The organism is Carnobacteriaceae bacterium zg-C25 (genome assembly GCA_017945845.1).
Classification (GTDB): Bacteria; Bacillota; Bacilli; order Lactobacillales; family Aerococcaceae; genus WM01.
This window is the reverse complement of the sequence record CP072828.1, coordinates 922,745-1,038,087: the sequence shown is the minus strand read 5'-3', so window position 1 is coordinate 1,038,087 and position 115,343 is coordinate 922,745. Positions and strand designations below refer to the sequence as shown.

The window sequence follows — 115,343 nt, the reverse complement described above, 5'->3', positions numbered from 1 at the left end:
AAATGAACACCGTTACCGATACTGAAATTGCTTATGATAATTTCGAAAAAGAGGTAGCAACCATTTACAATCAAATGAATGCGGTATCGTATCTTGGTACCATATCGTTGAAAAGTCGTGGTGTTACCGATACTGAGATTGCCGCAGTTACCGAAGGTTTAGATGCCAATTCAGGTATTTCTGTTGGTAGTGATTGGGAGCGTGTTTACCCGCAAGGCGATTTATTGCGTTCGCTTTTAGGAAATGTGTCCTCACAAAAAGCAGGTTTGCCTAGTGAACAGTTAAATCAATTGTTGGCGCAAGGGTACCAACAAAATTCACGTGTTGGGACAAGTTATTTAGAACAGCAATATGATAGTGTGTTAAGGGGAACACCAAAAGTAACCTCTACCGTGTTAAATGCTGATTCTCAAGTGGTTTCCACAAACGTTGATTACGAAGGTAAAGCGGGGGACAACATTTATTTAACCATTGATAGTGAATTGCAGAAAAAACTCGATAATATTTTAACCAATTATTTGGCAAAGACACCCGATGATGATGAACTTGTCAATGACGGTGTGTACGCCGTTGTACAAGAAGTTAAAACGGGTGCGATATTGGCAATTAGTGGGAAGCGATTTGCCTATAATGCAGATACCGATCGATATGATCGTTCGCACATTGAAGATAATACGTTAGGTACATTTTTATCTAACTACACGATGGGGTCTGTTGTTAAACCAGCAACCGTTATTTCAGGGTATCAAAATGGTGCTATTTCCGTTGATAATAATGTGTTAGTGGATGCACCAATTACGTTTGATAACGGTAAAACAACCATTTCATCACTGTTTAATCGAACAGGACGTGTATCATTAACCGATGAAATGGCATTAACCCAATCATCCAACGTTTATATGGTGAAGTTAGCTATGCGACTTGGGGGTCAAGAGTATCGTGAAGGCGATCGATTAAATATCGATATGGATGCACAAACTAAATTACGTAAAACATTTGCTTCCTTTGGATTAGGTGCGTATACTGGAATTGATTTGCCTTATGAAAATAAAGGATATGCTCCCGATACGTTTTCGCCATCTGAAATTTTAATGAACTCTTTTGGACAGTTTGATAACTTTACGACGTTACAACTTTCTCAATATATGAATACGTTAGGAAATGGTGGATTTAGATTTGCGCCACGATTGGTGGATTCCATTAGAACGGTTGCCGATATTCAAAATCCTAACGGGCAGTTAGTGACGGATATGACACCTAAATTGCTCAATCAAGTTGAAATTACTAAAGAGCAGTTGCAACGTGTTTATAACGGATTATACGGTGTAACGCACGTGTATTTCTTGCCATTTAACAATTATAGAATTAGTGTTCTTGGTAAAACCGGAACGGCTGAAACGTTTTATAATGGGCAGTTACAACGTGCTAAAGGTATGCCGGTCAATACAACGACATTTGCTTCATTCGCACCACAAGATAACCCAGAAATTTCCGTTACCGTTGTTGTGCCGAATTTATTAGACAAGCAAGTTATTCCAATGAATGCGCATCGTGTAGCGTATTCCATTTACCAAGCGTATTACGGTGAATAACAGTACATATGTGTTGATATATAAATAAACATCCAACATGTTTTTGACATTTGAAAAATATGTTGGATGTTGCATTTTATGAAGAATTATTTTGAGTCAATTGTATGCACGATGACGGGTGAGTTATTTTAAAAGTTACAATTATCTCTACTAAAAAATGAGATGACAGACGATTGACAATGCCATCTGTTGTAAATAGACGAACTGCTTGTATTAGTGGAGTTGCTTTTAGGTGTACCATGCGCCATCTTTATCGTATGCCATGACACCACATGACGAATAATAGGCGAAAAAACGCGTCACATTCAGTGCTTCATCTGTCTATAAACGGTTGACCGTCTAGATGAAAAACGATAAAATTAAGGTAGCTTAAAAGGAGGTAGTGATGACACCGAATAAAGAAGATTATTTAAAATGTATATATGAATTAAGTATACAAAAACAAAAAGTCAACAATAAACGTGTAGCACAGGTGATGGGTGTTTCTGCGCCAGCGGTTACAGAGATGTTCAAAAAATTGTTGCATACGGACTTAATTACAAAAACAACAGAAAACGGGTTTCAATTAACTACCGCCGGATTAAAAGTTGTCTCAAATTTAATTCGTAAACATCGCTTAATTGAAGTGTTGCTATTAAATCATTTGAAATATGAGCTAACACAAGTGCATACAGAAGCTGAAATTTTGGAGCATGTGGTATCGGATTATTTTGTGGAACGATTAGATGCTTTCTTAAATTATCCAACACATTGTCCGCATGGTAGTATTATCCCTAAAAAAGATGAGATTTTACAAGAAACGATTATTCCACTTAACGTAACTAGCGAAAAAGGGGTATATGAAATTACACGTTTTTACGGCGATGAGCGTTTATTTAATTACATGGCAGAAATCGGCTTGGCAATTGGAGACGTTGTGGTTGTAAAAAGTATTCATCATTATGCACAAACCATTGTATTACAAGCGAACGAAAAAGAAATCACACTAAGTGTATCCATTGCAGCAAACATACTCGTTGAACCGAGATTAATTGAGCTAAAATAAAGGAGATTATAAAAATATGACATGGCAAGAAAGTTATGAAATGTGGCTACATCATGAAAATTTAGAAAGTGCTTTAAAAGAACAGTTGAAAATGTATGACGAAGCACAAGCTAAAGACGCATTTTTTGAACCGTTAAGTTTTGGTACAGCGGGGATGCGTGGTGTGCTAGGAGCAGGAATCAATCGTATGAATATTTATACTGTGCGTCAAGCAACTGAAGGTTTAGCGCAGTTAATTGAAACCTATGGCACACAAGCAAAAAAACGTGGAGTGGCAATTGCCTATGATTCACGCCGTCAATCACAAGAATTTGCATTTGAAGCTGCAAAAGTATTGGCAACTCATGGTATTACGTCATATGTCTTTGAAGATTTAAGACCGACACCTGAATTATCGTTTGCTGTACGTCATTTAAATGCTTTTTCAGGTATTATGATTACGGCAAGTCACAATCCTGCTGAATATAACGGCTACAAAGTGTATGGCGAAGATGGCGGGCAAATGCCTCCTGAAGATGCAGATAAATTAACTCAATTTATTCGTGCAATTGATAATCCATTAACACTTGATGTCATGAGTGATGAAGCGCTTAAAGAAAGTGGTCTATGTCACGTAAAAGGTGAAGATGTCGATAGTGTCTATTTAGAAAATATTAAATCGGTTACCGTTGATACCGATTTAGTGCATGAGATGGCAGACAAAATGACTTTAGTGTATACCGCTTTACACGGCGCGGGTAAAATGTTAGGTGAACGTGCTTTAAAACAAGCAGGTTTTGAACGTGTTTATTTAGTCGAAGAACAAGCAATTGCCGATAGTGAGTTTTCAACTGTTAAATCACCTAACCCAGAAGATCCTAAAGCGTTTGATTTAGCTATCAAATTAGGTAAGAAAGTTGGTGCAGATGTGCTTGTGGCAAGTGATCCCGATGCCGATCGACTAGGTGCAGCCGTATTATTGCCAAACGGAGAATATCAAGTCATTACAGGAAATCAAATTGCGGCGTTAATGATCAATTATTTATTAGCGGCACATCAACAAGCGGGTACACTACCAACTAACGCTGTAGTGGCAAAATCAATTGTTTCAAGTGAATTACCAACAGCTATCGCGCAACATTACAACGTTGAAATGGTAAATGTCTTAACAGGCTTTAAATTTATTGCCGATAAAATTAAACAATATGAAAATGACCATTCAAAAACATTTTTATTCGGGTTTGAAGAAAGTTATGGCTATTTAATTAAATCATTTGCACGTGATAAAGATGCCATTCAAGCACTTGTCTTGTTAGCTGAAGTAGCAGCATTCTATAAAAAACAAGGTAAAACCATGTATGATGGCTTGCAAGAATTGTACGCACAATTTGGTTACTTTATTGAAGAAACCATTTCCGTAACGTTATCTGGTATTGAAGGTGTTGCTAAAATTAAAGCGTTAATGTCTCAATTTAGACAAGATGCATTAACACAATTTGGTGGTATCAACGTTACGCAAACGCAAGACTTTAAACAACAATTAGCATTCGATGCACAAGGTCAGTCAACAGAATTACAATTCCCAGCATCAGATGTTTTAAAATATATTTTAGCAGATGGCAGTTGGGTCGCAATTCGTCCAAGTGGAACAGAACCAAAAATTAAATTTTACATTGGTGTCAATGATACAACACAACAAAAAGCTAATGAAAAATTAAATGCTATCAAAACAAGCATTGATGCGTTGATGAAATAAGAAATCAAAACCAGAACAGGCTAATACGACGTATTGGCCTGTTGTGTTAGACTGTGGACACAAAAGTGGCCACAGTTCGTATGCGTATTGTCAACAATAGATAAAGGAGACTATCATGTCAGAAAATAAGCGTAAAAAAGTGATTATTGGAGTAATGATCACGACCGTATTGGCTTGTGGTGCTACTTTAGTGCTACTCAATCAACCGAGTAACACAATCGCTAAAAATGAATCGGTGGCGACAAATAAAGTCGAAAATAAAAGCGAGAGTGCGATTAAAGCGATAGAAAGTCAATTATTGATTGAGCCGGCAGCGGAAACAAATGTACAAGAGTTAGAGAGAAAATTAGCCGAGATAACAGATGAGGGTGTAAAGGCAAAACTAACGGAAAAAGTAAATGCCTATAAAGAGAAAGTTATCGCAAAGGTAGACGAAAAGAAAAAAGCAGAATCAGCCAATACACCAAAGGTAAATGAAGCGTCAGCGACTACACAAAATGTAAACGAATCGAACGGGAGTACACCACAGGTAAATACACCACAACCACGAGTGGAAAAACCAGCGGTAGTGAAAGACGAGCAACCAGCACCAAAGGTAAGTACACCGAAACCACAACCTGCACAAACAACACAAGCGACAACGCAAGCACCTGTTACAACGACACAAAAACCTGCACCAAAGCCAGCACCTAAAAAAGAGAAAAAGATTATTATGGGTGGTATTGGTAATAGTGGGCGATTGTTTGATACACATGATGAAGCGGATGAATGGGGTAACAAGAATTTGTTGGTAGGTAATATACGCCAATATTCCGTATTACCTGTTGTTTATGAAGATTACGAAACAAAATATACGGTTCATTTTGGATATAAAGAGTAAGGTTATCTTTAGAGATAGCCTTTTTATTATGGAAAGGGGAATAGAAAAAATGGAATTGACAACAATAAGACCGAGAGATAGGAATTTTTTCTTTTGGTTAGAGAAAAAAAATAAAAAGAAACTGAGGTATGAAATGAAAATATTCAAATGGTTAGCCACTCTTTTTACGGGGATGGCTATTTTATTAGGCGTAACAACACCAGTTCACGCCGTTAATGGAACATTGACACTAAACCCATCATCAGAAAGTGGGGAGATGCGTTTTAGCGGGCCGTCTGGAAATACGTGGGAACAGTATATGGTATTACGTGTAAATGGTGAAGCGGTGTTTTGTTTAGAGCCAGCCGTAGAAGCGATTGCGGGTGCGTATGTTGGTAGGGAATTTAATGCTAACGAGTATGTTAATGCAAATGTACAAATTAGCAGAGATACACTTAACCGCTTGAATCATATTACATATTTTGGGTATAAACAGAATCCGACCGATAAGAATTATAGCTATACACAAGCGTTGGTATGGGAAACAACAGGCGCACGTGCCACAAGTTTTTCAGGGACGTTATCAATGGGAGAATACCAATCGTGGAAAGCGAATGTGTTGAATAAAGTAAATAACTTTAAAAATAACGCATCTTTTGACGGACAATCACATACGCTAAAAGTAGGGGAGAGTATCACGTTAACAGATAATTATAATGTCATTCAAAATCTCTTTGTACCAGCCGAAAACGGTGGGTATAAATTTGTGCGTAACGGCAATCAACTAACCATTACGGCAACACCGAACGCGGCAGATGGGCGATTTACCTTTTCACAATTTAGAGATAACCGTATTCACGGGGCGTCTATTATTTTCCGTAAGGCAGGTAGTCAAACAGTTGGTTCATTTAAGTTAAGTGACCCACAAAGTACATTTGTAAACTTAACGGCAATTAAAAACGGCATTATCCGAATCCATAAAACATCGGAGTTAGACGGTAGTGCTATTGAAGGTGTAGAATTTGCGATTGTGAATAAAGCGACAGGGCGAGAATTATCACGACAAAAGACGGATAAGAGTGGTGTGATTATATTTAGAGATTTACCAGCAAATGTCGATTATATTGTAAAAGAAACAAAGGTAGCGAATGGTTATCTCAATAAACGAGTATCAAAAGAACATCGTTTACAACCGGGACAAGAATTTACCATGACGTTTACAAACGAGCCAACAACGGCAATAACGTCACAAGCAACCGCAGAACAAGGTGGTAAAGCAGTATATGCTCACGAGAACCAAATTGAAAAAGTCAACCTTGATAGATTAATCAAAGGAAGAGATTATAAAGTTGTATCGACACAATATGATAAAGCAACAGGTAAGGCATTCAGTCACCAAGAAAAAACGTTTAGAGCAGTGGATAGAAAACACACCTTATCCTTTACCTATAAAGCACCAAGTGACTTTGCAGGTACGTTGGTGTAGGATAACTTTGCGCAATATAAGAGTAGCCAGTGTACAGTGCATTTCATTAGTTTATATTGTGCAAAGTACGGAAAATGTTCATTTCTAGTGCATTTACGTTACATTACGGTACATTTTCCGACTATGATGATTTAAGTACATCAATTTGAATTGGTAAGTGTTATTATCGTATCAGACGTTGTTGTACGAATGGCGTCGTTCTCACATGTAGTAGAGAACGCGCGATGTATCGTGTACATCGCGTTAAGCCGTACAACTTAACGTCTGATACGAAAAAGACTGTTGACAGTTTATTTGTCAACAGTCTAAACCGGCTAATACATCGTATTAGCCGGTCGGTTTAAAATCATGTTATTTTGAAATATCACTTGAATTTGTTAATACGGCATCAATTAAACCGTATTCTTTTGCTTCGTCAGCAGTTAGCCAGTTATCGCGATCGGTATCTTTAGCGATTTTTGAGATGCGTTGACCAGTATTTTTTGCTAAAATTTTATTTAAACGTTCACGTGTAAATAAAATATGTTTTGCCGCAATTTCAATTTCTGTGGCTTGTCCTTGTGCGCCACCTAATGGTTGGTGAATCATGATTTCGGCATTTGGCAAAGCGAAACGTTTGCCTTTTGCACCTGATGAAGATAAGAAGCTTCCCATAGATGCCGCTAAACCGATGACGATTGTTTGGACATCAGCTTTAATGAAATTCATTGTATCGTAAATGGCTAAACCTGCACTAACGCTTCCACCAGGGGAATTGATATATAAGTAAATATCTTTTTCAGGGTCTTGTGCTTCTAAAAATAATAATTGTGCAATAACGGCGTTTGCGACATTATCATCAATCGGACCGCTTAACATGACAATTCTATCTTTTAATAATCTTGAATAAATATCGTATGCGCGTTCTCCACGTGACGATTGCTCAATAACTGTTGGAATTAAATTCATAAGTAAACCTCCTAATACTTAAATTAAGTATAAAATATTTTTTAAAATAGTAAAGTAAAAAGCTGTACTGTGTCGTACAGCTTTTTGGCTAATGATTAATTGTTGTCGTATAAAGCGTTGACACGTTCTTGAACGGCAGCGTCATTTAAATATTCTTCGTAAGTTGTAGACAAACGATCCACAACACCGTTAGGTGTCACCTCAATAATACGATTAGCAATAGTATTGATAAATTCGTAGTCATGAGATGTGAAAAGTAGTGACCCTTTAAATGCAATCATACCGTCGTTAAGTGCTGTAATAGACTCTAAGTCAAGGTGATTTGTTGGATCATCTAATAGTAAAACGTTTGATTTTGCCAACATCATTTTAGAAAGCATACAACGTACTTTTTCTCCCCCGGATAGCACATTAACAGATTTCATAACGTCTTCTCCAGAAAATAGCATACGACCAAGGAAACTACGTAAGAAAGTATTGTCGCTTTCCTCTTGTGGTGCGTATTGACGTAACCATTCTAAAATCGATAGTGATGAATTAAATTCGTCACTGGTATCTTTTGGTAAGTAAGAACGGCTCGTTGTAACACCCCATTTGAATGTTCCAGAGTCAGCTTCCATTTCACCACTTAAAATTTTAAAGAGTGTTGTCGTAGCAATATCTTTACGACTTAAAAAGGCAACTTTATCATCTTTGTTAATGGTAAATGAAATGTTGTCCAATACTTTTTCGCCATCAATCGTTTTAGATAAGTTTTCCACTAATAGTAAATCGTTTCCGATTTCGCGTTCGATTGTAAAGCCAACGAAAGGATATTTACGTGAAGACGGTTGAATATCTTCCAATGTAATTTTATCCAACATTTTTTTACGTGATGTTGCTTGTTTAGATTTTGAAGCGTTAGCGCTAAAACGTGCGATAAAATCTTGTAACTCTTTAATTTTTTCTTCTTTTTTAGCGTTTTGATCGGCAGCTAACTTAGCAGCTAATTGACTTGATTTCAACCAGAAATCGTAGTTACCAACATACAATTGAATGCGACCGAAATCCACATCAGCCATATGCGTACATACCGTATTTAAAAAGTGACGGTCATGAGAAACAACAATAACGGTATTTGGGAAGTCTAATAAGAAATCAGACAACCAATCAATAGACGCTTTGTCTAAACCGTTAGTTGGCTCGTCCAATAATAAAACATCGGGTTGGCCAAATAGCGCTTGAGCTAATAAAACTTTTACTTTTTCTGGTTCGATTAACTCTGCCATTTTTTTGTAGTGTAAATCTTCTGTAATGCCTAACCCTTGTAATAAAATCGAAGCGTCACTTTCAGCTTCCCAACCATTCAATTCAGCGAATTCACCTTCAAGATCACCGGCACGAATCCCGTCTTCTTCGCTAAAATCTTCTTTTGCATATAGGGCATCTTTTTCTTGCATAATATCATACAAGCGTTTATTTCCCATGATAACCGTTTCTAGAACGCCAAACTCTTCAAACCCGTAGTGGTTTTGTGATAGTACGGATAAACGCTCGTGAGGGTCTAAAATCACATCCCCCGTTGTCGGTTGAATCTCACCGGATAAAATTTTTAAAAATGTTGATTTTCCAGCACCGTTAGCACCAATAACACCGTAACAGTTTCCTGGTGTAAAAGTGATGTTGACGTTATCGAATAATTTGCGATCTGAAAATAATAAACCGACATTTGATACTTGTAACACGTTTCATTTCCTCTTTTCTTTTTAGAATCACTTCATTCTAACATAAAATGGCAATAGATTAAATAAATTCAGCGATAGCGCTTAGCAATTCTTCGCTTGATCCAACAACTTTACCATTCAATTTAACTAGTCCGACAGTGTATAAATTGACATATGAAAATTGAGATTCCGCGATTTCTTGTAAGGCATCTAATTTCTTTTGATTGGTTGCGCCTTTTTGACGTGAGTCGGTATATAATGCTAAAACAGGAATACCCGCTTGGTAGGCGACGCCGATTTCACTTGCCACGCCAACATCAATGATGGCACCATCCAACACCGCAATAACCAACTGTGATTCTAGCAACGCTTGCGTATCGTATTGAGCGATGGCTTTAGAGTCGGCATAAGCATTTTTGTCGTTGATGCTAGCTTGTTCTTGTGGTAGATAGACATCGGCAGTAGGGTAGTGCTCACGAATTTTTTTAACTAATTGTTCATTATAGAGTAATTCCATTTCTGAAAATAATGGGCTTGCAAAATAAATTTTTGTCATAATATACCTCGCTGTTTTTCTTTATATTATACGGAATTAAACGCCAAATATAAACGTTTTTCTTGCAAAAAATGAAAAAAACCTTTATTGTAGTAATGATTATTTTAAATGAAAGTGATAATCTATGAAAAAATTAATCCAAATTTTGTGTCTGATTGTTTTATGTCTACCGGTATCATTTGGAAAACAAGCGCATGCAGAATCCCAAGAAACCATTATACAATTAGAAAAACAAATTGATGAGATTGTTCATGAATTAAACGCTAATCGTTACGCACTTGTTGAAACGGGTCAAGCGATTGAACAAATTGAAAAGGCAATGCAGCGAAATGAATTGGAACATAAAAATTTATCAGCTGTCATTGATTCAAGAATAGAACAAGCCAAAAAACGTTTGTTAGATTTACAAATTAACAATGAGCAATATGGCGTATTGAATTTATTATTTTCTTCAGAAAATATAGTGAATTTTTTTGAGCGTTTATTTTTAGTTGTCCAATTACAAGAAGCGGCAAATGAAAAAATAACAGTAGCCAAAGCATCACAAGAGCGCCTAATTCAATTACAGAATGAACATCAGTCACAACTGAATGAATTAAAACAAAAACAACAAGTTTTACAAAATCAAACGGATGCGGTGCATCGTGAGCGAATTGCTTTGGAAAAATTATTGGCTGAAAATAAAGAGGCTGTTGAACAAATTATAGCTAAAAAAGAAAAAGAACTTGCACAAGCACAAGCAGCAGAACATGCAAACGCACAACATGACGCTTCGATTGAAAAAAAAGAAACAACGTTTACTCCACAAAATCGTGTTGAGTCGTCAAGCACGCAACCAAACACACAACAAGCATCACAGGCGATACAGCAAACAACCGCTGCTCAATCGCCGGGAGTTACTGTTCAAAATAGTGCTGTGGTACAGCCAACAACAAGTGATAGTGTGATGACGCCAGTCTTAGTGACATTAGCTGATTTTAAAGTGAAAGGCGTCGTTTTCCACGGAGCCATTAAATTTACGTATTATAGTGAATTAGTTTTACCGGGTGGTAATTTAAAAATTCCGGGACGCCATGTGAACGCTAACGGATACGTTGTTGACGGAGATGGGTACATTGTTTTAGCAAACGATGCACCGATTGGAACCGTTATTGATACCCCGTTTGGTGCCAAAGGAAAAGTGTACGATAGGGGAACTTTTGGTAATCAATATGATGTGTATATTAGATAGATAACATTTAAAAACATGCCTTTTTACCACGTGTGAAAAGGCATGTTTTGTTGTGTGAAAAATGTAAGTGTTTTATGAAAATAAACTGTTGACAATACGATAAAACAATAGTAATATACATGCATGAGCATGCATGTATATTGCGTGAAGAAAGAGGTGGTCGAATTTGTGTGATTGTGACTGTTTAGATAAATGTCTTATGGTAAGTGCCAGCCAAAAGAAAATTGAACATGACTTGGAAAAAGAGCTAAAGCGTGTAACAAATTTAACGTTAAGTGAATTTTACGTACTTTATTTTTTAAGTCAGGAACCACAAAAAAGTATGCGTACATTTGAATTGCAGGAAAAAGTTGGATTGACACAAAGTGCCATGTCTCGACTTATTGCACGCATGGAAAATAAACAATGTCAATACATTACGAAGGGAAATTGTTCACAAGATAAACGCGGTGTCTGTATTAAATTAACAGCAGAAGGCAATGCACTTGTAGAACAACACATCCACATTATTGAAGATGTATTAGACAAAAACGAACAATTTTTAAATCAAGTCCAATGGGGCTAAAGGAGAAAATATGAAAAAGAAATGGTATTTAGGATTATTGGCAGTTGCGGCGACTACTTTAGTAGCATGCTCAAGTCAAACGACACAAACTAAAGCAAATACAGAAAATAAATTCACTTATGCTATTGGTGGAGACCCTACATCAAGTAACCCAATTAACACGAGTGATCGTTGGGGATTAACAATGGCGAATATGATTTATTCTCCACTTATCCGAATCGAAGCAGATGGAAGTCATAAATTTGAATTAGCAGAAAGCTTAGACGTATCACCAGATGGTACAAAAATTACAGTAAAATTACGTAAAGATGTGAAATGGTCAGATGGCGAAGCTTTTAACGCAGATGACGTTGTATTTACGTATACAGAATTAGCTAAAAAAGAAAACGGCAATTCTTCTAAAATGTACATTAATGACGCTGTAATTGCGGTAGAAAAAGTAGATGACTACACAGTTGTCTTTACATTACCAGAAGCAAGTGCGGCAACCATTGAAAACTTAGCAACAGAAAAATACATTTTACCTGAACACGCTTATAAAGGTAAAGATTTAACAGGTAAAGAATTACCAGTATCTCATGTCGGAACAGGTGCTTACAAATTAGTAGAGTATAAACGTGGTGAATACATGCAATTTGAAGCAAATGAGCATTTCTATGGTGGTAAACCATCTATTGATAAAGTGATTTTACAAATCATTCCAAGTGCAGATACGCAAAAATTAGCGTTACAAAAAGGTGAAGTTGATGCAGCGGTTGTACTGCCAAGTGATGTTGCTGATTTAAATAAAGATAGCATTACAACTTACCCATATAGTGAAAACCGTGTAGGGTATATGGGATTAAACACTGCAACGAGTGAATTACAAGACAAAAAAGTACGTCAAGCCATTTTATTTGCCTTAAATAAAGACGATATGAATAAAGCGGCTTATTTAAACGATGAATACTACGTGTCACCAAATTCAATCTTGCCACCAAATAACCCTTATGCAACAACAAATGTTGAAAAATATACACAAAATCTTGAAAAAGCAAAAGCTTTATTACAAGAAGCAGGTGTAACAAACTTAACGTTAAAATTAGGTTATTCAGCAACTGATCCAGCTCAAACATTACAAGCAACATTAATTCAACAACAATTACAACAAGTTGGTGTTACAGTTGAATTAGCTGGTGGAGATTCAAGTGCAATCTTTACAGAATTACGTAAAAAAGGATCAACACAATATCATCTATTTTTAGGTGGATACATTATGGGTAACGATCCTGATTTATATGCTGCCTTATTTGCTCCGGGTGCGCGTGCAAATTATTTCCAATACAATTCAGAAAAAGTTGCAGAATTGTTTGATAAAGGTGCCAAAGAATTGGATGATGCAAAACGTAAAGCCATTTACGAAGAGTTACAACAAGTGATTGCAGATGACGCTGTGATTTATCCAATCGTTGACAATCGCCGTATTTTAGCAGTAAATTCACGTATTCAAGGTGTTAAAGAAGCTGGGTTAGTACCAATTTACTCATTAGAAGATATGTCTAAATTATCTGTTAAAAAATAATTGATGTATTGAAAGAGGCTAGGCATTTGCTTTTGCCTCTTTCAACATATATTAGGAGTTATTATGTTGAAATATAGTTTAAAGCGAATCATACAAGCTATTCCGCTAGTATTACTCATTTCGCTTATCGTGTTTTTTCTAATTGACTTAGCGCCATACAACGCAGTTGATGCTATGATTACGCCAGAAATGACACAAGAACAAATTGATTTTCTGCGCCTGCAAAGTGGCGTCGATCAACCATTTTGGGTGAGATACTGGTCGTGGTTAACGAGCTTATTACAAGGTAATTTCGGCAAATCGCTCGTTTCAAATCAAGCCATCGGTCCAGAGTTACTATCACGTATTCCAAATACTGTTGTGTTAGTGTTGCCTGCTTATTTAACAGCGCTAGGTATTGCCATTGCACTTGGATTAGTGGCTGCAGCGAATAAAGGCAAATGGTTAGATCAGTTTTTAGAGTGGGTCGCTTCAATGGGAATTGCACTGCCAACGTTTTGGGTGGCAATGTTACTGATTTATGTATTTGGTTATCAGTTGGGGTGGTTTGAAATTGTAGGCATGTATAGTGTTGGTTCGGATCGTTCGTTTGGTGATTTTTTATCGCATTACGTTTTACCGTTTACAACGCTTGTTATCAATTTCTTTCCACGTACATTACGTTACGTTAGATCATCTGCACTAGAACAATTGTCACAAGATTATGTGACGGTTCAGCGTGCATTTCAATCTAAACGCGGGACGATTTTTGCCAAACATATTTCACGACACATTTTAATTCCGGTTGTTACACAAATCGGATTAGCGTTACCAATGTTGGTAACGGGTGCGTTAATTACGGAAACCATATTTGCTTGGCCGGGTATTGGACCGTATATGATGACCGCTACACGTGGATTAGATTACCCCATTATTATGGCAGTGATGTTGCTTTCATCAACATTAGTCATTTTAGGTAATTTGTTGGCGGATATTTTATATTATGTGGTAGACCCACGTATTCGTAAGGAAGGGAGATAAGGATGAAACGATTTTTTCAAACGATAAAAGGATCAAAAGTGTATGTGTTTTCCTTTATCTTTGTTGCTTTATTAATTGTGATTTCGTTAATTGCACCTCTCATTCCAATTGACCCTACAAAAACGGATGTTACGCAAATGTCAAAAGGTCCAAGTTTACTCCATTTATTTGGTACAGATGAAGTTGGACGTGATTATTTTATTCGTGTTTTACATGGTGGGCGAGTTTCTTTATTAGTCGGTGTGTTATCGATGATAACGGCAACTACAATTGGTGCCATTATTGGTATGGTGTCGGGTTATTTTGGCGGTATTGTTGATACGTTATTAATGCGCTTTTTAGACGTTTTATCATCTATTCCATGGTTAATTTTAGTCATTGTATTGAGTGTGTTTTTAAAACCGGGATTAAATACCATTATTATTGTTATCGGCTGTTTTTCATGGATGAATACGGCACGATTAATTCGTGCGGAAACATTATCTGCAAAAGAACGGGAATATGTTAAATATGCACAGTTTATTAAACGTTCACCAGTTGCCATTATGAAAAATCATATTTTTCCCTTTGTTTTGCCAACAATGTTGGTTGCTGCCACAACGAGTCTGTCCAATGCTATTATGACGGAATCTGCGTTGAGTTTTTTAGGAATGGGGATTCAACAACCCATGTCTTCGTGGGGAAGTTTATTACAAACGGCACAATCGTCACTACAACGTGCGCCGTATATGGCAATTATTCCCGGGGTGTTTATTGCATTAACGATTTATGCAATGAACAACTTAGGTGAAGCGTTAAAAGAAACTTTACAGGAGGGATAATGATGCAAAAATTTATTGAAGTTAATCAGTTAAGTGTCTTTGCAAAAAACAATCCTGAACAAAAGCTTGTCAACAATGTTTCCTTTAGTCTTGCCAAAGGGAGTGTATTAGGTCTTGTTGGGGAGTCTGGAAGTGGTAAAAGTTTAAGTGTAAAAAGTTTAATGGGTATTTTGCCCGAAAATTTAGACATGACGTATGACCAGTTAAATTTTAATGGTGATTCCATACAAAAAAATGAAAAGATACCATTTGCCATGATTTTTCAAGATCCGATGACGTCTTTAAATCCGTTGCGTACCATTGGATTTCATTTATTGGAAATTATTGAGCGATTTGAAAAAATAACGGGTGAACAGGCCATTCAGCAGGCCGTTGCGATGTTGGATAAGGTGGGTATCACACAACCGGAATTACGCATGCGTCAATATCCTTTTGAATTATCTGGTGGTATGCGCCAGCGTGTCATGATTGCTATGGCACTTTTAGCAAAACCTGAAGTATTAATTGCTGATGAACCCACAACGGCATTAGATGTAACCATTCAGTTGCAAATTTTATCGCTTATTTTAAAGTTGCAAAAAGAAATGGGCTTGACGGTTATTATTGTATCTCATGATTTTGGTGTGATTGCCAGTCTATGTGATGATGTTGTCGTGATGAATAACGGACTAGTTGTCGAAAGTGGAACGGTTGATGATATCTTTACACAAGCACAACACCCTTACACGAAACGATTGATGGCACTTGCCCGATTTGAAACAGATGTTCCTAATTATATAGCGCCACAACAAACCGAATTGGTTAAGGTATCACAGACACATTTTGTAAGAAAAGAGGTATCGCATGACTAAACCGCTAATGACATTAGAAAATGTGACGAAAGTTTATAAAAGTAAAGATTTTCAAGGTAAAGTACACGAGCAATACGCCGTCAACGGTGTGTCTTTAACGATTTATCAAGGTGAAACGCTTGGCTTGGTTGGTGAATCGGGCAGTGGAAAAAGTACATTAGGTAAATTGTTGTTGAATTTTGAAACGTTGACAAGTGGAAAAATTGAGCGCCATTTAAAAGATGACAAATCAATGCAAATTATTTTTCAAGATCCGTATGCGTCTTTAAATCCTAAACAAAGTGCTTTAGAAAGTGTGAAAGAAGCGTTGTGGTTTGAAACGGACAAAGTAAGCGTCGAGAAAAAAGCAAGAGAAGTTCTTGAATTGGTTGGCATTACGGGAGAAGATGTCCATAAATTGCCAAAGCATTTTAGTGGTGGACAGCGCCAACGTATTGGTATTGCACGTGCCGTCATTTCAAATCCGGATTTCATTGTGTGTGATGAACCAACTTCAGCGCTAGATGTATCGATTCAAGCGCAAATTGTACAGTTGTTGGCCGATTTGAAAGACAAATTAGGTTTATCCTATTTATTTGTGACGCACGATCTATCTCTTGTATCACACATTAGTGATCGCATTGCGGTAATGTATCAAGGTCATTTAGTGGAGTTGGCAACAACAAAGCAATTGTTTGATAATCCGCAGCACGAATACACTAAAAAATTATTGTCGGCTCACTTATCCGTTGATCCAAATTTTGCTAAGCAGCAATTAATTGATTTTGCAACGACACCACAACCTGTCATTACGTTAAGCCAGCAATTTGAATGGGTTGAAGTGGAGCCAAATCATTTTGTACGTAGAGGTGTATAATGAGTGAAAAAATTGTTTTGCAACAAGGGATAAAAGGGTTTGAATTAAGTGTGCAAGATGCGCCAAATTGGGTCATGCTGCGTGAAGTTGGGTATTCTCCTGTACAAAGTATGGTCGCTTCGATTGGTGCTTGCGGGGGATACGTGTATCAAGAGTTGCTACGAAATTCAAACGTTCCGTTTACTTTTCATCGTGTAGAACTCGCTTATGAGCGTCATGATGACAACGTAGGGGCGTTATCAAAAGTGACGGTAACATTTGTTGTCAGTGTTGAAGAGAGCGTTCAAGCAAAAGCCAGCGCTATCGTCAAATTAGTATCACGCTATTGTCCTGTTATACAATCCTTAAATCCTGCCATTCAATTAGAAGAATATGTTGAATTTATTTAACGAAAAAACAAGAGTTTGATGAGTGATTCGTTAACTATTAACATAGTAAATTATTTACTATGCCGACGATGAAGGCATAAAACAATTGACAGCATATTAAATAATGTAATACAATTATTGTAGAAAAAGCGGTGATACTCCACCATTAAGTGAGTGATAAAAAAGCGGTGATACTCCACCATTAAGTGAGTGATAAAAAAGCGGTGATACTCTACCATTAAGTGAGTGCTGATAAGAGAAGGGAGAGAAATCTCCCTCAGACTGTTGACAAATAAACTGTCAACAGTCTTTTTTTGTAGCGGTCCTATCTGACAACAGAGCTGTTTTAACCATAAAAAAGAGACCAGTCTATCGACTCGTCTCATCATAGGTTATAAACAATGTGTTGTATCGCATGAGTGCCAAACAAATCCATCTTCGGCTAAAAGGTCGTGACTTTCACTCGGTCCCATCGTACCAACGACATAGGTTGGTATCGTACTAGTTGTATCATTGTCCCAAGCGTTTCTAATCGTATCAATAAATTGCCATGATAATTCCACTTCTTCGCGGTGTGCAAAGTTTGTTGTGTGTCCATTTAAACATTCTAAAATTAAACGTTCATACGCTTCTGGAATATCTTTTGTGTCCGCCTCGTTAATGATATTCACTAACGGAGAACGTACAATATCTTTGGATAGACCCGGTTCTTTAATGTTTAAGTTTAAAGACACACCATTTTCTGGTTGGATATGGAACGTCAGCACATTTGGTGCGATTTCTTGATTAGTGTTAGATTTGAATAAGTTCATGGTTAGCGGTTTAAATTGAATATGCACGACCGTATCTTTTGATTGCAGACGTTTACCCGTACGGATATAGAATGGTACACCTGACCATCTAAAATTATCAATCATAATTTTTCCCGCAACGAACGTTTCTGTACGTGAATTTTCTGCTACCCCTTGTTCATCTAAATAGCCTACTTCTGTGCCGTTTGAAATATATTGAGCGCGTACAAAATGTTTTTGTATGCTTTGTTCATCTTCAATACGTAAAGAGCGTAAAGCTTTAACTTTTTCACGACGAACTTCTGTACCGTTCATTCTTACTGGTGGTTCCATGACGAGCAGTGAGAGAATTTGGAAAATATGGTTTTGTACCATATCTCTTAACGCACCACTTGTATCGTAGTAGCCAGCCCGTTCTTCCACACCCACTGATTCGGCTAATGTAATTTGAACGTTGTCAATGTATTTATTGTTCCACATTGCTTCAAACAAGACGTTCGAATAACGTAGAGCGTTGATATTTTGTACCATTTCTTTACCCAAATAATGATCAATACGGTAAATTTGGTCTTCATGGAAAGTTTTTGCCAATTGATCGTTTAATTCAATGGCTGTTTCTAAGTTTGTTCCAAATGGTTTTTCAATAATTAGGCGATTAAAGCCGTTGTCGCTTAAAAGTTGTTGGCCTTTTAAATGTTTTGAAATCGTACCAAAAAATTCAGGAGCCATCGCTAAATAAAAAATGCGATTATTTTCTAGATGAAATTGTTCATCAAGTGATGTGGCTAAATTTTTTAATAGATTATATTCTTGAACGTTATTGACATTATGTGCTTGGTAAAAAAAGTGTTGTACAAACGCCTCTTTTTCTTGCGTCTCTCCAGAGATTTTACTGATGGATTCTAGGACGACATTTCTAAAAAAATCGTGCGTCCATTCACGACGTGCTGTACCAATTACGGCGAATCGATTTTGTAAAAAACCTTTTTTAAACAATCGAAAGAGTGCAGGGTATAACTTTCTTTTAGCAAGGTCACCAGTTGCACCAAAAAGTGTAATTAATACTGGAATGTCTTTTATTTTATTCATTGACATGCCTCCAAAATTTGATAAATCTATTATAAGGCTAATGCGGTTTTCAATCAAATTTTTTATGCGTGTATGCGTATTGGAAAGTCAAAAAATTTAGCAACGAGTCAATGAAAACGAAAATTTAATATATTGATTTTTAACAAGGAAAGCGGTATCATAAAATTGTAGATTAAAAAGGGGGTTTTTATATGGTAAATGAGTTAAAAAAAGATTTTCAAGCGTTATTTCATCGTGATGATGCCAGCGAATTTTTTGCGCCTGGGCGTATCAATTTAATTGGTGAACATACAGATTATAACGGGGGGTATGTTTTTCCATGTGCCATTACAATTGGAACGTACGCACTCGCAGCAAAACGTGATGATCGTATTGTCAGAGTAGCTTCTAAAAATTTTGAACAATCCGGCATTGTTGCTTTTTCTTTAGACGATTTGTCCAAAAAAGAAGGGGATGATTGGGTAGCCTATGTTAAAGGTGTTTTGTATCATTTAGAGCAAGCAGGGTATACATTACCAACAGGTTTAGACATTTTATTTTTTGGAAACATTCCTAATGGCTCGGGGTTATCGTCTTCTGCATCATTTGAATTATTAATTGGAAAAGTGTCTAAAGCACTATACAATTTAGCGATTTCACCGCTTGATTTAGTAAAATTAGGTAAAACCGTAGAAAATGAATATATCGGCGTCAACTCTGGGATTATGGATCAATTTGCCATTGGTATGGGGAAAAAAGATTGTGCCATTCGCCTAGATTGTAATACGCTAGACTATACGTATGTACCGGTTGTTTTAGGTGATTATCGTATTGTCATTATGAATACTAATAAACGTCGTGAATTGGCTGATAGTAAATATAACGAACGTTTTGCTGAAACACGCATTGCTTTAAAAGAAGCGCAAAGTGTTCGCGATATTCAAACACTCGCCGATTTAACCAATGAAGATTTTGAAGCAATTAAAGGCGTCTTTTCTACAGATTTGATTTTAAAACGCGCGCGTCATGCTGTTAGTGAAAATCAACGGACAATTGAAGCGTCTGAAAAATTACGTCAAGGCGATTTGCTTGGCTTTGGTGAACTGATGAAACAATCCCATTTGTCTACACAACACGATTATGAAGTGACAGGCATTGAGCTAGATACACTAGTGCATACTGCGTGGGCGCAAGAAGGCGTTATCGGTGCACGTATGACAGGAGCAGGTTTTGGAGGTTGTGCCATTGCGCTAGTCCATAAAGACTATATTGAAAAAGTAACGGCTGCCATTGAAGAGGCATATGTGTCTAAAATTGGATACAAACCATCATTTTACATTGCTCAAATTGGTGATGGTGCCTTTAGTGAGTATATTGATTAGGAGTTCGCATGAACATAAATGAAACCATAACACAATGGGTGAATATCGCGCGTCAAAAAGGGTACGTATCAAAATTAGATACGTACTATGTCACAAACCAACTACTACACCTTTTAGGTGTGACGCAGTATAAAGAAAGTATTTCTAAAAGTGACCAAACGTTACATGAACTAACGGAACAACTCGTTTCTTTTGCAGTGTTAAACGGCGTGATTGAGGACAGTTCGCTAGAGCGTGAAGCATTGTATATGAAAGTGATGGATATGATGACGCCGTTACCTTCAGTTGTTAACGATCAATTTCATCAAGCACAGCAAACAAATCCAGAACAAGCAACGCAACAGTTTTATCAGTTAGTGTGTGATAATGGGTACATTCAACAAAAAGCAATTGCTAAAAATGTTCACTTTATGCATGAAAGTGACTATGGAGCATTGCAAATTACCATTAATTTATCAAAACCGGAAAAAGATCCAAAAGATATTGTTAAAGCGTTAAGTCAGCCAAAAAGTACGTATCCCGAAACGTTATTGACGTTTTCAAACGAAGGGTATTACGGTAACGCCAATCATCCTGCGCGAAGCAATCATCGTCTCATTCGCTTAAATTTAAACGGTGAAACATTTGGGTTGCAATATTCGCCGTATGCGTATTTTAATGAGCATTGTATTGTCCTTAGTGAAAAGGTGCACCCAATGCACATTGATGAAACGACCATTCGTCAATTGCTAGATGTACAAGATATGTTGCCACATTACACGTTTGGATCGAATGCCGATTTAGCTATTGTGGGAGGATCTATTTTAACGCACCATCATTTTCAAGGTGGACGGCACGTGTTTCCAATGGAAAACGCTCGTGTACGTGAAGCGATAACGTTGCCCATTAAAAATGTAAAAGCAGGGTGGTTGCATTGGCCGTTATCGGTCATTCGGTTATTTAGTCAAGATAAAGAATCGTTAATTCAAGCGTTTTGTCATGTTTTTGAAGCGTGGAAAAACTATACTGACCAAGCGGTAAATATTGTGTCGCATACGGACAATGTACGGCACAACACCATTACACCCATTGTGCGTTATAAAAATGAGCAGTATGAGTTGGATTTAGTGCTACGCAATAACCGCACCACACCACAACACCCAGATGGGATTTTTCATCCTCGAGAAGCGTATCATCATATCAAAAAAGAAAATATTGGCTTAATTGAAGTGATGGGGTTGGCGATTTTACCCGGGCGATTAAAAGCGGAAATGCAAGAGGTTAAAAAGTTTTTACAAAATGAAAAACACGACATGCCAAGTTACCATGAAGCGTGGGCGAAATCACTAGTTATCGACGATGATATGGATGGAGGCATTCAAAAAGGGATTGGTGATGTGTTTACAAAAGTTCTTGAAGATGCGGGCGTATTTAAGCAAGATGAAGCAGGAATTGCAGCGTTTCATCGGTTTATCGACACGTTGCAATGAGGGGGATTATGAAAAAAACAAAATTTGGAACGTTAGGTAATGAGAGCGTCTATCGTTATGACTTAACGAACGAAAAAGGGTATAAAGTATCTGTAATGAACTATGGAGCAACGTTGTTAGCGTACGAAATACCGGATAAAAATGGAGACTTTAAAAATATTGTCGTTTCCACACCGCGATTCGAAGAGTATATTAACAACTCTCCACGTTGGAGTGCGACCATCGGTCCTGTTGCCGGACGGATTGCCAATGCGACATTTACGCTTGGTGATGTGGTGTATACGCTTGAAAAAAATAATGGCAATCATCATTTACATGGTGGTAGCAACGGTTATGAGCAAGTGTTATTTGACGTAGACAGTAGCGACGACACAACGGTTACGTTTATCACACACCAAAAAGACATGGCGCAAGGGTATCCGGGCAATATTATGTTTAAAGTAACGTATACATTGCTGGAAAATGGCGAATTGATTATTGCGTACACCGTCACAACAGATAAAGACACATTAATGAATCCAACCAATCACAGTTATTTTAACTTGAGTGGTGATGTGACAAAACCAATTGATGAACAGGTTGTGACATTAAAATCAACAGGGTATACTGTTTTAGATGATGACAACATACCAACTGGGGAAATCAATTGTACCGATGCGTTTTTTGAAAAATTAACTAAAGGTGTGCCATTAAAAGATGTTTTTGAAGATACCCATGAACAAATTGCCACTCGAAATGGGATTGATCATGCGTTTGTTTTGGAACAAACGACTGAGCAAATTACTATTTTTGATGCAATGAGTGGGCGTCAATTGCATGTGACAACACAATCTCCAGCAGTCGTTTTATATACTGCTAACGGATTTGATGATGTTACTTTTATCAATGGTCAAAAACCAGTTGTACATAACGGTATAGCCATTGAAACACAAGTGCTACCCGATGCCATTCATCATAGTGGATTTGGTAATATTGTTTTAAAAGCAAACGAAACGTTTACGACACAAACACATTACATACCAAGTGTCGTTATAGAAAAATAATTTAAGAAACCAACATCTCAATATTAGGGGATGTTGGTTTTTGATATGTTCAAGAAAGTTGAACCCTAATGGCATTAGTGATGCCATCAATCTTAAAAAATAGATCATCTAAATTTTGCGCAAGATTCTATTTTCATGTAAAATGTGATGAGTAAGGAGGTGACTACATGAAAGAAATATCATTTAAAGGAACGCTTGAAGCGGTCTATTTTCAAAATGATAGTAACTATTATAAAGTTTTATTAATCAATGTTGATGAAAGTGACGATGATAGAATTGATGATCAAATTGTAGTCACCGGAACATTTGGTCAAATGCACCATGACACACAATATACATTTGTTGGTCATATTGTTGAACATCAAAAATATGGGGTGCAGTTTAAAGTAACTGCGTATCAACAAGAAGAAATTACATCCGTTAAAGGTTTAATTTATTATTTTTCAAGTGATCGCTTTTCCGGTATTGGTACCGTATTAGCAACACGTATTGTGGATACGCTAGGTACAAAAGCAATCGAATTAATTAGTGAGCAATCCGAATTGTTAAAAACAATACCGGGGTTGACGCCAAAAAAACGGTTAATGTTAATTGAACAAGTGCAATTAGATCGAGGCGAAAATCAAACGTTACTCGACTTATTAAAATTTGGATTTAATGATAAAGAAGCGTTTAAAATTTATCAATTTTATAAAGATAAAGCAAAAGTTGTTATTGACAATAATCCGTATCAGTTGCTTGAAATTATCGAAGGATTAAGTTTTAGTAAAATCGATCAATTAGCTGAAAAATTAGATTTTGATGCCAATGCTATCGAACGGTTACAAGGTGCGTTGTATTTTGTTGTTAAAGAGTTGAGTTATCGACAAGGGCACACCTACTTTACACCGAAAACAGTATTAGTATATGCCATTCAATTGTTAGAAGAAGCACGTAAAGAAATGATTAATGAGCAATTGCTTGCTCAAGCTCTAGCAATATGTGGTCAATCGGGTGTACTCATTCAAGATGGTGAGCGAGTTGCCCTGCCTAGTTTATATTACGCTGAACAAAGTATTGCATCACGTATAAAAGCTATTGCCAAACAAGAAAAGTATAGCTATCCCGAAAAAGATGTCGATGACGCCATTCAAAGTGTTCAAAAACAATTAGGTGTTGTCTATGCCCCTGAACAAATTGCGGCGATTAAACAAGCCATTCAATCGCCAATTTCTGTTTTAACAGGTGGGCCGGGTACGGGGAAAACAACCGTTTTAAAAGGGGTTGTCGCCTGTTTTGCGTTGTTAAATGATATTCCGTTACACCAATCGTCTAAAGATAAACAAACCATTTTACTTGCAGCACCTACAGGAAGAGCGGCAAAACGAATGAGTGAATTAATCGGATTGCATGCAACAACATTACACCGGTTGCTCGGTATCGGATTAACGGGGCAAGACGTGTCTGGTGTTGAAAATGAGATTAGCGAATTAGAAGGCGCTTTTCTCGTAATTGATGAAATGTCAATGGTCGATACATGGCTCATGAATTGGGTCGTTAAAGCTATTCCAATGGGAATGAGTGTCTTACTCGTTGGAGATAAAGACCAATTACCATCGGTTGGACCAGGAAAAGTGCTCAAAGATATTTTGGAATCACATTCTGTTCCCGTTACACAACTGGTTCAAGTGTTTCGTCAAAATGAGACGTCTACAATTATCCCGCTAGCACACAGTATTAATCATGGTGAATTACCTGTTGATTTTATCCAGCAAAAAGCGGATCGCTCTTATTTTGAATGTCTGCCACAACAAGTGCAAACAGTCGTTCAAAAAGTCGTTGTGCGTGCACTTGAAAAAGGGTATTCCATTCATGATATTCAAGTGCTTGCACCAATGTATAAAGGGCCTGCAGGGATTGATGCGTTAAATGTATTGATTCAATCTATTGCGAATCCACCAACGCCAAAAAAACGAGAAATTAATTACTTTAATAAAATTTTTCGTGTTGGTGATAAAGTGTTGCAACAAGTCAACGTTCCTGAAAAAAGTATTTTTAATGGTGATATGGGAAAAATTGTGTCCATTTTAAAAACAGAAAATGGCGATGAAATTGTGGTTCAGTACGATGATAATGAAGTGAGTTATACGGCAAATGAATTTAATCAAATTACATTAGCGTATTGTTGCTCCATTCATAAAGCACAAGGTAGTGAGTTTCCGTTAGTGATTTTACCAATGGTAAAAGGGTATTCACGTATGTTACGTCGTAATTTGCTCTATACTGCGGTTACGCGTAGTAAACAGTCGATTATTTTTTGTGGTGAATTTTCGGCGTTTCAATTGGCGACAGAACAAACTGGAGAAGAGCGTTTGACGCTACTGTTAGAAAGATTGTCAAGTAATACGGTGCCTGTTTCAAACGATAACCAACCAAAAACAAACAAAGTAAGTGAAGCAAGTGAAACAGATTATCGCTTGTATGAAAATATGATGCTGACAATAGATGCTATGATTGGCATGGATGGCATAACGCCATATCAATTTATGCAGGAGGTGTAATCACATGTTGTGGAATATATTAATTGCGTTAAATGTTGTTATCGCATTAACCATTATTTTTCGAGAAAAACGTGATGTGTCATCTACTTGGGGCTGGCTAGTTGTCTTAATTGGGCTTCCCGGTGTGGGATTATTCTTTTATATGTTTATCGGGAAAAAAATATCCCAAGATAATATTTTTGATTTGAAGACAGAGAAAGAATTGGGTTTAAAATCTCTGGCTAACGAACAAATCGAGTTGTTGGAAAAAAATCAGTTGCTTCGTGACGACGATCCCGTATCTAAAGAATTAGTCAATTTATTTTTAACGATTGATGGTTCAGCGTATTCTAAAAATAATGCGGTATCTATTTTTTACGAAGGTGAGTCTTTGTATGAACAAATTCTTAAAGATATTGAAAACGCGAAACATCACATTCATATTCAATATTATATTTTTAACAATGACACTTTAGGCAAACGTGTGATGGATGCGTTGTATCAAAAAGCAAAACAAGGTGTGGAAGTGCTTGTTTTGTACGATGCATTAGGTAGTCGTACGTTACGTCCGTCATTTTTTAGTCGATTAAAAAAATACGGTGGTCAAGCCATTTCGTTTTTCGGGTCTAAAATCCCATTTGTCAATTTGCGTATGAATAACCGAAATCACCGAAAAAATCTCGTGATTGATGGACGAATTGGCTATACCGGAGGCTTTAATATTGGTGATGAATATTTGGGACAAGGGAAACTCGGTAACTGGCGGGATACGCATTTGCGTCTATCTGGGCATGTTGTTCACGATTTACAAGCTCGCTTTTTCATTGATTGGAATGCGGTTGTGTCGCTAAAAGAAAAGAAAAAATATTTACCTGAATATTATCCAAAATTGGAAAATATAGACGGTATTCCGATGCAATTAGTATCGAGTGGACCAGAATCAGATTTAGACCAAATTAAATTGGGATACTTAAAGATGATTTCATCGGCTAAAAAAAGTATTTATTTACAGACACCCTATTTTATCCCCGATCAAAGTTTATCAGACGCCATAGAAATCGCCATCGCTTCTGGTGTAGAGGTGAACATTATGATTCCTTGTAAACCGGATCATATGGTGGTGTATCGTGCCACGGAATATTATGCGAAATGGGCAGCCAATTTAGGTGCTAACATTTATATTTACACCGACGGTTTTTTACATTCAAAAGTGCTTGTCATTGATGATGCGATTGCAAGTGTTGGGACGGCGAATTTTGATATTCGTAGTTTTGTGTTAAATTTTGAAATGAATGTGTTTATATACGATAAACACGTTGCGTCACAATTGGTTGAGCAATTTAATGAGGATAAAAAGAAAAGTATAAAAGGGACGCCAGCCTACTTCAAAAAGCAGTCACTTTGGAAAAAATTAAAACAGGAGTTATCGCGATTAGCTTCGCCGATTTTATAACATGATACGTGTATATGTAGATGCAGCATTTTCAAACGGTAATGCAGGTGTAGGTGTCGTCATTTATGACGGTGAAAAGCAAAATGTGCAATCATTTTACATTCAAAATGTCAAAGACAACCACCACGCCGAATTTCAAGCGATGTTATTGGCGCTAGATTATATAATAGACAATGCTTTACACCGCAACACGATTCAACTATTTAGTGATAGTTTAGTGGTTGTTAAAGCAATCGAGCGGTTGAGTGCTAAAAATGAATGGCAACATGCCTATGTCGAACAATTAAAAGAGCGATTGTCGCAATTTTCGTTATATTTTGTCAATTGGTTTTCGCAAAAAGACAATCAATTTGTTGATAAAGTCGCTAAACGTGCGTTGCTATCTGGGCAAGATGTAGTATAATGAATGCATTGAAACGTGTGAGGAGATAAGATGACTAGAAAAGTATATTTAAACCATGATGGTGGAGTAGATGATTTAATTTCGTTGTATTTGCTATTAAAAATGGAAGATGTAGAAGTTGTTGGTGTGGGTGTTATTGAAGCGGATTGCTACTTGGCGCCAGCCGTAGAAGCAAGTAAAAAAATTATTCAAAAATTTGGTTCTGAAAAAGACCAACAATTACGTGTGGCTTCTTCAGATTCTAGACCGGTACATCCGTTCCCTAAAGAATGGCGTATGCATGCCTTTACAATGGATGCTCTACCTATTTTAAATGAAGTGAAACCGATTTTAGTCCAAGATTCACCGTATAAAGCACACGAAGATTTAGTTCATGTGTTAAATGCACAAAGTGAACCGATTGATTTAGTGTTTGTAGGGCCGTTGACGGACCTTGCACGTGCATTGGATATGGACGCATCTATTGAACATAAAATTAACAAATTATATTGGATGGGTGGAACGTTTTTAGAAACGGGGAATATTGAAGAACCAGAACATGACGGGACAGCTGAATGGAACGCTTTCTGGGATCCGTATGCAGTAAAACGTGTATGGGATTCATCCATTAAAATTGAATTAGTTGCTTTAGAAAGTACAAATATGGTGCCGCTAACATTAGACGTGCGCGATATGTGGGCAAAACAACGCCGTTTTGAAGGTGTTGATTTCTTAGGGCAAAGCTACGCACTTGTGCCACCTTTAGCGCACTTTGTTACCAATTCAACGTACTTCTTGTGGGATGTGTTAACAACGGCATCTTTTGGAAAAGAAGATTTAGTAAAACGTGAAGTGGTTTACAGTGATGTCATTACTGAAGGTGCAAGTAAAGGAAGAACCATCAAAAAAGCAGATGGTCGACCAGTAGATTTAGTGTATACAGTTGATCGCGATGCCTTTTTTGACTACATTACAGAATTGGCTAAAAAATAAAGAAGAGGCACTGCGTGCCTCTCTTTTTACTGAAAGGAAAAACAATGGGGTCGTTAAAACCAGATTATTTAATTTATTCGCCATTTATGATTACGCCTGAAATGTTTTTAAAACAAAATATATTCGCGCTTATTATTGATGTGGATAATACCGTTATTCCATGGTTTGAAAAGCAAGTGAGTCAAAATGTAAAAGAGTGGTTTGAACAATTGCATCAGCACCATATCGATGTCATATTATTATCAAATAATACAACGAAACGCATTGCGCCAATTGCTGCACAGTTGAATGTTCCGTTTGTGGCAAATGCTAAAAAGCCATCAGCGTATGGTGTTCAAAAAGCACTATCGCTTTTAACGGTAAAAAGTGAGCAGGTGATATTAATTGGCGATCAATTATTGACGGATATTTCAGCAGCGAAAAAATGCCAGTTAAAGACCATTTTAGTAAAGCCGCTTGCTAGAGATATGATACCAACAAAAATCACACGTTTAATTGAATTTGTGGCATTAAAAAAATATAAAAAACGTTATCAATTAGATTGGAGAGAAACGATTGAGTGAGTCATTATTTTGTATTGGCTGTGGGTTAGCCATTCAAACAACAGATAAAGATGCATTAGGTTATACAGTGCCAAGTGCATATGAAAAAGGGTTAGAGACTGGGAAACTATATTGTCAACGTTGCTTTAAGTTGCGACAATACAATCAATTAGAAAAAGTATCCATTTCTAATGATCAATTTTTACAAATGTTACACAATATTGGTAGCCAGACGGCACTTGTTGTCAATGTTATTGATATTTTTGATGTATATGGCACTTTAATTTCAGGGTTACATCGCTTTGCGGGTAAAAATCCGGTAATGGTCGTGGCTAATAAAATTGATTTATTGCCTAAATCGGTAAATAAACGTCGTGTTAAACATTGGTTACAAAAACAATTGAGTGATAATGGTATTAAGCCAGTAGATATTGTTTTAGCAAGCGGACAAAAGAAACATCAAATTGATGTTGTTTTAGAGCAGATTGAAAAACACCGTAATAAACGTGATGTTTATGTTGTTGGTGTAACGAATGTTGGAAAATCAACTTTAATTAATAGCATTATCGCAAGTTTAGGCGGTCAAAAAGATTTAATTACGGTTTCACGTTTTCCGGGAACAACATTAGACAACATTTATATTCCGTTTGAAGATGGCAAGCATTTAATTGATACGCCGGGTATTATTCATGAACACCAAATGGCGCACTATTTAAAATCAGAAGATTTAAAATTAGTTTCTCCACAAAAAGAAATTAAACCAATTACGTTCCAGTTGAACGAAGAACAAACGGTGTATTTAGGGGCGTTAGGACGATTTGACTATATTAAAGGCGAGCGGAATGCAGTGACGTGCTACTTTTCAAAAGGGTTGATGTTACATCGTACGAAGCTGTCTAATGCGGATGCTTTTTATGAAAAACATGCCGGACAATTACTCGTGCCAACAACACAACAGAAAGAAAAGCTTGTCCGATATGAATTTCAAGTAGAAGCCAATACGGATATTGTGTATTCGGGATTGGGCTGGATTACGGTACACAAATCAGGAAAAGTGGTGGCATATGCACCAAAAGGTGTACACATTACAATTAGAGAGGCGATTATTTAATGTTATCTAAAAAACAAGTACAATTTTTAAAAAAGGAAGCACATCATCTTAAACCAATTTTTCAAGTTGGTAAAAATGGAATGAGTGATGATTTGATTCGACAAATTTTTGAAGCGATTGATAAACGTGAATTAATCAAAGTGACATTGCTTCAAAATACTTTAGAAGATACGCAAACGGTAAAAGAGCAATTGTTGGAAAATTTACCAATTGAAGTGGTTCAAATTATTGGTCACACTTTAGTGTTGTATAAAAAAGCATCTAAAGAAAAATATCAAGTGATTACAGAGAAAATGAAAAATTTAAAATAAAAAAGAGACCGAACGACGTTATGACATCGTTCGGCCTTTTTAGTTGAGTGGGATAGTAATGTGCTGTGTTGAATGATTTAATCGCGCTTTAATCGATCGTTCGATATAGCGTATTAAAAATGAATTAGGGTTGTGGTTTACCAATTTTTGATAGGCTGGATTACCATACACGTGTGTATCAACATACTCTTGCGTAATGGCTTCACCAGAAAAGAAAAATTCATTGAGTGGTGAAACAATGTGCGTGAGTTGATCGCCTAATTCAATCGAATAAATGCTTTCGGGATATAGTGCGTCATGCACTAATTGATAATTGGAACTGTAAAACACTTTAGATAAGTATGCTTTGTGATGGATTAAATCTTCATTTGTCTGTGGATACGTTAATAAAAACGGCTCAAAATTTAACGGCATATAGTGATAGGTTAGCGTATTGTTTTCAATAGTGATTTTACCGATAGGTACAGGTGTGAGTGAAAAAGCTTCTGTCACAATTTCGGTATGCTCAACATTGCCAAGCATCTGTTGCTTTTTAATGCTTTGTGTATGAATATGCCCAGACAGGCTTAGTTTAACGCCGTATTTTTCGTATAGAGCCATTAAATCGGCAGCATTATCCAACTGATATCCTCTTGTGAGTCTATCGTGATGCGCTAAAACATTATGGTGCATAACAGGAATGATCAGCACGTTATCATTTTTGGCTTTTTGAAGTTGCGCATCAATAAAGTGCAATGTACTTTCTTTTAAACGCCCGTTTGTTGCTGGGGCAGTAGTGCTTTTTGATGATGAGTAAATGTTACTATCAATCATTAAAAATCTTAAATTGGAAAACGGCTGTGAAACGTAACTTAATGACGTGTCATCTCGTGCAATCGCAGTTTCTAAACCAAACGGCTTCATTAGATTTTTAAACGTATCCGGTAAAATTTGATCAACAACGTGCTGCTCATCACCCATAAACGATCTAGCCCATCCACTTGAAATATCATGATTTCCGGGTATGACCAAAACTTGCGTACCGTTTTTTTGTATCGTGTCAAAATAGTGACTTAAATCTTCTAAACTCTTTTTTTCACCGTTAAAAGTTAGGTCACCACTAACGATTAGCACTTTTGGTTTTTCAATTTTTGCTTGTTCAATTAATGCAAGCATGCGTTCATGCCCATACACCAAATCTTTTCCCGCAGCGGTTGCTTGAATTTGACGAAGCGCTGTACCGTTGTCGTGTAATGTATTGGATAAATGATGTAAGTCTGTAATAACCCAAATGGCATCGTTTTTTGTAATCGGTTCGGTGTTTCTGTGAGTCGCACATCCCCCTAATAAAATCATCAATAAGCAGTAAATTAATTTTTTCATGGCAATCTCCTTGCCCAAATTATAACACAAAAAAACTCGATAGACGAAAGTCATCGAGGGCTACTTTTAACGTTTAAATCACTATATTACATCGATTTGTCCAATAATTTTTCCGATGATGTTCACTTCTTGCTGTGGTGTAAACGATTGAACATAATAGTGGCTATCTACTTGATAAACGATCCAATCCGTTAAACCGTAATCTTTTTTACGTTGTAAAAGAAACGGCTTGTTCACATTAAAATGAGACGGCAATGTTGTGTCAGCTTTTAAAAAAAGTACGATATAATCATCTAAAGTAAATCGTTGTGATTCATTTAATGAATGGTGTTCTTTCCAAAATTGTTCTAATTGTTGGTTTTGCAATAAAGTATCTAGCGGTACATGAAATACACGTGCAATTTTTTCTAAGTTAGTCATAGAAAATGGACTATGCTGATTTAAGTTATCATTAAGTGTGGACGTGGGGATATTTGCTAATAGCGCTAATTGACGCTGAGATAAATTATGTTTTTGCAATAAGGTTAAAATGTTGAATGCTATATGAGTCATTTTTCCTCCTGTATACAGATTATATTAAAAGTATAAAAAATATGCAAATTAAATATTTGCATTATATTTTGTATGAAATGAATTGACTGTCCGTTTTTTATCGGATATGATGATAAAAAAGGAGGTTCATTATGGTTTTAACGATAAAAGCAGCCAGAGTTAATTGTAATTTAACGATTGTACAAGCAGCCCAAGAACTTGGTATTAACAAAGACACGTTGTCACGCTTGGAAAGAAATTCAACAGATATTTCAATATCATTAGCTCAGAAAATGACACAGTTATATCATGTGCCTTTAGAAAATTTATTTTTTGGTAAATTAGAAGATTTCAAAGTTGGGGAATAAAAAAGTGACGCAAGTCATTTTTTTTTGTATAATGAGCAATATTTTGGAGGTAATTCATGAAGTTTATTTGGAATGATAATGTTTCGTCTGTCACGTATCAAGACGCCTTGCACATTAGAAAACAAGTGTTTATTGCTGAACAAAACGTTGAGCCTCATTTAGAAATTGATGACTTAGAAGATAAATGTCACAATGTTGTGGGTTATATTGATGATGTACCCGTTGCAACTGCACGACTTTATTTCAATGGAAAGTACGCTAAAGTGCAACGCGTTGCCGTCATGGAAAAATTTAGAGGCATGCATTTTGGAAAACAGTTGATGCAAGAAGTAGAGCGCTTTGCTAAAAAACAACACTATGAACGATTAGTGCTTGGTGCACAAAATCACGCCATTCTATTCTATCAAAAATTAGGATTTTCAATTTGTAGTCAAGAATATAGTGAAGCCAATATTTTGCATCATGATATGGAAAAATGGATTAAAGAAGGAAATGATTTATGAAACAACAGACAACAAAAAATTTAGTTTTCACAGCTTTATTTGCTGCTCTAGTTTTTTTAGCAACGACATTTTTTAAAATTGAAGTGGCACCACGTACGATGGTACACATGGGCAATGCAATGGTCGTTGTTAGTTTTTTAGTGCTTGGTACAAAATACGGCATGATTGCTTCTGTGATTGGATTAGGTGTTTTTGACATCGCTAACGGGTATTTGAGTTCAATTCACTTTGTCATACTTGAGACGATTCTTGTAGTAGGTGTTATCGGACTTGTTTTTAACAAAATGAAACGTAATGATTCGTTTTTTAACGTGGTTACGTTAGGTGTTATTGCCGGTCTGGTCAAAATTATAGCCATTTTTATTCGTCGCTACATTACATTTTTACTCACAGTAGGAAATGATACGGTTTTAGCATTGACATTAGCGCGCATGTACAATACCTTCATCACCGCCATTGTTACCGTTATCGCCGTACCCATTTTATATTTCGCCATTAAACCAATGATTGAGCGAATTAAGAAATACTAAAAATTTAGGGTTGATGGTATAGACTGTCAACCCTATTGATATGCCAAAAAGCCATAGTAAATGATTCAATGATGTATGTCCTATGACTTGCCTGAAGTGGCTAACTTACTCTGTAATTTACGACCAAAAAAGCCATCCAATATGAACTCGCCTAAAGTTAGATGTATAGGTGTGTTTCAACGGAGGCTTTTTGTTTAGTCGTTAAATAGTGCATCATCTAACGGAACGTCTTCACTTTCAATTGGTAAATCAATGTAGTGTGTGTCAACTAGTGTTGCGGTAATCGTGTTGTGAAAAAGTTCTTGAATATCAAAGTTAAATGTCTCTTTTTGATGAGGGAGTACGCCGATACGATACGTTACGGTATCGGTATAGACCGTATCCAAATGACGATAAGCTGATTGACTTAGAAAATAGTCGAAACGTCCACTATCCGTATAAGGAATTGATACGTCATATAGATATTCTTGTGTATGCATAATAATGCCTAACGCATTTAAGGCATACGACACACTAGATGAGTAAGCACGAATTAAGCCACCAGCACCTAATTTCGTCCCTCCAAAATAACGTGTAACAACAGCAACAATGTAGTGCAATTCATTTTTTTTGAGAACTTCTAACATGGGCACACCCGCCGTTCCACTTGGTTCACCATCATCGTGTGCTCTTTGTACGGTATCGTTATCACCAATGAGAAATGCCGAACAATTATGCGTAGCCTTTTTATGCTCTTTTTTCTTTTCCGCAATAAAAAGTTTGGCCTCGTCTTCATTTTCAACGCGCTTTAAAGCACAAATAAAACGAGATCCTTTAATCACGATCTCAGCTTCACCATCTCGTGCAATCTGTTTATAACTTTTCATAAATCCCTCATTAATTTTGATGTTTTAGTTGTCTTCAAGTATAATAACTGTAATCATAAAACGCAACAGGAGATTGGTATGACAAATCATATTGTTCTTTTTGAACCCTTGATTCCGGCAAACACTGGAAATATTGCACGCACGTGTGCAGCGACAAATACCGTATTACATCTGATTGAACCACTTGGGTTTTCAACCGATGACAAACAACTCAAACGTGCCGGGTTAGACTATTGGCACGATGTCGAAATTGTCTATCACAAAAATTTAGACGCTTTTTTGGAGTTTGCAAAAGATAAGCCATTTTATTTAGTGACAAAATTTGCTGATCACATTTATAGTGACGTCAATTATACAACCGAAGAAGATGTGTATTTAATGTTTGGAAAAGAAACAACGGGCTTGCCTGAAGAGTTGATGCAAAGATATAAAGAAAGATGTATTCGTGTACCCATGAACGATGAACATGTCCGTTCATTGAATTTATCCAACACTGCAGCTTTAGTGATTTATGAAGTGTTGCGCCAACAAAGTTTTCCAAATTTAGAGTTAACACATCGTTATGAAACGACTAAAGCTAAAAATTTAGGGTGGTAATGAAGTATGTTTAAAATTGGTGTTATCGGGACAAGTCAAATCGCTCACAGTAGTGTACAAGCATTTCAAAATACAAAAAGAGGCATTTTGAAACGTGTGTATAGTCGTCAAAAAGAAACAGGCGACGTGTTTGCTAGTGAGTATGACGATGTACAAGTTGATGCAAATTTAGATGATTTTTTAAATGCTACAGATATTGATATTGTCTACATCGCTTCTCCAAATACATTCCATTTTGAACAAGCCAAAAAAGCACTGTGTGCTAAAAAGCATGTTGTCGTTGAAAAGCCAGCCGTTGTCACGATGAAGCAATGGAAAACGTTAAATCGATTAGCCAAAGAAAATCACGTCATGTTATTTGAAGCCATTCGACACGTATACGAGCCAAACTTTCAAAAAGTAGCTGAATTTATCTCTCATCAGCATATCGACGGAGCGGTGTTGCAGTTTGGTCAATACTCGCGACGCATGGACGATTTGCATAAAGGCATCGTTCAAAATATTTTTAAAGTTGAAATGAGTGCGGGCGTTCTTATGGACCTTGGTGTGTATGTGTTGCACAGTGCATTTCATTGGTTTGGCATACCAAATGACGTTAGTTATTTTCCAATTAAATGGACAAATGGTATTGATGTCCAAGGTGATTTGCTTTTAAAATATGACGGGTTTAATGTCAGTGGGCATATCAGTAAACGAACAATCTCATTGGCAAATAGTGAAATCTACGTCCAAAATAAAACGCTTTGCATTGATAGTGTCGATCATGTCAAAAAAATTGAATGGCATGAAAACGATGACTGTCAAATACTAAGTGAGGAAGCACCACGCTACCGCATGCAAAGTCAATGGAATCATTTTTTCGACTGTCTAGAAGAAAAAGCGGATGCGTTGACGTACTATCAAAAAGTACACCAAATAACAGGCGAAGTGATTCGTTGTATGGAACAATGTAGACAAAAAAATGAAATCATATTTTCAGCAGATAAAGATAAAGAATAAGGAGCATTATGAACCTTCAATTAAACGAAACATTAATGGCACGTTGGGAAAAAGCAGGTTTTGAAAAACCAACAGCTATTCAAAAAGATGTTTTTCAAAAAATTATAGATAAGCAACACGTTGTTGCCGTATCTCCAACTGGAACAGGGAAAACGTTAGCCTATGTATTGCCATTACTCACGCAAATAAAAGCCAATGGAGAACTCCAACTACTTGTGTTGGCGCCATCTCAAGAGCTAGCGCAGCAAATCGCAACGGTTATTCGTGAGTGGAGTGATGTAAAAGTACAAGCAATCGTCGGAGGAGCCAATCTTAAACGACAAATCGAAGGGTTAAAAAACAAACCCGAAGTTATTGTGGCGACTCCAGGTCGATTAAAAGAATTAGCCGACCAAAGTAAAAAAATAAAATTCCACCAATTACAAGCCATCGTCATAGATGAAGCGGATTATTTATTAAGTGATGAACAGTTAAAAGTTGTGCGTGAAATTGTAAAAAAAGCACCCGGTCAAGTACAAAAATTATTCTTTTCGGCAACAACCAATGAAAATTTGTTAAATGTTGAAAAATGGTTTGGTGTTTCTGCTACTTTTGTTAACGTAAAAGAAGAAAGTCGCACGACACATTTATACTTAATGGTAGATGAGCGTAAACGATTAAGCGTATTGAAAAAAATGGCTAATCACATTTCTAGTGCTCTTGTGTTTGTTCAAAATGTAGGTGAATTGGCGATGGTTTATGAAAAATTGATGTATGAAGGGATTAAAGTAGCTGTTTTACACAGTGACATGCACCACATTGAACGCAAAAAAGCAATTGAACAATTAAAGAAAAAAGAAATCACCTATTTACTCACAACCGATGTAGCATCTCGCGGGATTGATGTTGATTCTTTAGAAATGGTGATACAATATAATATTCCACGAGAACAAGACATTTACATGCACCGCAGTGGTCGAACAGGGCGTATGGGAAATCAAGGTGTCGTATTGAGTCTAGTAAATGAATACACATTGAAAGATTTGAAAAGAATCGTTCCAAAATCAATTCAGTTGAGTGAAACACAATTGCAAAAAGGTCAGTTGAAATAAAGTGCTATAAAAAGTTTTATATGGTAATACGGGGTGACGGTATAATTCGTCGCCCCTAAAAAAATAAATATTTCAAAAAAAATCAGCGTTTTAATTACTTAAAGTAAGGAAAACTGAAAATGAATCAAATAAAAACCGCTATAAATCAACGTTTTTCAAAAAAACGAAAAATAATGAAAAAAAGTTAAAAAAAAGGTTGACGGTTTCAGGTGAGTTTGATATTATAACTAAGTCGTCAAGACGACATAGCCCTTTGAAAACTAAACAAAGTAAAGACAAACCAAATGTGTAGGGATTATTAAGTCAATTAATAACCAAACAAAACAATAAATCGGATGAAAATTCGAACAAGTCAGTAATTTAAATGAGCTTTAAAAACTCAAATTTTTAATGAGAGTTTGATCCTGGCTCAGGACAAACGCTGGCGGCGTGCCTAATACATGCAAGTCGAGCGGGGTTGTGAAGAGTGCTTGCACTTTTCACGCTTAGCGGCGGACGGGTGAGTAACACGTGGGTAACCTACCTGCAAGATGGGGATAACAGTCGGAAACGACTGCTAATACCGAATAGTCAACACATTCGCATGAACGTGTTGGGAAAGGCGGCGTAAGCTGTCGCTTGTAGATGGACCCGCGGCGTATTAGCTAGTTGGTGAGGTAACGGCTCACCAAGGCAATGATACGTAGCCGACCTGAGAGGGTGATCGGCCACATTGGGACTGAGACACGGCCCAAACTCCTACGGGAGGCAGCAGTAGGGAATCTTCGGCAATGGACGAAAGTCTGACCGAGCAACGCCGCGTGAGTGAAGAAGGTTTTCGGATCGTAAAACTCTGTTGTTAGAAAAGAACACCTCTTAGAGTAACTGCTAAGAGATTGACGGTATCTAACCAGAAAGCCACGGCTAACTACGTGCCAGCAGCCGCGGTAATACGTAGGTGGCAAGCGTTGTCCGGATTTATTGGGCGTAAAGCGAGAGCAGGCGGTTCCTTAAGTCTGATGTGAAAGCCCACGGCTCAACCGTGGAGGGTCATTGGAAACTGGGGAACTTGAGTGCAGAAGAGGAGAGTGGAATTCCATGTGTAGCGGTGGAATGCGTAGATATATGGAGGAACACCAGTGGCGAAGGCGACTCTCTGGTCTGTAACTGACGCTGAGTCTCGAAAGCGTGGGGAGCAAACAGGATTAGATACCCTGGTAGTCCACGCCGTAAACGATGAGTGCTAGGTGTTAGAGGGTTTCCACCCTTTAGTGCCGCAGCTAACGCATTAAGCACTCCGCCTGGGGAGTACGACCGCAAGGTTGAAACTCAAAGGAATTGACGGGGACCCGCACAAGCGGTGGAGCATGTGGTTTAATTCGAAGCAACGCGAAGAACCTTACCAAGTCTTGACATCCTTTGACCACTCTAGAGATAGAGCTTTCCCTTCGGGGACAAAGTGACAGGTGGTGCATGGTTGTCGTCAGCTCGTGTCGTGAGATGTTGGGTTAAGTCCCGCAACGAGCGCAACCCTTATTACTAGTTGCCAGCATTCAGTTGGGCACTCTAGTGAGACTGCCGGTGACAAACCGGAGGAAGGTGGGGATGACGTCAAATCATCATGCCCCTTATGACTTGGGCTACACACGTGCTACAATGGACGGTACAACGAGCAGCGAACTCGCGAGGGTAAGCGAATCTCTTAAAGCCGTTCTCAGTTCGGATTGTAGGCTGCAACTCGCCTACATGAAGCCGGAATCGCTAGTAATCGCAAATCAGCACGTTGCGGTGAATACGTTCCCGGGTCTTGTACACACCGCCCGTCACACCACGAGAGTTTGTAACACCCGAAGCCGGTGGGGTAACCAGTAATGGAGCTAGCCGTCTAAGGTGGGATAGATGATTGGGGTGAAGTCGTAACAAGGTAGCCGTATCGGAAGGTGCGGCTGGATCACCTCCTTTCTAAGGAAAAGAAGGAATGCACAAAGGAGTTTTTACATTGTTTAGTTTTGAGAGGGTTATCTAAGTGAAAAGATAAACCACTCAAAGAGTTGGGGGGATTAGCTCAGCTGGGAGAGCGCCTGCTTTGCACGCAGGAGGTCAGCGGTTCGATCCCGCTATTCTCCATGTACCTGAAAGGGTACAAACAGACCTTTGACAACTGAATACAATTAAGTAAAACAAACCAAAAATTTTACCGAGAAACAGAAATGTTTGAAAAAAGAGTTTTTTAATGAAAAACGAATCGCGTTTAAACTCATATTGATCATAGATTAGTATGGTAGGTTAAGTAAATAAGGGCGCACGGTGAATGCCTTGGCACTAAGAGCCGAAGAAGGACGGGACGAACACCGATATGCTTTGGGGAGCAGTAAGTACGCAATGATCCAGAGATTTCCGAATGGGGGAACCCACTACATGTAATGGTGTAGTATCCATGTGTGAATCAATAGCACATGAGAAGGTAGACGCAGGGAACTGAAACATCTCATTACCTGCAGGAAGAGAAAGAAAAATCGATTTCCTGAGTAGCGGCGAGCGAAACGGAAAGAGCCCAAACCAACGAGCATGCTTGTTGGGGTTGTAGGACTGCAACATGGGAGTTGAAAGGATAGAAGAACAACTTGGGAAAGTTGGCCAAAGAGAGTGAAAGCCTCGTAATCAAAATCTTGACAACCTCTAGCAGGATCCTGAGTACGGCGGGACACGAGAAATCCCGTCGGAATCCGCCAGGACCATCTGGCAAGGCTAAATACTCCTTAGTGACCGATAGTGAACAAGTACCGTGAGGGAAAGGTGAAAAGCACCCCGGGAGGGGAGTGAAAGAGAACCTGAAACCGTGTGCTTACAAGTAGTTAGAGCACGTTAATGTGTGATAGCGTACCTTTTGTAGAATGGACCGGCGAGTTACGATTGCGTGCGAGGTTAAGTTGAAGAGACGGAGCCGAAGCGAAAGCGAGTCTGAATAGGGCGAAATAGAGTACGTAGTCGTAGACCCGAAACCAAGTGACCTACCCATGAGCAGGTTGAAGGTGTGGTAAGACACACTGGAGGACCGAACCAGGGCACGTTGAAAAGTGCTTGGATGACTTGTGGGTAGCGGAGAAATTCCAATCGAACTTGGAGATAGCTGGTTCTCTCCGAAATAGCTTTAGGGCTAGCCTCGTTGTAAGAATATTGGAGGTAGAGCACTGTTTGGACTAGGGGCCCCTCTCGGGTTACCGAATTCAGATAAACTCCGAATGCCAAATATTTATAAACGGGAGTCAGACTGCGAGTGATAAGATCCGTAGTCGAAAGGGAAACAGCCCAGACCACCAGCTAAGGTCCCAAAGTATCAGTTAAGTGGAAAAGGATGTGGGGTTGCTTAAACAACTAGGATGTTGGCTTAGAAGCAGCCATCATTTAAAGAGTGCGTAATAGCTCACTAGTCGAGTGACCCTGCGCCGAAAATGTACCGGGGCTAAACTGAACACCGAAGCTGTGGATTTGCGTGAAGAGCGCAAGTGGTAGGAGAGCGTTCTAAGGGCGACGAAGCTACACCGTAAGGAGTGGTGGAGCGCTTAGAAGTGAGAATGCCGGTATGAGTAGCGAAAGACGGGTGAGAATCCCGTCCACCGAATAACTAAGGTTTCCTGGGGAAGGCTCGTCCTCCCAGGGTTAGTCGGGACCTAAGGCGAGGCCGATAGGCGTAGTCGATGGATAACAGGTTGATATTCCTGTACTTGTTCGAATCGTTTGAGCGATGGAGGGACACAGGAGGTTGAAAGAGGCAACTGCTGGAATAGTTGTACTAAATCACGAGTCTGATGAAGAGTCAAATGCTTTTCATCGATAAGGATGAGTGATGATGGGGTCGTGAAATATGAAGTAACGGCTATCTTATCAATCACACTGTCAAGAAAAGCTTCTAGCAAGAGACGAACAACCCGTACCGCAAACCGACACAGGTAGTTGAGGAGAGAATCCTAAGGTGAGCGAGCGAACTCTCGTTAAGGAACTCGGCAAAATGACCCCGTAACTTCGGGAGAAGGGGTGCTGACTTCAGGTCAGCCGCAGTGAATAGGCCCAAGCGACTGTTTATCAAAAACACAGGTCTCTGCAAAATCGAAAGATGACGTATAGGGGCTGACGCCTGCCCGGTGCTGGAAGGTTAAGAGGAGAGGTTAGCGCAAGCGAAGCTTTGAATTGAAGCCCCAGTAAACGGCGGCCGTAACTATAACGGTCCTAAGGTAGCGAAATTCCTTGTCGGGTAAGTTCCGACCCGCACGAAAGGCGTAACGATTTGGGCACTGTCTCAACGAGAGGCTCGGTGAAATTATAGTACCTGTGAAGATGCAGGTTACCCGCGACAGGACGGAAAGACCCCATGGAGCTTTACTGCAGTTTGATATTGAGTGTTTGTGTAACATGTACAGGATAGGTAGGAGCCTAGGAGAGCGGGACGCCAGTTTCGCAGGAGGCGCTGGTGGGATACTACCCTTGTTACATGGCCACTCTAACCCGCACCGGTTAACCCGGTGGGAGACAGTGTCAGACGGGCAGTTTGACTGGGGCGGTCGCCTCCTAAAATGTAACGGAGGCGCCCAAAGGTTCCCTCAGAATGGTTGGAAATCATTCGAAGAGTGTAAAGGCAGAAGGGAGCTTGACTGCGAGACCAACAAGTCGAGCAGGGACGAAAGTCGGGCTTAGTGATCCGGTGGTACCGTATGGAAGGGCCATCGCTCAACGGATAAAAGCTACCCTGGGGATAACAGGCTTATCTCCCCCAAGAGTTCACATCGACGGGGAGGTTTGGCACCTCGATGTCGGCTCATCGCATCCTGGGGCTGAAGTCGGTCCCAAGGGTTGGGCTGTTCGCCCATTAAAGCGGTACGCGAGCTGGGTTCAGAACGTCGTGAGACAGTTCGGTCCCTATCCGTCGCGGGCGTAGGAAATTTGAGAGGAGCTGTCCTTAGTACGAGAGGACCGGGATGGACACACCGCTGGTGTACCAGTTGTTCTGCCAAGAGCATCGCTGGGTAGCTATGTGTGGACGGGATAAACGCTGAAAGCATCTAAGCGTGAAGCCCCCCTCAAGATGAGATTTCCCATCTGTAAGAAGAGTAAGACCCCTGAGAGACGATCAGGTAGATAGGCTAGGAGTGGAAGTGTAGTGATATATGGAGCGGACTAGTACTAATCGGTCGAGGACTTATCCAAGAAACGTGAGAAAGTGAGTAGGTTTGGTTAATAATTGTATTCAGTGGTGAGAGGTTTGAAAGAACTTTTCGAAAAAGAATAAGTGTGGTAATGATGGAAAGAAGGACACACCTGTACCCATGTCGAACACAGCAGTTAAGCTTCTTATCGCCGATGGTAGTTGGAGGGAAACTTCCCGCAAGAGTAGGACGTTGCCACGCTTATAATAATCCGCTTTAGCTCAGTCGGTAGAGCGCATGACTGTTAATCATGATGTCGTAGGTTCAAGTCCTACAAGCGGAGTTGGAGAAGGAAATAGTATCCGGGAGAGTTGTCCGAGAGGCCGAAGGAGCACGATTGGAAATCGTGTAGGCGGATAAAACTGTCTCAAGGGTTCGAATCCCTTACTCTCCGTAATAAAGGCCCGTTGGTCAAGCGGTTAAGACACCGCCCTTTCACGGCGGTAACACGGGTTCGAATCCCGTACGGGTCATAGATAGTTGGAGGTTTAGCTCAGCTGGGAGAGCATCTGCCTTACAAGCAGAGGGTCAGCGGTTCGATCCCGTTAACCTCCATTGGTTCCGTGGTGTAGGGGTTAACATGTCTGCCTGTCACGCAGAAGATCGCGGGTTCGATTCCCGTCGGGACCGTTTGGTTCAGTAGCTCAGTTGGTAGAGCACTTGATTGAAGCTCAAGGTGTCGGCAGTTCGATTCTGTCCTGAACCATTTATAATAATTTGGGGAGATAGCGAAGAGGCTAAACGCGGCGGACTGTAAATCCGTTCCTTACGGTTCGAAGGTTCGAATCCTTCTCTCCCCATTAACTATCAAGGGGTATAGTTTAAAGGTAGAACTAAGGTCTCCAAAACCTTCAGTGTGGGTTCGATTCCTACTACCCCTGTATAGTAATATGGCGGTTGTGGCGAAGTGGTTAACGCCCCGGATTGTGGCTCCGGTATTCGCGGGTTCGATTCCCGTCAATCGCCTTTTTATTGGGGTATAGCCAAGCGGTAAGGCAACGGACTTTGACTCCGTCATTCGTTGGTTCGAATCCAGCTACCCCAGTTTTTTTATATGTGGCGGTATAGCCAAGTGGTAAGGCATGGGTCTGCAAAACCTTGATCACCGGTTCAAATCCGGTTACCGCCTTAATTGATATTATGCCGGCGTGGCGGAATTGGCAGACGCGCTGGACTCAAAATCCAGTGCCCTCGCGGGCGTGCCGGTTCGACCCCGGCCGCCGGTATCAGTTGACAAGGTTCTAACGACCTTGTCTTTTTTTTCGGTCTATATAGGGTTCTATGTCAAATGGTGTTGGTGACCAAAAATGGCTCTATGTCAAATAGGGTTGATAGCTCATAAAGATAGTAATTTAACGGATGTTCAGTCACTATCTTTTCGTTAAACCACAAAGTGAAGTACGGCTCGCCGAAATGTACATGATACACTCACTCGTTTTATTGTGGTTAAAAGTATACTTTACAAGAGATTTTTGTATTGTTGGCTAACTTAGTTCTATAAGTTACTGTTTTTCTCCTTTAATTGTAATGATGTTTCTGTTATACTAAACATGGGGAATTTCTCCTTATTATTTGTTGGTACTTTTAATTTAAGAGAAACTTGCCTTTTTGTTTACATGAAATTAGGGTTGGTGGCTTATGCCATCAGCCCTAAAAATTATACAGCCCGAATAATAGTGAAATGGTGAGAAAATTGTAGACGGAGTGTTACTGAAAAACAAAATTATAATAGCTGTTTTAGTTGTTTCTATTTTTAATGTGCTTTTTTGTTGATGTTATTGTGTTTTTTTGAAAATTCACCCTGTTACAATCGCTAAAAATCATTGACAAATTGCCGTTATATTAGTATAATTCGTTATGTTGCTTTAGGAGTGAAGAATATGAAATGGTCAATTAAACAAATTGAAGATAATAGTGGTCAGCCACTACAGTTTTCAGAAGTGGTTGATATCAAATCATCGCTACTGAAGCGAGAAACTGAAATATTAGATGTGTCACCTGTGAAGTTGAATGGGACGCTTTTATCGGATAAACAAAGCATTTTAGCGATGTTTACACTAGAAGCGATTGTAACTCTACCTTCTTCACGCACGCTAAATCCAGTGCCGTATCATATGAATGTTGACGTTAGCGAACGTTTTGCTCAAGAAATGTATGTTTCTTCTGTAATGAAGATGTATCCAGATGAAGTAGTAAGCTTGATTGAAGGATACCACATTGATTTGGAAGAATCCGTTATCGACAATATTTTGTTAAACTTACCATTGCAAGTGCTGTCTGATGAAGAATTGGCACAACAAGAGTTACCGCATGGTCAAGGATGGGCACTTTTAACGGAAGATGCTTTTCTACAACAAAAGCAAAAAGAGGCAGAGGAAACGATTGACCCACGATTTGCAGGGTTGAAAGCTCTACTCAATACTACCGATCAAGGTGAGTAATCGTGTTTCATCAAAGAATGATTAGAAGATATTGGGAGGTGTAAGAAACATGGCAGTACCAAAACGTAGAACATCAAAAGCTAGAAAAAACAAACGTCGTACACACTTCAAATTAGAAGTACCAGGCATGAGCGCATGTTCAGAGTGTGGCGAATTAAGAAAAAGCCATCACGTTTGCCCATCATGTGGTAAATATGACGGAAAAGAAGTTGTAGCAGTAGGCTAATGACATAAAGTCCTAACACGTTGGTGTTAGGGCTTTTTCGTTTTTATAGTGGTTCTATGTCAAAACATAGACGTTACAAGTGCTGCTTTGATGTATATAAAAATCGTGTTGGGATATGTGATTATCCCAACACGATTTTGTTAAATTGCCCATTCACCGTTTCTAAAGATGGCAACTCGTTCGCCGTCTTTTGTAATACCGTCAATGTTCATATGTTCTGAACCAATCATAAAATCAACGTGAGTTGTTGAGCGGTTTAACCCATTTGCTTCTAACTCTTCTTGGCTCATGTCTACACCACCAACAATGCTGTGGGCGTATGCTGAACCGATAGCTAAGTGATTAGATGCGTTTTCGTCAAATAACGTGTTAAAGAAAGTTAAGCCTGACATAGAAATTGGTGAGCGATGTGGTACTAATGCAACTTCACCTAAACCGCGTGCTCCTTCGTTTTCTTCAACTAGGCGTTTAATCGTTTCTTCACCTTTTTCAGCCGTTACATCAATAATTTGTCCGTCTTTAAATGTGAATTTCATACCTTCAATGACGACACCAGCATAACTTAATGGTTTTGTACTAGAGACGTAACCATCTGCACGACGGAAGTCTGGGGCAGTAAACACTTCTTCTGTTGGCATGTTTGCGATGAATTTTTCGCCTTGTGCATTTAGGCTACCTGCTGATTCCCAAACGTGATTTTTTGGCATTCCTAAAACAAGGTCTGTTCCGGGTGCTGTATAGTGCAATGCATCAAATTGTGCGGCATTTAAAATTTCAGCTTTTTCATTTAAACGTGCTTCATGTTCGTTCCATGATTGAATAGGATCCGCATCATAAACGCGGTTCATTTTGAAAATAGCATCCCACAATGCATCAACTTGTTCTTCGCTTGTTGATAAGTTAGGAAATACCATTGCTGCCCATTCTGGACTTGAAGCAGCGCCTAATGTCCAAGAAACTTTGTTTGCTTGAGTGGCTAAACGTTGTTCGTGTAATGCCGTTGACATTGCTTTCATGCTTGCTTGTAGACGATCTGGATTAACACCTGCAAACGCATCTGGGTTAGCTGAGCGTACAACTAAACGGCTTGCTTTTTTACTTAAGTGATATAGTGATTTATCGACAACGTGTTGTGGAACGTTTGTTAAACGTTCTTGATCAGCGTGTAATAATTTTTCGCGTGAAATTTTATCGTCTGTATATTCAACGATGACTTCACTAGCACCTTGTGCATAAGCTTCTTGTGTTAATAAACGCGCAAATGGTGCGTGGTCAACATCAATTGTTAAAACAACTGTATGTCCTTTTGATACATTTAACCCTTTGCTTATTAATAATGCTGCATATTTTTTTAAATTTTCTTCAAAGTTTGGTAATACCATATTTTTTCTCCTTATGATTTTTAATGTGATGCGTGATACATTTGATCGATGTTAGATACGAAATTTTCTAAACGTTCAATATCTTCTTCGTCGGCACTTAATTCAATCATGACACATTCACTACCACGTGTTGCACCCACTGCTTCAAAAAGCTTATCAAATAATTTAACGGCGCAGCAGTAGTTATCTCCATAATAGCGATCTCCTGATCCAAAAACACCAAAAATTTTGCCTGTTAATGTTTCGTCTGCCAATTCTTCATAAAAGTCTAAAATGTCATCTGGAACGGTATTGTCTCCGCATGAGTAGCTTCCGACAATACAAACGTCATATGATGAAAAATGACTTGCAGATGCTTGAATGCTATCTACCACATCAACCTCGTAGCCTAAATCTTCTAAATTTTCAGCGACAATGTCGGCACATTCTTCTGTGCTTCCCGTTAAACTGGCGTACACAATTAAGGCTGAAGGCATAAAATCCCTCCTTCTTGTTAAAGTAGTAACAGTATACCATAAAAACTTAAAAATAGGACGGAAGACCGATGATTTTCTTTTATGCGTTGAGTATACTAAACCTATCATATGACAAAGAAAGGAGTTGTTCTATGGAGTTGATGTTATTAACGGTGGCATTTATCGGAATCGTCATTGTTTTATTGACGAAATACGTGTGGCAAGGTAGTGTGCTAACGGTAGCTTCATTTTTAATTTACTTTTTTATTGAAGCTAGTGGATCGTGGGAATATTTTTTAGTGTTGCTCGTTGGGCTGATGCTATTAATATTAGAACTGTTCTTACCAAGTTTTGGTGCGGTTGGTATTATTGGGATTGCAATGACACTTTTAGGTATTCATATGACGAGTGACAATCCTACATTGACGTTGCTGAATGCCAGTTATGCTTTATGTATTGCGCTAGGTGTAGCCGTATTTTTATGGAAAATGGGCTGTCGCTTTCAACTGGGGCGTGGTTTAGTTTTAAATCAAAGTTTAACGAGTGACAAAGGGTTTCAATCGTTTCAACAAGATTACGCACAATATTTGAATACGGTAGGTGTGACGATGACGAGTTTACGGCCTGTAGGTCGAGCGCGTTTTGGTGATGAAGAGTTAGAGGTGTTATCATCGGGCAAAATGATTGAGTCACATAAAGATGTTGTTGTATATAAAGTAGAAGGTAGTAAATTATTTGTTCGAGAAATACAAAAATAGGAGGATAAATGTATGGAACTTCAAAATGTTTTACCGGTAGTTGTTATTTTAGCACTGTTACTTGTCGTTGTTTCAATTTTCTTATCATTTGTACCATTAGGGTTATGGATAACGGCTCATTTTTCAGGTGTAAAAGTGAGTGTGATGACTTTATTTGGTATGCGTTTGCGTCGTGTTTCACCAGCACGTATTATCAATCCGTTAATTAAAGCAACTAAAGCTGGTTTATCTTTAAAAATTGATGAATTGGAAGCTCACTACTTAGCGGGTGGTGATGTGAATATGGTTATTGATGCATTGATTGCAGCACAACGTGCCAACATTGATTTGGAATTTAAACAAGCGACCGCAATTGATTTAGCAGGACGTAACGTATTTGAAGCGGTACAGGTCAGTGTTAACCCTAAAGTTATTGAAACACCTGTTATTGCCGGTGTGGCAATGAATGGTATTGAAGTGCGTGCAAAAGCTAAAGTAACGGTACGTGCCAATATTGAACGTTTAGTGGGTGGTGCTGGAGAAGAAACCATTATTGCCCGTGTCGGTGAAGGGATTGTTACAACGGTTGGTTCTGCAAATCATCACTCTGTTGTTTTGGAAAATCCGGATTCTATTTCTCAAACCATTTTAAGAAAAGGATTGGACTCTGGAACAGCTTTTGAAATTTTATCCATTGATATTGCGGACGTGGATGTTGGTCGAAATATTGGTGCAAAATTACAAGCGGAACAAGCAGAAGCTGATAAAAAAATTGCTCAAGCAAAAGCGGAAGAACGTCGTTCATTGGCTGTTGCTCAAGAACAAGAAATGTTGGCTGAAGTACAACGTATGAAAGCAAAAGTAGTTGAAGCAGAATCTCAAATTCCATTAGCGTTAGCACAAGCGTTGCGTGAAGGCAAATTAGGCGTTATGGATTATTACAAAATGAATAATGTGATTGCAGATACGAATATGCGTGAAGCAATTGCTGGAGATGAGCAAGTGACTTCTGAAATTATGCAATAGTTTAGACTCTAGGAGGTGGTAATATGTCTTTTAACGAGATTCTCGTTGTCTTTTTCATGATTTGTTTTATCATTGATCGCATAGATAAAAAAGAAAGAGCACAGAAAAATAAAACGAATCTTTTTGAAACAGAAAAAAGAGTCAGTAATCTTAATAAAACATTAGGGTTGAAAAATTTTATATTTCATGCAACCCCCATTGTGAATACGTCTATATTACCTACCACACCTGAAACAGACTTGGACGATGATTGGGACGATGATTGGGATGACGAAGAGTATGATGAAGAGTACGACGAAGAGTACGACGAAGAATACGATGAAGAGTACGACGAAGAGTACGATGCAGAATATGATGAAGAATACGATGAGGAATACATTGGAGATGTAGAAAGTGATGAAACGGCACTATCGGTAGAGATGAGTAACTCTGAAAGTTATGAAACGTCTTCAAATGTACCGATGAGTATGGTGGTGGACGAAGACGAGTTGTTTACGGATAGTCAGTGGGAAGAAATGACTAAAGAAGAATCACCGTCTAAAATCATCAAAACAAAACGTCTTTCTATTCGTAAAAAAAGAAGCGCTTTACAAAAAGCTTTTATTTACAGTGAAGTGTTTGGAAAACCAAAAGGGTTGTAACGTTATTACAAGACACGTTTAAATGTTGTCAAGTACATGTGCCTTTACAGGTGATGCGTATCTTTTTAAATCAATAAAGTTTTGGGCGCTGGAAAAATTCTAGCGTCCATGTTTTATGTTTAAATAACAAACGAATTGAATTATATTTTTTAGGTGATTTTGGTTTTCGAGTAGTCAATAAAAAATTTTTTGATTTGTCACTTTCGTGTCACTTTTGTCATCTATACTAAAAGTAACAAAAGGAATGGAGGGAATATTATGGCGATTTTAGAAGTGAGTCATTTATCAAAAGTATATGGACAAGGAGAAAATCAAGTGGTTGCGCTTGATGATGTCAGTTTAACCATTGAACAAGGAGAATTTGTAGCAATTGTTGGAGCGAGTGGTTCGGGTAAATCTACTTTGTTGCATTTGTTAGGTGGTGTAGACTATCCAACGAGCGGAAAAGTATTGGTTAATGGGACAGATATTTTCAATTTAAAATCGGATACGTTATCCATATTTCGCCGCCGTGAAATTGGTTTAGTGTACCAGTTTTATAATTTAATTCCCGTATTAAATGTTGTTGATAATATTACATTACCTGTAGATTTGGATAGTCAAAAAGTCGATAAATCCTATTTGAATGAATTATTACACACATTAGGCTTAACCAATAGACAGCACCATCTACCACATCAACTATCAGGAGGACAACAGCAGCGTGTGTCTATTGGACGTGCCTTAATGCCTCGTCCGACCATTTTATTAGCTGACGAGCCGACTGGTAACTTGGATACCACTAATTCAAATGAAACGTTGCAGTTGTTGAAATTGGCTAATGAAAAATATAAACAAACGTTAGTGGTGATTACTCACGATATGAATATTGCATTGCAAGCTAATCGTGTGATCACATTGCAAGATGGGCGAATTGTGAAAGATGAGGTGATTCGTGTATGAGCGTGTTAACAAAATTAACGGTTGCACAAATTAAAGAAAATAAAAAGCGGACTGCATTAACGACTATATCCATTGCTGGTATTGTGTCGTTATTAACTGCCATGGCGTTATTTTTATCTAGTGCATGGGTAGTGATGCATGATGCGATTATTGATAATTCGGGAGATTGGCATTTTCGAACAGGAATTGTAAAAAAGGCAGATATTGAGCAACTGAATTTGGCTAATTTCATTGATAAAAAATCAGAAACATTAGCGGTCGATACGTTATCAAGTGATATTTTGCCAAAAGGACGTGCAGTTTTCGGCAAAACGTATACACGTTCAATGTCGTCAATAGGATTGACTCGATATGATAGAAAAAATGCTGTGAAGCAAAAAGAAATATTAATTTCCGCAGCACTACAAAAAGAAAATTTAGTTGGACAAACGGTGACATTTACCAATTCTAAAGGACAATCATTGGCCTATTTTGTTAAAGGGCTTGTATATTTAGATGATAATGCAGGTGTTGATTATGTCGGTGTCGATGAAAATTACGATAGTGATGAAGCTATTGTTTTTGGTAAAGTCACAAATTTTGATCAATATTTTGAACGATTTAATACGTTTAGCAAATCATCGGGTATTTCCATTGCTAAACATAATCAACAATTATTAGCACTTTATTTAGTAACTAGTAATGAAGTTTTAAATAATTTACTCAGTGGGGTTGTTCCAGTTATTTTCATCTTAGTGCTCGTTATTTCAGTTGTCGTGATTAGTTCATCATTCATGTTATCGCTTAATGAACGACTTAAACAACTTGGGGCATTATCTAGTGTGGGTGTCACACGTGGACAATTGGTTAAAATGATGTTAGCTGAAAGTGCCATTATCGGAAGTATCGGGATTGTCATTGGGTTAATTGTCGGCTTTATCGGAACGTCTATTGCACTTGTTTATTTTGATCAGTACGCTCAAGTGGTGTTTAAATCTAGTGGTTTAGAATCCAAATTTTCACTCGTTATTTATTGGCCATTAATTGTTGCGGTTATTTTATTATCGATTATTGTCATTGCGGTGTCTGCAATTATACCGGCTTTAAAATCGGCAAAACGTTCGCCAATTGAAAATATTAAGCAAGTGCCATTTAAAAAATTGATGCAATTGAAAAAACGTCGTCAAAATAGTCGAAGAAATGTGTTGGCACGTATATTTAAACAACCTGCTTATTTAGCGTATCGCTATAAAAAGAATAATAGCAGTCGTGCCAGAACGGTATTTTTCGTATTAACCACGAGTTTGTTGACGTTCAACGTTATTTCTAATTTAGTCATTCAATTAACGGATACGGTTGAGCAAGTTGCTCAAGGTGGGTCAAAAAATAGCCGTCACACTAAAGGGGATATTTCGTTATATATGCCATTCGAACGGACTGCAACACAATCAAGTGAAGAGCATGCGCAACAATTATTTAATAAAGTCAAAACATTGAATGGAGTTGAAAGCGTACAATTTGTTAGAAGTGGGTCAATCGTGACAACACAACCCGATATTCTTGATTATGTACACAAAATCCGTAAAGTTCAATTTAGTGGAGAGATTGATCAGTCCTCAACTGAGCATATGTCAATAATTTCTTTAGATGAAACTTCAGAACGTGAATTTTTACAAGCGATTGATGTTACACCAGAACAATTTCAACAATCAGGTGTTATTGTAACAACGGATTTTGTGCGTAATAAAAAAATATCGGCTATTCCAACGGATACATTGAAAGGTAAATCGCTACCTTATATGACGTTTACAAATGATCATCAATTAGACAAGACATCAGAAAAATCAATTCATATTTTAAGAAATGTTGAAGCGGATAAATTATCTGTTGGGGTATCGAATCTTGCAGAATTAATTGTATCAAAAGAAATGTATTATCGTATTGATTCTAAAGCTGATTATACAATAATGTTAAAAGTTGATAAAAATAAAGCTGATGAGATTGCCAAAATATTGAAGGAATTGGCCAACGACGGCGATTACGGTAATTTTTATGTCAATAACATTCAAGAGAATTTGAAAGTGATGCGAGCCGTTTTAGGTATGATGGGTATCATTGTCTATGGATTTTTAAGTTTAATTTCGTTAGTTTGTTTAACGACTTTCTACAACACCATTTCATCCTCTGCACGGTTACGTCGTCGTGAATTTGCGATGTTGCAATCTATTGGAATGACAAGAGGGCAATTACGAATCATGTTATCGATTGAAAATATGACAGCAGGTATTTTATCCATTATATTTGCTTCCATCGGTGCGTATGCGCTGACCATTTTGGCTAATATTCAAGGTAGTAGTGGTGTTCAAGAAATTATTGCAAACATGAAATACCCGATATTACCAACCATCATTAGTTCATGTGTGTTATTGGTTATTCTATTGTTGTTTAATGTATCGACACAACGTAGTGTATTGAAACGCTCATTAGTAGAAGACATTAAAAACGAAACGTTGTAGTATTTCGTAATTTGCATTATCGATACATTGTGAATAGTGAAAAAGAGCAATCTGTGTGAACGGATTGCTCTTTTGTATGGTTATTGTTGTGGTATGGTGAGTTCAAATTGTACGCCATTTGATACGTTTTTGGCACTTAATTTACCACTATGTTGGTTTAAAATATCGTGCGATAAAGCCAATCCGATACCAATACTTGTTGTTTTGGCATTTTTTCCTTTGTAGAAGCGTTGGAAAATATAAGGTAAATCATCTTTATCAATTGGCTGACCTTCATTTTGAATAAAAATTGACGTATAGAAAATATTTGATGTAATTGTAATGGTTATTTGACTATTTTCACAGGCGTGATCAATACCGTTTTTGATAATATTTGCCATTGCTTCATATAGGTAAAAACGGTCCACTTTAATGACGGTATCTAAATCACCTATAATCTGTAATGTTAATCCTTTTTCTTTTAAAAGCACTTGAAATTCGGTTTGTAATTGTTTGATGAGTACCCCGATTTTGACGTTTTCTTTTTTAAACGTAATGGCATGCGCATCTAGTCGAGTCATTAATAAAATGGCTTGAATTAGCGTATTAATCCGTTCAAGTTGTGGTTCTAATGGTAAGAGTGTATCGTCGGTACGCTTTTCGATAGGAAGCGCTAATATAGAATCGACAACCACCCACAACGCCGTTAATGGCGTTTTTAATTGATGTGAGATATTGGCGATATTGGCATCTAAATAATCTTTGTGTTTTGTTGATAGGCGGTATTGTGTATGTAAAGACGTTGCAGTTTGGTATAGCGAATGTTGTAATTGAGAGAGTATCCCCTCGTTAGATTGACGAATATCAATCGGTTCAACATCACTATTTAAATTAAGCACATAGTTATTAAGTGTGTTGAGTTGATTAAAAAATCGTTTGAAATAGAGTGTCATAATGGCAAATGCAACAACTGTGACGATGAGCCATATACTCAAAATGAATAAAAGATGCACGTGGTATTGCGAAGTATCCATTTTTTGTGCAAATGACTGTTCAAGTAATGTTGCCACTTCACCACGTAACGCATCTGGGAAAATGCCTTCTGTTAAATAGGGCGTCAAATCGGCGTGATGTTTATTTAAGACGTACAAATGTACGCTGTGATGATTTAGTTGATGTTGAAGAAACGCTAAAATGGTGTGATAGCCAACTAAAAGCGTCATGAGTAAACCGGTTGACAATCCGATTAGCCATCTTAAGCCGACTTTTGCTTGTGGATTTTTATAAATATCACGCATGATTGTCTCCTTTCATACGATAACCAAGGCCACGAATGGTTTCAATGAGCGGTGAGTCTTTTTCGATTTTTTTACGCAAACGTTTCAGTGTCACCGTCAGCGTATTGTCGTTTACAAAATCACCACCATTATCCCACATGTACGTTAGTAGTTGCTCACGTGTGAGTGTTTGAGAGCGATTGGCAAATAAATAGAAAAACAAACGGTTTTCGGTAGCGCTTAATGAGATGTCTTGATTGTCCATTTTAATGATACGGTCTTGTTCATTGACGTGCAGATGATAATATTGTGTCCATTGCACCTCGTTGAGTGAATAGCGTGTAATAATCCCTTGAATGCGCGCCAATAAAATGGGTAAACGAAACGGTTTGGTAATGTAGTCTTCTACGCCATTATGTAACGTTTCAATAATGGCTTTTTCATCATCGACCGCTGTTAAAAATATAATTTTAATGGTGTGTGGTAACGTTTGATAAAAATCTAGAGCGTTACCGTCGGGTAACATCATATCGAGTAGCGCGATGTTAATTGGGTGTTTATGTAACATGTCATGTGCTTGTTTTAACGTTGATGCATGCCATACATTTAAATTGTGTTGTTTTAAAAATGTAACGGTTGCATTGGCAATGGTGAAATCGTCTTCAACTAATAGTATATTTATCATAAAATACCACCTTTTTTGGATAATGCCATTATAAAATGGCACCTTTAGTCTGTCAAAAGTTACCTATGTATTATATAATGAATTATGGAGGTAAGGCATGTTAGATTTCGAAAAAAAACAATTTGAAGAATGGCAAAATGCACATGAATTTGAAAAAATTGTGCATTATGTTGATTTATTGAAAGAACCGTCTTACGAGCATTTAGGGCAAAAAGCTGCCGCATTAAATAATTTGCGTCGATACTACGAAGCTAAAGAATTATTAGAATCAATTTTTGAACAAGGTCAAAATGATGCGATGTGGTATTACCGTTACGGCTATTTACAAATGCAGTTTGAGGAGTTTTCACGTGCAGAAACCATGCTGAAAAAATCGGTAGAACTTGATCGACAAAACGGAAATGCGTGGTATTTGCTGAGCGTGTTGTATGAATATTTTTTGCATGAACACGATTTAGCACAAATGGCGCATCAAAAAGCAATTGAACATCAAGTGAACATTGATTATTTAGACGATGATACGTTTAAAGTAAATCAACAATTTAATAAACAGTATCGATTTATCCATCAATTAATGATTGAAGATGAAGCGTTGAAAAAAAACGTGTTAGAAGCGTTTTTCCAAATGATTTATCTCTTTGAACAACACGTCAATGATTACGCACAATTACCAACTGTTTTACAAGCGTTTAGTCATACCATTAAGCAACTATTTGCCAATCACAATCGTCGATTAAATGAGCCGGTGCGCCAAGCGTTAGAGGACGATATTTTGTATATTTTAGATTGGTTTGGTGTAAATTATCAGTTAGCAGAAACCTTATGTGCATTATTTCGGTTTGAATCGTTTAAACAACAGCCGTTTCACATTAAAGCAGAGCATTTAATGTATTTGTTGGATACAACCGATCAACAATTTGAACGAAAAGTTGTGACGCTATTTGAACAATTAAGCGAAGAAGAAAAGACAATTGATTATTATTTGTTGGCCATTGAAATTTATTTAGATGAAGATAACGTTGAAATGGGGCGTCAATTGTTACAAGAATCGCATGATTTAGGTCAAGAAAACGATTTTTGGTGGCAAATGTATGGTTACTTGTTAATGTTAGAAGGCAATCACTTACAAGCGTTGGACGCCTTTGAAAAATCGGTGGCACTCAATGAAGAAAACGCTGAAAGTTGGATGGGTATTGAACAATTGTATATCGACTTTTTTGATGATTTATCGCGTGCAAATTTTGCTCGAGAAAAATGGGAAAGGTTAATAGACGAAGAAGACGGTTTTTAATGAAGGGGAACACATGAATCAAAATGAATTGAAAAAAAGAGTAGGTATTGCAGCAACTGACTATATTCAAAATGGGATGATTGTCGGCTTAGGAACAGGTTCAACAGTGTACTATTTTGTGGAAGAACTTGGTAAACGTGTCCAAAATGGGTTGTCCATTATTGGTGTTACAACTTCTCTGGCAACAAAACAACAAGCTGAACAATTAGGCATTCCGTTAAAAAGTTTGGATGACGTCAATAGTATTGATCTTGTTGTAGATGGAGCAGATGAAATTGATCCTCAATTAAACGGGATTAAAGGTGGTGGCGGGGCACTACTTTTTGAAAAATTAGTGGCTACACAATCAAAAGAAGTGATATGGATTGTCGATGAAAGTAAAATGGTCGACTGTCTTGGTGCGTTTCCATTACCCGTAGAAGTGGTTCAATATGGCCATACGCATTTATTACGCTATTTTGAAGAAAAAGGGTATCATCCGGTATTGCGTATGCGTGATGAAAAGGTATTTGTGACGGACGATGGGAACTTTATTATCGATTTGCACTTGAAACGTATTGACGACGCGGTGCAATTACAAAAAGAATTGAATGATTTGGTTGGTGTTGTAGAGCACGGACTATTTTTAAATCAAACGCGACGTGTTTTAGTCGGAAAACAAAATACAGTAGAGGTGATTGAACATGTTTAGAATGGTAGATCTTATTGAAAAGAAACGTGATGGGTTAGCGTTAAGTGAATCAGAAATTAAATGGATGATTTCTGGTGTAACAACGGGGAGTATTCCCGACTATCAAATGAGTGCCATGTTAATGGCGATTTTGTTTCAAGGGATGACGCATGAAGAGTTAGGTGTGATGACGTTAGCCATGGCAGCATCGGGTGATCAATTTGATTTAAGTGCTATTGACGGTATTAAAGTCGATAAACATTCAACTGGTGGTGTTGGCGATACGACAACATTAGTTTTGGCTCCACTCGTAGCGAGTTTAGGCATACCTGTTGCTAAAATGAGTGGTCGTGGGTTAGGGCATACTGGTGGAACGATTGATAAATTAGAAGCGATTCCTGGATTTCACATTGAAGTGGAACAAGACGAATTTATTGATTTAGTCAATCAAAATAAAGTGGCTGTCGTTGGTCAAAGTGGTAATTTAACACCAGCCGATAAAAAGTTATACGCGTTACGTGATGTAACGGGGACGGTACAATCCATTCCGTTAATTGCAAGTTCCATTATGAGTAAAAAAATTGCTTCGGGTGCTGATGCTATCGTATTAGATGTTAAAACAGGTGCAGGTGCCTTTATGAAAACGGTTGAAGAGGCTAAACAATTGGCACAAGAAATGGTTGCCATTGGGAATCAAGTTGGTCGTTCAACAATGGCGGTTATTTCGGATATGTCTCAACCGTTAGGCGTTGCCGTTGGGAATGCAAATGAAGTGATTGAAGCCATTGAAACGCTTAAAGGCAAAGGGCCAAAAGATTTAGAAGATTTATGTTTAGAATTAGGCGCACAAATGGTCTATTTAGCGAAAAAAGCAACATCGATTGATGAAGCGAAAGCATTGCTAAAAGAAAATATCGCTAATGGGAAAGCGTTGGATGTGTTGCGTACATTTATTGCCGCACAAGGCGGAGATGCACGTGTTGTGGATGATTATAGTTTATTGCCACAAGCTAAATACGATATTCCGGTTTTTGCTAGCCAAGCGGGTGTGGTTCAAAATATTGTGGCAGATGATATTGGTGTTGCGGCAATGTTATTAGGTGCTGGACGTGCGACTAAAGAAGATACGATTGATTTAGCTGTTGGATTATCCGTATTGAAAAAAGTGGGCGATACGGTATCTGTGGACGAACCGATTGTAATGATTCATAGTAATCGTCAAGACGTCAGTGATGCTATTGCTAAAATTCAACAAGCGTATACGATCGGTGAAACGGCAGATGTGCCTGTATTGATTTATGATGTGGTACATTAATTTATGATGCAAAAAACTCAACAAAAAATTGGTATTTTAGGTGGTAGTTTTAACCCTATTCATATGGCGCATTTAAGAAATGCACAAAGTGTGTTAGATCAGTTAGGGTTAGATAAAATTATTGTGTTACCGAGCGGGACACCACCGTATCAAACAACGAAAAAATTAGTGGATACGTCACACCGTTTAGAAATGGTACGTTTGGCAATAAGTGATAATCCAAAATTTGAAGTGAATACGATAGAAATGGATACACCAGGTGTGCATTATACGTTTGACACGATTCAATCGTTAAAACAGCACTATCAAAATGCAAAATTTTATTTTATTATTGGCGGCGATATGATTGATGCGTTGCATACATGGTACCGTATCGATGAATTAATTCAGGAAGTGACTTTTGTCGGTATTGATCGAATGCATTCTAAAAATGAATCGAGTGTACCGTTTATACCGCTACATTTGCCGTTACTGGATATTAGTTCATCAATGATTAGACAAATGGTGCAAAATCAACAAAGTATTCGGTATTTAGTGCCGAATGCGGTGATGCAATATATTGAAAAGGAGAGATTGTATGTTGACGAATACACTACGTCATAAAATTGTCAGCACATTACAAGGTGAGCTCTCTTCAAAGCGTTATGTGCATGTATTGCGTGTTGAAGAAAAAGCCATTACTTTAGCAAAGCAGTACGGTGTTGATGTTGCACAATGTCAATTGGCGGCGCTATTACACGACCTCACAAAAGAGTGGACGATGGAGCAGTACAAAGAGGCTGTCGAAAAATATCAGTTAGATGGGGCGATGTTGTCGTACGGTAGCGAAATTTTGCATGGTCCGGTTGCCGCGTGTGTATGTGGTGAGTGGTTTGGTGTAACGGACGATGTCGTGTGTGAAGCGATTGCGTACCATACGATTGGAAAAGAAGACATGAGCGATGTTGCCAAAGTGTTATTCGTTGCGGATTACATTGAAGATGGTCGTACGTTTGAAGGTGTAGATGAAGCACGACGTTTGGCCAATGAGAATTTAGATGAAGCGATTGCGTATAAATTGCAACAGACATTGGCGTATTTAGCAAATAAAGGTTTACGTATTTATCCCGACACTGTTTTAGCGTATAATGCGTGGGTAAATAAAATTAAGGAGAGATGATTTGAAAACAAGTGAAGAAATTTTAGAAGTTGTGGTTAAGGCGGCAGATGACAAAATTGCAGAAGAGATGGTGGCACTAGATGTTCGTGGGTTGACCGGAATTAGTGACTTTTTCGTGATTATGCAAGGACGTAACGAAAAGCATGTGCAAGCGATTGTTGATGCTGTGGATGAAGCGGCGCATAAAAATCAAATTGTTGTGAAAAGTATTGAAGGTAAGGATACAGGGACATGGACGTTGTTAGATTTAAATGACGTCATTGTACATGTGTTTTACCCGAGCGAACGTGTACATTACAACTTAGAAAAATTATGGAGTGATGCGCCGTTATACGATATTAGTGCGTGGGTTAATCAATAATGAGTTATGCAGCATTTGCGAAAACCTATGACGATTTAATGGATCAATCGCTCTATGACGAATGGGCGAATTATGTATACAAACGTGTTCCAAAAAACAGTTCGATTTTTGAATTGGCGTGTGGAACAGGAGAATTAGCCGTTCGTTTAGCAAAAAATTATATCTATCAAGGTTCGGATTTATCTGAAAATATGCTATCATTGGCACAACAAAAAGCACCGTCTCTTTCGTTTTTACAAATGGATATGCAAGCGTTTCATTTGGATACGACAGTAGATGCGATTGTTTGTTTTGCAGATTCTTTATGTTACTTGGACGATTTAGAGTCTGTAAAAGCAACGTTTCAAAATGTTTTTCAATCATTAAAGCCTAACGGAAAATTTCTGTTTGATATGCATTCGATTTATCAAATTGATGATGTGTATGTTGACTATCAATTTCATTACGTTGATGATGAGACGCTATTTATTTGGGACAGTTTTCCAGGGGATGAGCAGTATAGTGTAATTCATGAAATTAGTTGTGTGAATCGATTGAGTAATGGTTTGTATGAACGATATGATGAACAACATTTTGAAAGAACCTATCCATTAGACGACATTGTTTTAGCGTTACAAGAAATTGGTTTTTGTGATATTGAAGTGACGGCTGATTTTACAGATTCTTCAGTAAAAAGTGATAGTAGACGTTGGTTTTTTGCAGCAGTTAAACGTGAAAAAGGTTAATTTACAGTAAAGAATATAAAAATAATAAGTTTTGCGAATGTGTTTAGGTTCGCTTGGACTGTTGATAATGTAAAGTGTCAACGGTCTTTTTTGCTATAATATTTTAACGCGATATCAACAGGATTGATGCCGTAATGAAATTAGGATTGCGATATTCCTAAAAATGATAAAACGCTTTTTTAATCGACAAAAGCACCATCTAAACATTCTTTATGGTATAATAAAACGTATATTGTAAGGAGAGTGAATTTGTGGATTTTTTTAATGAAATACTAGGGTTATTTATTGTGCCAGTAGCGTTTATTGTTTTAACGTTAGTGAAACTATTGTTTAAAAAAATAAGTGTTTATTTATGTATGGCGCCTATTGCCACATATGCGATTCATTATATTTTTGAACAATTATTTGCCTATTCACCCTTATCTTATTTAGGTTTAATATTGAGCTTATTAGGTGTATTCATGTTGTTTTATAATTTTAAACGCAATATGGCCTATACCTTTATACAGTTTTGGAAAAGATTATTGATTTTATATGCTAAAGTTGCCTTGCTCATATGGTTTTTAATTAGCGTGTATCAAGTGATTCATTATATTATTGTGTAAAAAAATTAGGAGATTGGAATGGAAAATCAAGAAAAGACAACCCCCGTTTTTGTACAAAAGTATCGTAAAATTATTCAACTTGCTGCTACAGCAGGTATTGTTTTAACGTTTTTAATTGCTTATTGGGTAGCCACAGGCACTTATTTTAAACCGGTTGAAGAAGGTGGTATGTTTACCATTCATTTGAAACAACTTGGTGTGTTTGGTCCTATTGTATTTACTTTGATTCAAATTATACAAGTTGTTATTCCGGTTATCCCCGGAGGCATTGTTTCGTTATCTGGACAAGTCGTGTTCGGTTACTTATGGGGATTTATTTATAATTATGTAGGTATCACTATTGGTTCGATTATTGCTTTTTTCTTGGCAAGAGCGTATGGCGAATTTTTTGTAAAATGTTTTGTGAGTGATGAAACGTATGATAAATATTTAGGATGGACGAAAAATGAAAAACGTTTTTCATGGATTTTAGGTATTTTGTTTTTCTTACCCGCTGCACCAGATGATATTTTGTGTATGATTGCAGGATTGACGACGCTTTCATTTAAAAAATTTATGTTGATTTTTATACCGACAAAAGCAATCTCTACATTTGCGTTTACGGTATTGATGCAAAAAGCTTTAGAATACATTTTAGATGTTGTATGGCCGTATATTTATACAACGATATGGCCAGTAGTTGTGACAAATATGTTATGGGTGATTCTTGGGGTGTGTTTTATAGCCATCGTCACTTATTATGTAATTAAAAAAAGAAAGTAAAACAGTATGACAAAGAAAAATATTATTAATATGTTGTCTAGTGCAACAAGTGTAAAGGGACAAGGTGTCGGTTCTGCTTACTTGGAACAAGTAAAGTTAGTCAGTGAAGGGCTAAGTGACAATTATGAAGTGGTCATTAATAAACCAATCATTGCAGATATTACGCATTTTCATACCATTGATTTTAAATTTTTCTTAGGAAAAGACTTTGTTTCTAAACAAGGTAAATCAGTCGGGTATGTACACATGTTGCCAGAAACCGTTGAAAAAAGTTTGCAATTACCATTTCCTATTAAATCCATCTTTTTTAAATATTTAATTCAATTTTATAAACGTATGGATTATTTGGTAACGGTCAATCCATATTTTATTGGCGAACTGGAAAAGTATGGTATTGAACGCGATAAAGTGACGTATATTCCAAATTTTGTGTCAAGCGATCAATTTCATCCATTAGGACACGACATCGTTGAACAAACAAAAATCAAATACGGCATTCCAACGGATCGATTTATTGTATTATCAGCTGGTCAATTGCAACGACGTAAAGGTATTTTTGATGTCGTAGAAATGGCAAAATTATTACCCGATGTTCATTTTGTTTGGGCGGGTGGATTTTCGTTTGGTAAAATATCTGACGGCTATAAAGAAATTGAAAAAATTGTGGAGAATCCACCACAAAATATGACTTTTTTAGGCATTGTAGAACGTGAAGAAATGAACGCGATTTATAATATGGCAGATGTGATGATGTTAGCATCATTTGAAGAGTTATTCCCAATGACCATTTTAGAAGCCATGTGTGTGAATAAGCCAATTTTATTACGGGATCTAGATATTTATCCGGATATTTTATTTGATTTTTATGAAAAAGCCAATTCAATTGATGAGTTTGTTTCAGTGATTCAATCTTTACAAACGGATACGCAACGCTATGAAAAAGCGGTTGAAGCCTCTAAAAAAGGAAATGTCTTTTATTCAAAAGAAAATGTTTTAGAAATGTGGCAACAATTTTATGATATGGTGTTAAATAGTTAATGATAATGGTATACTAATCACTATAGAGTAGGTGTAGTATGAAGAAAAAACAACGAAGTTCTAAAACTGTTTTGATATTGATGATGATTCTTTTCACGATTTTAACGGTGAATGCATTTGTTGATCGTGTCACATATGTTGATTATCAAAAAACAGAAAAATCAAATAATGATCATAAAGATAAACCAAAAGTGGAAACCGGAGAAAATAAACCGGGACGATAGGAGGAAACATGTCTTTTCAAAAACAAGTGACCATTTTAGGTCGTCAAAAAACATACACAATTAGCCCAAAATGTAAACGATATACGTTACGTGACAATGGGTTTGAAGAAACAAAAACAGGGAATTTTCAATTTGTTCGTTCACTTGATGTAGTTGGTGGTGCTAAAAAACATTTGCAACTGAAAGTGACGATATCAAAAAATATGGATAGCTTGAAAATATCAACAACAAATCAGTCTGGATTAAGCACTGTTGACTTATACAAGATGAAAAATAATGAAATGATAATTGAAAAATTTGAGTTTATTTTAGATGGGCTTGTAGACCGTGATGTGTTAATCGAATTAAATTAATCGACAAAGCATTCATGTTTGATGAATGCTTTTTCTGTATTGGAGGGAGTTATGGCAACAAAGCATGAAACAATTATTCAATATATTGATAGCTTAATGCCCGGCGAAAAAGTGTCTGTACGTTCCATCGCAAAAAATATGAAAATGAGTGAAGGTACCGCCTATCGTGCCATAAAAGAAGCACAAAGTCTGGGATTAGTGTCAACGATTGAGCGCGTTGGGACGGTACGGATTGAAAAAAAAGCAAAACGTCATTTTGAATCGTTGACATTTCAAGCAGTTGAATCGATTATTGACGGGAAAGTATTGGGTGGCTTCCAAGGTTTAAATGGGACGTTGAAAAAATTTGTCATTGGGGCAATGCAAGAAGATGCTATGTTACGTTATATTACGCCACATTCTTTAATGATTGTAGGTAATCGAACTAGTGTGCAACGTTTAGCGCTGGAAAGTGGCGCTGCAGTATTGATTACGGGTGGATTCGGAACAACAAACGAAATTATCGACTTAGCAAATGAAGTGGGATTGCCATTGATGAGTACATCATATGATAGTTTTACAGTTGCAACGATGATTAACCGTGCAATGAGTGATCAACTCATTAAAAAAGAAATTGTATTAATTGACAATATTTATACCCCTATTGAAAAAACGGCTTATTTAAAAGCGGATGATACAGTAGGCACTTATCGTGAATTGTCGCAAAACACAGAGCATTCGCGATTTCCTGTTGTCAATGGACAAAATCGACTAATCGGTATTGTGACCGCTAAAGATGTTATGAAGCGTAACGACGATGTCGTTATCGAAAAAGTGATGACTAAAAATGCCGTCGTCGCAAAATTGCACATGAGTGTGGCAAGTGTTTCGCATATGATGATATGGGACGGATTAGATGTGCTACCCGTTGTAGAAGATAACATGCAATTAGTTGGGATTGTTTCACGACGTGATGTTATGAAAGCCATACAAGTGTTGCAACGTCAGCCACAAATGGGCAATACCATTAAAGACCAAGTCATTTCATCTTTAGAAAGTGTTTCAGTAGACGATCATAATGACACCATGCAATATCAAATCGTTGTTGAACCACAAATGTTAAATAGTGTGGGAACAATTTCTTATGGCGTATTATGTGAATTAGTTACCGAAACGGCGCAACAACTGATTTACCATCACGTTCAACAAGGTGCGATTTTGGAACAGTTACATTTAAATTATTTTAAAGTGATTCAAAACGAAAATCACTTAACGATTGATTGCTCGATTTTAGATGCAACACGTCGTTCGTTAAAAGTTGAGGTGTGCGTGAGTGTTGCCCAACGACTCGTTGCAAAAGCAACGCTAGCTTATCAAACCATTTTGAAAGGATAAATTCATGATTTCATTTAAAACCATTATCGAAAAAATTAAAGCGTATGACACCATTATCATTCATCGACACGTTCATCCCGATCCAGATGCGTACGGGAGTCAATTAGGGTTAGCTCAACTCATTAAAGACAATTTTTCAAAACGCGTGTATTGCGTTGGCGAACAATTAGACGGTTTGTCATGGATTGGACAAATGGATGTGATTGATGATGTGGTGTATAACGATGCCTTAGTTATTGTAGTTGATACCGCCAATACTGCACGCATTGATGATGCACGTTATGTAAACGGTAAAGAACTCATTAAAATTGATCATCATCCCAATGTTGAACCATACAGTGAATTGTTGTACGTTGATACTACAGCAAGTAGTGTGAGCGAAATCATGTGTGAGTTTGCTTTTGAAAGCGAATTAACTATCTCTTGTGAAAGTGCGCGATTATTATATGCTGGTATTATTGGTGATACAAATCGCTTCCTATACAATAACGCCACGCCAAAAACAATGTCACTTGTTTCTCGTTTGAGAGAGACGGTCTCATTTGATAATGTTGCGATTCATAATATGATGATGGAAAAAACGTTGGAACAAGCACGATTAAATGGGTATGTTTTACAACACCTCAACATCGAGGCAAACGGCGCATTGGCAACTGTTATTTTGACACAAGATATTTTGAAACAATTTGGTGTGACGAATGATCAAACGGAAAGTGTCGTATCATTGCCAGGAAGTATTGCCGGGGTAAAAGTGTGGGTGATCTTTGTCGAAAAAGAAGATGGGACTTATCGTGTGAACTTGCGTTCAAAAGGGCCGATTGTTAACGGTATTGCTGCGCAACATGACGGTGGTGGACACCCTCTAGCTAGTGGTGCAAACGCCAAAGATAGACAAGAAGTGGATGTTATTATTTCTGAATTAACGACATTAGCATTGGAAGGATAAGTATGAGTGTTGAACAAGTAACGCCGATGATGGCACAGTATTTAGCCATTAAGGAAAATTATAAAGACTGCTTATTATTTTATCGTTTAGGCGATTTTTATGAATTGTTCCATGAAGATGCGATAATAGCCTCACACGAATTAGAAATTGCACTAACTGCACGAAATAAAAATGCGGCTAATCCAGTAAAAATGTGTGGTGTACCTCATCATTCTGCAACTGAATATATTCAAACGTTAGTGGACAAAGGTTATAAAGTAGCTATTTGTGAACAAGTCGAAGATGCAAAAATGGCAAAAGGGATGGTCAAGCGTGAAGTCGTGCAAGTGATTACACCTGGAACGTTTATGGATCCTAAAGTGCGAGATGAAAAAAACAACTATTATTTAGTGGCGTTACGTTTTGAAAATGCCTTTCATCTGTCGTATAGCGATATTGGAACGGGGAGTTTGCACGTGACGTCGTTACCAAGTCTTAATGAAGTCATGATTGAATTGGACAGTTTGAATGTGGCGGAATTAGTGTATGACGACACACTTTCGCAAAACGATTTAGACAAATTAAGCAAACGACATACCTTTATTTTTTCACATGCAACGATTGATGAAGCACTTGATAATACGCATTTTGCCTTTTTAGATTCAACCATGCAACAACAGGTTGTCGCGTTGTTATTGAGTTATATTTCAAAAACACAAATGCGTAGTTTGGTGCATATTCAAGATGCTCAAAGCTATGTAAGTGATCATTTTTTGAAAATGGATACGAATGCAAAAAATAATTTAGAAATTACACAATCGCATCGACAAAACGGGAAAAAATGGAGTTTGCTATGGTTGCTTGATCAAACGAAAACGGCTATGGGTGGGCGTATGTTACGCTCATGGTTAGATAAGCCACTGATTGATCCGCTAGCCATTACACAACGTTATAACCAAGTCGATAATTTATTGAATCACTTTTTTGAACGTTTAGATTTAATTGATGTGTTGAAAAAAGTATACGATTTGGAACGGTTAGTGGCTAAGGTTTCATTTGGTAGCGTGACACCAAGAGAGTTAATTCAGTTAAAATTATCTTTAGAGCAAGTGCCTATTATTAAAAAACATTTGCGTTCGATGAATGCAAATGGTGAATGGGATAGTCTATTAAATCATTTACCCGATTTACAACCGTTAGTGACACTCATCGAACAAGCGATTGTTGATGAACCGTCTATTAGTTCTAAAGAGGGTGGCATCATTCGAGATGGGTATAACGCTTTGTTGGATGCGTATCGTGACGCTATGACGAATGGTAAACAGTGGATTGCTCAATTACAACAGAGTGAACGTGAAAAAACGGGTGTTAAAACGTTAAAAATTGGTTTTAACCGCGTATTTGGGTATTACATTGAAGTCACCAAGGGGCAGTTGCATGCGTTGGAAGAAGGACGATATGAACGAAAACAAACGTTAGCCAATGCGGAACGGTTTATTACGCCCGAATTGAAAGAAAAAGAACGGCTCATTTTAGAAGCGCAAGAAAAATCGTTATCGCTAGAGTATGAATTGTTTGTTGCTGTTCGTGATGTGGTGAAAACACATAGTCAATCTTTACAGCAATTGGCAAAAAGTATTGCTTCGTTAGATGTTTTGCAATCTTTTGCACAGGTGAGTGAAGAAAATCACTATGTACGTCCGACTTTAAATGAGAGCGAACAAAAAATGAAAGTTGTTAGTGGACGTCATCCAGTTGTTGAAAAAGTTATTGGAATTGATAAGTATGTCCCTAACGATATTGTATTGGATCAACAGCAACGATTATTGTTGATTACTGGTCCGAATATGTCTGGTAAAAGTACGTATATGCGTCAAGTGGCATTAATTGCGATTATGGCACAAATTGGGTGTTTTGTACCTGCTCAAGAAGCGGAATTGCCAATATTCGATCGTATTTTTACACGTATTGGTGCGGCAGATGATTTAGTATCGGGGCAAAGTACGTTTATGGTTGAAATGATGGAAACAAATGTTGCACTGCAACAAGCTAGTGCAAAAAGTTTGTTATTGTTTGATGAAATTGGTCGTGGAACAGCAACGTATGACGGGATGGCATTAGCGGAAGCGATTTTACGATACGTGCATCAAAAAGTTCAGGCGTTGTCCATTTTTTCAACACACTATCATGAATTGACGGTGTTAGAAAAAGAATTAGATGAATTGCACAACATTCATGTTGGTGCTGTAGAACAGCGTGGCGAGTTGATTTTCTTACATAAAATTCAAGATGGGCCAGCCGATAAAAGTTATGGGCTACATGTAGCGCAGTTAGCTGGTTTACCGAAAGCGTTAATTGCTGATGCTGCCGTTATTTTAAAACAGCTGGAAACGGGTACTCATTTACATGCACCGGCTAAGGAAATAGAAACGGTAAGTCGTGAGCACCATCCATTTGAGGAAATGATGATGTTTATTTCAGCTATAGATATTAATCAAACATCGCCTTTAGAGGCTTTAATGCTATTACAACACATTCAACAAAAAATGAAAGAGAAGGAAGAATAAACATGCTGGTTTCAGACGATAGTTTAGTGCTTCATACGGATTTATACCAAATTAATATGATTCAAACGTATTGGTTAGAGGGGATTTCAGAAAAAAACGCCGTATTTGAGGCGTATTTCAGAAAAACGCCTTTCCAAAATGGATACGCCATTTTTGCCGGGTTAGAAAAAGTCGTCAGTTACATTCAAAATTTAAAATTTTCAGAAAGTGATTTAGCGTACTTAAAATCATTAGGAACATATTCCGATGCATTTTTAGACTATTTGAAAAATATGTCATTTCAATGTACCGTCCGCGCGCCTAAAGAAGGGGAAGTGGTTTTCGCTAATGAGCCGTTAATTCAAGTGGAAGGGCCGTTAGCACAGTGCCAATTGATTGAGACGGCGGTATTAAATATTTTGAATTTTCAAACGTTAATTGCGACAAAAGCAGCACGTGTGCGTCAAGTTTGTGGCAACGATAATTTATCTGAATTTGGAACGCGTCGTGCGCAAGAAATGGATGCTTCACTTTGGGGTGCAAGAGCCGCGTATATTGGTGGATTTAACAATACGAGCAATGTGCGTGCTGGAAAAGTATTTGGTATTCCAATTTCTGGAACACATGCCCATGCGCTAGTACAAGCGTATCGTAACGATTATGATGCGTTTATGGCGTATGCAAAAACACATAAAGATGTGGTGTTTTTAGTGGATACTTATGACACGTTGAAATCGGGTGTACCGAATGCGATTCGTGTCGCTAAAGAAATGGGCGATAAAATTAATTTTGTCGGTGTCCGTATTGATAGCGGGGATATGGCATACATTTCTAAAAAAATACGTGAACAATTGGATACAGCAGGTTTCCCACATGCAAAAATTATTGCAAGCAATGATTTAGATGAACAAACAATTTTAAACTTAAAAATGCAAGGAGCAAAAATTGATGCGTGGGGTGTTGGGACGAAATTAATTACGGCATATGATCAACCAGCGCTAGGTATTGTTTATAAAATGGTGAGTATTGAAGATGAAAACGGAAATATGGTAGATACGATGAAAATTTCAAGTAATGCGGAAAAAGTATCTACACCTGGTCGTAAACAAGTGTGGCGTATTACCCGAAATAGTGATGGTAAATCGGAAGGGGATTATGTTGCTTTATGGGATGAACGTCCGGATTTACTAGACGAATTGTTTATGTTCCATCCAGTGCATACGTACATTAATAAAACCATCACAGGTTTTACAGCACGTCCCATTTTAGAAAATATTTTTGTCAAAGGTCAGTTAGTATATGCTTTACCAAATATTCATGATATTCGTGAGTATGCGTCACAATCTTTAGGCGCGTTATGGGAAGAATACAAACGTATTTTAAATCCTGAACCGTATCCAGTTGACTTGTCACAAAAATTATATGATCAAAAAATGGAAAGTATTGCTGCTATTCGTGCGCAAGTCGCTGAACATGTCGCGCAACTTCATGATTAGGAGATGTCTATGAGAACATTACAAAAAGAAATCATTGATGCGTTAAAAGTGTTGCCAACGATTGATGCATCGCTTGAAATTGAAAAATCGGTTAATTTTTTAGTGGAGTATTTAAAAAAGCATTCATTTTTAAAAAGTTTAGTGCTTGGTATTAGTGGCGGGCAAGATTCCACTTTAACGGGTAAATTATGCCAAATGGCGATTGATAAAATAAGACGTGAAACAGGGGATAAGGCGTATCAATTTTATGCCGTTCGATTACCGTATGGCATACAAGCAGATGAAACTGATGCGCAATTAGCGTTGTCGTTTATTGGTGCAGATAATGTTTTGACAGTCAACATTAAAGAAGCAGTAGATGCTAGTGTCAAAACGTTACAACAAGCAGGTGTTGTGATTAGTGATTTTAATAAAGGCAATATCAAAGCGCGTGAACGCATGATTGCGCAATATGCAATTGCTGGAGCACACCAAGGTGTTGTTGTTGGAACCGATCATGCAGCAGAAGCCGTTACAGGATTTTACACGAAATTTGGCGATGGTGCAGCAGATGTCATGCCAATTTGGCGTTTAAATAAACGACAAGGTAAGCAACTGTTACAGTATTTAAATGCGGATGAGCGTTTATATACAAAAATACCGATTGCCGATTTAGAAGAAGATAAACCACAACAACCCGATGAAGTAGCGCTTGGTGTAACGTACACACAGATTGATGATTATTTAGAAGGTAAAGTGATTGATGAAATTGCTGCTCAAACTATTGAAAATTGGTATTTAAAAACACAACACAAACGCCAATTACCAATGACGGTATTTGATGCGTAAAAGGTGATGAGTGATTTTCTGTTATTTTATGAAATACTGTTGAATATATATATATAATAAGTATGAAAAAATATAATTTATGGAGGGAATATCATGAAAAAAATAGTCAAGCCAATGCTGATGTTATTCGGATTTTTAGTGATGTTTGGTTTAGCTAACCAACCGCTTGCATCAGAATTATTGGGACAAACATCGACTGTAAATGCTGCAAACAATACGCAAGCAGAGTTAGTCTATGTGAATAATAGATGGGAGTACCATGTTGGTGGAAAAATAGATCCGCAATTTACCGCTGTTGTTAGTCATAAAGGTACAGACTTTTATGTTCAAAACGGTGTGATTAATTGGGGATATACAGGGTTAGCCCAACGAACTGACAAAACATGGGTGTATGTCGAAAAAGGTGTGACCAATTATTCACAAACACTGTTAGTGGATTATTACAACAGTAAGTTTTACGTTCAAAAAGGTAAAGTTGATTGGACGTTTACTAATTTGTTCAAACACGAAGGAGAATGGTACTTTGTTCAATACGGTCGTGTAAATACTGATTTTGTCGGATTGTTCAAATTTAATGGATTATTCTTTTTTGTTAGAAACGGAAAAGTTGACTGGAACTATAAAGGTCTACATCAACATACTGATGGCACATGGTATTTAATTGAAAAAGGTATCATTGCTACAGATCAAACAAAATTAGTGCCTTATCAAAATAATTTGTTCTATGTACAAAACGGTAAAATTGATTGGACATTTACTAATTTGTTCAAACACGAAGGAGAATGGTACTTTGTTCAATATGGTCGTGTAGATACTAATTTTGTTGGATTATTTAAATTTAATGGATTATTCTTTTTTGTTAGAAACGGAAAAGTTGACTGGAACTATAAAGGTTTACATCAACATACGGATGGCACATGGTATTTAATTGAAAAGGGTATTATTGCCGAAGATCAAAATCGATTGGTTCTTTATCAAAATAACTGGTTCTATGTTCAAAAAGGTAAAATTGATTGGTCATATACGGGGTTAGTCAATCATGAAGGTGTCTGGTACCACGTTGTTTCAGCACGCTTGGATAGAAATTTCACTGGTTTAACGAACTATTTAGGAAACCTCTTTTACGTTGAAAATGGTTTATTAAATTGGGGTTATACTGGTTTAGCACAAGAAGATGTCAACTGGAGATACGTTAAAAAGGGTGTTGTCGATAAAGCGTATAGTGGTGTCGTATTATATCAAGGTCGATTATTTTATGTCCATAAAGGAAATCTTGATTGGACATTTAATGGTGACGTCACATTTGAGGGGATTAAGTACACTGTAAAACATAATGCAGTCGAGTGGCCTGCTGAAGGATTCGTTATTGTATCTGATATCAATACAAAAAATTACGCCTTTACGATTACGTTAAAACCAAATCTAGTCAATAATATTAAATCGGTTAAATCATATGTTTGGAGCGAGAAAAATGGGCAAGATGATATTGTCGAAAATCGCTTGTTTAAACAAAAAGATGGCACATATAAGAGTGTTATTCGATTTGCCAATTATGGTTATGTTCCAGGTCGTTATTTGATTGATACATACATTACGTTAAATTCTGGACAAGAAATTTTAGTGAGCAAAAAAGATATCACATTGAATTTACCACCACAACGTGCAAAAGTTGCGCAAGATATTGCAAATTTAAAAGCGACGTATCATCGTTTATTTGATAGTGTCGGTGGTAGACGTTCAGCTTATGTAACGGTGCCAGATGGTATTGAAAACTTTGCAATTAATCAAAATAGCACTAATCCAGCTGCCTCAACAATTAAAATCTTTGTTATGGCGTCTGTATTTAATAAAGCAGCACGTGGAGAATTTGATTTTTCATGGCGATACACTGTTCAATCAAGTGATATTGTGACAGGTTCTTCAATTACGGAGCAAAATATCGGTGTATCCTTTAATATGGACCAATACATTCGTTTCATGATGGAGAAAAGTGATAATGCCGCAACGAATATTTTAATTCGTCATTTAGGTGGTATTCAAGCAACTAATGATGAAATTAGACGTTTAGGGTATACGAAAACGGTATTAACACGTTATATGTGGGACCGTGCAGCCATTAATCAAGGGTTAGATAATTACGTTTCTGCACAAGAAGCAAGTGATTTAATCAAAAATATTTATAACGGACAACTCGTGTTTGGCTGGTATGATGCAGCTATGCTAGATCGTTTAAGTCGAAATTACTATGCAGAATGGTTGACGGCAAATATTCGTGGCTATACAAAAACTTGGGATAAACCAGGTGGTGGTATTGGTACGGGAACCGACAATGATATTGCGGTAATTGAACGTAACGGTCGTGCCATTGTTGTGTCGGTATTTAATTATTTTGGTGCAGGTCATCAAAAAAATGCCGTTATTCAATATGGTGTTGAAATTGCAAAAGCGTTAGCAAATTAGTGAGAAAATCAATTGTTTTACTTTCTAATCGATAAAGTGTACTAAATGATAGGTAGTGACTTAACGACAGTTAGGTCACTACCTTTTTATATAGAGCATGGTATAATAACGAATAGAGGTGGAAAAATGATTAAATTATTTATTAGTGATTTGGATGGAACTTATTTAAATCACTTACATATATCAACAAAGTATGCAAAAGAAACCGTTTTTGAAGTGATTAATGACGGTAAAGAATTTGTGATTGCAACGGGTCGACATTTACATAAAAATCATCAAGTCGGCATTAATTTTTTTAACGCACCCATTTATAAAATTGCAATGAACGGAGCGATTATTTGGGATAAGCAGCATCAAGTGATTTACAAAAAAGCAATCGATTCGGTATTTGTTCAAACGTTAGTGAATACGTTTCCTGATGTGAGTTTTGAATTAATTACACATAAAGGTGTTTTTGTAAGCGTGTCACGTTTTTCCCATATTCGAGCAATGTTAAAAAATAAACTGTCGATTAAAGCGATTGTTAAATACGGATTAGCACTTTGGACAAAAGATTATTTTTTTGAAACGGATACAACACGATTAGATGATGTTTTAATGATTTCTTGCCGAATTGGTAAAGAAACGAAAGCGCAAGCAGTTAAAGCGTTTTTAAAAGAGCATAGTGAGTTTGTGATGGATTATGGACCCAATGTACATAACTTTGAAATTGTGGCAACGGGAGTGAATAAACAAGTGGCGTCGAGTTGGTTGGCAAAACATTTAAATGTTGATGAAAATGACGTTGCTGTGTACGGTAACGATTTAAATGATGTGCCAATGTTGCAACATTTTAAACATTCGTTTGCGCCTGACAATGCAGTAGAATTGGCTAAAATCGCTGCTAAACAAGTTGTTGGAAGCTGTGAACGGGATGGAGTTGCCAAACATATACGACAAACTTTACAACACAATACAGAAATGGAGTCAGAATGAATTATTTTACAGTTGAACAAGTGACACCGCGAATTTTTCGCATTCAAAGTCGATTTGGTGTGTGTTCTTACGTCGTGCAAGGGCGTCAAAAAGCGATTGTAATCGATACGACTTTAGGTATCGGTCATTTAAAAAATGTCGTGGAAAAGTTAGTGACGACACCGTATGAGATTGTACTCACACATGCGCATATTGATCACGCTAGTGGATTGAGCGAATTTAGTGTGCCGATGTATTTACATCAAGATGATTGGGCGTTGTACGACACACATTGTGGAGACGCTCATCGTGAAACCATCTTTTTTAAAACGGATATTTTTGATGGAGCTAATCAAGTACCGAAAGAAGATTTTATCCCGTACGGCGCTGTAAATTTTTTACCGATAGAAGATGGTCAAACGATGCCATTAGGCGATTTAGATTTGGTGTGTTATCATGTGCCGGGACATACAAAAGGCTCAATTGTCATTTATATCCCACAAGAAAAAATATTAATAACGGGCGATGCCATTGGTGAAAATACATTAATTATTTTTGAAGAGAGCGCTACAATAAAAACGCATTACCAATCATTAAAAAAGTTAGTGGCATTACAGTTGCCAATAGACATGGTGTTGCGACAACATGGTAGTAATGTATCATTTCCTTGTGTTCTTGAGAATAATTTAGCATTGGCTAAACAAATTTTAGAGCATTGTGATGATAGAGTGCCTACCACGACATATGGCGTATGTTGTTTTAAAGGTAAAGATTTACAATTGTATCAAGAAGATGATGCTAGACGAATTGGCAATATTTATTATATCGATGCTTTAGTTGATTAACGATGATAGGTTAAATGGTGTTTGATATAAGTACCTTGATGATGTTATGTGAAATTTTACCAATACTACTATAAAATCGGCTGAAATGGTTTGAAAATAACCTTTCAGCCGATTTGTCAATTTATCGTACAAAAAGAAACCACTCGATAGTCGAGTGGTTATCGCTTTATTATTGTGGTAATGCAACAAGGTTGTCACAAGTACCAGTTGTTAATACGTTGTGTAAGTTATCAAAACTGAATTCAATCATGTTTGATAAGGCTTCGTCTGTATTTGAACCAACGTGAGGTGTTACTAATACACGTGGGTATAAGTCAACTAATTCACGTACAGTTTGGTCTGGAATATCATTTCCATTTTCAAATGATTTGAAGAAGAAGCGTGTTTCGTCAGCAAATACGTCTGTTCCGTAACCTTCTAATTTTCCTGATTTTAACGCTTCTAAGATTGCTTCGTTATCTTGTAATTCACCACGCGCTGTGTTGATGAAGATTGCGCCATCTTTCATTTTTGATAAAAATTCAGCGTTAACCATTTTGTCGTTTTGACCTGGGAAGTATGGAACGTGCAATGAAACGATATCACATGTTGCCAATAATTCATCAAGTGATAAGAATGTTACTACAGATTTAGCAAAATCACTTTGGAAAACGTCGTAACCGTAAACAGTTGCGCCTAAACCTTTAAATAATTGAGCTTCTGTAATACCAATTTTACCAGTTCCGATGATACCGACTTTACAATTTCTAATTTCTTTAGAAAACATTGTTGGTGTTACGCGGAAATCGTATTTTGATGTACGATCAGCAGAGTATTGAACGTGACGTAATAATGACATGGCTAAAGTTAATGATAACTCTGCAATAGCATTTGGAGAGTATCCAGGTACGCGAGCAACTGTAATACCTAAGTCGGCAGCAGCTTGCAAGTCAATGTTGTTAAAACCTACTGCACGAGTGTGTACATTTTTAATACCGTATTGTGCAAATTTTTCTAAGTTTTGACGTGTTGCTTTACAGTTCCCACGAACGATAACAGCATCCATACCTTCTGCTTCTACAACATTTTCGTCGTTTAATAAAGCTTCTACTAATTTTAATTCAAAATTGTATTTGTTTAGTTTTTCAAAAAATGGTACTTCGTTTGGACGAACACCGTAACATACTACTTTTACCATAGTTCTTCTCCTTTAATTGTTTCGTTTTAGTGATTAAAAAATACCTAATGAACCAATGATTTGGATAACAACAATCCAAATTGGTGCAGCGATAACGGCCGCTACAGTACCAAGTAATGAGAAGTTTGACGCTAAAATAGCATCTTTATCAAAGTTGATGGCGTATGCTACTGCAACTGTTGCAGGTGGTGTAGCAACCATGATAATTGTTGTTGCTAATGCAACTAAGTTAACTGGTAAAATATGTGTTGTTGTTAAAAGAACTAATGCTAATAAGTTTAATGCAGGTAACACTAATAATTTAACAAAAGTAGCGTACCAAGTTACTTTATCAGACATCGCTTGTTTAAAGTCGATTGAACCTAATGTTGAACCGATTGCTAACCATGCTAATGGTGAAGCTAATGCTTGTAAGTAAGTTAAGATTTGGTATAACTGTGGTGCAGTTTTATCTAAACGTAAAAATGCATAGTTTGTAACCACGCTTTGACCAGAAGCATTTTTTGCTGTAATCGCAACTTGTGGTAAGTTTGCTTGGAAAATCCAGATGAATAAACCAAGGAAAGTAGCAATAACGATAGGGTTTAAAAACATTGTTTTTAAGTTTTGTTTTGTGACTTTTAAGCCAGACATTTTAATGTAGCAGTATGAGTATAAAAATACACGGTAACCAATGTTGAAAATTGATCCGTATAATGCACCTTCTGCACCGTAAATGGCTGAAACGATTGGTAAACCAAAGAATGTTGTTGATCCAAAAATAGATAACATACGTAAAGTATCTTGTTGGTTTCCTTTAAACTTTGCAAATAATGGCATTGTTACAAAAATTAATAAAATGTAAATTAGGAAACCCCAAATTAAAATGTTAATTCCTTGTTGGAATGTTTCTTTTTTAATGTCCACTAAAAAAGAACGGAATGCTAATGCAGGGATAGATACGCTTAATGCAACGTGAGTTAACACTTTACCAGTGTCAGCAGTAAATGTTCCCTTTCTTCTTAGATAAAATCCAAGTAAAATAATCGCTAAACTTGCAACGATTGCTGTTGTGATACTTTGATTACTTAAAGTATCTTGTAAGACTTTGAAAAAATTCATGTCTGTCCTCCTTGTTATTTTTTTAACAAAAAAGAGTATAACGCGTTTTTTCATTTTTTTCAATAGTTTTTTCAAAATGAAAATGACTTACATTTTCTAACAGTGATTAAAGTATTAATTTGAAAATAACGGTATGAAAACGCTTTAAATACTTTTGAATTATTGTTTTATACAAAAGTAAAAGCACTCCAAAAGTGATTAACTTTTGGGGTGCTATTGATGTACTATTTAGCCTTTTTTAATAGAGTATCCGGAAAAGTCCCAAACATCACTGACTAATCCTTCGTAAAATTCAGGTTCGTGGCATACCATTAAAATGCTACCTTTGTATGCTTGTAAAGCACGTTTTAATTCGTCTTTGGCATCTACATCTAAGTGGTTTGTTGGCTCGTCCAAAATTAAAACATTGCTTTCGTTGTTTTGTAATTTGCATAGGCGTACTTTCGCTTGCTCACCACCAGATAATACTTTGACTTGGCTTTCAATGTGTTTTGTTGTTAATCCACATTTTGCAAGAGCAGCGCGCACTTCGGCTTGGTTCATGTAAGGGAAAGTATCCCAAATTTCGTTTAAGCACGTTTTGGACATATCGCCTGACATTTCTTGTTCGAAGTACCCAATCTCTAAAAATTCGCCTTTTTCAACGGTACCTTCAATGGCAGGAATAATGCCGAGTAGACTTTTTAAAAGTGTTGATTTTCCAATTCCATTAGAACCGGTGATGGCAATTTTTTGCCCGCGTTCCATTGTTAAGTGCATTGGTTTGGTCAATGGAGCGTCATACCCAATGACTAAGTTTTCGGTTTGGAAAATGTAGCGTCCAGGTGCACGTGAGGTTAAGAAATTGAATTGTGGTTTTGGTTTTTCTTGAACCAATTCAATCATGTCCATTTTATCCAATTTCTTTTGACGGGACATTGCCATATTACGTGTTGCCACACGAGCTTTGTTACGTTGTACAAAATCTTTTAAGTCGGCAATTTCTTTTTGTTGACGGTTGTAGGCAGCTTCAATTTGTGCTTTTTTCATGGCATACACTTCTTGAAATTTATCGTAATCGCCAACATAGCGTGTTAATTCTTGATTATCCATATGATAAATTAAATTGATGACACTATTTAAAAATGGGATGTCGTGTGAAATTAAAATGAAGGCATTTTCGTATTCATTTAAATAACGTTTCAACCATTCAATGTGTTCCACGTCTAAATAGTTTGTTGGTTCATCTAATAATAAAATATCGGGTTTTTCCAATAGTAGTTTAGCCAACAAAATTTTAGTCCGTTGTCCACCGGATAATTCGGTAACGTCGGTATCCAAACCAAAATCATTAATGCCTAATGCACGTGCCACTTCTTCAACTTTGGCGTCAATGATGTAAAAGTCGTGTGTTTCCAATAGTTCTTGTAACTCGCCCGTTTCTTCCATCAATTCAGCCATTTTTGTATCATCGGCATCGCTCATTTCCATATAAGCTTCATTTAAGCGTGTTTCGTAAGCATACAAATGCTCAAATGCGCTACGTAAGACGTCACGAATGGATAATCCTTTTTCTAAAACGGTATGTTGATCTAAATAGCCAACACGTACACGTTTGCTCCATTCAACTTTCCCTTCATCAGGTTGTAGCTTTCCCGTAATAATATTCATGAAGGTCGATTTTCCTTCACCGTTCGCACCAATTAAACCAATATGCTCGCCTTTGAGTAAACGGAACGACACATCATTAAAAATTGCACGTTCGCCAAAACCATGCGTTAATTTTTCAACATTTAAAATACTCATAGTAACTCCTTTGTATTATGGTCTTTCAAATTTTACCATAAAAAAATGATTAGCGTATGAAAAACTGTAAAGTATAATAAAAAACGTCCAACAAAGTGTTGAACGTTTCATGTTATGCTAAATGGGCAAATGCTTTAATGTCTTCAATTGGCATAGAAGAATCACATTTAACAGACACTTCACCATTTGTCACTTGAACAAATCCCGGTACAGTTGGAATGGTGTATAAACTTCTAAATTCTTTTAAAGCGTCTTCTTGACCAACGGCTTCACTATTAATATAGTAGATTGTTGCTTTTGTTTCGTTGACAACATCGAATAATTTTCCAGCAAATTTACGACAATATGGACAAGTGCCACGGCCGATGAAATAGGTAGCGCTTTGTTTGTTGGCAATGGTTTCTTTTGCATGTTCTACAGTTGTTTCGTGTAATACGGATACGTGTTTTGTAAAGTTTTCCATAAGTTCCTCCAAATGTTTTTTTTGATTATCGCATATTTCAGATTGATGTGAAAGATTTTTGCTTGTTGTGTTATAATGGCGACATGCGATTAGATAAATTATTAATGAAACATGGTTTTGGCTCGAAACGGGACATTAAGCGGTTGCTTTTTTCAAAGCAAGTTAGTGTAGATGGTCATGTGGTGATGCAAGAAAATTTAACGGTGGATACGACAATACAACGTGTCGTTGTTAATGGGAAAATTTTACCAAATAATAGTGATGTCTATTACATGTTAAATAAACCAAAAAATGTTGTGACTGCTGTAAAAGACGACAAAAAACAGACGGTGATTGACTTAATTGATGAAAAAGATCGTTGTGATGGGTTGCATCCAGTTGGGCGGTTAGATGCGGATACGACGGGGTTAGTGTTGTTGACGACCAATGGGCGATTAGGGTATCGTTTAATTCAAGAAAAGTACGATGTCTCTAAAGTTTATGCCGTTACGGTTAATGGTTTTTTAGATGAATCAGCGGTTGAAGTGTTTGAAAAGGGTGTTGTTTTTCATGACGGGACGCGATGCAAAAGTGCTAAGTTAGAAATTTTATCCTCAAGTGAAACAGCATCTTATGCTAAAGTGGAGATACACGAGGGGAAGTATCATCAAGTAAAAAAGATGTTTTTATGTGTTGGGGTAAAAGTTATCGAATTGCAGCGTCTAACACTGGGACCGTTAGTGTTGGATGAAACATTGAAAGAGGGCGAGTATCGTCGATTAAAAGGGGATGAGTTAGAAAAATTAAAGAAATATTTTGTATAAGGATGAAAAATGGAAACAGTAATTGTAAAAGCGTGTGTATTTTATTTTATTATTTTAGTAGGGTATGTTTTTAAACGGACACAATTTTTAGATGACCATGCGTTAAAATTATTATCGAAATTGATGTTAAAAGTGACTTCTCCGGGACTGATTATTATGAGTTTGGCAAATATTAAAATAGAGTTGAAACAATTACTTTTAATAGGATTAGGGATTGTATTTCCGATAATTTATTTATTGGTGGCATTATTTCAATATCGTAACACGTCAGCTCAACAACGTGCAGAAGCGGTCATTTCGTACTCAGGTTATAACATTGGTGCGTTTGGGTTACCATTTATTCAAAATTTTTTCTCGGGTAGTGCCGTCTTAGCCACCGCTTTATTTGATATTGGAAATAGCTTTATTGTATTAGGTGGATCGCTAGCCGTTGCGCAGTCACAATTGCATACAAAAAACCGTTTTCGTTTTTCAACTCTTTTAAAAATGGTGTTTTCTCAAGTCGCCATTTTAACGTATTTAGTGATGATTTTATTAGGACTGCTACACATTCCAACACCAGAATTTGTATTAGAGTTAGCAAAACCTTTTGGACAAGCGACAACAATGGTGGCGATGCTCATGTTAGGTTTAGCGATTGATATTCGATTGGATAAACATTTTTTAAATCGTATGGTTAAAATTTTACTCTCACGTTATTGCGTTTCAGCTATTTTAGCTAGCATCGTTTATTTTGTTTTACCGTTACCCATCGATTTAAAACAAATATTGGTATTACTTGTTTTTACACCTATACCCATTGTGTCGACAGCATTTATCCATTCAATAAAAGGGGATACAGAGCTTTCTGGAGCGGTATCATCTTTAAGTATTTTAATTAGTATTCCGATTATGTCTGCTTTATTGGTGATGATGGGGCATATTGCTTAATTAAATAACGATTGTTTATTGGTTCGGTATCATATTGATACCAACAACCTTAAAAATGAGATAACGAAAAAACGCCGTTTCGATAAGAAACAGCGTTTTTTGTATGGAGACGGCGGGAGTCGAACCCGCGTCCAAACATATTGCCACAACAAATTCTACAATTATAGTTTACTCATTTAAATTTCGCTCAATGCTAGCCAGTAAACAGGCGTTCATTTTGCTAGTTTGATTAATCTCTTTTGCGCACTACAAACGGAAGTTTGCAACGTATCCCACTAATCTAAGACTAGCGACTAACTCATGGGAGAAGCTAGGCTAATCTTGCAACGCTGGTTATTAAGCAGCGAAAGCAAAAGTTTTGTTTGTGTTTGCAGTTATATTTAACTGTAGCGTTTTAACGTAGACGCAACCTACGAATTGCCTTCATTGTTCAAACTATGCCTGTCGAATCCGTAACGTCCCCGTAAGCATAGTGTTATTATCTAAAGAAATTGTGAAATTGTCAATGAAACTGCCTAGGTACGTAAAATTCACGTGATGATTTGTTAAAAGATAACAGAAAAAGTGAACAGATAAAAACGCCTCCTGATGAACAACAAGAGACGTTTATTTGATTTTAAATTGCACATTTGATTGTACGGCATATAAAATATCATCTACGGATACGGTGTTTTCTAATAAAATACCATCATCGCATAAACTATCAAAAATAATAACACTTGGGGCACGCGATACGGTGTAGTGCTTTGCCATCTTTAAATCTTTTTCAATAAGATGACTGACGGTTTGTGAATGTGCGTCACTAATGAGCATATCAATATCCAGATTTGCTTTTTTTGCCGCATTTAGCATCATCTCATTTGTCAATTGGTGACCATATGCTTGTGTGTACGGATTTAAGTGATATAAAAATAGTCTTGCTTTTTTCTTACCTTGACACGTTGCCGCTTTAAATAAACGTGTAATCGATTGTGTCGTATGCATAATATTTTTTCGTAACGTCAAATCAGTCAAAGGTAATTGATGCGCTTTAATGTAGCGATCAATAATTTCTTGATTTTGATACGGAATAATATGAAAATACGTTTTAACGGGTTTGCAAGACATTGCCGTAATGAGCTGATTGACGTTGCAATGGCAAAACGTATCAATGGGATTCACAAATAAATACACATCGAGAACAGACGATGCGTAAAGGTTGTTTTCTTTTTTGTCTAAGGTTGACATATTGTGCCTCTTGGAAGTTTTATTATGACTATTATAGCAACTCTCATTTGAAATGGCGATTATTTTGCTTGAGTCGATTGAAATAACGCCCTTGAAAGTTTGGACGCCACTTTAACATACGGGATAGACAATTGTTTGAGTAAGTCGTAAAACGGCTGTGGTGTTGTGGTGTACTCGAACTCCAATTCATATGTGACGCCAGATGGAAAGTGACTTTTATCTATTGCCCAAATCCCTTCCGGAGCATGTATTTCGTAACGTTCATTAATGAGTTCACCGATAACAGTTAGTGCGTCCAATGAAATATGATACGTTTTTAATAACTTTTCAGACACGTCACCCGATACAAAAGTGTGTGGTGTCATTTGCAAAAGTTCAAACGTATCGGTCGTTTCTAATTTTTCGTGTGTGCGGATCGATTCTTTTAGTGTGAATTCTGCAGTCGTATCGACAAGACGCACGCGTAATCCCGCCTTGTTTTGACGAAGTTTGCCATCTGTTGTGTCGTAATATAAATTGTGTTGTTTGATATAATGGGTAGGATTAACGTTAAAATGATTTAATAATAACGTATAGTGTTCTAGAGAAATGGCTGTTTTGAGTTCTTTTTCAATCGTCTGTGTCATCGTGTCACCAAATTCATATATTTTTAAAGTATTCTTATGTGTTTTATGATAAACTTGTATTAACTAAAGTGGAGGTTTTTTAAATGAAAATCGCAATACATTCCAACAATTTAGACATGTCGGTAGCATTAGCCGAAACGTTAAAAAGTCGCTTAAAAGGCACCTCATTTGTATTTGATTCTAGCACACCCGATGTGGTTGTGTCTATTGGCGGAGATGGTACGATGTTAAGTGCCTTTCATAAATATGAACATCTATTAGAAACTACTCGATTTGTTGCCGTACATACGGGGCATCTTGGTTTTTATACCGATTTTGTAGCGCAACAAATTAATGATTTAATTACATTTTTAAAAAATGTTGCACATTACGGCGACGTTTCTTATCCGTTGTTGAGTGTGCAATACAGTGATAAAAATGGTCAGCACGACCAATTGGCATTAAATGAAATGACACTAAAAACGATTAGCGGAACGCTTGTGTGTGAAGTGTACATTAATGACGATTTATTTGAAGTGTTTCGTGGAGATGGTATTTGCTTATCTACACCGACAGGTTCAACAGCCATTAGTAAATCGTTAGGTGGAGCGGTACTGCATCCCGGTTTAGATGCCATGCAATTAACAGAGATGACAGCACTTAATAATACGGTGTACCGCACGATTGGTTCCCCTTTAATCTTACCAGCAAGCGATCGTGTAAAATTGGTCATTAAACGTGCCATTACACCAGTAATGGTGATTGATAATTTTGAGCCTTATTTTATTGATATGGAAAACACAAAAGAGATTGTTATTACATTATCTCATCAGCGGGTGTATTTTAAAGATTTCAAAAATATTGATTTTTGGAAACGCGTTGAATCTGCATTTATTGGTGAAATTGATCGCGAGGCGTTATCGGTAAAACCAACAAGGCGAAAATATAACTTTGTAAAATTGGAGAAATAATATGCAATTTGAATGGCGTTATACGCACGAAGAACGTATAACGGTGAAGATGTTTTTGAAACAACAGGGTGTATCGCGCCGGTTGTTGACAAACATTAAATATGACGGTGGCAAAATATGTGTCAATGGTATTGAACAAACGGTTAGATATTTGCTTTCTTTAGGAGATGTTGTCACGATTACAATACCAAATGAAGGCGTACAAGGCATTATTCAAGGGGTTGATATGCCAATAGATGTATTGTATGAAGATGACCATTATATTGCTGTGAATAAGCCGTCGGGTGTGGCGTCTATTCCGTCCTTTAATCACCCTTTATATTCTATGGCCAATCGCATTAAAGGGTACTATGAAAAGCAAGGCTATGCGAATCAAGTCATTCACGTTGTGACACGATTGGATCGTGATACAACGGGAGTGTTGTTGTTAGCCAAGCACCGTTTTGCACATGCGTTAATTGATGAGCAACTTAAAAATCGTACGGTGGATAAAGCGTATATTGCTATTGCGAAAAAGCCAAATGCGCTAGAGCAAAAAGGTTTTATTGAAGCTAATATTGCTATGGCACCGGATACGATTATGATTCGTCAAATTGGTTACGATGGACAAGGACAGTATGCTTTAACAGAATATGAGTGTATTGAGCAGTTGCAACACGCCAATGTGTATGCGATTAAATTGCACACAGGACGAACACATCAAATTCGGGTGCATTTTAATTATAAAGAAGCAACGCTAATTGGCGATAATTTATATGGCGCCAAAGAAGATGACATGATGAAGCGACAAGCGTTACATTGTAAGCAAATTCGATTTTATCATCCGTTTAAACAACAACACATCACCATTGAAGCACCTATGCCAGAAGATATGTTAGCGTATATTAAACGAGGGTAACCTAGCTGTTTGGCTAGGTTTTTTGTTAAATGAAAATGATAAAGTATGTAAAAGACTATCGTATTGTTGGTAAATCGTTTATAATAGTGTGGCATTTGCTGTAGGTAAATGAAATATTATAAAATAATCGTTAAAAGTGTATGTAATTTAGGAGAAATAGAGATGAAAAAAATTGTGGTGAACGGAGGAAAAGCTTTATCTGGTGAAATAACGATAAGTGGTGCAAAAAATAGTGTGGTGGCATTAATTCCGGCAACTATTTTAGCGGATACACCTGTCGTATTGGAAGGCGTACCGGATATTAGTGATGTTCATGCATTAATCGAAATTTTAAATGATTTTAATGTGAAAACAGACTTTAAAGAAGGCGTTTTAAAAATTGATCCAACACACATTGAATCAAAGCCGATGCCAACGGGTAAAATTCAAAGTTTACGGGCGTCGTACTATTTTATGGGTGCAACGCTAGGACGTTTTAAAGAAGGTGTTATCGGCTTACCTGGAGGATGCTTTTTAGGCCCACGTCCAATCGATCAACACATTAAAAGTTTTGAAGCGTTAGGTGCCGTTGTGACGAATCAAGAGGGTGCGATTGCCTTAGATGCCAAAGAAAACGGATTAATTGGGACACGTATTTTTATGGACGTTGTTTCTGTTGGTGCAACAATTAATGCGATTTTAGCAGCCGTTAAAGCAAGTGGTAGAACCATTATTGAAAATGCGGCACGTGAGCCAGAAATTATTGATGTGTGTACATTGTTGACAAATATGGGTGCTAAAATTCGTGGTGCCGGAACGGACACTATTCGTATTGATGGCGTTGAACATTTAATCGGTTGTACGCATGCCGTTATTCCTGATCGTATTGAAGTCGGTACGTACATTTCTTTAGCCGCAGCGGCTGGTGAAGGTGTGTTAATTAAAAATGTTATTGTGGAACACGTAGAAAGTTTCTTAGCCAAATTGGAAGAAATGGGTGTGCCATTGACGGTTGGCGATGATGAAATTTATGTGCATAAAGCTGATCAATTAAAAATGGTATCGATTAAAACAAGTCCATACCCTGGGTTTGCGACAGACTTACAACAACCGATTACACCGTTGCTACTAAAAGCATCGGGTACGGGAACAGTTATTGATACCATTTATCCAAAACGAACCAAACACATTCCTGAATTGGCAAGAATGGGCGCTAATGTTCGTGTTGAAGGGGATACCATTCGCATTAGTGGACCAAATACACGTTTAGTTGGCTCACAAGTAACGGCAAGTGATTTACGTGCTGGTGCGTGTTTGTTAATTGCTGCATTAATGGCAGAAGGCACTACGGAAATTTTTGAAGTTGGTCATATTTTAAGAGGGTACTCTAATATTGTTGAACATTTACAACGTTTAGGCGCAGATATTCAGATGGTTGAGGTGTAATATGAGTGATGTTTTTACGTTAGATTTATTAATGAATGAATCATTACAAGTGTTATACAATTATGCTAAAGAACTATTTATTCCGGATTACTCACAAATGAGTAAAAAAGAATTGTGTTTAGCCATTTTACGCAAACAAGAAAATACGCAAGGTTTTTTTACAGCAGAAGGTGTTTTGGACATTTTTTACAATGGTCAAGATCTATCAGGTGTTTTAAGACCGATTAACTATTCGCCTAGCCAAGAAGATATTTATATTTCCGGATCGCAAATTCGCCGTTTTGAATTGCGAAAAGGGGATTTAGTTAAAGGAACTGCACGTCCACCAAAACAATCTGAACGCAGAAATGGGTTGATGCAAGTGCATTACGTAAACGGTAAAGATCCCGAACAAGCGAAATTGCGTGATCATTTTCCAGCGTTGACACCCGTTTATCCAGATACACAAATGGTGTTAGAACACCATCAAAAAGAATTAACAACACGTGTTATGGATTGGGTGGCACCTATTGGCTTTGGACAGCGTGGGCTAATTGTTGCCCCACCAAAAGCAGGTAAAACATCTGTTTTAAAAGCGATTGCCAATGGTATTTCAACCAATTATCCCGACGCGCATTTAATGGTTTTATTGATTGATGAACGTCCTGAAGAAGTTACTGATTTGGAACGTAGCATTCAAGGTGAAGTTATCTACTCGACATTTGATCAACAACCTGAAAATCATATTCGTATCGCTGAGTTAGTTTACGAACGTGCATTGCGTCTTGTTGAAGAGAAAAAAGATGTTATCATTTTGATGGATAGTATTACCCGTTTAGCGCGTGCGTACAATTTAGTGATTCCGCCAAGTGGACGAACGTTAAGTGGTGGTATAGACCCAGCTGCATTTTATAAACCGAAACGCTTTTTTGGTGCGGCGCGTAACATTGAAGACGGCGGGAGTTTAACCATTTTAGCGACTGCACTTGTTGATACCGGTTCACGAATGGACGATGTCATTTATGAAGAGTTTAAGGGAACCGGAAATATGGAGTTACATCTATCTCGTGAGTTAGCACAACGCCGTATTTTTCCAGCCATTGACATTAAAAAAAGTGGCACACGACGTGAAGAGTTATTACTTAAAGAAACGCTACTGGAATCTGTTTATAAAATTAGAAACAGTATGAAAGGCGACGCGTTAGAGTACACAGAAGCTATTTTAAAAGGCATGGTGTCTAAAAAGACAAATGCAACTTATTTTAAAGCGTTAAAATAATGGTCTTTGATAAGTGTCATATATCGACGTTTGGAATGATCAAAATAGTCACAAATCGATTGAAAAGCGTTGGCAACAACGCTTTTTTGGTAGGTAGTAAGGAGAAATGATGCGATTAGATAAATATTTAGGACAAGTAGGTGTAGCTACGCGTACGCAAGCAAAACAACTTGTCAAGCAAGGTAGAATTACAATAAATGATCAAGTCATCAAAAAATCGGATATTCAAATCGATGAGTATAAAGATACCGTATGTTTGGACGGAGAAGTGTTACATTATCAAAAATATGTTTACTATATGCTAAATAAACCGCAAAATGTAGTGAGTGCGACACAAGACAATTTGCATCCAACGGTAATGGATTTATTAAATGAAAATACAAAAGATATTTTTCCAGTTGGTCGATTAGATATTGATACAACGGGATTACTTTTATTAACAAACGATGGACAATTAGCGCACAGTTTACTTTCTCCAAAAAAACATGTGTCAAAAGTGTATCATGTGACGGTTGAATATCCATTGAGTAGCGATGATATTGAAGCGTTTAAAAATGGTGTTGTATTGTCCGACGGGTTTGTTTGTCAAAGTGCAACATTGGACGTTGTGGATGACACCACCGCCTATGTCACCATTTGTGAAGGTAAATTTCATCAAGTCAAACGCATGTTTTTAGCGCGGTCTAATCGAGTTCTTGCCTTAAAGCGTGTTGCTATGGGACCTTTAAAATTAGATGAGACATTACCGCTTGGAGCGTATCGTGAATTGACCATTGACGAGCGTGAAAGTTTATTAAAATTCAAATAATTTTTTTGACATTAAGTACAATTAACTATAAAATGGTATTATATACGCAGGTATATATTTTCATTAGTATGATTTGAAATTAATCTAACAAACAATATAGGAGGACGTTATGGGAGCACATGAAGGTGCTGGTTTTAGCGTAATGACTATCATTGTTGTTTTAATTGCAACTATTTTGGGTATAATAGTTGGTTATTTTGTTCGTAAAGCATCTTATGAAAAACAATTAACAGCCGCGCGTTTAACGGCTCAAAATATTTTACAAGATGCACAACAATCAGCTGAATTGACATTAAAAAATGCCGAGTCAGAAAAAAAATCGGTTTTATTGAGTGCTAAAGAAGAAATTCAACAGTATAAATCAAACGTGGAAGATGAAGTGAAACAACGTCGTCGTGAAGTTGTGGATCAAGAAAAACGTTTGGTGCAACGCGAAACAACTTTAGATCGTAAAGATGAAAACTTATTGCGTCGTGAGCAGACGATTGATGCCAAAGAAGAAGCATTATTGAAACGCACGCAAGTTCTTGAAGAAGAAGAGTTAAAAGTTAAAGCGTTAGTTGAAGAACAGCAAGTTGCTTTGGAAAAAGTGGCTAGCTTAACGCGTGACGAAGCAAAAGACATTATTTTATCAGATTTATCACAGCAATTGATACATGAACGTGCAATCATGGTAAAAGAGTCAGAAATTCGTACAAAAGAAATTGCTGACAAACAAGCAAAAGACATTATTTTAAGCGCTATGCAACGCGCTGGTTCAGATTTAGTGTCTGAAAATACGGTGTCTGTTGTTTCTTTACCAAGTGATGAAATGAAAGGTCGTATCATTGGTCGTGAAGGGCGTAATATCCGTACGCTTGAAACGTTGACAGGGATTGATGTGATTATTGACGATACACCTGAAGCAGTTGTGTTAAGTGGTTTTGATCCAATTCGTCGTGAAATTGCGAAAATGACGTTAGAGAAATTAACGAAAGACGGTCGTATTCATCCTGCACGAATTGAAGAAATGGTTGATAAATCACGTAAAGAAATGGATGAACGTATCCGTGAAATTGGAGAAAAAGCTGTTTTTGATTTAGGTATCCACACGTTACATCCTGATTTAATTAAAATTATTGGTCGCTTAGCGTTTAGAACAAGTTATGGTCAAAATGTATTAAACCACAGTATTGAAGTAGCGCGTTTATCAGCGTTAATGGCAAGTGAACTTGGTGAAGATGAAACAATTGCTAAACGTGCAGGTTTATTACACGATTTAGGTAAAGCGCTTGATCACGAAGTAGAAGGTACCCACGTAGAAATTGGTGCCGAAATTGCTAAAAAATATAAAGAAAATGCCATTGTTGTTAATGCTATTGCATCTCACCATGGTGATGTTGAAGCGACATCAACAATTGCGGTTATTGTCGCGATTGCAGATGCTTTATCTGCTTCAAGACCGGGTGCACGTAGTGATTCATTGGAAAACTACATTAAACGTTTAGAAAAACTTGAAGAAATCTCAAGTAGTTTTGAGGGGATTGATAAAAGTTTTGCGATTCAAGCCGGACGTGAAGTACGTGTTATGGTTAAACCAAATGTATTGGACGATGAGCAAACAGCATTATTGGCACGTGATATTAAACAAAAAATTGAAACCGAATTAGAATACCCAGGACAAATTAAAATAACAGTGATTCGTGAAGTACGATCAGTGGAATTAGCTAAATAAATGAAAAAAGACTAGCCGTTGGGTTAGTCTTTTTTGGTGATATCATTTTCAAAGTGACAAGAGCGTCACGTTATTTGTTTAATGCTTTAAACCAAAAAGGATAGTTAATCAATTGAATGTGCTGGGATGTTCCTGCTAATTCGTTGACTTCACCGTCTGCTTGAGTGAAAATGTTTGGCTCAAATTGTATCGACATTTTAGTAAACGGGATTTTTAAGACACATTCGTGTGATAGGTGCGTGTGTCTTGCAAATTTTATAAGCAACGATATGAGTTTTGGTAGTGAAAGTGAATGAATGATAATGGCATGTGCTGTTTCATCAAAAATAGATAAACTAGGATCTAATACAAGTCCACCACCAAATTGCGGATTATTTAAAAATGTCGCCATGGCGACTTTTGGATAGGTTGTCCCATCCACTGTTAAATCAAATGTTTTAAATTGAAATAATGCCCGAATGACTAGTAAAAGATACGATAAAAACCCAATTTTTAATCGATTAAATAGCGGTTTAATTTTTGAATGCTCTACTAGATGACACACTTGTGCATCAAATCCGATTCCAAAACTATTGATGGCAATCGCTTGATTGGATTGTAAAATTGGTAAAATAAAAGGTGTTTCACAACGTAAAATATCGTGTAATTGAGATAATGGTTCTCGATGACGCAACACTTTGCTTGCAAAGTCATTTCCCGTTCCTGACGGAATAAAACCTAAAGGAATGCGGAAGTGATGCGCCACTAACGTTTGGACAACGTGATGAATGGTTCCATCGCCTCCAATGACGATTACTTTTTGTTGTGGTGTATACGCTTGTGCGATTTGTAGAGTCAATTCACGTAAATGTGCTAAAGAGGTTGATGTCAATGTGTCATAAGTTAATTGTTGTTGATCGAGTTCATTTTGAATGGTGGCCACGATTTTTTGACTGCGATGTCCACCAGAGTTTGGATTCACTAATAAAATAATGGATGTCATAAAAAATCTTTCTGTAATAAAATAAAAAATGATATACTTATCATATCATAAATGAATAAAATGGTTAAGGAGGTAAAATGTTCACATCATTAAATATTAAAAGTTCAAGTAGTTTATTGCAAAGTCCGCATACCGTCGAACAATATTTAGTATTTGCCAAAAGTAAAGGGTACACCACTGTTGTGTTGAATGAAGAAAAAATTTTAGCTAGTGCGGTAACATTTTACCAATTGGCTAAACAACTTGAATTAAAACCGATATTGGCGCTATCATTTACCATCCAAGATATCGCAGTAAGTGCCTTTGCGTTAAATGAAAAAGGGTATTTTGAATTGGTGGATTTATCGTCTACTTTATTGTGTGAGAATGGCAAAATAGATTTAACGCAGTACAAACATTTAGCCTATACCGTTAATCAAATGGATGAACGTGGTATTGCCTTAGCCGATAAATTGAAACAGAGCGTTAATTGTCCGGTTTATCTCATGCAATCGGATGTGTCGACGGCAACACAAGAGATTAAAAAAAGAGTGAATGTACCCGTTTTATTATCTAAACCGGTAGCTTATTTAACGCCGAGTGAATTGTCTACGCTAAAAGTATTACGCTCAATTGATCAGAATACAACGCTGACATTAGATGATCTGATGGTTAGTGGCAGTGATTTTTTATTGGAAGCAAATGAATACTATAATTGGTGTTTACAAGATGAAGACGCTTTTCAATTGACTCAAACATTTTTAAATGACATTGACTTAACGATTCCGTTAGATCAACAGTTGTTGCCGGAATTTTCAACACAGGCCGACGAAAAACTAAAAGAGTTAGCCTTTTTGGGATTAAAAGAACGCGGATTATATAAAGACAATTACATTCAACGTTTAGAAAAAGAATTGGATATTATTAAAAACATGCGTTTTTCCAATTACTTTTTAATTGTTTGGGATTTAATGGCGTACGCGCATCAAAATCATATTATGACTGGTGCGGGGCGTGGGTCCTCGGCGGCTTCTTTAGTGTCGTATTGTTTACGCATTACAAATGTAGATCCCGTCAAATATAATTTGTTGTTTGAACGGTTTTTAAATCCACAACGATATACCATGCCGGATATTGATTTAGATTTTCCGGATAATCGACGTTACGATATGTTGCAGTATGTTGCTAAAAAATACGGGCAAAATAATGTAGCGCAAATTGCAACGTTTGGAACGTTTGCGCCACGTCAAGCCATTCGAGATGTCGCGCGCGTGTTTGGTGCAACGACGCAAGAATTAAAAGCGTGGGCTAACGCGGTTGGGCAAGTATCATCGCTATCACAGTGTGGTAAAGCGTTAGATGAAATGGCTAAAAAAACACCACGACACGAAAAAATTGTGGAGTTAGCCAAAGCGATTGAAGGGCTACCGCGTCATTTATCAACGCATGCTGCCGGTGTCGTGATTAGTGATAAAGTTTTACAAACGGTTATTCCGGTACAACAACACGATAATCAATTGTTGTTGACGCAATTTGATATGAACGATGTTCAAAAAGTAGGCCTATTAAAAATGGATTTTTTAGGGTTGAAAAATTTGTCCATTTTAGCAGATGCGCAAAATGCGGTACAACAAATTGAGCCTAACTTTGATATTTGGGCAATTGATTTTGAAGATCAAGCCACATTAAAATTGTTTGCAAGTGGTCAAACTGATGGGGTGTTCCAATTTGAATCGGCAGGGATTAAACGTGCTTTACGTCAAATTAAACCAGCCAATTTACAAGAAGTCGCAGCAGCAAACGCGCTATATCGCCCGGGTCCAATGGAGCAAATACCAACTTTTGTGAAACATAAAAATAAACAAGAGCCAATTCGATATTTACACGATGATTTACGAGATATTTTACATGATACGCAAGGGATTATTGTGTACCAAGAACAAATCATGCTCATTGCCAATCGTATGGCGGGGTATTCGATGGGACAAGCGGATCTTTTACGACGCGCTATTGCTAAAATGGATAAACAAGGTATGGCGAGTGAAAAAGAACGATTTATTTCAGGCTTTTTATCAAATGGCTATTCTCAACAAACGGCTGACAAAGTGTTTACGTATATTGAAAAATTTGCAAGTTACGGTTTCCCAAAATCGCATGCGTTTGCTTATTCTATTTTGGCGTATCAATTAGCGTATTTAAAAGCGCATTACCCACAAGCGTTTTACCTGGCGTTATTATTGCATACAAATCCAAAAAGTGATCGCTATATGACGTATATTACACAAGCGCGCCAACATCGTGTGACGTTTTTATTGCCGAATATTAACGAAAGCGAGTATGCTCATCGTATTTTATCCAACGAGCATATTTTGTTTGGATTATCAGCAATTCAAGGGGTTCGCTACAATATGATTGCTAGCATTTTATCTGATAGAAAAGCGAATGGACACTTTTCATCTTTAGATGATTTTGTACAACGTCTAGAGGATCAATTTACTAAAGTGGAATTGATTGAACCGTTTATTTACGCGGGTTGCTTTGATTGCTTTAATGAAACACGCGCCACACTCATTCATCGTTTGCCTAACCTTTTAGAAGATAGACAATTTTTAGGTGGTGGCTTATTACCGCTCAAAAAAACAACGCTAGCTGAATTTGACGATACGGTTGTGGTGGAAAAAGAACGACAATATTTAGGCTTTTCATTAAAAAATCAAATGAATGAAGACGTGCTCATGTTTTACGATAATGGCATGTTGCAAAAAAGTATTGATGTACAAGAAAATGATGTTGTGCATTTCATTGGTGTCATCAAAAACATTCGAAAAATTACGACAAAAAATCATAAGCGCATGGCGTTTGCCACGTTTGAAGATCCGTTTGGCATCGTGCAACTTACACTATTTCCTGAAGTGTACCAAAAAGTGTTGTCGATACTAGATAATCAGCAATCGGTTTACATTCAAGGAAAAATTCAAAAGGATCAACAAGGGGATTTGGTGTGTGTGGTCAATCGTATGACACTCAAAGAGCAGATGCTACCACATCTTCAAGCCAAATTAAAAAAAGTGTATATCCGTGTACAAAGCCACGACCAAGTTGACGAGGTGAAAAAACAGGTGTTGAACTTCAAAGGAAGCTCGCCTGTGAGTGTGTACGTGGAGGAGACAAAACAATATATCAATTTGTCTAAAGCGTATCAAGTGAGTGTGTCGAATACGTTAATGACGGCCTTACAACTACAATTTGGAAAAGAGAGCGTTGTCATAAAAGAACGGACCATTTAATTTTACGAAAATCACGACAAATTTACAGAAAATGCAAGACTTTACAAATAGAAAATGGTACAATATCATAAGTGTAATGTGCAATTACAAATTCAAATTAAGGTGGAATATAAGATGAAACGAATTGCAGTTTTAACAAGTGGTGGAGATGCACCCGGAATGAATGCAGCTGTTCGTGCGGTTGTACGAAAAGCCATTAATGAAGGTATGGAAGTATTTGGAATCAATTACGGATATGCTGGTTTAGTTGCTGGTGACATTCGTCAATTAAAAGCAAGTGACGTCAGTGATGTTGTTGGACGTGGGGGAACATTTTTATACTCAGCACGTTATCCAGAATTTGCCTCAGTTGAAGGTCAATTAAAAGGTATTGAACAATTAAAAAAACATGGTATCGAAGGGTTAGTTGTTATTGGTGGTGACGGTTCTTATCAAGGTGCGGTAGCATTAACAAAACACGGGTTTCCAACAGTTGGTATTCCGGGAACAATTGATAACGATATTCCGGGAACAGACTATACAATTGGTTTTGATACAGCAGTGACGACAGCGCTTGATGCGATTGACCGTTTAAGAGATACGGCAACAAGTCACGTGCGTACGTTTATCGTTGAAGTGATGGGACGTAATGCCGGAGACATTGCACTATGGGCAGGGGTTGCTGGTGGTGCAGAACAAATCGTTATTCCAGAAGTCGATTTTGATGTGGCAGAAATTTGTGCAGAAATTAGACGTAATCGTGAAGCGGGTAAAAAACATACGTTAATTATTTTAGCTGAAGGTGTTATGCCTGCTCAAAAATTTGCGGAATTAATGTGGGAACACGGCGAACAACATACACGCGTATCCGTATTAGGACATATCCAACGTGGTGGTCGTCCGACGGCTCGTGACCGTGTATTAGCTTCTCAATTTGGATTTAAAGCGGTTGAGTTGTTAATGGAAGGTATTGGTGGTGTTTGTGTCGGTATTCGCGAAGATAAAATCATTTACAGTGATATTGTTACAACATTAGAAAATGGAAAACATGTACCAAACTTACACTTATATCAAGTCAATGAACAAATTAGACATTATTGGACAGAAGGATAGGAATTAGAAATGAAAAAGACAAAAATTGTATGTACACTAGGACCGTCAAGCCAAACGGTTGATCAATTGGTTGCCATGATTAATGCGGGAATGAACGTTGCACGTTTTAACTTTTCTCACGGTTCACACGAAGAACATTTAGAGCGTTTTAACGCTGTAAAAGAAGCGCGTCGCATTACAGGAAAACCATGTGCTATTTTATTAGATACAAAAGGACCTGAAATTCGTACACATGATATGAAAGACGGTAAAATTGAATTAGTAACAGGAAACACTGTTCGTATTGCAATGGAAGAAGTTGAAGGAACAGCAGAACGTTTTTCAGTATCTTACCCAGAATTAATTAACGATGTTACTGTAGGTAGCCGTATTTTAGTTGATGATGGTTTAGTATCATTATTAGTTACTGAAATTGACACAGAAAGCAACGACATTGTTACCGTTGTTGAAAACACTGGTATCATTAAAAATAAAAAAGGTGTTAACGTGCCTAACGTTAGCGTAAACTTACCAGGTATTACAGAAAAAGACGCAGCTGACATTCGCTTCGGTATTGCTAACGGTATCGACTATATTGCAGCAAGTTTTGTACGTCGTGCAAGTGATGTCTTAGAAATTGTTAAAATTTTAGAAGAAGAAGATGCACGTCACATTCAAATTATTCCAAAAATTGAAAACCAAGAAGGTGTAGATAATATTGATGAAATTTTAGCTGTATCTCATGGTTTAATGGTGGCACGTGGTGACTTAGGTGTGGAAATTCCAACTGAGGAAGTGCCAATCGTTCAAAAACGTTTAATTAAAAAATGTAATGCAGTCGGTAAACCGGTTATTACAGCAACTCAAATGTTAGATTCAATGCAACGTAACCCACGTCCAACTCGTGCAGAAGCAGGGGACGTTGCCAATGCAATCTTTGATGGTACAGATGCGGTGATGTTATCTGGTGAAACAGCAGCGGGAGATTACCCATTAGAAGCTGTTAAAACAATGGCAAGCATTTGTGTACGTACAGAAAGCGAAATCCAAAATCACGATATATTCCACTTGAAACAATTCAAACACGATACAACAGAAGCAATCGGTCGTTCTGTTGGTCATAACGCACGTAATTTAGGTGTAGAAACAATTGTTGCTGCAACACAATCAGGTTACACAGCAAAAATGATTTCTAAATACCGTCCACATTCTGAAATTGTTGCCTTAACATTCTCAGAACAAACACAATTAGGTTTATCACTTGTTTGGGGTGTACAAGCGGTTGTGATTGATCCAATTAAAGCAACAGACGAATTGTTTGAACGTGCAGATCAAGTTGCAAAAGAAAAAGGATTCGCCAAAGAAGGCGATACAATTATCGTAACAGCTGGTTTACCAATCGGCTTAGCTGGAACAACAAACATGATGAAAATTCAAACTGTTCAATAAAGCAAATAAGGCTCTATGTCAAATAGGGTTGATGGTAAATAAGGATAGTGATTTAACAGATGTTAAGTCACTATCTTTTTGTTTAAAAGGGGATACATTTTTAACTTGTGTTTTTAGCGAGATGGTTTAAAATGGAAATGTGGAAGCGCTATCTTTTTAAAGAGTGTCCAACAAAAAAATAGTGCTTGAATGAGTTGATATGTCGTTTATCGCAAGGAGGAGTGATATGTTAGTTGAAGTGTGTGCAGGTAGTTTGAAAGACTGTATTATCGCACAACAAAATGGTGCTCATCGTATTGAATTGAATAGTGCTTTATTTTTAGGTGGCTTAACGCCGAGTATTTCAACGTTAGTATTGGCAAAACGGCACGTTACGATTCCCATTATTTGCATGGTGCGCCCGCGCGGAGCAGGTTTTTGCTATGATGATTACGATAAAGACGTCATGTTTGCTGACGCTCAATTACTGTTAGAAAATGGTGCCGATGGCATTGCGTTTGGTTTTTTAAAGGCAGATAAAACGATTGATGTAGACGCTACACGAAAAATGATTGATTTAATACATCGCTATAAAAAGCAAGCGGTATTTCATCGCGCATTTGATTGTGTGGAAAACCCTTATTTTGCCATTGAAACATTAATTGATTTACAGTGTGACCGACTATTAACGAGTGGTTTACAAGAAAGTGCAATAAAAGGTAGGGTGTTATTAAAAAAACTGCAAGACAAATATGGCGCAAATATTGAATTGTGCATGGGTGCCGGTGTGAATGCTGAAAATATTCAACGATTAAAACAAGATACAGGCATTAGGCAATGCCACGCTAGCTTTAAACATTGGATAGAAGATGACACCACATCAGGAAAAAACGTCAGCTACCGTTATAGTGCGGATGATGCGTTTGATGGTGTGAGTGCGAAAAAATTAAAAACGTTAATTGAAATTTTGGGGGATTAATATGAAAAGAATTTTAGATTGTACAACAAGAGACTTTGCAACGTATAAAGGACAAGCGTTAAAGCAAGCTATTTTGGCTGCTGAAGGGCGTACGGTGTGTTGTGAAATGGTGTCATCGCGAGCGAGTGTCGGTGGGAATATCACGAATGCGGAAATCGCACGTGCATTTGGTGCGGACTTGATGTTGTTAAACGGTTTTGATGTGTTTAAACCGGGAGTATTTGGATTACATGCACAAGAAGATGTCATTTACGAGTTGAAAAAATTAGTTGGCCGACCAATTGGGATTAATTTAGAGCCAGTTGATGCAAGTGCAACGATGTTAGAAACACGTCTTAGCATATCAAAAGGACGTACGGCTTGCGTGGAGACGTTCCAAGAAGCTGAAAAATTAGGCGTCGACTTTATTTGTTTAACGGGTAATCCAAAAACGGGAGTGACCAACCAAGCCATTGCGGAAGCGATTACGTTAGCAAAACAACATTTTTCAGGGTTAGTCATTGCTGGTAAAATGCACGGATCTGGGTCAAAAGAACCCGTATGTAGTCGCGAGACGGTCAATCAATTTGTAACGTCTGGAGCAGATGTTATTTTAGTACCTGCTGTGGGGACTGTTCCGGGATTTACAGATGCTGAATTAATCGATATTGTGAAAGCAGCACATCAAGCGGATGCATTGGTATTATCAGCTATTGGAACAAGTCAAGAAAGTTCAAGTAAAGAAGTGATTGAAAGTATTGCTATTCGAAATAAAGTAGCGGGTGTAGATATACAGCATATTGGTGATTCTGGTTTTGGCGGTTTAGCGAATGTAGAAAATATTTTTGCTTTGTCTGTGGCAATTCGTGGATTACGCCATACGATCAACCGCGTTGCGATTTCTGTTAATCGTGATACATCAGATCAAATTCATTTTGGAAATAGTCAATAATTTTTGTAGTATTGATGTTAACTCGTGTTGATTTCTGATGAGACGTGGGGTGGTGTATGGTGCCACCCATTACAAAAAGGATACTTTAAAACTAAAAAGGCTGCGCGAGCAGCCTTTTTGAGTATAAAATAAAAAACCGAAATGCCGTTTCGTGTACTTTATAGTTTTGAACCTGTAAGAAAACAGGTGGGCTTTTCAGCGCATGCTATTTAACTACCAAGTGAAAAGGCATGTTAGCACATGAGTCATTAAAATCCCTAATCAAAAACAAACGTAAGGTCAACACATATGAAAGTACGACGCACATCTCAGTCGTTTATTCATTTTTTATGACTTTATTATACCAAAAAAATTAAAAAAAGCAATTGGTAACGATTACAAAAATCAAAAAAACATTCTTTTAGTACGCTTCTATATGTTGAGAGTTTGTAATAAATGCCTATAAATCAACTTTATCGAGTTAAAACACGAACATTATAAAAATATTTTTTTAGAAAACCCGATATAGACGAACAAAATAAATTAAAAAAGTGTTTTTTATAGTTTTTTTGTTGTGCTAATGTGCCAAAGTGTGTATAATGGTCAATGGGTTAAAAAACAACCTAAAATTTTAATACAGGAAGTGGGATTAACTTTATGGAAAGAAAAGTTGGTACTGTTGTTCGTGGCGTTCGTTGCCCAATTATTCGTCAAGGTGATGATTTATCACAAATTGTTGTAGATAGCGTATTAGATGCAGCAAAAAGTGAAGAGTACGACTTTAGAAATCGTGATATTGTAGCGTTGACTGAATCAATTGTTGCAAGAAGTCAAGGAAACTATGCAAAGGTTGAAGCAATCGGTGAAGACGTGAAACGCAAATTTAATGCCGATACGGTAGGGGTAATTTTCCCGATTTTATCACGTAATCGTTTCGCTATGATTTTAAAAGGTATTGCATTAGGAACGAAAAAGGTTGTGTTAATGTTATCTTATCCACGTGATGAAGTGGGTAACCAATTGTTAACAGAAGACCAATTAGAAGAACATGGTATTGATCCATATACGACTGTATTATCTTTAGCGCAGTATCGTGAGATGTTCGGTGAAAACTTGCATCCATTTACGGGTGTGGATTATGTTGCTTACTACAGTAACATTATTGAACAAGCCGGCGCGCAAGTTGAAATTGTATTTGCTAACCACGCTAAAGAAATTTTAAATTATACAAAAAATGTCATTAACTGTGACATTCATACACGCCAACGCACACAACGTTTATTAAAAGCGGAAGGTGCAGTAGTGTATGGTTTGGACGAACTATTAACAGAATCAATTGATGGTAGTGGTTTTAACACACGTTACGGCTTATTAGGTTCAAACAAAGCAAGTGATGACAGCATTAAATTGTTCCCGAACGATTGTACAGATTTAGTATTGGATATTCAACAAAAACTATTAAATGAAACAGGTAAACATGTTGAAGTTATGGTTTATGGAGATGGTGCCTTTAAAGATCCTGTTGGACAAATTTGGGAATTAGCTGACCCGGTTGTTTCTCCTGCCTACACACCAGGTTTGGAAGGCACACCAAATGAATTAAAATTAAAATATTTAGCGGATAACGAATTTTCAAATTTATCTGGTGAAGAATTGAAACAAGCAATTGAAGCACGTATTAAAGAAAAAGACGGAAGCTTAGTTGGACATATGGATGCAGAAGGTACGACACCACGTCAATTGACTGACTTAATCGGATCATTATGTGATTTAACAAGTGGTTCTGGTGATAAAGGTACACCAATTATCCATATTCAAGGTTACTTTGATAATTACACAAATCAATAATAAAAAGCACCCTGCGGGGTGTTTTTTTGTTATAATAACGGTGATAAGGAGAGATTATGTTACCAGTTCAGAAAAATGAAATATTAACCGTTACGTGTGTTGATTTGACGCACGAAGGCATGGGAGTTGCCAAAGTAGATGGCTACCCTATTTTTATTGAAAATTTATTGCCCGATGAAGTGGCAAAAGTTAAAGTGATTAAAGTGAGTCGTTCGTTTGGTGTTGGAAAGGTAGTGGAATTGTTAGAATCATCACCAAATCGTGTTCCAGTGACAGATGTAAAGGGAACATGGGTCGGTACAATGCCGTTGCAACATCTATCGTACGATGCTCAGTTATTGTTTAAGCAGCAACAAGTGAGTAACGTGATGCGTAAAATTGCTAAACTACCTGATGTTTTGGTGCGACAAACAATAGGTGCAGATTACACCACAGCCTATCGAAATAAAGCCCAAATTCCAGTTAGAAATATTGATGGTCAGCTGGAAACGGGATTTTATCGCAAAAATTCGCATACGCTTGTGCCAATTGAAGATTTTGTCATTCAAGACAAGCGCATTGATGAAATTGTGGTGATTGTGCGTGATGCGCTAAGAAAGTTTCAGGTTTCGGCGTATCATGAGGAGACACACTCTGGAGATGCTCGACATATTATGGTGCGACGTGGGAAAAATACAGGTCAAGTGCAAGTGGTACTTGTGACGCGTACGAAAAAAAGGTTGCCAAAGATGTTGGTAGATGAAATTTTGCAGACGTGTGAAGATGTGGTGAGTTTCGTTCAAAATGTGAATAGTAAGCCGACTAACGTCATTTTAGGGGACGAGACGATTGTCTACCACGGAGATGATTTCATTTGTGACGAGTTGATGGGATTGACGTTTAAAATTAGTTCAAAATCGTTTTATCAAGTCAATCCGGAACAAACGGAAAAGTTGTATACAGAAGCGATTCGTGCTGCAAAAATTACAAATGAAGATGTTGTGATTGATGCGTATAGCGGAATTGGAACTATCGGATTGTCGCTAGCCAAACATGCCAAGTGGGTATACGGAATGGAAATAGTCAGCGACGCCATTGATATGGCGAAAGAAAACGCACGAATGAACGGAATTGACAACGTGACCTACGAAGTCGGTTCAGCTGAAAACGTGATGAAAAAGTGGCTAGATGAAGGTGTAATGTGTGACGTCTTAATGGTAGATCCCCCACGAAAAGGATTGGCACCAAGCTTTATTGACACGACACTAAAAATGAATGCCAACCGAATTGTTTATGTGAGTTGTAACCCAGCCACCATGGCACGCGACCTTGTGGCATTTACAGAAGGCGGGTATACCGTAGAGTACGTCCAACCCGTCGACATGTTTCCGATGACGGTGCATGTGGAGTGTGTTGCTTTGCTCGTAAAATCCTAGAAACCTTTGAACGAAAGGGATAGTGAAAAGCCTTGTAGACAAGGCTCAGACTGTTGACAAATAAACTGTCAACAGTCTTTTTTCGTACCAGACGTTAAGTTGTACGGCTTACCGCGATGTACACGATACATCGCGCGTTCCCTACTACGTGCGAGAACGAAGCCATTCGTACAACAACGTCTGATACGATAATAACACTTAAAAGTGGTATAATAGAGATAAGAAAAAGGAGGGAACAATTTATGTTTTATAAAGAAAATCATCCAAATGACGAAATCATATTAAACACATTATCCGAATTAGTACCAAAAGATCATTTACTACGTAAAATTGATAAATCAATTGATTTCAATTTTATTTATGATATTACTTCTCCTTACTATAGTCATACCAACGGTCGTAATAGTTTAGATCCAGTTGTTTTATTTAAATTAGTCTTTTTAAAAGATATTTACGGTATTAAATCAATGCGAGAAACCATTAAACGTGTCGAAACTGATGTGGCGTTTAGATGGTTTTTAAACCTTCCTTTCTCTAAACCAACTCCTCATTATTCCACTTTTTCTCAAAATTATATTCGCCGTTTTCAAGGTACTTCTGTGTTTGAAGATATATTTAACACTATTGTACACCAAGCTATCTCACATCATTTAATTAGTGGGACAGCATTATTTACAGATTCCACACATATTAAAGCAAATGCCAATAAAAATAAATTTAAAAACGCTATTATTGAAACCGTTCAAGAACGTAAACGAGATTTAGAAAACGAAATTAACGCTGAACGAGAAGCTATTGGAAAAAAGCCTTTTAATTACACTGATAAAATCATCTCTAAATCCATTAAAGAAAGTACGACTGATCCAGAAAGTGGATATTACCATAGAGATAATAAAGAAAAGGGATTTATGTACTTAGACCATCGTAGTGTAGATGGTAAACATAATTTTATTGTGGATTGCTTTATTACACCAGGCAACGTGCATGATAGTGTACCGTATGTGTCGCGATTAACACATATAATCGAAACATTTAATTTTAATGTGAATTGTGTCGCGTTAGATAGCGGATATTATAAAAAAGACATTTTAAAATTTTTAGAAGAGAAAAAGATATTTTCTGTGATTGGGTATCGACGTTTTCATCGCAATCCTGACCATAAATTTTTTCGATATAATTCATCTATAGATTGTTTTACGGATACACGTACGGGAGAAATTTATACCTACAGAAATATTGATAGACAAGGATATAAACAGTATCGTATAAGCGATAATAGTAATAAACGGATACTACGTCGAGCGATAGATGCTGATGTATACGATAGATGTCGTGAACGTCGATTATCTACGTTTGGGAAAGCATTATATAAACGACGGAAAGAAACGATTGAGCGTAGTTTTGCAGACTCTAAGCAAAATCATGGGTATCGATTTGCGCAATATAGAGGAGTAACCAAGATGCAACAGTATACTTGGTTATCTTGTGCTGCCCAAAACATGAAAAAAATGGCAATTCTACTCACTGGAGATAGCCATTTTTTGAGATATTATTCTTCATTTCGTATTTTAAAATTCAAAATTCAACATATTTTTCATTTTTTAAAAAATATGTTGGATTTTTTATTGGTATTGTCAACAGTCTGGAAAAGAGCCTTTGGCTCTTTTTTTATAAACATTTTTAGTAGTAGGAATATATAAGATGTTACTGGAACATCTTTTTAAATATAATTTAATATCAATTGATTTATTTGGATATAAAAACGTATAATCTCAATATAGACATGTTTCCCATGACAGAGATATGCTATGTCATCAATTTAGTTGTCTACATTCATGTGGAGTGTGTAGTTCTGTTGGTGAAATCCTAGAAGCCTTTGAACGAAAGGGATAGTAAAAAGCCTTAGAGACAAGGCTTTTTGCCGTATGGTGGGTAAGTATCAGAGTGAGAGTTGAAATTGAAGTAGTGGAATTGATAGTGAAGAACTAACTAAATTTGTTTCCATTGTCCCATGGTGGGTATGCTGATTTCCATAGAATAGGAATTTGTGGGAATAGAAACGTACCCCATCTATTATTGATATTTTTATGGATGAATTTTTTTGATATATTTTTGATATAATAGTATTAATAAATACTGAATGTGAGGGTCATTATGTTAAAAAAATCTGAGTTATTATTCTATTATCGTGAAGGAATAAAAGAAACAATTACAGAAGTAAATAAGAAAACTAAAAATTCTGAAAAAAGCAATTTGATAAATAAACAGATGAAAAATCTGCTATCTAGTCAATTAACAATGTTAGGTTCAGAAGATATTAACGATATATTATTAATTCATTATACATATTATATTGTGATGTTAGAGTCCAGAAATCAAGTTTGGAACTACGACTATATGGCTTTTAGTCGTAGAATAGGAGAATTATGGGAACCATTTTGCAAACTTCCTTTTCAGTATTCAATAAATCCAATCAATTTTTATGAACCACCAAAATATGAGGAGTTTAAAAGTAATCTTCAAATAGATCTACTAGAATTTATTGAAGGGTTATCTTTAAATAGTTCTGATAAGAAAAACTTAATCAATTATATTGATGATATTTGGGCTTTTAGTGAGAGTGGAGCCATTAACTTAAAAGAGGATTTACATTTTTATATTGGTGACAAATATTATGTTGTTGATTACAAAAGTGGATTTAGTTCAAATGAAAAAGGTAATGTAAATCGGTTACTTCAAGTGGCGAAATTATATACTACAATTGATTATGAATGTATGCTATTTGTAAGGCAACGTGAAGAGGAGAATAATCATTACCTGCAAACTTTGAAAAATTCTGGCTTATGGAATGTATATTGTAGTTCCGATACTTATTCCAAAATCCTTGAGATAACTGGTGTCGACTTGAGAGCTTGGATGGATAAAAATATGGATTGGGCTAATGATATTAGTCCAGAATTTAAGAAATATTTAATACAAAATCAGTTGCTTCAATACTTGACTTGGTAAAGCAATAGAGTTAAACTTAAGCTAATACTTAAGGAGGCAACTTTGAATAAAACTTTACAAACTTATTATACAAATTCTGATTTAATTACTGATTATATGGTGTCCAAATTAGAACTTTGTGATACTGATACAATATTAGAGCCCAGTGTTGGAGAGGGAGTTTTTGTAGACAAAATTCTTCAGCAAAAGCCGAAGCTAAGTATAACCACATATGATATTGATAATTACTCTTATCAGGTCATGTCTAGAAAATTTCGGAAGAATCAAAATGTTAGTATACATGAATCGGATACGTTGATTGACTTAAATTTAGATATACGTGCAAATACGCATACAGGTTTTTCAAAAATAATAGGAAATCCGCCGTATGGAGCCGTTTTTACAGATGAACAAAAGCGAGTTCTCTCAAAAAAATATAGTAGAATTTATTCAAAAGATTCATATGTGTTATTTTTATTTAGATGTCTATCACTGCTGGAAGAAGATGGTAAGTTAGTCTTCATTATTCCAGATACTTTTTTATATTTAAATATGCATAAAAAGTTTCGAGAATTCTTGTTCAAAAATTATCTGGTTGAAGAAATTGCTATATTTCCTAGTAAATGGTTCCCTGGGGTGTCATTTGCTTACAGTAAGTTATCGATAATAACTATAACAAATAGAAAACAGGACATTTTTGAGAACAGTATTAAGATATTTGACACACTTAGTAGTGAGATTGATTTCTCAAAGATAAATTGCGGAGTGGTGAAACCTAAAGAAATAAAACAAACCTCAATACTTAAACAAGAAAATTATAATTTACATCTCAATGCAACTGCAGATGAGATATTGATGAAGTCAAATTTGACCCTTGGTGATATTGCAGATTGTGTCACAGGTATATATACGGGCGATAATAAAAAGTATTTAAAGGTTAAAAGTTTAAATATTAGGAATTCCAAAGGTTATGCTTGTATTTTGGATGAGGAAATTAATTTAATTCCCGCTACTGTAGATGGAATTACAGATTCTATTGCTAATTACATACCTATTATAAAGGGAAGTATGAAACAGGGGTATAAACAACCTAATGATGATTGGTTTATAAGATGGGATAAAAGTACAATTAATGAGTATCATACATTTAAAAAAGCAAGGTTTCAAAATAGTGATTACTATTTCAAATATGGGATAGCTACTCCTATGTTGAAAAGCAAAAAAATAAAAGCTACTATCATGAAGAATAGAGTTTTTGATCAAAGTATAGTTGGAATTTTTCCGAAGGATAGCAGAGATACATTATTTGTATTGGGGCTACTTAATTCTAATATAGTTAATGAAATAGTGCATAATATTAATCCAACAGTAAATAATTCTGCTAACTATTTAAAGAGAATTCCAATTCCTAAGATTAGTGATGAATCTAAAAAACAGATTGATTCGCTCGTTGAAGGGATATTGTACAGAGATGAAAATAATCAACGAAAATTAGATAAGATTATATCAAACTTATATCTTTCAAACTAAATTTGTTGTTTTCATTCTTAGTAAGAAGTCAAAAAGGGCAATCGCCCTTTTTGCTTTACTCTAATAATGTTTCTATTCCTACTATCCTAAACACCTGTTGGTCTAACTGCCCTGCGAGTTTGCTGAACGGATGTCGTCTACATCGTCCATGGCTTTTGCTTTTTGGAATTCCTCAAAGCGACCCTCGTACATCAGCATTTCCCTGTCATCAAGCGAGAGAAAAACTTGGAAATTACCACCACTGAATACGTCCTCGTAATGGTAGGCAAAATTGACAAATCGTCCTAACTCCACGGTGTCGTCTGGCTGTAGAGCTAAGTAGGTATCTGGTAGACTTTCTTGTGAATCGGTTACACTAAACGACTCGCCCTAAATGTGCAGAGGCACAGTTTGATACAACAACAGAAGACAGGTTTCCTATAAGGGAAAGATTGTCTGGTGTTGTTCCAAATACATCAAGGAGGGCAAATCTGCTTGTCAAGGGATGAGAGTACCTGAGACCGACATCAGTGAGTGGCACTTAGAGATACCAGTAACCGTCATAGAAAGGATTGAGTATGGCAAAAAATATTACAGTTATTCCAGCCAAGAAAGTGCAGGTGACAATTCTACACCACATCCAAGAGAAAATCAGAATGGCCGCTTATTGTCGAGTGTCCACCGACCAAGACGAACAGCTATCAAGCTATGAGAATCAGGTCAAATACTATCGTGACTTTATCTCAAAACACGAAGATTATGAGTTGGTTGACATCTATGCGGATGAAGGCATTTCAGCAACCAACACTAAAAAACGGGATGCCTTTAACCAATTGATACAGGATTGTAGAGAAGGTAAGGTGGATAGGATTTTGGTTAAGTCAATATCTCGATTTGCCAGAAACACCTTAGATTGTATCAAGTATGTCCGTGAGCTGAAAGAACTAAGGATTGGTGTCACTTTTGAGAAAGAAAATATCGACAGTCTCGATTCCAAAGGAGAGGTACTTTTAACCATTTTATCCTCACTTGCTCAAGACGAGTCACGCTCCATTTCAGAGAACTCAACATGGGGAATTCGAAAGAAATTTGAACGTGGAATTGTCCAAGTAAATACGACCAAGTTCATGGGGTATGATAAGGATGAGAACGGTAGGCTAGTCATTAACCCAGAACAAGCTGAAGTTGTTAGACACATCTATAGCCAGTTCTTAGAAGGTTACAGTCCAGAAAGCATTGCGAAAGAACTCAACACCAACGGTGTCAAAGGATGGTCGGGGAAAGCCAACAGGTATTCCAGCAGCATTCTCAAAATACTTCAGAATGAGAAGTATAAAGGTGATGCCCTGCTTCAGAAAACCTACACGGTGGATTTCCTAACTAAGAAGCGAACGAAGAATGATGGACAGGTTAACCAATACTATGTGGAAGACAGCCATGAGGGTATCATCGATGAGGAAACTTGGGAGACTGTGTTCAATTAGAAATTGCCAGGCGCAAAACCTACCGAGAGGAACATCAGCTCAAGTCCTATATCATACAGAGTGAGGATAACCCCTTTGCCACCAAGGTGTTCTGTGCTGAGTGTGGCTCAGCCTTTGGTCGAAAGAACTGGACAACACGCCGAGGGAAACGTAAAGTTTGGCAATGTAACAACCGCTATCGTATCAAGGGTGTAGAAGGGTGTTACAGTAGCCATTTGGATGAGGCGATACTTGGGCAGATTTTCATAAAGGCATTGGAGCTTTTAAGCGAGAACATTGATTTGCTTGATGGCAAGTGGGAGAAAATCTTGGCAGAAAATCGCCTGCTCGAAAAGCACTACAGCATGGCATTAAGTGACCTACTTAGGCAGAAGCAGATCGACTTCAACCCTTCAGACATGTGCCGAGTGCTAGACTATATCAGGATAGGGCTTGATGGCGAAAATTACGGTTCGTTTCCTTGAAGGAACTGAGGTAGATTTATAGAGAAAAAGAAAGGCTGTAACGACAGTGGGATGCCATTGTGGTCACAGCCTTTTTTGGTTCTATGTCAAATGGTGTTGGTGACCAAAAATTAAGCGACTTTATTAGCCGATAACGAGGAATGTTCTTCGTTATCGGTTTTCTTATTTTTAAATAATCGATTGACAATGAGTATTCGAGCTCTTAAATTGTAAAAGTTACGATATCCATATCCAGAACGCTTAATATTCTTAATGCGATTATTAAGCCCTTCAATCGGTCCGTTTGTATAGCGATACTCTAGAGATAAGCGAATTTCATCTATATAATACATCAGTGAGTTTAAACTTGTTCGTACATATTGACGTAGTTGATATGACTTAGATGCGTTTAAATCATCTATAAACTGTTGAGAATCATTTGTGGCAATATCATATTTTAAATTATTGATGATATGGTGCACTCTGGATAATTGCGGAGACAAATCAACTAGATAATCAACAATCATTTTTTCTGTCATCATGCCATCGAACAAACGATGCGTTTCAAAACGTTCAACATCTAAATTTTCTCTATTTTTTAACACTAACTGCCATAATTGTTTCAATTTACGATAATCTGTCGGTCTACTATAACGGTAGGCATTCATAATTTCTACTCTTAAACGATTTAATGCGCGATTTAAATGTTGCACAACATGGAATTTATCAATGATGATGTTAGCGTTAGGAAAACACGTCTGCATCACTTTTATATACGGTTTATACATATCCATTACCACAAATTTAACACGTAATCTTTCTGATGCATCAAACCTTAAGAAATAATCGATTAAATCCTGCTGTTTACGACTTTCCAGAACGTCTATAATATCGTGTGTCTGTGCATCACAGAAAATAAAACTCATTTTCCCAACACAATTTTGAACCGATTTAAATTCATCTATACAAATGGTTTCAGGTAAATGGCGATGCGTCATAAATGTTTTTGCGGTACGACGTAAGACTCTGATGACCGTATGAGGTGATACAAAAGTATGTTTGGCAATAGTGGACATCGCCATTTCTTCTGTTAATAAGTCGATTATTTTACGTTTGACAATATGAGAGATATGGCAATTTTTATCCGCTAATGTTGTTGTAGCGATAAAGGTTTCTCCACAGGCTTTGCATAGAAAACGTTGCTTTTTCAACTGCAATAACAGCGGAGAAAAGTTAATATCTCCTAGTAATAAACGAATGGTTTTAAAACCGTATTTTATAACGGTGTGATGGTTGTTTTGAACGCCACATTTTTCGCAACAAGACGGTGTATACGATAAAGTTCCAGATAACTGTCGATAGGTTTTATCTTTTATAGTGACAGTGGGTAATACTAATGTATCGTTAAATGTTATATTTTTATCCTCAATTGATAATAATTGGTGTATACTAGATGCATAGGTCATGATAATTCTCCTTTTATTAGATTTAGCGCTTTAATTATAAGGGAATATCTGACCTTTTTGTATACATAATTTAAAAGGTGTTGATAGCTTCCTTGCGGAAGCCACCAACACCAAATATTATAGAACCCCTTTTTTACGTTTTTGTGGTAGAATATATAATATTAGAATGGGGTGGAGTTGTAGTAACCATTATGGAAAAAGAGACTTATCGTGAAAGATTAAATAGTCCTGAGTTTGAGGAAGTGATTTTGCCTATTTTTGATTTTTTTGAACCGTTTATACATCAGGAATTAAAATTTAATGAGAGCGAAGATAAAAATTACTTAGAAGAATCAGTGTTGGAGTATTATCAAATGTTGGTTGAACAGAACATCAGGGAAAGCATCTCAGTTTTACGTAAAAAAGTTAGTTCAGAAGATTATGTAGCTATGAGAAGTTTTGTGTTGTCTCTTCAACAAAATACAATTCAATTTTTAACAAATGAGAAGTACAGGTCGAGAGTAAAATGGAAAAAGATTTTAAATTCCTATATAAATGTTTCGAGAATTTTTTTAGAAAAAGAAAAAATACAGCTTCTTCAGGATGGTTTTCCTGTCGAGGGTCAACAAATAGTTTTGGCGATGAGTTTGATAGATCCACAAGACGATAATATTAAAGCAAATGATGAAATTCAAAATATTTGTGATTTATTTACGAATAATCCCAATGTAATAGTTGTTCCTATTCATGGATGCTCTACTGATGTGTTTAGAACAATTTTGGATAGACTTCCAATACTGAATATTATCCATTTAGCGGGTCACACCGATACGAAAACTAACGGAGAGGTATTACTTTCGTTTGTAGACTCAAATATGACTTTTAAGAAATTTAGTAATTGGATTTCTAATCGTAGATTTCGTTGTTCATTTCTTAATTGTTGTTCTACTGCTGAATTTGTATCTAATTTAGATTCATTGTACTCAGACTGTTCTATCTTACATAGTGGGCAAGTTGTATCGAGCATAGCATTTGATTTTTCGGAACATTTCTATACAGTGATTTCAAGTGGTGGAGATTTTAATGCTGCCTGGCAAGCAGCTGTTAAAAATTGTACCGAGTCCCCATTCAATTACTTGTACTGTTAATACGTTTAGTTATATAGAGAGGTAGATAGTGATATGGCTAGTAATACTGAGAGGATTGGCATACATCATTGTGGATTAATTGCAGAAAGAAACAATTGGATGTTTAGAGAACAGCCAGTTAATGACATAGGTATAGATGCTCATATGGAATTTGTTGAATATAGTAGACCGAGACAACACCTTGCATTACAAATCAAGTCAGGATCGAGCTGGTTTAGGGAGAAAAAAGATAACTACGTTATATTTAGGAAGATAAATGAGAGGCAGTACAATTATTGGACGATGAATTCTCTTCCTTGTATAATTGTTCTGTTTAATCCTGATGATGGCATGTGCATTTGGCAAGAATTAACTCCTGAAACAATTGAAAAAACTAAAGAGGGGGAAGGTAAAGGTTATTATGTGAAAGTTCCTATAAATCAAGTTTTTTTGGATGAACAGTCAAACAATCACCTGCTTTCCTATACTAATTTACCCCAACATATTCAAAATTATAACTTTTTATTATCTCATAAAAAATTTATGGAAATTATTCAAAGTGGAGGTGAAGTTAAATTACATTCAACAGAGTGGGTAAATAAGTCTAGTGGTAGAGGAGAAACAAAGTTAATCGTTCATGAAGGTGACAGTATAACAGAATACTTGTATCCATATTGGTTCCCATATACTCCCTACACAGATGTTTTTCCTAGATTGTTTCCATGGGCAGATTTTTCTATTGATGAAGATTTTTTCGAAGAAAGTGATTACGAATTGTGGAAACAATATCACTGTTATTATGATAGTGAAGTAGATGAATGGCTTGAAGTAGGAGACACATTTGAGGAATTTCGGCAAAAATTAAATCCGATGCGATTCATTGATCATGCTGGAGAAGTTGCGGAGTATATGCTGGTTCTTAGTTTAAATGAGCTAGGTAGGTCATTCTTAAACTTAGAACAATTTATCTCTGAGAATCGACCATACGCTAAAGCAAGACCAAAATCAAAAGAAAAATAGAGGAGCATTTTCATGAAGAAACTAAAACTTAATAGTGGTATAAAACCAGAAAAGGCGATTGATGGGTATAGATTGGATCCTAATGAAAAATATGTGATTAATCTAGAAGACGAAATGGAATTTGCGATTACCATACTTCAAGCTGCTCATACGCTTGGTTTTCCACCAGCGTTTAAAAATTGGCATGCATGGCTTTTTGAAAATAGTTTTAGTGCAGAAAGTCCAAATCCAACAAATAAGTTTGTCGAAAAGTTCTATGGTGTTGGACCTCTTTGGAAAACTCCATATTCAATGGGGATAGTCGTACGAGCAGAGGATGATGATTATTACATTGTTATGGAATGTAGTAGAGAAAATAAAGGTTTCAAACACACACAAATAATTCTTACTTTGGGTGGGTGCATATAAAATAATATTATAATTTCTAACACAACATTCCGTTCCATAGTATAATTCCAACATAACGTTCACTCCCTTTCGTCTATTAGTATAGAAGAAAGCTCTCAGCACATGTGGAGTGTATAGTTCTGTTGTCCAGAAATAGGTTGAATATATCCTAAAAATGGCAGAATAGAGAAAAGGAGGAAACAAATATGAACATTAATATAGAAAACTTAGTCTCTATTTCAGAAGCGAATCAAAACTTCTCTAAAGTAGCTCGTATGATTGATACGAACGGTACTGCAGTAATTTTGAAAAATAATGTTCCAAAGTATGTTTTAGTGGACTATCAAAGTCTAATCAAAGATGAGCAGGTAACATCAACAGTTGTTAAACAATCAACCTTGGATGAGGTTGCAACTTCAGTATTATCACGCCACCTTAACGCATTCAAGGAATTGGCAAAATGAAAATACTAACTGTTGAGCAGGTTATTGAATTGCACAGTAGTCTCATTCAAACGACGGGTGGTTTAGATGGTGTCAGGGATGTTGGTTTAATAGAATCTTCTTTATCTTCAGTTTTTAGTGCTTATTTTGGTATTGAAAAATATCCAAGTATTGAAGAAAAGGCTGCGAGACTTTGTTCTAATAAGTGTAACCTATCCAATAGTTATTAAATGAATATAAAAAAGCCTTGTCAGATAAAATTTGGCAAGGCTTTACATATATTTCAAATTAGTTTTTTGTTAAATAATTTACGCCAAATGCAGTTTGATCAGTAAGTACATATCCGTCTTTTTTTCCAAGATTCCAATAAAGTTTAGAACGAAAACAGAATATAAATACAATAATGAACCAAAGTATAGCAAGGATATAGTCATACCAATTATACATTTTACTATCAAATACATTGATAAAATAGTACACGCCAATAGGTCCTAGTCCTAAAATTGCGGTAATTAGGCCGGCATTGTAAATGCTTTTTAATCGTAAATTAAATATGGAATGCATAATGACCTCCATAATAAGAAACAACATGGCAGACAATGTTAGAAAATGTACATTAGGTAGTAAAAGAGGGGAAACATAAACTAAAATTAGAAATGTCCAGTTTCCAAACATACTACTAAGATTGTTACAATCCCACTTGGTTTTATCCATCTCATCGGTACCAAGGAGTAGTTTTACTCCAAGTAGTGGGAATCCTCCTGGATAACCGAATTCCTCGAAAAAATGTAGAAACAAAATACAAATGGAAGCCAAAAGACATTTTTGTACCTCGGTTACTGGTAGAAAGATTGCAAGCAAAGCAGTTAAGCCAGCAAGATATACAGAAATGTTATACCAATTATTTATCATTTTTTTCATAGAAAGCACCTCTTAATTACATACTGAAATTGAATTATAATACGCCACGGTGTAAAATAAAATAGACAATAGAGTATAAAGTGTCTAATTATAGGGGGCAATATGGCGCGTCCAAAGAAAGATGAATATACTAATAGGGCAGTAGTAAAAATAGAAAATGCTTTTTGGAAACTTTTAGAGACGGAAAGGTATACGGATATTACTGTTCTTCGAATTACTCAAGATTCTGGAGTTAATCGTAATTCTTTTTATTATCATTATAAAGATATTGATGATTTGGCTTATCAGGCTTTTAAGAATAATACACGAAACGAGGCCTCGAAAATAATGATTTCGTCAATTTTAACTTTCTTAAAGTGTCAAAGTGATGAAAATATTTTAAATTTTGATATGTCCATTTTACCGAATTCTAGGCGTATTATGTTGTGTGCTAGAAGTGAGTCAACATACCTAAAACAACTAGTGAATAACTATTTAAGGGAGATATGGTTGGATTCCTTTTCTATTAATGAAGATTGTTTGACAACAGAGGAGAAATTGCAAATTGATTTTATTTTTTCTGGAATCGTAACGACTCTTGGTAGTCAAGAGATTGAAAATAATCCGCTTTTAATGTTAAAACTGGTGTCGTCGGAAATAGGAATATCGATGCTTTCAATAATGAATAAGATAGCAGTGGCGCAAAGTAATAAATTTCTAAAAAATAAGCAAAATTTAAATGAATGATAAATTTCAATTTGCAAATACACGAATTTATAAGTTGTTAATCTACTGCGATAACAACAATTCGTTTTGAAGTATAAATTAAAGAGTAAACAATTTTATTTTGTTCTATAGTATCTGGAGAGTGTCGCTCTGCTCGTAAAATCCTAGAAACCTTTGAACGAAAGGGATAGTGAAACTTTTGACGGAAAGAAAAGGGACTAAACAAAATCTAACAACCTTGAAATTAATAAGTTTGCATATTTGAAAATTCATAATTATTTGAATTTTTTACAATTCGTCTTTAAAAATGATTCTTAAATCTAGCAACAACGCTTTGAATATTTAATAGGTTGCAATGGTATTGATATAGTAGAAAGATACGATCAATTAAAATTTTCAAAAGGGGAACGATTAAATGGTATGTTATAAAAGCTTTTCTATAGAAAAAATTGACGAAGTTAAAAAAATCTATGAATCGGAAAATTGGACTGCCTATTTAAAAGATGATGAAAAACTGATACGAGCATTTGAAAATTCGTCTTTTATTTTAGGCGCTTTTGAAGAGGGAGTGCTGATAGGATTTGTAAGGTGTCTAGGAGATAATGAACATTTTGTAATTGTACAAGATTTGATTGTAAATAAAAAATATAGACGGAAAGGTATCGCTAAAAAACTACTTGAAATGTGTAGAATTGAATTTGAAAACGTACGGATGTTGTGTTTAATGACTGATAAAGACGACAAAGTTGCGAATGCTTTTTATCAAAGTGTAGGTATGAAAACAGCAGACGAATTGGAAATTAATACATATGTTATGGCGTAAATTCAAGTTTTAAAAAAAGTATTATGACAAAATTGACAATTATCAATAAAAAAGAACACAGTATAAAAATTAAAGTTTATGAAAATAATAACGTTAAAAATATTTCAAAAGTACATTTAGAACCAGTAATCATTGATATCTCTGAAAATAGTCATGTCACGCTGGTTGTAAAACGAACGGATAATATATTGCTATATCTGATTAAATATATTTTATTTCATTTAAATGGTGTCGTTAATTTTGAATTATCTGATGCCTTTCGATATGAAAAAATAACATTTCTGTCTAAAACAGAAGATATCACACTATTATATCGCTCAACAGATACGACTTTTTTAGGTGTTGAAAAGTATCAATATGAAATAGCATATGACAAAAGAAAAGGTATATGTATTGGTGTCTTTTTATTTATACTTTTAACAGTAGTTCTAATTGTTTTATTTAGCATCATATAATTGATGAAGTAACATAAGGAAGAA

The 115,343-nt window shown here is 36.9% G+C and carries 101 protein-coding genes, 13 tRNA genes, 3 rRNA genes, 2 other RNA genes and 3 pseudogenes (1 of these 122 cut by a window edge); 100 read left to right on the top strand and 22 right to left on the bottom strand.

Going from position 1 to position 115,343, the window contains the following annotated elements; all coding sequences use genetic code 11:
- The 5 genes from J7S27_04940 to J7S27_04920 all read left to right on the top strand — a co-directional run.
- A protein-coding gene (locus tag J7S27_04940) for a penicillin-binding protein 2 (protein ID QTU82645.1) crosses the window boundary here: on the top strand, window positions 1-1,592 show its 3' portion. Its footprint begins 436 nt before the window's first position; 1,592 of the gene's 2,028 nt are visible here — the last part of the coding sequence; its start codon lies off the left edge, out of view; the stop codon is at window positions 1,590-1,592.
- 385 nt (window positions 1,593-1,977) lie between these two features.
- The gene (locus J7S27_04935) at window positions 1,978-2,637 is read left to right on the top strand and encodes a metal-dependent transcriptional regulator (protein QTU82644.1); all 660 of its coding nucleotides are present in this window, start codon (window positions 1,978-1,980) and stop codon (window positions 2,635-2,637) included.
- Between the two features lie 16 nt (window positions 2,638-2,653).
- The gene (locus tag J7S27_04930; protein QTU82643.1) at window positions 2,654-4,372 is read left to right on the top strand and encodes a phospho-sugar mutase; all 1,719 of its coding nucleotides are present in this window, start codon (window positions 2,654-2,656) and stop codon (window positions 4,370-4,372) included.
- A 115-nt stretch (window positions 4,373-4,487) separates the two neighbouring features.
- Window positions 4,488-5,252, top strand: coding sequence for a hypothetical protein (locus J7S27_04925; protein QTU82642.1), 765 nt, complete (start codon window positions 4,488-4,490; stop codon window positions 5,250-5,252).
- Between the two features lie 133 nt (window positions 5,253-5,385).
- The gene (locus J7S27_04920; GenBank protein ID QTU82641.1) at window positions 5,386-6,717 is read left to right on the top strand and encodes a Cys-Gln thioester bond-forming surface protein; all 1,332 of its coding nucleotides are present in this window, start codon (window positions 5,386-5,388) and stop codon (window positions 6,715-6,717) included.
- 351 nt (window positions 6,718-7,068) lie between these two features.
- On the opposite strand, the gene clpP is transcribed toward J7S27_04920, so the two are convergent.
- From clpP to J7S27_04905, 3 genes are all read right to left on the bottom strand, one after another.
- Entirely contained in the window at window positions 7,069-7,665 is a 597-nt protein-coding gene (gene clpP / locus J7S27_04915; protein ID QTU82640.1) for an ATP-dependent Clp endopeptidase proteolytic subunit ClpP, read from the bottom strand.
- A 95-nt stretch (window positions 7,666-7,760) separates the two neighbouring features.
- Window positions 7,761-9,389 carry an ATP-binding cassette domain-containing protein gene (locus tag J7S27_04910; protein QTU82639.1) on the bottom strand — a complete coding sequence of 543 codons (1,629 nt, stop codon included), beginning with the start codon at window positions 9,387-9,389 and terminating at the stop codon, window positions 7,761-7,763.
- 58 nt (window positions 9,390-9,447) lie between these two features.
- Entirely contained in the window at window positions 9,448-9,924 is a 477-nt protein-coding gene (locus J7S27_04905) for a nucleoside 2-deoxyribosyltransferase (protein QTU82638.1), read from the bottom strand.
- A gap of 124 nt (window positions 9,925-10,048) precedes the next feature.
- Between J7S27_04905 and J7S27_04900 the strand changes: the two genes are divergently transcribed.
- The 8 genes from J7S27_04900 (at window position 10,049) to J7S27_04865 (ending at window position 17,218) form a co-directional block, all read left to right on the top strand.
- Entirely contained in the window at window positions 10,049-11,155 is a 1,107-nt protein-coding gene (locus J7S27_04900) for a hypothetical protein (protein QTU82637.1), read from the top strand.
- A 166-nt stretch (window positions 11,156-11,321) separates the two neighbouring features.
- Window positions 11,322-11,720 carry a MarR family transcriptional regulator gene (locus tag J7S27_04895; GenBank protein ID QTU82636.1) on the top strand — a complete coding sequence of 133 codons (399 nt, stop codon included), beginning with the start codon at window positions 11,322-11,324 and terminating at the stop codon, window positions 11,718-11,720.
- 10 nt (window positions 11,721-11,730) lie between these two features.
- On the top strand, window positions 11,731-13,281 hold the full coding sequence (locus J7S27_04890) for an ABC transporter substrate-binding protein (GenBank protein ID QTU82635.1): 1,551 nt from the start codon (window positions 11,731-11,733) through the stop codon (window positions 13,279-13,281).
- Window positions 13,282-13,344: 63 nt separating this feature from the next.
- Window positions 13,345-14,301 carry an ABC transporter permease gene (locus tag J7S27_04885; GenBank protein ID QTU82634.1) on the top strand — a complete coding sequence of 319 codons (957 nt, stop codon included), beginning with the start codon at window positions 13,345-13,347 and terminating at the stop codon, window positions 14,299-14,301.
- A gap of 2 nt (window positions 14,302-14,303) precedes the next feature.
- Window positions 14,304-15,122, top strand: coding sequence for an ABC transporter permease (locus J7S27_04880; protein QTU82633.1), 819 nt, complete (start codon window positions 14,304-14,306; stop codon window positions 15,120-15,122).
- Window positions 15,122-15,973 carry an ABC transporter ATP-binding protein gene (locus J7S27_04875; protein QTU82632.1) on the top strand — a complete coding sequence of 284 codons (852 nt, stop codon included), beginning with the start codon at window positions 15,122-15,124 and terminating at the stop codon, window positions 15,971-15,973. The genes J7S27_04880 and J7S27_04875 overlap by 1 nt, the downstream gene beginning before the upstream one ends.
- A complete protein-coding gene (locus J7S27_04870; protein ID QTU82631.1) occupies window positions 15,966-16,829 on the top strand; it encodes an ABC transporter ATP-binding protein in 864 nt (287 codons plus the stop codon). Before J7S27_04875 ends, J7S27_04870 begins: the two co-directional genes overlap by 8 nt.
- A complete protein-coding gene (locus tag J7S27_04865; protein ID QTU82630.1) occupies window positions 16,829-17,218 on the top strand; it encodes an OsmC family protein in 390 nt (129 codons plus the stop codon). Before J7S27_04870 ends, J7S27_04865 begins: the two co-directional genes overlap by 1 nt.
- Window positions 17,219-17,589: 371 nt before the next feature.
- Here J7S27_04865 and J7S27_04860 read toward each other — a convergent pair whose 3' ends face one another.
- On the bottom strand, window positions 17,590-19,077 hold the full coding sequence (locus J7S27_04860; GenBank protein QTU82629.1) for a glucose-6-phosphate dehydrogenase: 1,488 nt from the start codon (window positions 19,075-19,077) through the stop codon (window positions 17,590-17,592).
- Between the two features lie 191 nt (window positions 19,078-19,268).
- On the opposite strand from J7S27_04860, the gene J7S27_04855 reads away from it, so the two are divergent.
- The 10 genes from J7S27_04855 to yhbY all read left to right on the top strand — a co-directional run bounded on the left by J7S27_04855 (window position 19,269) and on the right by yhbY (window position 30,261).
- Window positions 19,269-20,438, top strand: a complete 1,170-nt coding sequence (locus tag J7S27_04855) for a galactokinase (GenBank protein QTU82628.1) — start codon at window positions 19,269-19,271, stop codon at window positions 20,436-20,438.
- Between the two features lie 8 nt (window positions 20,439-20,446).
- Complete coding sequence (locus J7S27_04850; protein ID QTU82627.1) at window positions 20,447-21,907, top strand: UDP-glucose--hexose-1-phosphate uridylyltransferase; 1,461 nt, start codon at window positions 20,447-20,449, stop codon at window positions 21,905-21,907.
- An 8-nt stretch (window positions 21,908-21,915) separates the two neighbouring features.
- Window positions 21,916-22,950: a galactose mutarotase gene (locus tag J7S27_04845; protein QTU82626.1), complete on the top strand. Its 1,035-nt coding sequence runs from the start codon at window positions 21,916-21,918 to the stop codon at window positions 22,948-22,950.
- A gap of 167 nt (window positions 22,951-23,117) precedes the next feature.
- Window positions 23,118-25,490, top strand: a complete 2,373-nt coding sequence (locus J7S27_04840; GenBank protein QTU82625.1) for an ATP-dependent RecD-like DNA helicase — start codon at window positions 23,118-23,120, stop codon at window positions 25,488-25,490.
- A gap of 4 nt (window positions 25,491-25,494) precedes the next feature.
- Complete coding sequence (cls, locus tag J7S27_04835; protein QTU82624.1) at window positions 25,495-26,922, top strand: cardiolipin synthase; 1,428 nt, start codon at window positions 25,495-25,497, stop codon at window positions 26,920-26,922.
- A 1-nt stretch (window position 26,923) separates the two neighbouring features.
- Window positions 26,924-27,325 carry a reverse transcriptase-like protein gene (locus J7S27_04830; protein ID QTU82623.1) on the top strand — a complete coding sequence of 134 codons (402 nt, stop codon included), beginning with the start codon at window positions 26,924-26,926 and terminating at the stop codon, window positions 27,323-27,325.
- A 30-nt stretch (window positions 27,326-27,355) separates the two neighbouring features.
- The gene (locus J7S27_04825; protein ID QTU82622.1) at window positions 27,356-28,297 is read left to right on the top strand and encodes a nucleoside hydrolase; all 942 of its coding nucleotides are present in this window, start codon (window positions 27,356-27,358) and stop codon (window positions 28,295-28,297) included.
- A 44-nt stretch (window positions 28,298-28,341) separates the two neighbouring features.
- Window positions 28,342-28,860: a YqeG family HAD IIIA-type phosphatase gene (locus J7S27_04820; protein QTU82621.1), complete on the top strand. Its 519-nt coding sequence runs from the start codon at window positions 28,342-28,344 to the stop codon at window positions 28,858-28,860.
- Window positions 28,853-29,950, top strand: coding sequence for a ribosome biogenesis GTPase YqeH (gene yqeH / locus J7S27_04815; GenBank protein ID QTU82620.1), 1,098 nt, complete (start codon window positions 28,853-28,855; stop codon window positions 29,948-29,950). Before J7S27_04820 ends, yqeH begins: the two co-directional genes overlap by 8 nt.
- On the top strand, window positions 29,950-30,261 hold the full coding sequence (yhbY, locus tag J7S27_04810; protein ID QTU82619.1) for a ribosome assembly RNA-binding protein YhbY: 312 nt from the start codon (window positions 29,950-29,952) through the stop codon (window positions 30,259-30,261). The genes yqeH and yhbY overlap by 1 nt, the downstream gene beginning before the upstream one ends.
- A 39-nt stretch (window positions 30,262-30,300) precedes the next feature.
- On the opposite strand, the gene J7S27_04805 is transcribed toward yhbY, so the two are convergent.
- Together J7S27_04805 and J7S27_04800 are read right to left on the bottom strand one after the other, a co-directional pair.
- Window positions 30,301-31,623, bottom strand: coding sequence for a metallophosphoesterase (locus J7S27_04805; protein QTU82618.1), 1,323 nt, complete (start codon window positions 31,621-31,623; stop codon window positions 30,301-30,303).
- 81 nt (window positions 31,624-31,704) lie between these two features.
- The gene (locus tag J7S27_04800; protein ID QTU82617.1) at window positions 31,705-32,175 is read right to left on the bottom strand and encodes a helix-turn-helix transcriptional regulator; all 471 of its coding nucleotides are present in this window, start codon (window positions 32,173-32,175) and stop codon (window positions 31,705-31,707) included.
- Between the two features lie 131 nt (window positions 32,176-32,306).
- Here J7S27_04800 and J7S27_04795 point away from each other — a divergent pair, with 131 nt between their 5' ends.
- Genes J7S27_04795 through J7S27_04785 form a run of 3 tightly spaced genes read left to right on the top strand, consistent with a single transcriptional unit; the run spans window position 32,307 to window position 33,555 of the window.
- The gene (locus J7S27_04795; GenBank protein ID QTU82616.1) at window positions 32,307-32,522 is read left to right on the top strand and encodes a helix-turn-helix transcriptional regulator; all 216 of its coding nucleotides are present in this window, start codon (window positions 32,307-32,309) and stop codon (window positions 32,520-32,522) included.
- Window positions 32,523-32,578: 56 nt separating this feature from the next.
- Window positions 32,579-33,025: a GNAT family N-acetyltransferase gene (locus J7S27_04790; protein ID QTU82615.1), complete on the top strand. Its 447-nt coding sequence runs from the start codon at window positions 32,579-32,581 to the stop codon at window positions 33,023-33,025.
- Window positions 33,022-33,555: an ECF transporter S component gene (locus tag J7S27_04785; protein QTU82614.1), complete on the top strand. Its 534-nt coding sequence runs from the start codon at window positions 33,022-33,024 to the stop codon at window positions 33,553-33,555. The genes J7S27_04790 and J7S27_04785 overlap by 4 nt, the downstream gene beginning before the upstream one ends.
- Window positions 33,556-33,749: 194 nt before the next feature.
- Here J7S27_04785 and J7S27_04780 read toward each other — a convergent pair whose 3' ends face one another.
- Window positions 33,750-34,421: a YigZ family protein gene (locus tag J7S27_04780; protein QTU82613.1), complete on the bottom strand. Its 672-nt coding sequence runs from the start codon at window positions 34,419-34,421 to the stop codon at window positions 33,750-33,752.
- 78 nt (window positions 34,422-34,499) lie between these two features.
- On the opposite strand from J7S27_04780, the gene trmL reads away from it, so the two are divergent.
- From trmL to rpmF, 21 genes are all read left to right on the top strand, one after another.
- Complete coding sequence (trmL, locus tag J7S27_04775) at window positions 34,500-35,018, top strand: tRNA (uridine(34)/cytosine(34)/5-carboxymethylaminomethyluridine(34)-2'-O)-methyltransferase TrmL (protein QTU82612.1); 519 nt, start codon at window positions 34,500-34,502, stop codon at window positions 35,016-35,018.
- Window positions 35,019-35,024: 6 nt separating this feature from the next.
- Window positions 35,025-36,017, top strand: coding sequence for a Gfo/Idh/MocA family oxidoreductase (locus J7S27_04770; protein QTU82611.1), 993 nt, complete (start codon window positions 35,025-35,027; stop codon window positions 36,015-36,017).
- Between the two features lie 8 nt (window positions 36,018-36,025).
- On the top strand, window positions 36,026-37,108 hold the full coding sequence (locus J7S27_04765; protein ID QTU82610.1) for a DEAD/DEAH box helicase: 1,083 nt from the start codon (window positions 36,026-36,028) through the stop codon (window positions 37,106-37,108).
- Window positions 37,109-37,494: 386 nt separating this feature from the next.
- Window positions 37,495-39,049, top strand: a 16S ribosomal RNA gene (locus J7S27_04760).
- A gap of 92 nt (window positions 39,050-39,141) precedes the next feature.
- Window positions 39,142-39,214 (top strand) — tRNA-Ala (locus tag J7S27_04755).
- A gap of 157 nt (window positions 39,215-39,371) precedes the next feature.
- A 23S ribosomal RNA gene (locus J7S27_04750) occupies window positions 39,372-42,289 on the top strand.
- Between the two features lie 83 nt (window positions 42,290-42,372).
- A 5S ribosomal RNA gene (rrf, locus tag J7S27_04745) occupies window positions 42,373-42,489 on the top strand.
- The 16S, 23S and 5S rRNA genes sit together here with 13 tRNA genes alongside, the layout of an rRNA operon.
- A 9-nt stretch (window positions 42,490-42,498) precedes the next feature.
- Window positions 42,499-42,571, top strand: a tRNA-Asn gene (locus J7S27_04740).
- 22 nt (window positions 42,572-42,593) lie between these two features.
- A tRNA-Ser gene (locus J7S27_04735) sits at window positions 42,594-42,682 on the top strand.
- Window positions 42,683-42,689: 7 nt separating this feature from the next.
- A tRNA-Glu gene (locus tag J7S27_04730) sits at window positions 42,690-42,761 on the top strand.
- A 9-nt stretch (window positions 42,762-42,770) separates the two neighbouring features.
- A tRNA-Val gene (locus tag J7S27_04725) sits at window positions 42,771-42,843 on the top strand.
- 2 nt (window positions 42,844-42,845) lie between these two features.
- Window positions 42,846-42,918, top strand: a tRNA-Asp gene (locus J7S27_04720).
- A 3-nt stretch (window positions 42,919-42,921) separates the two neighbouring features.
- Window positions 42,922-42,994, top strand: a tRNA-Phe gene (locus tag J7S27_04715).
- Window positions 42,995-43,007: 13 nt separating this feature from the next.
- Window positions 43,008-43,088, top strand: a tRNA-Tyr gene (locus tag J7S27_04710).
- Between the two features lie 10 nt (window positions 43,089-43,098).
- Window positions 43,099-43,169, top strand: a tRNA-Trp gene (locus tag J7S27_04705).
- Window positions 43,170-43,181: 12 nt separating this feature from the next.
- Window positions 43,182-43,254 (top strand) — tRNA-His (locus tag J7S27_04700).
- Window positions 43,255-43,261: 7 nt separating this feature from the next.
- Window positions 43,262-43,333, top strand: a tRNA-Gln gene (locus tag J7S27_04695).
- A gap of 13 nt (window positions 43,334-43,346) precedes the next feature.
- Window positions 43,347-43,417: transfer RNA gene (locus tag J7S27_04690), tRNA-Cys, on the top strand.
- A gap of 13 nt (window positions 43,418-43,430) precedes the next feature.
- A tRNA-Leu gene (locus J7S27_04685) sits at window positions 43,431-43,514 on the top strand.
- A gap of 654 nt (window positions 43,515-44,168) precedes the next feature.
- Window positions 44,169-44,729: a DUF177 domain-containing protein gene (locus J7S27_04680; GenBank protein ID QTU82609.1), complete on the top strand. Its 561-nt coding sequence runs from the start codon at window positions 44,169-44,171 to the stop codon at window positions 44,727-44,729.
- A gap of 49 nt (window positions 44,730-44,778) precedes the next feature.
- Window positions 44,779-44,955 (top strand): 50S ribosomal protein L32, encoded by a 177-nt coding sequence (gene rpmF, locus J7S27_04675; GenBank protein QTU82608.1) that lies wholly within the window; start codon window positions 44,779-44,781, stop codon window positions 44,953-44,955.
- A gap of 140 nt (window positions 44,956-45,095) precedes the next feature.
- Here rpmF and J7S27_04670 read toward each other — a convergent pair whose 3' ends face one another.
- Window positions 45,096-46,337: an aminopeptidase gene (locus J7S27_04670; protein QTU82607.1), complete on the bottom strand. Its 1,242-nt coding sequence runs from the start codon at window positions 46,335-46,337 to the stop codon at window positions 45,096-45,098.
- 20 nt (window positions 46,338-46,357) lie between these two features.
- A complete protein-coding gene (locus J7S27_04665; GenBank protein QTU82606.1) occupies window positions 46,358-46,813 on the bottom strand; it encodes a flavodoxin in 456 nt (151 codons plus the stop codon).
- Between the two features lie 131 nt (window positions 46,814-46,944).
- On the opposite strand from J7S27_04665, the gene J7S27_04660 reads away from it, so the two are divergent.
- The 5 genes from J7S27_04660 to J7S27_04640 all read left to right on the top strand — a co-directional run bounded on the left by J7S27_04660 (window position 46,945) and on the right by J7S27_04640 (window position 52,633).
- A complete protein-coding gene (locus J7S27_04660) occupies window positions 46,945-47,550 on the top strand; it encodes a hypothetical protein (GenBank protein ID QTU82605.1) in 606 nt (201 codons plus the stop codon).
- Between the two features lie 12 nt (window positions 47,551-47,562).
- Entirely contained in the window at window positions 47,563-48,555 is a 993-nt protein-coding gene (gene floA, locus J7S27_04655; protein QTU82604.1) for a flotillin-like protein FloA, read from the top strand.
- 23 nt (window positions 48,556-48,578) lie between these two features.
- A complete protein-coding gene (locus J7S27_04650; GenBank protein QTU82603.1) occupies window positions 48,579-49,196 on the top strand; it encodes a hypothetical protein in 618 nt (205 codons plus the stop codon).
- Between the two features lie 258 nt (window positions 49,197-49,454).
- The gene (locus tag J7S27_04645) at window positions 49,455-50,138 is read left to right on the top strand and encodes an ABC transporter ATP-binding protein (GenBank protein ID QTU82602.1); all 684 of its coding nucleotides are present in this window, start codon (window positions 49,455-49,457) and stop codon (window positions 50,136-50,138) included.
- Complete coding sequence (locus J7S27_04640) at window positions 50,135-52,633, top strand: FtsX-like permease family protein (protein QTU82601.1); 2,499 nt, start codon at window positions 50,135-50,137, stop codon at window positions 52,631-52,633. The genes J7S27_04645 and J7S27_04640 overlap by 4 nt, the downstream gene beginning before the upstream one ends.
- Before the next feature lie 80 nt (window positions 52,634-52,713).
- Here J7S27_04640 and J7S27_04635 read toward each other — a convergent pair whose 3' ends face one another.
- The gene (locus J7S27_04635; protein QTU82600.1) at window positions 52,714-53,910 is read right to left on the bottom strand and encodes a HAMP domain-containing histidine kinase; all 1,197 of its coding nucleotides are present in this window, start codon (window positions 53,908-53,910) and stop codon (window positions 52,714-52,716) included.
- Window positions 53,903-54,574 carry a response regulator transcription factor gene (locus J7S27_04630; GenBank protein ID QTU82599.1) on the bottom strand — a complete coding sequence of 224 codons (672 nt, stop codon included), beginning with the start codon at window positions 54,572-54,574 and terminating at the stop codon, window positions 53,903-53,905. The genes J7S27_04635 and J7S27_04630 overlap by 8 nt, the downstream gene beginning before the upstream one ends.
- 97 nt (window positions 54,575-54,671) lie before the next feature.
- Between J7S27_04630 and J7S27_04625 the strand changes: the two genes are divergently transcribed.
- From J7S27_04625 to J7S27_04530, 20 genes are all read left to right on the top strand, one after another.
- Complete coding sequence (locus tag J7S27_04625; GenBank protein ID QTU82598.1) at window positions 54,672-55,865, top strand: hypothetical protein; 1,194 nt, start codon at window positions 54,672-54,674, stop codon at window positions 55,863-55,865.
- A gap of 13 nt (window positions 55,866-55,878) precedes the next feature.
- On the top strand, window positions 55,879-56,556 hold the full coding sequence (gene rpiA / locus J7S27_04620; protein ID QTU82597.1) for a ribose-5-phosphate isomerase RpiA: 678 nt from the start codon (window positions 55,879-55,881) through the stop codon (window positions 56,554-56,556).
- Window positions 56,549-57,850, top strand: coding sequence for a pyrimidine-nucleoside phosphorylase (locus tag J7S27_04615; protein QTU82596.1), 1,302 nt, complete (start codon window positions 56,549-56,551; stop codon window positions 57,848-57,850). Before rpiA ends, J7S27_04615 begins: the two co-directional genes overlap by 8 nt.
- 3 nt (window positions 57,851-57,853) lie before the next feature.
- A complete protein-coding gene (locus J7S27_04610) occupies window positions 57,854-58,453 on the top strand; it encodes a nicotinate-nucleotide adenylyltransferase (GenBank protein ID QTU82595.1) in 600 nt (199 codons plus the stop codon).
- Window positions 58,428-59,009 carry a bis(5'-nucleosyl)-tetraphosphatase (symmetrical) YqeK gene (yqeK, locus tag J7S27_04605; GenBank protein QTU82594.1) on the top strand — a complete coding sequence of 194 codons (582 nt, stop codon included), beginning with the start codon at window positions 58,428-58,430 and terminating at the stop codon, window positions 59,007-59,009. Before J7S27_04610 ends, yqeK begins: the two co-directional genes overlap by 26 nt.
- Window position 59,010: 1 nt before the next feature.
- Window positions 59,011-59,370, top strand: a complete 360-nt coding sequence (gene rsfS, locus J7S27_04600) for a ribosome silencing factor (protein QTU82593.1) — start codon at window positions 59,011-59,013, stop codon at window positions 59,368-59,370.
- Window positions 59,370-60,095, top strand: coding sequence for a class I SAM-dependent methyltransferase (locus J7S27_04595; GenBank protein ID QTU82592.1), 726 nt, complete (start codon window positions 59,370-59,372; stop codon window positions 60,093-60,095). Before rsfS ends, J7S27_04595 begins: the two co-directional genes overlap by 1 nt.
- A gap of 251 nt (window positions 60,096-60,346) precedes the next feature.
- The gene (locus J7S27_04590; GenBank protein QTU82591.1) at window positions 60,347-60,700 is read left to right on the top strand and encodes a hypothetical protein; all 354 of its coding nucleotides are present in this window, start codon (window positions 60,347-60,349) and stop codon (window positions 60,698-60,700) included.
- Between the two features lie 168 nt (window positions 60,701-60,868).
- Window positions 60,869-61,462, top strand: coding sequence for a TVP38/TMEM64 family protein (locus J7S27_04585; GenBank protein ID QTU83617.1), 594 nt, complete (start codon window positions 60,869-60,871; stop codon window positions 61,460-61,462).
- Window positions 61,463-61,468: 6 nt separating this feature from the next.
- Window positions 61,469-62,500 (top strand): glycosyltransferase family 4 protein, encoded by a 1,032-nt coding sequence (locus J7S27_04580; protein ID QTU82590.1) that lies wholly within the window; start codon window positions 61,469-61,471, stop codon window positions 62,498-62,500.
- Window positions 62,501-62,538: 38 nt separating this feature from the next.
- Window positions 62,539-62,724: a hypothetical protein gene (locus J7S27_04575; GenBank protein QTU82589.1), complete on the top strand. Its 186-nt coding sequence runs from the start codon at window positions 62,539-62,541 to the stop codon at window positions 62,722-62,724.
- Window positions 62,725-62,732: 8 nt separating this feature from the next.
- A complete protein-coding gene (locus J7S27_04570) occupies window positions 62,733-63,077 on the top strand; it encodes a cysteine desulfurase (GenBank protein QTU82588.1) in 345 nt (114 codons plus the stop codon).
- Window positions 63,078-63,128: 51 nt separating this feature from the next.
- Window positions 63,129-64,451, top strand: coding sequence for a CBS domain-containing protein (locus J7S27_04565; protein ID QTU82587.1), 1,323 nt, complete (start codon window positions 63,129-63,131; stop codon window positions 64,449-64,451).
- A gap of 4 nt (window positions 64,452-64,455) precedes the next feature.
- Window positions 64,456-65,397 (top strand): bifunctional oligoribonuclease/PAP phosphatase NrnA, encoded by a 942-nt coding sequence (locus tag J7S27_04560; protein QTU82586.1) that lies wholly within the window; start codon window positions 64,456-64,458, stop codon window positions 65,395-65,397.
- 2 nt (window positions 65,398-65,399) lie between these two features.
- Entirely contained in the window at window positions 65,400-67,943 is a 2,544-nt protein-coding gene (gene mutS / locus J7S27_04555; GenBank protein ID QTU82585.1) for a DNA mismatch repair protein MutS, read from the top strand.
- 2 nt (window positions 67,944-67,945) lie between these two features.
- Window positions 67,946-69,418 carry a nicotinate phosphoribosyltransferase gene (locus tag J7S27_04550; GenBank protein ID QTU82584.1) on the top strand — a complete coding sequence of 491 codons (1,473 nt, stop codon included), beginning with the start codon at window positions 67,946-67,948 and terminating at the stop codon, window positions 69,416-69,418.
- A 9-nt stretch (window positions 69,419-69,427) separates the two neighbouring features.
- A complete protein-coding gene (nadE, locus tag J7S27_04545; protein ID QTU82583.1) occupies window positions 69,428-70,246 on the top strand; it encodes an ammonia-dependent NAD(+) synthetase in 819 nt (272 codons plus the stop codon).
- Window positions 70,247-70,339: 93 nt separating this feature from the next.
- Entirely contained in the window at window positions 70,340-72,706 is a 2,367-nt protein-coding gene (locus tag J7S27_04540) for a serine hydrolase (protein ID QTU82582.1), read from the top strand.
- Between the two features lie 126 nt (window positions 72,707-72,832).
- A complete protein-coding gene (locus J7S27_04535) occupies window positions 72,833-73,681 on the top strand; it encodes an HAD family phosphatase (protein QTU82581.1) in 849 nt (282 codons plus the stop codon).
- Complete coding sequence (locus J7S27_04530; GenBank protein QTU82580.1) at window positions 73,678-74,505, top strand: MBL fold metallo-hydrolase; 828 nt, start codon at window positions 73,678-73,680, stop codon at window positions 74,503-74,505. The genes J7S27_04535 and J7S27_04530 overlap by 4 nt, the downstream gene beginning before the upstream one ends.
- A gap of 169 nt (window positions 74,506-74,674) precedes the next feature.
- Here J7S27_04530 and J7S27_04525 read toward each other — a convergent pair whose 3' ends face one another.
- From J7S27_04525 to J7S27_04510, 4 genes are all read right to left on the bottom strand, one after another.
- A complete protein-coding gene (locus J7S27_04525) occupies window positions 74,675-75,682 on the bottom strand; it encodes a lactate dehydrogenase (protein ID QTU82579.1) in 1,008 nt (335 codons plus the stop codon).
- Between the two features lie 33 nt (window positions 75,683-75,715).
- Window positions 75,716-76,783 (bottom strand): AEC family transporter, encoded by a 1,068-nt coding sequence (locus J7S27_04520; protein ID QTU82578.1) that lies wholly within the window; start codon window positions 76,781-76,783, stop codon window positions 75,716-75,718.
- Window positions 76,784-77,011: 228 nt separating this feature from the next.
- The gene (locus J7S27_04515) at window positions 77,012-78,568 is read right to left on the bottom strand and encodes an ABC-F family ATP-binding cassette domain-containing protein (protein ID QTU82577.1); all 1,557 of its coding nucleotides are present in this window, start codon (window positions 78,566-78,568) and stop codon (window positions 77,012-77,014) included.
- A 112-nt stretch (window positions 78,569-78,680) separates the two neighbouring features.
- Window positions 78,681-79,031, bottom strand: coding sequence for a thioredoxin (locus tag J7S27_04510; GenBank protein ID QTU82576.1), 351 nt, complete (start codon window positions 79,029-79,031; stop codon window positions 78,681-78,683).
- An 83-nt stretch (window positions 79,032-79,114) separates the two neighbouring features.
- Between J7S27_04510 and J7S27_04505 the strand changes: the two genes are divergently transcribed.
- Both J7S27_04505 and J7S27_04500 read left to right on the top strand, forming a co-directional pair.
- Window positions 79,115-79,834: a 16S rRNA pseudouridine(516) synthase gene (locus J7S27_04505; GenBank protein ID QTU83616.1), complete on the top strand. Its 720-nt coding sequence runs from the start codon at window positions 79,115-79,117 to the stop codon at window positions 79,832-79,834.
- A gap of 9 nt (window positions 79,835-79,843) precedes the next feature.
- A complete protein-coding gene (locus J7S27_04500) occupies window positions 79,844-80,764 on the top strand; it encodes a hypothetical protein (protein QTU82575.1) in 921 nt (306 codons plus the stop codon).
- Between the two features lie 101 nt (window positions 80,765-80,865).
- Here the strand turns inward: J7S27_04500 and ssrA are convergent.
- The 3 genes from ssrA to J7S27_04485 form a co-directional block, all read right to left on the bottom strand.
- Window positions 80,866-81,227: a transfer-messenger RNA gene (gene ssrA, locus J7S27_04495) on the bottom strand.
- Between the two features lie 143 nt (window positions 81,228-81,370).
- Entirely contained in the window at window positions 81,371-81,991 is a 621-nt protein-coding gene (locus J7S27_04490; GenBank protein QTU82574.1) for a DsbA family protein, read from the bottom strand.
- Window positions 81,992-82,050: 59 nt separating this feature from the next.
- On the bottom strand, window positions 82,051-82,617 hold the full coding sequence (locus J7S27_04485; protein ID QTU82573.1) for a CYTH domain-containing protein: 567 nt from the start codon (window positions 82,615-82,617) through the stop codon (window positions 82,051-82,053).
- 83 nt (window positions 82,618-82,700) lie between these two features.
- Between J7S27_04485 and J7S27_04480 the strand changes: the two genes are divergently transcribed.
- The 6 genes from J7S27_04480 to rny all read left to right on the top strand — a co-directional run bounded on the left by J7S27_04480 (window position 82,701) and on the right by rny (window position 89,670).
- Window positions 82,701-83,567, top strand: a complete 867-nt coding sequence (locus J7S27_04480) for an NAD kinase (GenBank protein ID QTU82572.1) — start codon at window positions 82,701-82,703, stop codon at window positions 83,565-83,567.
- A 1-nt stretch (window position 83,568) separates the two neighbouring features.
- Window positions 83,569-84,465, top strand: coding sequence for an RluA family pseudouridine synthase (locus J7S27_04475; protein QTU82571.1), 897 nt, complete (start codon window positions 83,569-83,571; stop codon window positions 84,463-84,465).
- Between the two features lie 162 nt (window positions 84,466-84,627).
- Window positions 84,628-85,890 carry a UDP-N-acetylglucosamine 1-carboxyvinyltransferase gene (locus J7S27_04470; protein ID QTU82570.1) on the top strand — a complete coding sequence of 421 codons (1,263 nt, stop codon included), beginning with the start codon at window positions 84,628-84,630 and terminating at the stop codon, window positions 85,888-85,890.
- Between the two features lies 1 nt (window position 85,891).
- On the top strand, window positions 85,892-87,148 hold the full coding sequence (gene rho, locus J7S27_04465; protein ID QTU82569.1) for a transcription termination factor Rho: 1,257 nt from the start codon (window positions 85,892-85,894) through the stop codon (window positions 87,146-87,148).
- A 109-nt stretch (window positions 87,149-87,257) separates the two neighbouring features.
- Window positions 87,258-87,956 carry an rRNA pseudouridine synthase gene (locus J7S27_04460; GenBank protein QTU82568.1) on the top strand — a complete coding sequence of 233 codons (699 nt, stop codon included), beginning with the start codon at window positions 87,258-87,260 and terminating at the stop codon, window positions 87,954-87,956.
- 142 nt (window positions 87,957-88,098) lie between these two features.
- Window positions 88,099-89,670 (top strand): ribonuclease Y, encoded by a 1,572-nt coding sequence (gene rny, locus J7S27_04455; GenBank protein QTU83615.1) that lies wholly within the window; start codon window positions 88,099-88,101, stop codon window positions 89,668-89,670.
- A gap of 70 nt (window positions 89,671-89,740) precedes the next feature.
- On the opposite strand, the gene J7S27_04450 is transcribed toward rny, so the two are convergent.
- Complete coding sequence (locus tag J7S27_04450; GenBank protein QTU82567.1) at window positions 89,741-90,652, bottom strand: hypothetical protein; 912 nt, start codon at window positions 90,650-90,652, stop codon at window positions 89,741-89,743.
- Window positions 90,653-90,729: 77 nt separating this feature from the next.
- On the opposite strand from J7S27_04450, the gene J7S27_04445 reads away from it, so the two are divergent.
- From J7S27_04445 to J7S27_04425, 5 genes are all read left to right on the top strand, one after another.
- On the top strand, window positions 90,730-93,918 hold the full coding sequence (locus J7S27_04445; protein QTU82566.1) for a DNA polymerase III subunit alpha: 3,189 nt from the start codon (window positions 90,730-90,732) through the stop codon (window positions 93,916-93,918).
- A 114-nt stretch (window positions 93,919-94,032) separates the two neighbouring features.
- Window positions 94,033-95,010, top strand: a complete 978-nt coding sequence (gene pfkA, locus J7S27_04440) for a 6-phosphofructokinase (GenBank protein QTU82565.1) — start codon at window positions 94,033-94,035, stop codon at window positions 95,008-95,010.
- Between the two features lie 9 nt (window positions 95,011-95,019).
- On the top strand, window positions 95,020-96,438 hold the full coding sequence (gene pyk / locus J7S27_04435; GenBank protein ID QTU82564.1) for a pyruvate kinase: 1,419 nt from the start codon (window positions 95,020-95,022) through the stop codon (window positions 96,436-96,438).
- Between the two features lie 226 nt (window positions 96,439-96,664).
- Window positions 96,665-97,396 (top strand): copper homeostasis protein CutC, encoded by a 732-nt coding sequence (locus J7S27_04430; GenBank protein QTU82563.1) that lies wholly within the window; start codon window positions 96,665-96,667, stop codon window positions 97,394-97,396.
- A gap of 1 nt (window position 97,397) precedes the next feature.
- Entirely contained in the window at window positions 97,398-98,327 is a 930-nt protein-coding gene (locus tag J7S27_04425; protein ID QTU82562.1) for a haloacid dehalogenase-like hydrolase, read from the top strand.
- A gap of 129 nt (window positions 98,328-98,456) precedes the next feature.
- Here J7S27_04425 and ssrS read toward each other — a convergent pair.
- Window positions 98,457-98,645: non-coding RNA, 6S RNA (ssrS, locus tag J7S27_04420), on the bottom strand.
- Window positions 98,646-98,963: 318 nt separating this feature from the next.
- Here ssrS and J7S27_04415 point away from each other — a divergent pair.
- The 7 genes and pseudogenes from J7S27_04415 (at window position 98,964) to J7S27_04385 (ending at window position 108,036) form a co-directional block, all read left to right on the top strand.
- A complete protein-coding gene (locus J7S27_04415; GenBank protein ID QTU82561.1) occupies window positions 98,964-100,154 on the top strand; it encodes a coenzyme F420-0:L-glutamate ligase in 1,191 nt (396 codons plus the stop codon).
- Between the two features lie 56 nt (window positions 100,155-100,210).
- Entirely contained in the window at window positions 100,211-101,569 is a 1,359-nt protein-coding gene (rlmD, locus tag J7S27_04410; GenBank protein ID QTU82560.1) for a 23S rRNA (uracil(1939)-C(5))-methyltransferase RlmD, read from the top strand.
- Window positions 101,570-101,811: 242 nt separating this feature from the next.
- Window positions 101,812-103,269 (top strand): IS1182 family transposase, encoded by a 1,458-nt coding sequence (locus J7S27_04405; protein ID QTU82559.1) that lies wholly within the window; start codon window positions 101,812-101,814, stop codon window positions 103,267-103,269.
- Between the two features lie 454 nt (window positions 103,270-103,723).
- The gene (locus J7S27_04400) at window positions 103,724-104,578 is read left to right on the top strand and encodes a hypothetical protein (GenBank protein ID QTU82558.1); all 855 of its coding nucleotides are present in this window, start codon (window positions 103,724-103,726) and stop codon (window positions 104,576-104,578) included.
- Between the two features lie 42 nt (window positions 104,579-104,620).
- Window positions 104,621-106,087 (top strand): Eco57I restriction-modification methylase domain-containing protein, encoded by a 1,467-nt coding sequence (locus J7S27_04395; protein QTU82557.1) that lies wholly within the window; start codon window positions 104,621-104,623, stop codon window positions 106,085-106,087.
- A 403-nt stretch (window positions 106,088-106,490) separates the two neighbouring features.
- A pseudogene (locus J7S27_04390) lies at window positions 106,491-106,778 on the top strand (recombinase family protein).
- Window positions 106,741-108,036: pseudogene (locus J7S27_04385) on the top strand (recombinase family protein). The pseudogenes J7S27_04390 and J7S27_04385 overlap by 38 nt, the downstream one beginning before the upstream one ends.
- A gap of 88 nt (window positions 108,037-108,124) precedes the next feature.
- Here the strand turns inward: J7S27_04385 and J7S27_04380 are convergent.
- Window positions 108,125-109,459 carry an ISL3 family transposase gene (locus J7S27_04380; protein QTU82556.1) on the bottom strand — a complete coding sequence of 445 codons (1,335 nt, stop codon included), beginning with the start codon at window positions 109,457-109,459 and terminating at the stop codon, window positions 108,125-108,127.
- A gap of 191 nt (window positions 109,460-109,650) precedes the next feature.
- Between J7S27_04380 and J7S27_04375 the strand changes: the two genes are divergently transcribed.
- The 5 genes and pseudogenes from J7S27_04375 to J7S27_04355 all read left to right on the top strand — a co-directional run bounded on the left by J7S27_04375 (window position 109,651) and on the right by J7S27_04355 (window position 112,627).
- Window positions 109,651-110,586 carry a hypothetical protein gene (locus tag J7S27_04375; GenBank protein ID QTU82555.1) on the top strand — a complete coding sequence of 312 codons (936 nt, stop codon included), beginning with the start codon at window positions 109,651-109,653 and terminating at the stop codon, window positions 110,584-110,586.
- A gap of 33 nt (window positions 110,587-110,619) precedes the next feature.
- Window positions 110,620-111,585: a DUF4365 domain-containing protein gene (locus tag J7S27_04370; GenBank protein ID QTU82554.1), complete on the top strand. Its 966-nt coding sequence runs from the start codon at window positions 110,620-110,622 to the stop codon at window positions 111,583-111,585.
- A gap of 12 nt (window positions 111,586-111,597) precedes the next feature.
- Window positions 111,598-111,993: a hypothetical protein gene (locus tag J7S27_04365; GenBank protein ID QTU82553.1), complete on the top strand. Its 396-nt coding sequence runs from the start codon at window positions 111,598-111,600 to the stop codon at window positions 111,991-111,993.
- 185 nt (window positions 111,994-112,178) lie between these two features.
- The gene (locus J7S27_04360) at window positions 112,179-112,436 is read left to right on the top strand and encodes a type II toxin-antitoxin system Phd/YefM family antitoxin (GenBank protein QTU82552.1); all 258 of its coding nucleotides are present in this window, start codon (window positions 112,179-112,181) and stop codon (window positions 112,434-112,436) included.
- Window positions 112,433-112,627, top strand: a pseudogene (locus J7S27_04355) (type II toxin-antitoxin system death-on-curing family toxin). Before J7S27_04360 ends, J7S27_04355 begins: the two are co-directional and overlap by 4 nt.
- A gap of 76 nt (window positions 112,628-112,703) precedes the next feature.
- Here the strand turns inward: J7S27_04355 and J7S27_04350 are convergent.
- A complete protein-coding gene (locus tag J7S27_04350; GenBank protein QTU82551.1) occupies window positions 112,704-113,336 on the bottom strand; it encodes an HXXEE domain-containing protein in 633 nt (210 codons plus the stop codon).
- 102 nt (window positions 113,337-113,438) lie between these two features.
- Here J7S27_04350 and J7S27_04345 point away from each other — a divergent pair, with 102 nt between their 5' ends.
- From J7S27_04345 to J7S27_04335, 3 genes are all read left to right on the top strand, one after another.
- Entirely contained in the window at window positions 113,439-114,062 is a 624-nt protein-coding gene (locus J7S27_04345) for a TetR/AcrR family transcriptional regulator (GenBank protein ID QTU82550.1), read from the top strand.
- A gap of 394 nt (window positions 114,063-114,456) precedes the next feature.
- Window positions 114,457-114,864: a GNAT family N-acetyltransferase gene (locus J7S27_04340; GenBank protein QTU82549.1), complete on the top strand. Its 408-nt coding sequence runs from the start codon at window positions 114,457-114,459 to the stop codon at window positions 114,862-114,864.
- Between the two features lie 23 nt (window positions 114,865-114,887).
- Window positions 114,888-115,319 carry a hypothetical protein gene (locus J7S27_04335; GenBank protein QTU82548.1) on the top strand — a complete coding sequence of 144 codons (432 nt, stop codon included), beginning with the start codon at window positions 114,888-114,890 and terminating at the stop codon, window positions 115,317-115,319.
- Window positions 115,320-115,343: the final 24 nt, after the last annotated feature.

Excerpts from the sequence above, each read along its gene's own strand:
- J7S27_04935 (QTU82644.1), top strand. The coding sequence starts at position 1,978 with ATGACACCGAATAAAGAAGATTATTTAAAATGTATATATGAATTAAGT.
- J7S27_04930 (QTU82643.1), top strand. The coding sequence starts at position 2,654 with ATGACATGGCAAGAAAGTTATGAAATGTGGCTACATCATGAAAATTTA.
- J7S27_04925 (QTU82642.1), top strand. The coding sequence starts at position 4,488 with ATGTCAGAAAATAAGCGTAAAAAAGTGATTATTGGAGTAATGATCACG.
- J7S27_04920 (QTU82641.1), top strand. The coding sequence starts at position 5,386 with ATGAAAATATTCAAATGGTTAGCCACTCTTTTTACGGGGATGGCTATT.
- clpP (QTU82640.1), bottom strand. The coding sequence starts at position 7,665 with ATGAATTTAATTCCAACAGTTATTGAGCAATCGTCACGTGGAGAACGC.
- J7S27_04905 (QTU82638.1), bottom strand. The coding sequence starts at position 9,924 with ATGACAAAAATTTATTTTGCAAGCCCATTATTTTCAGAAATGGAATTA.
- J7S27_04900 (QTU82637.1), top strand. The coding sequence starts at position 10,049 with ATGAAAAAATTAATCCAAATTTTGTGTCTGATTGTTTTATGTCTACCG.
- J7S27_04890 (QTU82635.1), top strand. The coding sequence starts at position 11,731 with ATGAAAAAGAAATGGTATTTAGGATTATTGGCAGTTGCGGCGACTACT.
- J7S27_04885 (QTU82634.1), top strand. The coding sequence starts at position 13,345 with ATGTTGAAATATAGTTTAAAGCGAATCATACAAGCTATTCCGCTAGTA.
- J7S27_04880 (QTU82633.1), top strand. The coding sequence starts at position 14,304 with ATGAAACGATTTTTTCAAACGATAAAAGGATCAAAAGTGTATGTGTTT.
- J7S27_04875 (QTU82632.1), top strand. The coding sequence starts at position 15,122 with ATGATGCAAAAATTTATTGAAGTTAATCAGTTAAGTGTCTTTGCAAAA.
- J7S27_04870 (QTU82631.1), top strand. The coding sequence starts at position 15,966 with ATGACTAAACCGCTAATGACATTAGAAAATGTGACGAAAGTTTATAAA.
- J7S27_04865 (QTU82630.1), top strand. The coding sequence starts at position 16,829 with ATGAGTGAAAAAATTGTTTTGCAACAAGGGATAAAAGGGTTTGAATTA.
- J7S27_04860 (QTU82629.1), bottom strand. The coding sequence starts at position 19,077 with ATGAATAAAATAAAAGACATTCCAGTATTAATTACACTTTTTGGTGCA.
- J7S27_04855 (QTU82628.1), top strand. The coding sequence starts at position 19,269 with ATGGTAAATGAGTTAAAAAAAGATTTTCAAGCGTTATTTCATCGTGAT.
- J7S27_04850 (QTU82627.1), top strand. The coding sequence starts at position 20,447 with ATGAACATAAATGAAACCATAACACAATGGGTGAATATCGCGCGTCAA.
- J7S27_04845 (QTU82626.1), top strand. The coding sequence starts at position 21,916 with ATGAAAAAAACAAAATTTGGAACGTTAGGTAATGAGAGCGTCTATCGT.
- J7S27_04840 (QTU82625.1), top strand. The coding sequence starts at position 23,118 with ATGAAAGAAATATCATTTAAAGGAACGCTTGAAGCGGTCTATTTTCAA.
- cls (QTU82624.1), top strand. The coding sequence starts at position 25,495 with ATGTTGTGGAATATATTAATTGCGTTAAATGTTGTTATCGCATTAACC.
- J7S27_04830 (QTU82623.1), top strand. The coding sequence starts at position 26,924 with ATGATACGTGTATATGTAGATGCAGCATTTTCAAACGGTAATGCAGGT.
- J7S27_04825 (QTU82622.1), top strand. The coding sequence starts at position 27,356 with ATGACTAGAAAAGTATATTTAAACCATGATGGTGGAGTAGATGATTTA.
- J7S27_04820 (QTU82621.1), top strand. The coding sequence starts at position 28,342 with ATGGGGTCGTTAAAACCAGATTATTTAATTTATTCGCCATTTATGATT.
- yhbY (QTU82619.1), top strand. The coding sequence starts at position 29,950 with ATGTTATCTAAAAAACAAGTACAATTTTTAAAAAAGGAAGCACATCAT.
- J7S27_04805 (QTU82618.1), bottom strand. The coding sequence starts at position 31,623 with ATGAAAAAATTAATTTACTGCTTATTGATGATTTTATTAGGGGGATGT.
- J7S27_04800 (QTU82617.1), bottom strand. The coding sequence starts at position 32,175 with ATGACTCATATAGCATTCAACATTTTAACCTTATTGCAAAAACATAAT.
- J7S27_04795 (QTU82616.1), top strand. The coding sequence starts at position 32,307 with ATGGTTTTAACGATAAAAGCAGCCAGAGTTAATTGTAATTTAACGATT.
- J7S27_04790 (QTU82615.1), top strand. The coding sequence starts at position 32,579 with ATGAAGTTTATTTGGAATGATAATGTTTCGTCTGTCACGTATCAAGAC.
- J7S27_04785 (QTU82614.1), top strand. The coding sequence starts at position 33,022 with ATGAAACAACAGACAACAAAAAATTTAGTTTTCACAGCTTTATTTGCT.
- J7S27_04780 (QTU82613.1), bottom strand. The coding sequence starts at position 34,421 with ATGAAAAGTTATAAACAGATTGCACGAGATGGTGAAGCTGAGATCGTG.
- trmL (QTU82612.1), top strand. The coding sequence starts at position 34,500 with ATGACAAATCATATTGTTCTTTTTGAACCCTTGATTCCGGCAAACACT.
- J7S27_04770 (QTU82611.1), top strand. The coding sequence starts at position 35,025 with ATGTTTAAAATTGGTGTTATCGGGACAAGTCAAATCGCTCACAGTAGT.
- J7S27_04765 (QTU82610.1), top strand. The coding sequence starts at position 36,026 with ATGAACCTTCAATTAAACGAAACATTAATGGCACGTTGGGAAAAAGCA.
- J7S27_04680 (QTU82609.1), top strand. The coding sequence starts at position 44,169 with ATGAAATGGTCAATTAAACAAATTGAAGATAATAGTGGTCAGCCACTA.
- rpmF (QTU82608.1), top strand. The coding sequence starts at position 44,779 with ATGGCAGTACCAAAACGTAGAACATCAAAAGCTAGAAAAAACAAACGT.
- J7S27_04670 (QTU82607.1), bottom strand. The coding sequence starts at position 46,337 with ATGGTATTACCAAACTTTGAAGAAAATTTAAAAAAATATGCAGCATTA.
- J7S27_04665 (QTU82606.1), bottom strand. The coding sequence starts at position 46,813 with ATGCCTTCAGCCTTAATTGTGTACGCCAGTTTAACGGGAAGCACAGAA.
- J7S27_04660 (QTU82605.1), top strand. The coding sequence starts at position 46,945 with ATGGAGTTGATGTTATTAACGGTGGCATTTATCGGAATCGTCATTGTT.
- floA (QTU82604.1), top strand. The coding sequence starts at position 47,563 with ATGGAACTTCAAAATGTTTTACCGGTAGTTGTTATTTTAGCACTGTTA.
- J7S27_04650 (QTU82603.1), top strand. The coding sequence starts at position 48,579 with ATGTCTTTTAACGAGATTCTCGTTGTCTTTTTCATGATTTGTTTTATC.
- J7S27_04645 (QTU82602.1), top strand. The coding sequence starts at position 49,455 with ATGGCGATTTTAGAAGTGAGTCATTTATCAAAAGTATATGGACAAGGA.
- J7S27_04640 (QTU82601.1), top strand. The coding sequence starts at position 50,135 with ATGAGCGTGTTAACAAAATTAACGGTTGCACAAATTAAAGAAAATAAA.
- J7S27_04635 (QTU82600.1), bottom strand. The coding sequence starts at position 53,910 with ATGCGTGATATTTATAAAAATCCACAAGCAAAAGTCGGCTTAAGATGG.
- J7S27_04630 (QTU82599.1), bottom strand. The coding sequence starts at position 54,574 with ATGATAAATATACTATTAGTTGAAGACGATTTCACCATTGCCAATGCA.
- J7S27_04625 (QTU82598.1), top strand. The coding sequence starts at position 54,672 with ATGTTAGATTTCGAAAAAAAACAATTTGAAGAATGGCAAAATGCACAT.
- rpiA (QTU82597.1), top strand. The coding sequence starts at position 55,879 with ATGAATCAAAATGAATTGAAAAAAAGAGTAGGTATTGCAGCAACTGAC.
- J7S27_04615 (QTU82596.1), top strand. The coding sequence starts at position 56,549 with ATGTTTAGAATGGTAGATCTTATTGAAAAGAAACGTGATGGGTTAGCG.
- J7S27_04610 (QTU82595.1), top strand. The coding sequence starts at position 57,854 with ATGATGCAAAAAACTCAACAAAAAATTGGTATTTTAGGTGGTAGTTTT.
- yqeK (QTU82594.1), top strand. The coding sequence starts at position 58,428 with ATGTTGACGAATACACTACGTCATAAAATTGTCAGCACATTACAAGGT.
- J7S27_04595 (QTU82592.1), top strand. The coding sequence starts at position 59,370 with ATGAGTTATGCAGCATTTGCGAAAACCTATGACGATTTAATGGATCAA.
- J7S27_04585 (QTU83617.1), top strand. The coding sequence starts at position 60,869 with ATGTTTACCATTCATTTGAAACAACTTGGTGTGTTTGGTCCTATTGTA.
- J7S27_04580 (QTU82590.1), top strand. The coding sequence starts at position 61,469 with ATGACAAAGAAAAATATTATTAATATGTTGTCTAGTGCAACAAGTGTA.
- J7S27_04575 (QTU82589.1), top strand. The coding sequence starts at position 62,539 with ATGAAGAAAAAACAACGAAGTTCTAAAACTGTTTTGATATTGATGATG.
- J7S27_04570 (QTU82588.1), top strand. The coding sequence starts at position 62,733 with ATGTCTTTTCAAAAACAAGTGACCATTTTAGGTCGTCAAAAAACATAC.
- J7S27_04565 (QTU82587.1), top strand. The coding sequence starts at position 63,129 with ATGGCAACAAAGCATGAAACAATTATTCAATATATTGATAGCTTAATG.
- J7S27_04560 (QTU82586.1), top strand. The coding sequence starts at position 64,456 with ATGATTTCATTTAAAACCATTATCGAAAAAATTAAAGCGTATGACACC.
- mutS (QTU82585.1), top strand. The coding sequence starts at position 65,400 with ATGAGTGTTGAACAAGTAACGCCGATGATGGCACAGTATTTAGCCATT.
- J7S27_04550 (QTU82584.1), top strand. The coding sequence starts at position 67,946 with ATGCTGGTTTCAGACGATAGTTTAGTGCTTCATACGGATTTATACCAA.
- nadE (QTU82583.1), top strand. The coding sequence starts at position 69,428 with ATGAGAACATTACAAAAAGAAATCATTGATGCGTTAAAAGTGTTGCCA.
- J7S27_04540 (QTU82582.1), top strand. The coding sequence starts at position 70,340 with ATGAAAAAAATAGTCAAGCCAATGCTGATGTTATTCGGATTTTTAGTG.
- J7S27_04535 (QTU82581.1), top strand. The coding sequence starts at position 72,833 with ATGATTAAATTATTTATTAGTGATTTGGATGGAACTTATTTAAATCAC.
- J7S27_04530 (QTU82580.1), top strand. The coding sequence starts at position 73,678 with ATGAATTATTTTACAGTTGAACAAGTGACACCGCGAATTTTTCGCATT.
- J7S27_04525 (QTU82579.1), bottom strand. The coding sequence starts at position 75,682 with ATGGTAAAAGTAGTATGTTACGGTGTTCGTCCAAACGAAGTACCATTT.
- J7S27_04520 (QTU82578.1), bottom strand. The coding sequence starts at position 76,783 with ATGAATTTTTTCAAAGTCTTACAAGATACTTTAAGTAATCAAAGTATC.
- J7S27_04515 (QTU82577.1), bottom strand. The coding sequence starts at position 78,568 with ATGAGTATTTTAAATGTTGAAAAATTAACGCATGGTTTTGGCGAACGT.
- J7S27_04510 (QTU82576.1), bottom strand. The coding sequence starts at position 79,031 with ATGGAAAACTTTACAAAACACGTATCCGTATTACACGAAACAACTGTA.
- J7S27_04505 (QTU83616.1), top strand. The coding sequence starts at position 79,115 with ATGCGATTAGATAAATTATTAATGAAACATGGTTTTGGCTCGAAACGG.
- J7S27_04500 (QTU82575.1), top strand. The coding sequence starts at position 79,844 with ATGGAAACAGTAATTGTAAAAGCGTGTGTATTTTATTTTATTATTTTA.
- J7S27_04490 (QTU82574.1), bottom strand. The coding sequence starts at position 81,991 with ATGTCAACCTTAGACAAAAAAGAAAACAACCTTTACGCATCGTCTGTT.
- J7S27_04485 (QTU82573.1), bottom strand. The coding sequence starts at position 82,617 with ATGACACAGACGATTGAAAAAGAACTCAAAACAGCCATTTCTCTAGAA.
- J7S27_04480 (QTU82572.1), top strand. The coding sequence starts at position 82,701 with ATGAAAATCGCAATACATTCCAACAATTTAGACATGTCGGTAGCATTA.
- J7S27_04475 (QTU82571.1), top strand. The coding sequence starts at position 83,569 with ATGCAATTTGAATGGCGTTATACGCACGAAGAACGTATAACGGTGAAG.
- J7S27_04470 (QTU82570.1), top strand. The coding sequence starts at position 84,628 with ATGAAAAAAATTGTGGTGAACGGAGGAAAAGCTTTATCTGGTGAAATA.
- rho (QTU82569.1), top strand. The coding sequence starts at position 85,892 with ATGAGTGATGTTTTTACGTTAGATTTATTAATGAATGAATCATTACAA.
- J7S27_04460 (QTU82568.1), top strand. The coding sequence starts at position 87,258 with ATGCGATTAGATAAATATTTAGGACAAGTAGGTGTAGCTACGCGTACG.
- rny (QTU83615.1), top strand. The coding sequence starts at position 88,099 with ATGACTATCATTGTTGTTTTAATTGCAACTATTTTGGGTATAATAGTT.
- J7S27_04450 (QTU82567.1), bottom strand. The coding sequence starts at position 90,652 with ATGACATCCATTATTTTATTAGTGAATCCAAACTCTGGTGGACATCGC.
- J7S27_04445 (QTU82566.1), top strand. The coding sequence starts at position 90,730 with ATGTTCACATCATTAAATATTAAAAGTTCAAGTAGTTTATTGCAAAGT.
- pfkA (QTU82565.1), top strand. The coding sequence starts at position 94,033 with ATGAAACGAATTGCAGTTTTAACAAGTGGTGGAGATGCACCCGGAATG.
- pyk (QTU82564.1), top strand. The coding sequence starts at position 95,020 with ATGAAAAAGACAAAAATTGTATGTACACTAGGACCGTCAAGCCAAACG.
- J7S27_04430 (QTU82563.1), top strand. The coding sequence starts at position 96,665 with ATGTTAGTTGAAGTGTGTGCAGGTAGTTTGAAAGACTGTATTATCGCA.
- J7S27_04425 (QTU82562.1), top strand. The coding sequence starts at position 97,398 with ATGAAAAGAATTTTAGATTGTACAACAAGAGACTTTGCAACGTATAAA.
- J7S27_04415 (QTU82561.1), top strand. The coding sequence starts at position 98,964 with ATGGAAAGAAAAGTTGGTACTGTTGTTCGTGGCGTTCGTTGCCCAATT.
- rlmD (QTU82560.1), top strand. The coding sequence starts at position 100,211 with ATGTTACCAGTTCAGAAAAATGAAATATTAACCGTTACGTGTGTTGAT.
- J7S27_04405 (QTU82559.1), top strand. The coding sequence starts at position 101,812 with ATGTTTTATAAAGAAAATCATCCAAATGACGAAATCATATTAAACACA.
- J7S27_04400 (QTU82558.1), top strand. The coding sequence starts at position 103,724 with ATGTTAAAAAAATCTGAGTTATTATTCTATTATCGTGAAGGAATAAAA.
- J7S27_04380 (QTU82556.1), bottom strand. The coding sequence starts at position 109,459 with ATGACCTATGCATCTAGTATACACCAATTATTATCAATTGAGGATAAA.
- J7S27_04375 (QTU82555.1), top strand. The coding sequence starts at position 109,651 with ATGGAAAAAGAGACTTATCGTGAAAGATTAAATAGTCCTGAGTTTGAG.
- J7S27_04370 (QTU82554.1), top strand. The coding sequence starts at position 110,620 with ATGGCTAGTAATACTGAGAGGATTGGCATACATCATTGTGGATTAATT.
- J7S27_04365 (QTU82553.1), top strand. The coding sequence starts at position 111,598 with ATGAAGAAACTAAAACTTAATAGTGGTATAAAACCAGAAAAGGCGATT.
- J7S27_04360 (QTU82552.1), top strand. The coding sequence starts at position 112,179 with ATGAACATTAATATAGAAAACTTAGTCTCTATTTCAGAAGCGAATCAA.
- J7S27_04350 (QTU82551.1), bottom strand. The coding sequence starts at position 113,336 with ATGAAAAAAATGATAAATAATTGGTATAACATTTCTGTATATCTTGCT.
- J7S27_04345 (QTU82550.1), top strand. The coding sequence starts at position 113,439 with ATGGCGCGTCCAAAGAAAGATGAATATACTAATAGGGCAGTAGTAAAA.
- J7S27_04340 (QTU82549.1), top strand. The coding sequence starts at position 114,457 with ATGGTATGTTATAAAAGCTTTTCTATAGAAAAAATTGACGAAGTTAAA.
- J7S27_04335 (QTU82548.1), top strand. The coding sequence starts at position 114,888 with ATGACAAAATTGACAATTATCAATAAAAAAGAACACAGTATAAAAATT.